This window comes from Streptomyces sp. NPDC126503 (genome assembly GCF_040302405.1).
GTDB classification, from domain to species: Bacteria; Actinomycetota; Actinomycetes; order Streptomycetales; family Streptomycetaceae; genus Streptomyces; species Streptomyces gulbargensis.
The window spans coordinates 1-110,175 of record NZ_JBEORS010000004.1; the positions used below are offsets into that span (position 1 = coordinate 1).

Below are 110,175 nucleotides of genomic sequence, written 5' to 3' on the forward strand. Positions count from 1 at the left end.
AACCTCGACCATCCGAAGATGGACGGGGTATCAACTAATCTGGCGTTGATTTTTGGCACGCTGTTGAGTTCTCAAGGTGCGGACGCTTCCTTCGTTCCTGTTTCCAGGCCCTCCGGGCGCTTCCTTCGTTTCCAACCTTACCAGATCCTTTTTCCGTTCCGTTTCCGGTTCGGATTCTGTATCCGGTGGCCTGTTGGCGGCCTTTGCCTTTCGGCGTGGTCACTACTTTAGCCGATTCCCTCGGCGACTCATAATCGAGTCGTTCGAAACGAATTTCGGAATGCCGAAATACGCCCCGCCCGGGGGTGATCTTCAGAGGTAGTGGGTGGCCGCTCCGGAGTGCTTGAACAAGCAGGCCGGTTCCTGCGGCTCGGAATACGTTAGGCGTTCGTCCGGCCGGAGTCAAGTCTCCGCTTGCGGGGCTGGTGAGCGCGGTAGGGGCTGACCGTCGGGTCGTCCGCGATCCAGAAGCGCCAGGGGTGCGGGGCGCCGTCGCCTCCGACTCCGGTGCGGGGGCCCTGGCGGATGCGGGACGCCGGGGGCGGGGTGCCGTGGAGCAGGGAGAGAGGGGCGCCGGGGCCGGCGCAGACGTCGGTGCCGTTCAGGGAGAGGGCGACGTCCAGGGCCGTGGCCAGGCGGGCCGGGCCCTTCGCCAGTTCCGTGTCCGTGCGGGCCGAGCGGCGGCGGGCGCGGGCCTGGTCGGCGCCCGTGAGGATCTCGCCCGCGCGCAGCAGCACCCCGCTCGCCTCGCCCTCGGGGCCGCACACCACGTTGAGGCAGTGCCACATCCCGTACGTGAAGTAGACGTACGCGTGTCCGGGCGGCCCGAACATGACGGCGTTCCGGGCCGTGCGGCCGCGGAAGGCGTGCGAGCCCGGATCGATCGCGCCGGCGTACGCCTCCGCCTCCGTCAGGCGGAGCTCTATCCGGCCCTCCTCCGAGGTGCGCACGAGCGTGCGGCCGAGGAGGTCGCGGGCGACGTCCAGGACAGGGCGGTCGAAGAAGGCGCGGGGAATCGGCGTACGGTCGGGGCTCTCGGTCATGGCGTCCGAGGGTAACGGGGACCGCGGGGGAACCGGCTACGGTCCTGACGCGTATGTAGGGGTCAGGACAGAGAAGGAGTGGAACATGGGGTTCAAGAAGCTGCTGGCGAGCCTGGGTGCCGGTGGGGCCACCGTGGAGACGGTGCTCACCGAGGAGAACGTGGTTCCGGGTGGTGTCGTCCAGGGTGAGGTGCGGATCCAGGGCGGCAGCGTCGACCAGCAGATCGAGGGTCTGTCCGTGGGGCTGCAGGCGCGTGTGGAGGTCGAGGGCGGCGACCAGGAGCACAAGCAGGATCTCGAGTTCGTCAAGGTACGGCTCGGTGGTGCCTTCGAGGTGAAGGCCGGGGCGGTGCACGTGGTGCCGTTCGGTCTGGAGATCCCGTGGGAGACGCCCGTGACGTCGGTGGCCGGTCAGCGGCTGCCCGGCATGAACATCGGGGTGACCACCGAGCTGGAGATCGCCCGCGCCGTGGACTCGGGCGACCTGGACCCGATCAACGTGCACCCGCTTCCGGCGCAGCAGGCGATCCTGGACGCCTTCGTCCAGCTGGGCTTCCGCTTCAAGAGCGCCGACATGGAGCGCGGTCACATCCGTGGGACGCGGCAGAAGCTGCCGTTCTACCAGGAGATCGAGTTCTTCGCGCCGCAGCAGTACCGGGGCCTGAACCAGGTCGAGGTCAGCTTCGTCGCCGACGAGCGCGAGATGGACGTCGTCCTGGAGATGGACAAGAAGCCGGGTCTGTTCGGTGAGGGCAGCGACTCCTTCCGGGCCTTCAAGGTCGGCCTGAACGACTTCCACACCACCGACTGGGCGGCCTACCTGAACCAGTGGCTCGCCGAGGTCGGCGGTCGCCGCAACTGGCTCTAGGCTCGGTTCGTCAGTACGACGGGCGATTCGAAGGGTTTCGACATGTCCGAGGGCAAGAGGGCGCCCCTGCCGCACGACTTCCATCCGCCGGTGCCGGAGTTCACGGTGGTGAGCGAGGACATCGCGCCGGGCGGTGTGCTGAAGGACGCCCAGGTGTACGCGGAGGGGAACGTCTCCCCGCACCTGAGCTGGGAGGGGTTCCCTGCGGAGACCAAGAGCTTCGCCGTGACCTGCTTCGACCCGGACGCCCCCACGGGCAGCGGGTTCTGGCACTGGGTGCTGTTCGACATCCCGGCATCGGTCACGGAGCTTCCGGCCGGCGCCGGTTCGGGGTCGTTCGAGGGACTGCCGACGGGTGCCGTGCACGCGCGGAACGATTACGGGGCGAAGGAATTCGGGGGCGCCGCTCCCCCGGCCGGGGATCCCGCGCACCGGTACGTCTTCACCGTGTACGCGGTGGACACCGAGAAGCTCGGGCCGGACGCGGACACGTCGCCGGCCGCGGTCGGTTTCAACCTGCGGTTCCACACGCTGGGCCGCGCGCAGTTGATCGGGGAATACGCCGCTCCCGCCGAGGACTGATCGTTCGTTTGTTGTTTGCCCGCTTCTGGTCTTGGAGAGATCAGAAGCGGGCATCTTTTGTTGCACGGGAAATTGCGTTGTCCGACTCGGCCGGCCCGGCCATCGTTGATCCAAGCTCGAAGCCCCGCCGGGGGGCGGCGGGCCGGCATACGGGAGGTGGGCAACATGCGGGACACGCTGGTACTCAACGCGAGCTTCGAGCCGCTGTCGACGGTCACACTCAACCGTGCGGTGGTGCTCGTCCTGCAGGACAAGGCCGTCGTCGAGCAGGCCCATCCCGAGCTGCGGGTGCGCGGTGCCGCCGTCGATCTGCCGGTGCCCCGGGTGATCAGGCTCTGCCGGTACGTACGGGTGCCGTTCCGAAGACAGGCCCCGTGGTCGAGGCGGGGGGTGCTGATCAGGGACCAGCACCGGTGCGCGTACTGCGGGAAGCGGGCGACCACGGTGGATCACGTGGTGCCCCGGGCGCAGGGTGGCGGGGACAGCTGGCTGAACACGGTGGCGTCCTGCGCGGAGGACAATCACCGCAAGGCGGACCGCACGCCCGAGCAGGCGGGGATGCCGCTGCTGCACCAGCCGTTCGTACCGACGCCGGCGGACGCGATGCTGCTGGCGATGCGGGCGGGTGAGCGGTCGGAGCTGCCGGAGTGGCTGGCGAACGCAGCCGCGTGAGTCAGGTGAGAGGCGTCGGACGGACGGACCGGTGTGCCGCATGAGGCGCGAGGACCCGGTGGGGGCCCGCGGCCGGTGACGTACGGGAAGGGCCCGTCTCCTCTCGGGGAGGCGGGCCCTTCCGGTCACTTCAGGGTGAGCTGGAGGATGGCCACCACGCCGACGGCGATGATCACGCCGCGCAGGACGGTGGGCGGCAGACGGCGTCCGACCTTGGCGCCGATCTGGCCGCCGACGGTGGAACCGACGGCGATGAGGAGGACGGCCGTCCAGTCGAATTCGGCGACGAAGAGGAAGAAGACGGCGGCGACGCCGTTGACGAGGGCCCCCAGGATGTTCTTGACGGCGTTGACGCGCTGCAGGTTGTCGTGGAGCAGCAGGCCCATGAGGGAGAGGTAGAGCACTCCCTGGGCGGCGCCGAAGTAGCCGCCGTACATGCTCGCGAGGAGCAGCCCCAGGAGGAGGACGGGGCCGCCGTCGGGGTGGGCCTCGGTGCCGGTCTGTTCGCGGCGGCGCTTGAGGGCCGCGGCGATGCGGGGCTGGAGGAGGACGAGGACGAGCGCGAGGCCGATGAGGACGGGCACGATCGCGTCGAAGGCGTCGGACGGCAGGGCCAGGAGCAGGACGGCACCGGTGAGGCCGCCGAGGAGGGCGGCGGTGCCGAGGCGCAGGACGCGGCGGGTCTGGCCCTTGAGCTCGCGGCGGTAGCCGATGGCGCCGCTGACGGCGCCGGGGACGAGCCCGAGGGTGTTGGACACGTTGGCGGTGATCGGGGGCAGTCCGGTGGCGAGGAGGACGGGGAACGTGATCAGCGTTCCCGATCCGACGATCGTGTTGATGGTTCCCGCGCCGATGCCGGCGGCGAAGACCGCCAGCGCTTCCCAGATGGACAACGCCATCTCCTTACATGGTCAGTGGCTCGCCTCCCCGCCCTGCGTGCGGCAGGGTCGAGGGGCTCGCACCGATCATGCACGGAGTTACGTGTACGTGTCAGTCAACGGTGGGTTCTTCTCGCCTTTCGGACCCGCTGCCCTTGGTGTTGAAGCCGGGGGCGCCGGGCCCGAGGTTGCCGAAGGCGCCGGAGAGGCCCTTGAGCGCGTCGCCGATCTCGCTGGGCACGATCCAGAGCTTGTTGGCGTCGCCCTCGGCGATCTTCGGGAGCATCTGGAGGTACTGGTAGGAGAGCAGCTTCTGGTCGGGGTCGCCCGCGTGGATGGCCTCGAAGACGGTGCGGACGGCCTGGGCCTCGCCCTCGGCGCGCAGGGCGGCGGCCTTGGCCTCACCCTCGGCGCGGAGGATCTGGGACTGCTTCTCGCCCTCGGCGGTGAGGATGGCGGACTGCCGGGTGCCCTCGGCGGTGAGGATGGCGGCGCGCTTGTCGCGTTCGGCGCGCATCTGCTTCTCCATCGAGTCCTGGATGGAGGTCGGGGGCTCGATGGCCTTGAGCTCGACGCGGTTGACGCGGATGCCCCACTTGCCGGTGGCCTCGTCGAGGACGCCGCGCAGGGCCGCGTTGATCTCCTCGCGGGAGGTGAGGGTCCGCTCCAGGTCCATGCCGCCGATGATGTTGCGGAGGGTGGTGACGGTGAGCTGTTCGATCGCCTGGATGTAGCTGGCGACCTCGTAGGTCGCGGCGCGGGCGTCGGTCACCTGGTAGTAGATGACGGTGTCGATGTTGACGACCAGGTTGTCCTGGGTGATCACCGGCTGCGGCGGGAAGGGGACGACCTGCTCGCGGAGGTCGATCCGGTTGCGGATCGTGTCGATGAACGGGACGACGATGTTGAGTCCGGCGTTGAGCGTGCGGGTGTAGCGGCCGAACCGCTCCACGATGGCCGCGCTGGCCTGCGGGATGACCTGGATCGTCTTGATCAGGGCGATGAAGACGAGCACCACCAGAATGATCAGGACGATGATGACTGCTGACATCGTGTTCCCCGTGCCCTTCGCTGCCGGTTGTCTGCCGGGTTGCTTTCGATGATCGAGTTTCCCAGATGGCGGAGCGTCATGGGCGAGGTTCGGTCACATGACGACGGCGGTGGCCCCGTCGATCTCGACGACGTCGACCCGGTCACCGGGTTCGAAGCTCTGCCCGGTGTCGAGCGCGCGGGCCGACCAGACCTCGCCGGCGAGCTTGATGCGGCCTCCGTCGCCGTCGACCCGTTCCAGCACGATCGCCTGACGGCCTCTCAGGGCGTCCACGCCGCTGGAGAGCCGGGGTCCGCCGTCGCGGTGGCGGGCGGCGATGGGGCGGACCACCGCCAGGAGCGCCACGGAGACCACGACGAAGACGACCACCTGGGCGACGATGCCGAAGCCGAGGGCGGCGGTCACGGCTCCCGCGACCGCCCCGACGGCGAACATGCCGAATTCGGGCATGGCTGTCAGGACCAGGGGAATGCCGAGCCCCACCGCGCCGATCAGCCACCAGACCCATGCGTCGATGTCCACGGGGTCATGGTAGGGGCGGGCGGGGCCTTCCGGACAGGGCGCGGGCGGCTGTGCGGGACGCCGGCGCGGGCGGATCACTTCAGGGGCAGGCCGTGCGCGGTCCACCGCTCGCCGACGCGCTCGACGAGGAGCGGAAGGCCGAAGCAGAGGGAGAGGTTGCGGGAGGTGAGCTCGGTCTCCATGGGGCCGGCGGCGAGCACCTTGCCCTGACGGATCATCAGGACGTGGGTGAAGCCGGGGGCGATCTCCTCCACGTGGTGGGTGACCATGACCATGGAGGGGGCGTACGGGTCGCGGGCGAGGCGGCCGAGGCGGCGGACGAGGTCCTCGCGGCCGCCGAGGTCCAGGCCGGCGGCGGGCTCGTCGAGGAGGAGGAGCTCGGGGTCGGTCATCATGGCGCGGGCGATCAGGGTGCGCTTGCGCTCGCCCTCGGAGAGGGTGCCGAACTTCCGGTCCAGGTAGTCGTTCATGCCGAGGCGGTCGAGGAAGGCCTTGGCGCGCTGCTCGTCGACCGGGTCGTAGTCCTCGTGCCAGGTGGCGGTCATGCCGTACGCGGCGGTGAGGACGGTCTGCAGGACGGTCTGGCGCTTGGGCAGCTTCTCCGCCATGGCGATGCCGGCCATGCCGATGCGGGGACGGAGTTCGAAGACGTCGGTGCCGACGCCGCCGAGCTGCTCGCCGAGGACGGTGGCGGTGCCCTTGGTGGGGAAGAGGTAGCTGGAGGCGATGTTGAGGAGGGTGGTCTTGCCGGCCCCGTTGGGGCCGAGGATCACCCAGCGCTCACCCTCCTTGACCGACCAGGAGACCTCGTCCACCAGAGCCCGTCCGTCGCGGACCACGGATACGTCCACCAGCTCCAGTACATCGCTCATGAGCGCGTTGTCTCCCCTTGCGGTCGAGTCGTTTCGTCGCCGTGCGCCGGTGGGCGCGGCGTCCAGGGGAAAACCTACGTTATCGGTGGGGCGGCCCGGTCCCTAGGGCGTGCTTGGCGTCCCTGGGGCCCGCCCGGAGTCCCTACTCTGGGGGGATGCTTTCGGAACCACGCTCAGGACGTCTGGCCGCCTGGGGCAATGCGCTGCTGGCCGGGGCGGTGTCGCCGGACGAGGCGGCGTCGGCCGTTGTAGGGGAGGACGCGGTGCACCGCGTGACGGGGCTGCCCGGGGAGCCGGTCCCGGTGGGGCTGACGCTGGCCCTGGGGCGGCTGCGGCGGCTCGGGGTGACCGGGTGGCGGGTGGCGCTGCCGGCGCCGGGGCATCCGCTGGGGCTGAGCGGTCCGCCGGAGTTCAACGCGCGGGCGCTGGAGGCGGAGGAGGCGGCGGTCGGTTTCGGGGCGCCGTACGGTCTCGTGCCCGAGGTTTCGGAGGTCGGGCCGGAGGGCGACCGGCACGTGGAGGTGCTCTGGCACTGTCTGGCGGTCCGGGAGACCCCGCCGGCGGACGTCCCCTCGCTCGGTGAGGCGGAGCGGGAACTGGCGGAGGCCCTGCGCGAGGCGACGACGGTCCTGACGCGGCTGGACGTGGCGGCCTCGGGCCCGGCGGCGGACGTGGCGAGGGAGGCGTACCGGGCGCGGTCCGAGGCGGGGCGCGAGGTTCTGGCCCCTGGTTATCCCCCGCGGGCGGTTCGCGTCCTGGAGCTGGCCCGGCGGATCGGTCTCCTGGTGGACCTGGCGTACGGCCACGGCCACGGGGGCGCGGTCAGCGCCTCGGAGATGGCGGCGCGGGGGGCGGCGTTGCGGCCGGTGGAGCGGGTGGCCCGCAGGGCGCAGGTCGCCGCGTACAACTCCTATGTGGAGGAGAGGGAGCGGGAGCGGGGGTTCTGACCGCTGCCGCCCGGCTCGCCCGGGGCGGCCGTGGGCCGGGCCGGGGGCGCGGTCCCGGCCCCGGTCAGCGGGTGAGGCCGTGGCGGACCGCCCAGAGGGCCGCCTGGGTGCGGTCGGCGAGGTCGAGCTTCATCAGGATGTTCGAGACGTGGGTCTTGACCGTCTTCTCGGAGAGGACGAGGGCCCGGGCGATCTCCCGGTTGGAGCGTCCGTCCGCGATGAGGCCGAGGACCTCCCGCTCCCGCTCGGTGAGCGTCGAGCCGCGTCCCGTGCCGCCCTGCGGGTCGTCCTGGGCGAGGAGGGCGTCGGCGACCTCGGGCTGGAGCAGGACGTGACCGGCGTGGACGGAGCGGATGGCGCCGGCGAGCGCGTCGGGGTCGACGTCCTTGTACACGTACCCGGAGGCTCCGGCGCGCAGCGCGGGCACGACCGTGCGCTGCTCGGTGAAGCTGGTGACGATCAGGACCTTGGCCGGGTTGCCGAGTCCGCGCAGCCGCTTGAGCGCCTCGATGCCGTCGGTCCCGGGCATCTTGACGTCCATGAGGACCACGTCGGGACGGAGCTCCTCGGCGCGGGCGACGCCCTCGGCGCCGTCGGCGGCCTCCCCCACGACCTCTATGTCGTCCTGGACCTCCAGGAAGGTGCGCAGTCCGCGGCGGACGACCTGGTGGTCGTCGACGAGCAGGACACGAATGGGCTTGTCAGCCACCGGGGACCTCCATCTCGATCGTGGTGCCCTCGCCCGGGGCCGAGGTCACGGTGAGGCGTCCGCCGACGCCGCTCGCCCGGTCCCGCATGGAGACCAGGCCGAGGTGACGGCCGGCACTGCGGACCGTACCGGGGTCGAAGCCCTTCCCGTCGTCGGTGACGGCGAGCCGCGCGCCGTGGCCGGCGCGGGACAGGGAGACGGTGACGAGTCCGGCGTCGGCGTGGCGCAGGGCGTTGTGCAGGGCTTCCTGCGCGACCCGGAGGACCGCCTCCTCCTGGGCGGCGGGCAGGGCCCGTACCCCCTGGCTGTCGAAGACGACCCGGGCGGTGTGGGCGCGGTCCAGGACCTGGATCTGGGTACGGAGGGTGTGGACGAGGCCGTCCTCGTCGAGGGCGGCGGGGCGGAGCTCCACGACGGCGGCGCGGAGCTCGTCGGCGGCCTCGGCGGCGAGCGCGGCGACCTGCTGGAGCTCCCCCTTGGCGCGGGCCGGGTCGCGGTCCACGAGGGCGGCGGCGGCCTGGGCGGTGAGGCGCAGGGAGAACAGCTTCTGGCTGACGGCGTCGTGCAGCTCGTGGGCCAGCCGCGAGCGCTCCTCGGCGATGGTGAGTTCGCGGCTGCGCTCGTAGAGGCGGGCGTTGGTGAGGGCGATGGCGGCGTGCTGGGCGAGGATGCCGAGGAGTTCCTCGTCCTCCTCGGTGAAGCCGCAGTCTCCGCCGGGCCGGGGGCAGCGCTTGTTGGCGAGGAAGAGGGCCCCGAGGATCTCGTCCCCGTCGCGGACCGGGAGGCCGAGGAAGTCGGACATCTCGGGGTGGGCGTCGGGCCAGCCCTCGAAGCGGGGGTCGTGGCGGACGTCGGCGAGGCGCTCGGGCTCGGCCTTGTGGAGCATCGAGGCGAGGATGCCGTGCTGGCGGGGCAGGGGGCCGATCGCCCGCCACTGCTCGTCGCTGACGCCGTCGACGACGAACTGGGCGAAGCCGCCGTGGTCGTCCGGGACGCCCAGGGCCGCGTACTCGGCGTCGAGCAGCTCGCGGGCGGAGGCGACGATCGTCTTCAGGACGTCGCGCACCTCCAGGTGGCGGCTCATCGCGAGGAGTGCGGTGCTCACGGCGGCCAGGCCGGAGCTCGGTCGATGGCTCATGGGCTCACCGTACCGGCGGGGTGTGACGGTGCGTATCCGCCCGGGGACGGCCCCGGAGCAGGACTCGAGACCTAGGGCCTTTCTTCCGGATCTTGCCGGGCTCGCGTCGCCTGGCACGCCCGCTCTCCCCCGTAGCCCTCCGGGCACGGGAGGTACCCCCACCGCATGGACTCCCTCCTCCGCCTTGCGATCTTCCCCTGGGCCCTGCGGGCCCGGGGAGACCCCAAGCACCGGACGCCGCTCCCTGATCCGGCCTGATCCGGAAGAAAGACCCTGGGTCGGACCGGACGCGGGGTCGGGTCGTCCGCAGGGAGGAGGCGGCTCACTGTGCGCATTGCTGGCGCAACGTGCCGTGACCCCTCCGGGGGGCGGGTGTGAGCCCGCGCATAGGACGCAGGTCACTTACGAATCTCCCTAGTGGAGGGGTAAAGGCCGCATCAGTGCGGGGTGAGTGGGCCGGGGGGCCGCGTGGGTGGCCTGTGCACGGGCCCCTGATCCACTATCCGGGATCGTACGTCACACCTTTGCCACAGGTTTTTGCGGCCGCTAAGAATTGCCACCGTCGCCGCCGAGCAGGCGCAGCGCCGCCCCGGCCCAGCGACGACCCCCAGCGATTCGAAGAGGTAGTCCTGCATGTCTGCGAACACCCCTGGCCACAGTCGTGGTCTGAAGAAGACCCACAAGGCCACGATCGCCGGCGTCGCCGCTCTGGGCGCCGCGGCGCTCACGCTCTCCCTCGTCCCCGGTAACGGCTCCACCGAAACCGAGCCGCAGGCCCTCGCCGGCACCCAGCAGGTGGCCTGGGCGTACGACGCCCAGAGCCCGCAGGCCAAGGCGCTGGCCGCCAGCGTCACCGAGCAGCGGACCACCGTCGGCCTGAAGGCGCAGCAGGCGGCCGAGGCACAGGCCAAGGCCGCCGCCGCGGCCAAGGCGCAGGCCGCCGCGAAGGCCAAGGCGGCCGCCGCCGCCAAGGCGAAGGCCCAGGCTCAGGCGAAGGCCAAGGCCGAGGCGCAGGCCCGTGCCAAGGCCGCCGTGAAGAAGCGTGCCGCGACGAAGACCGTCGCGAGCCGTGCCGCCGTCCGCGCGCCGGTCTTCGCGAACAACCTCGACGGCTGGATCCGCGAGGCGCTGTTCATCATGGACAAGCACAACATCCCGGGCACCTACCACGGGCTGCACAAGAACATCATGCGCGAGTCCAGCGGCAACCCGCGGGCCATCAACAACTGGGACATCAACGCCATCAACGGCGTCCCGTCCAAGGGTCTGCTGCAGGTCATCTACCCGACCTTCAAGGCGTACCACGTGCCGGGCACCAAGTTCGACCAGTACGACCCGGTCGCCAACATCGTCGCCGCCGCCAACTACGCGGCCGACCGCTACGGCTCGATCGACAACGTCAACAGCGCCTACTGATCCGGCGCGGTTCCCCTGTCGTACGCCGAAGGGCGGCACCCCCACGCGGGGTGCCGCCCTTCGGCGTCGTCACGGGGTCGTCACTTGCGCATGACCTCGGGCTCGTGGCGGCGCAGCAGCCGGGCCACGACGAAGCCGAGGACGACGGTCATGAACAGCAGCACGCCGATGTTGAAGGTCCACTGGCCGGCGCTGTGCTCCCACAGCGGGTCCAGGTCGGTGGGGTTCTTCGGGTCCCACGGCGCCATGAGGTGCGCGAGGTCGAGCGTGGTGCCGGCGCCGGCGATGGCCCAGCGGGACGGCATGAGCCAGGCGAACTGTTCCAGGCCGGGCGAGCCGAAGACCTTGAAGAGGATGCCGGTGAAGACGACCTGGACGATCGCGAACATGACGAGCAGCGGCATGGTCTTCTCGGCGGTCTTCACCAGCGAGGAGATGACCAGGCCGACCATCATCGAGGTCAGGCCGAGGGCGATGACGACGAGGCAGAGCTCGACGGCCGGCGGCATGAGCAGGCCCTCGGCGGGCAGCTCGCGGATGGCGAAGCCGATGCCGCAGAGGATGACGCCCTGGAAGGCCGTGATGACACCGAGGACGATCACCTTGGACATCAGGTAGGCGGAGCGGGAGAGACCGGTGGCGCGCTCCCGTTCGTAGATCACCCGTTCCTTGATCAGTTCTCGGACGGAGTTGGCGGCGCCGGAGAAGCACATGCCGACCGCGAGGATCAGCATGATGATGCCGGCGTCGCCGTTGAACCGGTGGGGCGGCGTGGGCGGGGCCAGGCCGAACTTCGCGGGGATGACGACGGAGACCGAGCCGATCACCGCGGGAAGCATCACCATGAGGGCGAGGAAGCCCTTGTCGGAGGCGATCACCGAGGTGTAGCGGCGGATCAGGGTCCACAGCTGCGAGCCCCAGCCCTGCGGCTTGGGCGGGCGGGACACCGCCTGCTGCGGGACCTGGACGGGCTGGGCGGCGACGGCGTCGATGTCGGCCGCGTACAGCTGGTAGTGCTGCGAGCCCTTCCAGCGTCCGGCCCAGTCGTAGTCGCGGTAGTTCTCGAAAGCGGAGAAGACGTCGGCCCAGCTGGCGTAGCCGAAGAAGTTCAGCGCCTCGTCCGGCGGGCCGAAGTAGGCCACGGAGCCGCCGGGAGCCATGACGAGGAGCTTGTCGCACAGGCCCAGCTCGGCGACGGAGTGGGTGACGACGAGGACCGTACGGCCGTCGTCGGCGAGGCCGCGCAGGAGCTGCATGACGTCGCGGTCCATGCCCGGGTCGAGGCCGGAGGTGGGCTCGTCGAGGAAGATCAGCGACGGCTTGGTCAGCAGCTCCAGGGCGACGGAGACGCGCTTGCGCTGGCCACCGGAGAGGGAGGTGACCTTCTTCTCCTTGTGGATGTCGAGCTTGAGCTCGCGCAGCACCTCGTCGATGCGGGCCTCGCGCTCGGCGGCGGCGGTGTCGCCGGGGAAGCGGAGCTTGGCGGCGTAGCGGAGCGCCTTCTGGACGGTCAGCTCCTTGTGCAGGATGTCGTCCTGCGGGACCAGACCGATGCGCTGGCGCAGCTCGGCGAACTGCTTGTAGAGGCTGCGGTTGTCGTAGAGGACGTCGCCCTCGTTGGCGGGCCGGTAGCCGGTGAGCGCCTTGAGGAGGGTGGACTTTCCGGAGCCGGAGGGGCCGATGACGCCGATGAGCGACTTCTCGGGGACGCCGAAGCTGACGTCCTTGAGGATCTGCTTGCCGCCGTCGACGGTGACCGTGAGGTGGCGGGCCGAGAAGGAGACGGAGCCGGTGTCGACGAACTCTTCCAGCTGGCCGCCGACGATCCGGAAGGTGGAGTGGCCGACGCCGACGATGTCCTGGGGGCCGAGGAGGGCGGTGCCGCCCTTGGGGATCGGCTGGCCGTTGACGTAGGTGCCGTTGTGCGAGCCGAGGTCACGGATCTCGAAGCGGCCGTCGGGGGTCGCGTGGAACTCGGCGTGGTGGCGCGAGACCTGGAGGTCGGAGACGACCAGTTCGTTCTCGAGCGCGCGGCCGATGCGCATGACGTGGCCGAGGGCCAGCTGGTGGAAGGTGGTGGGGCTGCGTTCGGCGTACGCCGAGGAGGCGCCTGCGGCTCCCCGGGTGCCCGGCACCTTCTGCGCGAGCTGCTCGACGGGGCCGCCCTGGCCCGGGTGTCCGGCGGGGCCCTGCTGGTGGGGGACCTGGGGCGGTACGGCCGCGGGCTGCGGCGCCTGCTGCTGCCAGCCCTGGTGCCGCGGGGCCTGCGCGGCGGCCCAGTCGGCCGGGGCGGCGCCGTGGGCGGCGGGGGCCTGGGCGTGCGGAGCGGGGGCCTGGGCGTGGGCCTGCTGCGCGGGCATCGGCGCCTGCTGCGCGGCCGGGCCGCCGGCGGAGAGATTCAGCCGCGGGCCGTCGGTGGCGTTGCCGAGGTGGACGGTCGTGCCCGGGGCGATCTCCAGCTGCTGGATCCGCTGCCCGTGGACGAAGGTGCCGTTGGTGGAACCGTGGTCCTCGATGACCCAGCTCCGGCCGCCCCAGCTGATCGTGGCGTGGCGCCACGAGACCCTGGCGTCGTCGATGACCAGGTCACCCTGCGGATCGCGGCCCAGGGTGTACGACCTGGCCGGATCGAGGGTCCAGGTCCTGCCGTTCAATTCCAGTACGAGTTCTGGCACTCCATGCCCCACTACTTGTCCCCCGATGTCCCCCCGGTCGCCGGGAGTCCAGGGATGGCGAATCATCCGGGGGGAACTATTTCAGGCCCGGTCCCGTATCCGGAAGTCGGGCCGTGTGAAGACCCGGGGGCGGGTGCGCTCGGGCGGGCCCCGGGGCGGGCGGCGGTGGCCCGGCGGGCGGGGTGCGGGGACCGGCCCGGGTGTCCGCTGGGCGGGACGGGGGGCCGGGTGGCACGCCGTGCCCGATACGGTGGAACCACCATGAGCGCATCGCAGACCTCAGACGTTCCCACCCTTCTCGTCAAGATCTTCGGGAAGGACCGTCCCGGGATCACCGCCGGACTCTTCGACACCCTCGCCGCCTTCTCCGTCGACGTCGTGGACATCGAGCAGGTCGTCTCCCGCGGCCGCCTCGTCCTGTGCGCGCTCGTCACCGAGCCGACCGTCACCTCCCAGGGGGAGCTGCGGGCCACCGTGCACAGCTGGGCCGAGTCCCTGAAACTGCAGGCCGAGATCATCTCGGGCACGGGTGACAACCGGCCGCGCGGCCACGGCCGCTCCCACGTCACGGTGCTCGGGCACCCGCTGACGGCCGAGCAGACGGCGGCCATAGCGGCCAGGATCGCCGGGGCCGGGGGCAACATCGACCGCATCTTCCGGCTGGCGAAGTATCCGGTGACCGCGGTCGAGTTCGCCGTGTCGGGCTGCGAGACGGAGCCGCTGCGCACCGCCCTGGCCACCGAGGCGCACCGGGTCGGCGTCGATGTCGCCGTGGTCTCGGCGGGGCTGCACCGGCGGGCGCAGCGGCTGGTCGTCATGGACGTCGACTCGACGCTGATCCAGGACGAGGTCATCGAGCTGTTCGCGGCGCACGCGGGCTGTGAGGACGAGGTCGCCGAGGTGACGGCCGCGGCCATGCGCGGCGAGCTGGACTTCGAGCAGTCGCTGCACGCGCGGGTGGCGCTGCTGGCCGGTCTGGACGCCTCCGTGGTGGACAAGGTCCGCGCGGAGGTCCGGCTGACCTCCGGCGCCCGCACCCTGATCCGTACGCTGAAGCGGCTCGGCTACCAGGTCGGCGTGGTCTCGGGCGGATTCACGCAGGTCACGGATGACCTGAAGGAACGTCTCGGGCTCGACTTCGCGCAGGCCAACACGCTGGAGATCGTCGACGGCAAGCTGACGGGCCGGGTGACCGGGGAGATCGTGGACCGGGCGGGCAAGGCGCGGCTGCTGCGCCGGTTCGCGGCGGAGGCCGGGGTGCCGCTGGCGCAGACCGTGGCGATCGGTGACGGGGCCAACGACCTGGACATGCTGAACGCGGCCGGGCTCGGGGTGGCGTTCAACGCCAAGCCGGTGGTGCGGGAGGCCGCGCACACGGCGGTGAACGTGCCGTTCCTGGACACGGTGCTCTACCTGCTGGGGATCACCCGCGAAGAGGTCGAGGCCGCGGACGGCGGCGAGGTCCCGTCGCACTGAGTGCCGGTACGGAGCGTCTGTGAGGGGCCCGGCCGCCGGGAGGCGGCCGGGCCCCTTCGCGTACGGGTCGGAAGCCCGCTCCTGCGGTCATACGGGTCACAGGACCGTACGGGCCGCGCGGCGGACCCGGTGGGGCGGGGCAGGGCCCGACGGGGGCAGGGTCAGGCGTGGGGGGCCCAGAAGTCCACGAGGCGTCCCACGCCGTGCTCCACCGACTTCCACGTGCCGTCGAAGGTGACGACGGCGAAGGCGGCGGTCGGGAAGCCGCTGCGGTTCATACGGGCCAGCAGGTCGCCGTCGGCCTGGCCGGACAGGGCGTCGGCGAGGGCGTGCATGCCGGGATTGTGTCCGATGAGCAGGAGGTCGTGGACGTCGTCCGGGACCTCGTTGAGCAGGGCGATGAGCTCGCCGAGCGAGGCCTCGTACATCCGCTCCTCGTAGACGGTCCTCGGGCGCTCGGGAAGCTCGTGCACGGCCAGCTTCCACGTCTCGCGGGTTCTGGCGGCGGTCGAGCAGAGGGCCAGGTCGAAGCGGTGGCCGGCGTCGGCGAGCCGGCGGCCCGCGACGGGGGCGTCCTGGCGTCCGCGCTCGGCGAGCGGCCGCTCGTGGTCGGACACCTGGGGCCAGTCTGCCTTCGCGTGCCGGAGCAGCACGATCCTGCGGGGTGTTTCGACGCTCATGGTCCCCAGCTTCGCACGGATCAGGCTCCGTTGACTCGGAGAGAGAGCGTTTGCTGGACGCGCTCCAGGACCCGCTCGACCCCCGCTTCCCCGGAGGCCGCGTGGCTCTCGCCCGGCCCGGACATGAGGAGCAGAAGGGTGGTGAAGGCCGCCACCGGGAGGGCGAGGGCCCACCAGGGCAGCCGGGTGTCGACGCCGGCGGACGGGGTGGGGACACTGCTGTGCGAACGCGCCGGCATGGCCGCCTCCGAGGGGTGGTGGGGATCCGCTTTTCGCGGTGTCTCCACCGTAGGGATCACCGGCGCGCCGGCCCATCAGGTGATCCACCCATGTGTCCCGGAGACGCGCCCCCTAGGGGACAGGGGGGACAGCCCCCGTACGCCCGCCGGTCAGGGGGAGGCGAGCGTGGCGACGACGGCGATGAGGACCGTGATGCCGAGCATCGCGCCGAGCACGACGAGCAGCTTCTTCTGGCCGTTCTGGGGATTGGGTTCGAGGACTGGCATGGGCCCAGTCTCGCATCTCAGCACTCGTCCTCGACGGTCCGGTCCCGTCCGGCGAGGATGCCGGCGAGCATCTGGGGCACCATGAGGCCGCCCATGAGGGCGATCGGCAGGCCCCAGCCGCCGCTGTGCTGGTAGAGCACGCCGACGAGGAGCGGTCCCGGGATGGAGATGAGGTAGCCGACGCTCTGCGCGAAGGCGGAGAGGCGGACGACTCCGGCACCGGTCCTCGAGCGCAGGCCGATCATGGTGAGGGCGAGCGGGAAGGAGCAGTTGGAGACGCCGAGGAGCAGCGCCCAGAGCCACGCTCCGGCGGCCGGGGCGAGCAGCAGGCCGGTGTAGCCGGCGAGGCCGCAGGTGGCGAGGGCGACGACGATGGGGCCCTGGGTCCGCATCCGGGTCGCCAGGCGCGGGATCACGAAGGCGAGCGGGACGCCCATGACCATGGTGACGGCGAGGAGCACGCCGGCGGTGGAGGCGGGGACGCCGGCGTCGCGGAAGATCTGCGGCATCCAGCCCATCGTGATGTAGGCGCCGGTGGCCTGGAGGCCGAAGAAGCAGCCGAGCGCCCAGGCGGTGCGGGAGCGGGTGACGCGGGGCGCGGGGGCGCCGGCCGGCGTCGCGCCGCGGGGAGCCGTACCGCTCTCCCCCGTGCGCGCCCCGTCCCCGTTCCCGCCTCCGGCCGGACCGCGGTCGCGGTCACGCAGGACGGGGAGCCACGGCAGGACGGCGAGGGCCGCGAGGGCGGCCCAGACGCCGAGGCCGAGGCGCCAGTCGCCGCCGAGGGCGTCGGTCATCGGGACGGTGGCCGCCGCGGCGACGGAGGTGCCGAGGGCCAGCGCCATCGAGTACAGGCCCGTCATGGAGCCGACGCGGTCGGGGAAGTACCGCTTGACGATGACGGGCATCAGCACGTTGCTGACGGCGATGCCCATGAGGGCGAGCGCGCTGGCGGCGAGGAAGGCGGCGGTGCCGGTGGCGAGGGGCCGGAGCGCGAGGCCGGCGAAGATCGCGGCCATGCCGGCGCAGACGACGGCGGCCGGGCCGAAGCGGCGGGCGAGGCGGGGTGCGGTGATGCCGAAGACCGCGAAGCAGAGCGGCGGGACGGAGGTGAGGACTCCGGCGACCGTGCCGCTCATGTGGAGGTTCGCGCTGACCTCTTCGAGGAGGGCGCCGAGGCTGGTGATGGCGGGGCGCAGGTTGAGCGCGGCCAGGACGAGTCCGACGGTGACGAGGCCGAGGGTCCAGCGCCGGACGGCGGGAGCGGGCCGGGCCTGCCCGGCCTGTTCCGCGGCCGGGGCGTCCCCGGCGGACGCGGGACCTCCGGTCGGGCCGGTGGTGGTCTCGGGTGCCGGGGCGGGGGCCGGGATCGCGGCCGGCCGGGCGGTGGGGTCGAGGGTCTTCGGCTCGTCGGGCATGGAACCATCATAGAATCATGGGATGATTGGTTGTCCAATCTCGAACGAATGGGACGGTGCTCCATGGCCCTCGGCCATCCCCGCCGCACGGGACTCTCCGATCAGGTGATCGCCGAGCTGCGGAACCAGATCACCTCCGGCGAGTGGCCGGTCGGTTCCCGGATCCCGACCGAACCCGAGCTGGTCGAGCAGCTGGGCGTGGCCCGCAACACCGTCCGTGAGGCGGTCCGGGCCCTCGCCCACAACGGTCTGCTCGACATCCGGCAGGGTTCGGGGACGTACGTCGTCGCCACCAGCGAGCTCGCCGGCGTCATGCACCGGCGCTTCGCCGGCTCCGACCCCCGGCACGTGGCCGAGCTGCGGTCGACGCTGGAGTCGGCGGCGGCCCGGTTCGCGGCCCTGCGGCGCTCGGAACGGGACCTCAAGCAGCTCGACGCCCTGCTCGTACGACGGGAGGAGGCGTGGGAGTCCGGGGACGCCGAGCGGTTCGTGACGGCGGACGCGGCCTTCCACCACGCGGTGGTCGCCGCGTCCGGGAACGAGGTGCTCACCGAGCTGTACGCGGACCTGGGTGACGTGCTGCGGGACTGGCTGCGCGACGACGTGGGGCGGGAGCTGCGGCCGGAGAACCACATGGACCACGCGCGGCTCGTCGACGCGATCCGGGACGGGGACGCCGAGCGGGCCGCAGCGGAGGCGGCCGGCTATCCCTTCATGTGCCTGAGGAGTCCCGGGCGGGAGGCGGATCCACCGGCTGGTGGGTGAGCCAGGCGGCCGCCACCTCCTTCCAGCAGCGGGCGGTGATCCGGGCGTAGTCGGTGGGGACCACGTCGACGGGGGCGCTGTCGGTGTCGAGGTCCCACCAGCGCTCGCACTCGACGTGGAGGCGGACCCGGTCCGTGACGGGGTACGGGTTGCGGCAGTAGGCGGTGACGCGGGAGCCCTGGACGACCGTGCGGCAGGAGGCGCCGAAGTTCTCGGGCTCCCCGCCCTCGGGCTTCCCGGCCCCGTCGCCCGCCCGGGCCCGTACGGGCTCCCCCGCACGCTTCCCGGCTCCGTCGAGATCGTCCCCGGCCCGTACGGGCTCCCCCGCGGGCAGGGTCGCCGCGGTGGAGAGGTCCTCGGCCGGCACGGGGGCGGCGCGGACGTCGGCGGCGACGGCGAGCCCCGCGAGCAGGGCGGCGACCGAGGCGAACGCGGCGAAGCCGCTGGGTATCGCGCGCATGTCCGCACCTCCTCCCCGGCAGTAGCCGGAACATCACGCTCCGACCAGTCTGGAGGGATTTGGGCGACTTTTCGAGTTGGGAGCGAAAGGCCTGGTCAGGAACCCGTTCGGCGGACACGGCGCCCCCCGGGGGAGAGTCCGGGGACGGCGCGAGGGCCGCACGGCACCCCCGGAAGGGGCGGCCGTACGGCCCTCGGCCGGCTCGGGACGGCGCCGGGCCGGCCCGCCGGGAAACGCGTCAGGCGCCGATCGCGTGCAGACCGCCGTCGACGTGGATGATCTCGCCCGTGGTCTTCGGGAACCAGTCGGAGAGCAGCGCCACGACACCGCGGCCGGCCGGCTCCGGGTCGGCCAGGTTCCACTCCAGCGGGGAACGGCTGTCCCAGACGGCTGCGAGCTCGCTGAAGCCCGGGATGGACTTGGCGGCCATCGAGCCGATCGGGCCGGCGGAGATCAGGTTGCAGCGGATGTTCTGCTTGCCCAGGTCACGGGCCATGTAGCGGCTCGTCGCCTCCAGGGCGGCCTTGGCCGGGCCCATCCAGTCGTACTGCGGCCAGGCGTACTGGGCGTCGAAGGTGAGGCCGACGACCGAGCCGCCCTGGTTCATCAGCGGCAGCAGCGCCATGGTGAGGGACTTCAGCGAGAAGGCGGAGACGTGCATGGCCGTCGCGACCGACTCGAAGGGGGTCTGGAGGAAGTTGCCGCCGAGGGCGTCCTGCGGGGCGAAGCCGATGGAGTGGACGACGCCGTCCAGGCGGTCGCCGAGCTGCTCGCGGACCTGGCCCTCCAGGCGGGCGAGGTGCTCGTCGTTGGAGACGTCGAGCTCCAGCACCTTGACGTTCTCGGGCCGGGGCAGCTTCTTGGCGATGCGCTCGGTGAGCGACGGCCGGGGCCACGCGGTGAGGATGATCTCCGCACCCTGTTCCTGGGCCAGCTTCGCGGTGTGGAAGGCGATGGAGGACTCCATCAGCACACCGGTGATCAGGATGCGCTTGCCCTCGAGAATTCCGCTCATGTGATCAGTGACCCATGCCCAATCCGCCGTCAACCGGGATGACGGCTCCAGTGATGTACGAGGCGTCGTCGGACGCGAGGAAGGTCACCGCGGCGGCGATCTCCTCCGGCTGCGCGTAACGGCCCAGGGGAACCTGGGAGACGATGCCCGCGCGCTGCTCGTCGGTGAGCACGGCGGTCATGTCGGTGTCCACGAAGCCGGGCGCGACGACGTTGAAAGTGATGTTGCGCGAGCCGAGCTCACGGGCCAGGGAGCGGGCGAATCCGACCAGACCGGCCTTGGACGCGGCGTAGTTGGCCTGGCCCGCGGAACCCAGCAGGCCGACCACCGAGGAGATGAGGACGACGCGGCCCTTCTTGGCCCGCAGCATTCCGCGGTTGGCGCGCTTGACGACCCGGAAGGTGCCGGTGAGGTTGGTGTCGAGGACGGACGTGAAGTCCTCCTCGGACATGCGCATCAGGAGCTGGTCCTTCGTCACGCCGGCGTTGGCCACGAGGACCTCGACCGGACCGTGCTTCTCCTCGATCTCCTTGTAGGCCTGCTCCACCTGCTCCGCGTCGGTGATGTCGCACTTGACGGCCAGGAAGCCGGCCGGCGGCTCACCGGAGCGGTACGTGATGGCGACCTTGTCGCCGGCCTCGGCGAACGCGCGGGCGATGGCCAGGCCGATGCCCCGGTTGCCTCCGGTGACGAGAACCGAGCGGCTCAACGGATCACCCTTTCGATAGCTGTCTGGTTACCGAAAACCTATCGGGCCCCTCCGCGATCCGGGGAATCGGGCCCTGACAGTCGCGTACGGATGTCGCTGTCGGGTCCCTACAGAAACTCTGGGCACCACGGCCGAAAGCGCGACATGATCAGGGCGACCGGCATCGCACGACAGGAGACAGCTGTGCCATCTGGGACCCATACGATCGACGAAGCCTTCACGGCGCTGCCGCTGAGGGCGCTCGCCGACGCGGCGCTCGCGAGGGCCCGCGCGCTCGGCGCCGAGCACGCCGACTTCCGCCTGGAGCGCGTACGCAGCGCCTCGTGGCGGCTGCGGGACGCCAAACCGTCCGGATCCTCCGACATCACGGACCTGGGCTACGCGGTGCGGGTGGTGCACGGCGGGGCCTGGGGCTTCGCGTCGGGGGTCGACCTCACCATGGACGCGGCCGCGCGGGTCGCCTCGCAGGCCGTGGCGATGGCCAAGCTGTCCGCGCAGGTGATCGCGGCGGCCGGGTCGACCGAACGCGTGGAGCTGGCCGATGAGCCGGTGCACGCGGACAAGGTGTGGATCTCCTCCTACGAGATCGACCCCTTCACGATCCCCTCCGAGGAGAAGAGCGCGCTGCTCGCCGACTGGAGCGCGCGGCTGCTGCGGGCGGACGGGGTGGCGCACGTGGACGCCTCCCTGCTCACCGTGCACGAGAACAAGTTCTACGCGGACACGGCGGGCACCGTCACCACCCAGCAGCGGGTCCGGCTGCACCCGCAGCTGACGGCCGTCGCCGTGGACGCCACGACCGGTGAGTTCGACTCGATGCGGACGATCGCGCCGCCGGTCGGCCGGGGCTGGGAGTACCTGACGGGCACCGGCTGGGACTGGGACGGGGAGCTGGAGGAGATCCCCGGGCTGCTCGCCGAGAAGATGCGGGCGCCGAGCGTGGAGGCCGGGCGCTACGACCTGGTCGTGGACCCGTCCAACCTGTGGCTGACGATCCACGAGTCGATCGGGCACGCGACCGAGCTGGACCGGGCGCTGGGGTACGAGGCGGCGTACGCGGGCACCTCCTTCGCCACCTTCGACCAGCTCGGCAAGCTGACCTACGGCTCCTCGGTCATGAACGTGACGGGCGACCGGACCGCCGAGCACGGCCTTGCGACCATCGGCTACGACGACGAGGGCGTCGAGGCGCAGTCCTGGGACCTGGTGAAGGACGGCACGCTCGTCGGCTACCAGCTGGACCGGCGGATCGCGAAGCTGACGGGCCTCGGCCGCTCCAACGGGTGCGCCTTCGCGGACTCCCCCGCCCACGTGCCGGTGCAGCGCATGGCGAACGTGTCGCTCCGGCCGGACCCGGGCGGTCTGTCGACGGAGGACCTGATCGGCGGTGTGGAGCGCGGGATCTACGTGGTCGGTGACCGGTCCTGGTCGATCGACATGCAGCGGTACAACTTCCAGTTCACCGGGCAGCGGTTCTTCCGCATCGAGAACGGCCGGCTGGCCGGGCAGCTGCGGGACGTCGCGTACCAGGCGACGACGACGGACTTCTGGGGCTCGATGGAGCAGGTCGGCGGCCCGCAGACGTACGTCCTCGGCGGTGCCTTCAACTGCGGCAAGGCCCAGCCGGGTCAGGTGGCGGCGGTCTCGCACGGCTGCCCGTCCGCCCTGTTCCGGGGTGTGAACATTCTGAACACGACGCAGGAGGCCGGTCGATGAGCCGCGTCAGCAAGCCGTACGAGATCGTCGAGCGGGCCCTGGAGCTGTCCCGCGCCGACGGATGTGTCGTGATCGCGGACGAGGAGTCCTCGGCGAATCTGCGCTGGGCGGGCAACGCGCTCACCACCAACGGGGTCACCCGGGGCCGGACGCTCACCGTGATCGCCACGGTCGACGGGAGCGAGGGCACCGCCTCGGGGGTGGTGTCCCGGTCGGCGGTGACGGCGGAGGACCTGGAGCCGCTGGTGCGGGCCGCCGAGGAGGCGGCGCGGGCGGCGGGCCCGGCGGAGGACGCGCAGCCGCTGGTCGGCGACGTGCCGGCGTCGCCCGACTTCACGGACGCGCCGGCCGAGACGTCCTCGGCGGTCTTCGCGGACTTCGCGCCCGCGCTCGGGGAGGCCTTCGCGCGGGCCCGGGCGGGCGGGCGGGAGCTGTACGGCTTCGCCCACCACCGGCTGACCTCCACGTATCTCGGTACGTCGGCGGGGCTCCGGCTGCGGCACGACCAGCCGACCGGCACCCTGGAGCTCAACGCCAAGTCGCCGGACCGCTCGCGCTCGGCGTGGGCGGGGCGCTCCACGCGTGACTTCAAGGACGTGGACCCGGCGGCGCTGGACGCGGACCTGGCGACCCGGCTCGGCTGGGCGGAGCGGCGGATCGAGCTGCCGGCCGGACGGTACGAGACGCTGCTGCCGCCGACGGCCGTGGCCGATCTGCTGATCTACCAGATGTGGTCGTCGGCGGGCCGGGACGCGGCGGAGGGCCGTACGGTCTTCTCCAAGCCGGGGGGCGGGACGCGGCTCGGGGAGACGCTGTCCCCGCTGCCGCTGACCCTGCGCAGCGACCCGAACGAGCCGGGCCTGGAGTCCGCGCCGTTCGTGATCGCGCACTCCTCCGGGGACGACTCGTCCGTCTTCGACAACGGTCTGCCGCTGGCGCCGACGGAGTGGGTGCGGGAGGGGAGGCTGGAGCGGCTGATCACGACCCGGCACTCCGCGGGGCTCACCCGCCTGCCCGTGGCGCCCGCGATCGGGAACCTGGTCCTGGACGGCGGCGGGGAGCGGTCGCTGGAGGAGATGGTGGCCGCCACGGAGCGGGGCCTGCTGCTGACCTGCCTCTGGTACATCCGCGAGGTCGATCCGGCGACGCTGCTGCTGACCGGGCTGACCCGGGACGGCGTGTACCTCGTCGAGAACGGCGAGGTCGTCGGCGAGGTGAACAACTTCCGGTTCAACGAGTCGCCGGTGGACCTGCTGTCGCGGGCCTCGGAGGCGGGCCGGACGGAGAAGACGCTGCCGCGCGAGTGGAGCGACTGGTTCACCCGGGCCGCGATGCCCGCGCTGCGGGTGCCGGACTTCAACATGAGTTCGGTCAGCAAGGGGGTCTGACCCGCCGGGGGTGCCCGGCGCCGCGAGCCCGGCAGGGCCGGCGGGGCACCCCCTAGACTGAGGCGCACATTCCTACCCGATCCGAGGAGACTGACGACCGTGACGGACATCGTCGACGAGCTGAAGTGGCGCGGGCTTTTCGCCCAGTCCACCGATGAGGACGCCCTGCGCAAGGCTCTCGCGGACGGTCCTGTCACGTTCTATTGCGGTTTCGACCCGACCGCGGCCAGTCTCCACGTCGGGCACCTGGTGCAGGTGCTCACGGTCCGCCGGCTCCAGCAGGCCGGGCACCGGCCGCTGGCGCTGGTCGGCGGCGCCACCGGGCAGATCGGTGACCCGCGGCCGACGGCCGAGCGGACGCTGAACGACCCGGAGACGGTCGCGAACTGGGTGAACCGGTTGCGCTCGCAGATCGAGCCGTTCCTCTCCTTCGAGGGGGAGAACGCGGCGGTCATGGTGAACAACCTGGACTGGACCGCCGGGATGTCGGCGATCGAGTTCCTGCGGGACATCGGCAAGCACTTCCGGGTCAACAAGATGCTGACCAAGGACTCCGTCGCCCGCCGGCTGGAGTCCGAGCAGGGCATCAGCTACACCGAGTTCAGCTACCAGCTGCTCCAGGGGATGGACTTCCTGGAGCTGTACCGCCGGTACGGCTGCACGCTCCAGCAGGGCGGCAGCGACCAGTGGGGCAACCTGGTGGCGGGTCTGGACCTGATCCACAAGCTGGAGCCGGGTGCCGAGGTGCACGCGCTGGCGACCCCGCTGATGGTCAAGGCGGACGGGACCAAGTTCGGCAAGACCGAGAGCGGTGCGGTCTGGCTGGACCCGGAGATGACGACGCCGTACGCCTTCTACCAGTTCTGGTTGAACGTGGACGACCGGGACATCTCCACCTACATGCGGATCCTGTCCTTCCGGTCCCGTGCGGAGCTGGAGGAGCTGGAGGCGCAGACCGCCGAGCGGCCGCAGGCCCGGGCGGCGCAGCGCGCGCTCGCCGAGGAGCTGACCACGCTGGTGCACGGGGCCGATCAGTGCGCGGCCGTGATCGCGGCCTCGAAGGCGCTGTTCGGTCAGGGCGAGCTGGCGGAGCTGGACGGGGCGACGCTGGCCGCCGCGCTGTCCGAGCTGCCGCACGCGCGCGTGTCCGATCTGGGCCAGGTCGTGGACCTGTTCGCCGAGGTGGGTCTCGTACCGAGCAAGTCGGCGGCGCGGCGCACGGTGAAGGAGGGCGGCGCGTACGTGAACAACGTCAAGGTGACCGCCGAGGACGCCGTGGTGGCGCCGGAGGAGTTGCTGCACGGCCGGTGGCTGGTGCTGCGGCGCGGCAAGAAGAACCTGGCGGCGATCGAGTTCGCCGGCGCGGAGGGCTGAGCCCGCCGCGCGGGTGGCACGGCAACGGCCGGGAGGCCCGGTACGGCACATGAGGTGCCGTACCGGGCCTCCCGGTTCTCGTGCGCGGGGCGCCGCGGCCGGCCGGGGGTCCCGGTCACCGCGGCCCGCTCAGGCGCGTCGCCGGCTGCCCTTCATGGAGGCCCACAGCATGTCGCCCACTCCGACCACGGCGACGGCGCCGATGAGCTGGAGCAGATGACGGGTCCAGTCGATGCCCTTGGTGTCGTTGACGCCGATCCACGTGGCGACGGCGTTGCCGAGGATGCTGCCGAGGATGCCGAAGACGGCGGTCAGCCACAGGGGGATCTGCTGTTTCCCCGGCAGGATCGCCTTGGCGATCAGACCGAGGACGAGACCCACGATGATTGCCCAGAGCCAGTGCATGGTCGCCTCCTGATACGACGCTTTTCACGCATGTGGGCCCAGTCTCGGCCCGTCCGCCGTACGGCGCATGTCGGGCGCCGCCATCCGCGCCCCGGCCTCGTGCGTTCCGCAGGCCGGGCGTACCGTGGAAGAAGGTCCGGACCGGGGAGGGTCCGGCGCGAGCGGTGGGTGGTGGAAGGCGATGCGGAAGCGTGGCGGGACCGAGGTCTTCCGGATCACCGGGGCCCGGCAGGGCCTCGCGGAGGACGTCCGGGGCAGGCAGCGCAGGTACGTCATCTCGATGACGGTGCGGACGCTGTCGGTGATCGCGGCGGCGGTGCTGTGGAACGTGGAGCGGCACGTGGCCGTGGTGGCGCTGGCGCTGGGTGTGCTGCTGCCCTACGTGGCGGTGGTGATCGCCAACGCGGGGCGCGAGTCGGCGCCGTCGCTCCCCTCGACCTTCGTACCGACTCCGGTGCGTCCGGCACTCGGTCCGGGCGAGCCGGTGGCGGAGGCCGGCGCGGAGCGTCCGTACGCCCGTGACTGACGGGCCGGCGGGCCGCGCGAGCGGGGCCCGGGAAGCTCAAGAAAAGCTCAGATCAATCATGACGTTCCGCTGCACCGCACCCCGGGTGCCGTGACATACTGCCTACGCGCTCCGCATCCCCCGTCGGAGCGACGGACCGATGCCGGGCAGCTCCCCCCGTGGCTGCTCGGCATCGCCCTTGCCGGGTGATGATCGTGTGATCCAATGATCGTGTGATCCAAGGTCCCGTGAGCGAAGAGAAGCCGGTCTGTTCCGCCAAGGGGTGCCACGCCGACGCCGTCTGGGTCCTGGCGTGGAACAACCCCAAGCTGCACACGCCCGAGCGACGCAAGACGTGGCTCGCGTGCGAGGAGCACCGCGAGCACCTCTCCCAGTTCCTGGGGGTACGGGGCTTTCTGAAGGACGTCGTCCCGCTGGGCGAGTGGGAGTCAGCCGCCGATCGCTGACATCGGGCGGTCGGGCTGGAGGAAGCTCGGGTCGTCGAGGCCCGAGCCGGCCTTCTTGCCCCACATCGCCCGCTTCCAGATCGCGGCGAGTTCGGCGTCGTCGGCGTCCGAGCGGAGGGCGGCCCGCAGGTCGGTCTCCTCGGTGGCGAAGAGGCAGGTGCGGACCTGTCCGTCGGCGGTGAGCCGGGTGCGGTCGCAGGCCCGGCAGAAGGGCCGGGTGACGGAGGCGATGACCCCGACCGTGTGGGGGCCGCCGTCGACGGTCCAGCGCTCGGCGGGGGCGGAGCCGCGCTCCTCGGCTCCCTCGGCGGTGAGCGTGAAGCGGGTGCGCAGGGACTCCAGGATGTCGCCGGCGGTGATCATGCCGTCGCGCTTCCAGCCGTGCTGGGCGTCCAGGGGCATCTGCTCGATGAAGCGGAGCTCGTAGCCCTGCTCGATGGCCCAGGCGAGGAGGTCGGGGGCCTCGTCGTCGTTGAGTCCGGGCATGAGGACGGCGTTGACCTTGACCGGGGTGAGGCCGGCGTCGCGGGCGGCGGCCATGCCGTCGAGGACGTCCCGGTGCCGGTCGCGGCGGGTGAGGGTCTTGAAGACGTCGGGGCGCAGGGTGTCGAGGGAGACGTTGACCCGGTCGAGCCCGGCGGCCTTGAGGGCGGCGGCGGTGCGCTTGAGCCCGATGCCGTTGGTGGTGAGGGACATCCGGGGGCGGGGTTCGAGGGCGGCGCAGCGCTCGACGATCCCGACGAGGCCGGGGCGGAGCAGGGGTTCGCCGCCGGTGAAGCGGACCTCGGTGACGCCGAGATCGGTGACGGCGACGCGGATCAGGCGGACGATCTCGTCGTCGGTGAGCAGGTCCGGCTTGGCCAGCCACTGCAGGCCTTCTTCCGGCATGCAGTAGGTGCAGCGCAGGTTGCACCGGTCCGTGAGGGAAACGCGCAGGTCAGTGGCCACTCGGCCGTAGGTGTCGATGAGCACGTGGGCCCCCTCCCCGAATTCCGGTCGTTTCTGACTCCGAGCCTACGTGAGCGGGCGGGCGGCGAGCAGGGCAGATTGTCACGAGGACCGGAGCGGCCGCGTCGTAGAACTCTACGACGCGGCCGCTCCGTGGTGGCGGACCGTATACGGTCCGGTGCTCTGCGGTCAGTGCTTGACCGCCGCGGCGACGCCGACCCCGGTGAGGGACTTGACCTCCAGCTCGGCGTACTTGCCCGCGTCCGGCTCCTCCTTGGAGAGGAGGGAGCCGAGCCAGCCGAGGAGGAAGCCCAGCGGGATGGAGACCAGGCCGGGGTTCTCCAGGGGGAACCAGTGGAAGTCGACGCCCTTGAACATGGACGCCGGACCGCCGGAGACCACCGGCGAGAAGAGGACGAGGACGACGGAGGAGATCAGTCCGCCGTAGATCGACCAGAGGGCTCCCTGGGTGGTGAACCGCTTCCAGAAGAGGGAGTAGAGGATCGTCGGCAGGTTGGCCGAGGCGGCGACGGCGAAGGCGAGGGCGACCAGGCCGGCGACGTTGAGGTCGCGGGCGAGGGCGCCGAGCGCGATCGACACGATGCCGATGAGCACGGTGGACCAGCGGGCGGCCCGCATCTCCTGCTTCTCGGTGGCCTTCCCTCGCTTGATCACGTTCGCGTAGATGTCGTGCGCGAAGGACGAGGAGGAGGCCAGGGTCAGGCCGGCGACGACGGCGAGGATGGTGGCGAAGGCGACGGCGGAGATGACGGCGAGGAGGATCGCGCCGCCGGTGGAGTCCGCGCCGCCGCCGACCTCCAGGGCGGTGAGCGGGGCGGCGGTGTTGCCGGCCTTGTTGGACGCCTTGATGGTGTCGCCGCTGAGCAGGGCGGCGGCGCCGAAGCCGAGGACGATCGTCATCAGGTAGAAGGCGCCGATGATGCCGATGGCCCAGTTGACCGACTTACGGGCGGCCTTGGCGGTCGGCACCGTGTAGAAGCGGATCAGGATGTGGGGCAGGCCGGCGGTGCCGAGGACGAGCGCGATGCCCAGGGAGAGGAAGTCGAGCTTCGAGACGGCGCTGGTGCCGTACTTGAGGCCGGGCTCAAGGAAGGCCTGGCCCTTGCCGCTGTTGGTGGCGGCGGCGCCGAGCAGGTCGGAGAGGTTGAAGTCGAACTTCAGCAGGATGAGGAAGGTGATGAGGAGAGTGCCCGCGATGAGCAGGACGGCCTTCACCATCTGGACCCAGGTGGTGCCCTTCATGCCGCCGATCGTCACGTAGACGATCATCAGGACGCCGACGAGGGCGACGATCGCGATCTTGCCGCCGTCGCTGGTGATGCCGAGGAGCAGCGAGACGAGGACGCCCGCGCCGGCCATCTGCGCGAGCAGGTAGAAGATCGAGACGACGATGGTGGAGGTGCCGGCGGCGGTACGGACCGGGCGCTGACGCATCCGGTAGGCGAGGACGTCGCCCATGGTGAAGCGGCCGGAGTTGCGCAGCGGTTCGGCGACCAGGAGCAGGGCGACGAGCCAGGCGACGAGGAAGCCGATCGAGTAGAGGAAGCCGTCGTAGCCGAAGAGGGCGATGGCGCCGCTGATGCCGAGGAAGGACGCGGCGGACATGTAGTCGCCGGAGATGGCGAGGCCGTTCTGGAAGCCGGTGAACTGGCCTCCGCCGGCGTAGAAGTCGGCGGCGCTCCGGGTCTGCCGGCCGGCCCAGACGGTGATGGCCAGGGTGGCGACGACGAAGGCGGCGAACAGGGCGATGATCAGCGGCCGGTGTTCGGTGGTGGCGCTGTCGGCGGCGAGCAGGACGAAGGTGTTCATGCGTCGCCCTCCATACGGGACTTGATGGCCTCGGCACGGGGGTCGAGGCGCTCGGCGGCGTGCCGGGAGTAGAACCAGGCGATGAGGAAGGTGGTCGCGAACTGGCCGAGGCCGAGGACGAGGGCGACGTTGATGTTGCCGAGGAGTTTGATGCCCATGAAGCCGCCCGCGTAGTTCGAGAGCAGCACGTACAGCAGGTACCAGGCGATGAAGGCGACGGTCAGCGGAAAGGCGAAGGAACGGTATGTACGGCGCAGTTCACCGAATTCCGGGCTTTTCTGCACCTCGACGAACTGCTCCGTCGTGGGGCGGCCGGGACCGCTGTCGGTCTCCGTTCCGTTTTTGGGCGGCGGTGCTTCGGTGGCCACGGAAATCTCCTTGTGACGCGGGGCGGACGGGCGGTTCGAGGGGTCCCACCAGGGTGGGAGCCCGGGGCTCCGGGCGGAACCCCTCCCCTGCACAACGGCACGGAGCGGGAAGCGACGCGGTTCACCCGGATGGTTTCTTCGCACAGTTCTTCATGAAGTCTTCTCAACTCATTGAATCCCCGGGATGAACAGCGATAACTTCCGTCGTCATGCACCTGCCCAAACGCAACCCCGCGCGGGCAGTACACGGATGATGTGGAGAACCCATGGCTCATCTGGGATCGAGGCGCGGCCGGGCTCTTGCCCTGCCTGTTGGTCTCGCGCTCACGGCCTCGCTCGGCTTCCTTCCCTCCGGCGCCGCCACCGCCGCGGACCTGAGCGACGCCCCCGCGGCGGCCACCGCGACGGCCGACGGTCCGAAGCTGTCGTACGTGGTCAACGTCGACGGGGGCCGCCGGACCGCCGCCTCGGTGAAGAAGGCCGTCGTCGCCGCGGGCGGCGAGATCGTCATCGCCTACGACCAGATAGGCGTGATCGTCGTCCACTCGCGGAACGCCGATTTCGCGAAGACGATCCGGCAGGCGCCCGGCGTCGTGTCGGCCGGTGCCACCCGCACCGCTCCGCTCTCCGTCCAGTCCGACACCGCCGTCGACGAGGGCGCCCAGGCCCTTTCCCCGGCCGAGGCCCGGGCCGCCGCGGCGACCGCCTCGGACGAGCAGGACCCGCTGGAGCCCCTGCAGTGGGACCTCCCGGCCATCAAGGCGGACCGGGCCCACCAGAAGACGCTCGGCAGCAAGCGCGTGACCGTCGGCGTCATCGACACGGGCGTCGACGACACCCACCCCGACCTGGCGCCGAACTTCGACGCAGCCTCCTCCGCCAACTGCGTGTCGGGCAAGCCGGACACCACCCCCGGCTCCTGGCGCCCGGGCGCGGGCGAGAGCGACCACGGCACGCACGTCGCCGGCACGATCGCCGCCGCCAAGAACGGCGTCGGCATCACGGGTGTCGCCCCGGGCGTCAAGGTCTCCGGCATCAAGGTGTCCACCCCGGCCGGCTTCTTCTACACGGAGGCCGTGGTCTGCGGCTTCGTGTGGGCGGCCGAGCACGGCGTCGAGATCACCAACAACAGCTACTACACCGACCCGTGGATGTTCGCCTGCAAGACCGACGAGGACCAGAAGGCCCTCATCGAGGCGGTCACCCGCGCGTCCCGCTACGCGGAGCGCAAGGGCACGGTCAACGTCGCGGCGGCCGGCAACTCCAAGTTCGACCTGGCGGCCGACTCGATCCTCGACAAGAGCAGCCCGAACGACAGCACCGAGGTCGACCGGCTCATCGACCCGAAGGTCTGCTTCGACTACCCGGCCATGCTGCCGGGCGTGGTGACGGTCTCCGCGACCGGCGCCAAGGACCTGAAGGCCTCGTACTCGAACTACGGCCAGGGCGTCGTCGACATCGCCGCCCCCGGCGGTGACCGCACCGAGTACCAGACGCCGGACGCCCCGGCGGTCAACGGCCGCATCCTCTCGACCACCGTCGCGGGCGGGTACGTCTACAAGGCCGGTACGTCGATGGCCGCGCCGCACGCCGCCGGTGTGCTCGCGCTGCTGAAGTCGACGCACCCGAAGGCGAGCCCGGCGGCGCTGAAGGCGCTGCTGTACGCGCAGGCCGACGACCGCGCCTGCACCAACCCGTACGACATCGACGGCAACGGCACCGTCGACGCCGTCTGCGAGGGCGGCAAGGACAAGAACGGCTTCTACGGGGCCGGCATGGTCGACGCGCTGGACGCGGTCCGCCGCTGACGTGCGCGGAGGGGCCCCGGTGCGGTACGCCGCACCGGGGCCCCTTCGCATGGCACCGGGTGCCATAGTGCGGGTCATGAACAACGACACACCTCCCGCGGTCCGTTCGGGTACGGAGGCGCTCTGGGCGGCGCTCGGCGGCGATCCCGCGCTCCTGGACCGGGTCACGTACGGCGGGGCGCCCGGCCGGCTGCCGGCCCGCCTCCCGGTGATGGACCTGGCCCGGGCCACCGTCGCGGTCGCCGGGCTCGCGGCCGTGGAACGCGCGGGCCTGCCGGGGCCGGTGCGGGTGGACGACGGGGCCGTCGCCACCGCCTTCGTGAGCGAGCGCCACCTGCGGGTCGACGGGCGGGCCCCGGTCAACTTCGCGCCGCTCTCCCGGTTCTGGCGGGCGGCCGACGGCTGGGTCCGCACCCACGCCAACTACCCGCACCACGAGGCGGCGCTGCGGGAGGCGCTCGGCGTGCCCCAGGGGCCCGGGGCCGCCGAGGCGGTGGCGGCGGCGATCGGCGGGCGGACCGCCGTGGACGTCGAGACGGCGGTGTACGCGGCGGGGGGCCTCGCCGTCGCCCTGCGCACGCCCGCCGAGTGGGCCGCCCACCCGCAGGGACGGGAGGTGGCGGCCCGCCCCCTGCTGACCCGGGAACGGCTCGACGGGGCCGCGCCCCGGCACCGTACGGGCCGGCTGCGGGTCCTGGACCTGACGCGGGTCATCGCGGGCCCGGTGGCGACCCGGACGCTGGCGCTGCTCGGCGCGGACGTGCTACGGATCGACCCGCCGGGCAATCCGGAGCTGCCCGACCAGCACGCGGACACGGACGTGGGGAAGCGGACGGCCGCGCTGGACCTGGGCCGCCGCGCGGACCGGCGGACCTTCGACGAGCTCCTGGACGCGGCCGACGTGCTGGTGACGGGTTACCGGCCGGGCGCCCTCGACCGCTTCGGGCTCCACCGGCCGGGCCTGGTGACGGCCCGCCTCTCCGCCTGGGGCGACCGGGGGCCCTGGGCGGAACGGCGCGGTTTCGACAGCCTGGTCCAGGTCGCCACCGGCATCGCCGTCGTGGAGGGTTCGGCCGAGGAGCCGGGGGTGCTGCCGGCGCAGGCCCTGGACCACGGAACCGGCTATCTGCTCGCGGCCGCCGTGCTCCGTACCCTCACCGAGCAGGACCGGGACGGCGGCACCCGGCTCGTCCGCGTGGCGCTCGCGCGGACCGGCCACTGGCTGACGCACGGCCTGCCCCGCTCCCCCGTCCTCCCGGGCCCGGCGGCCGGCCCCGTCGACCCGGAGCCGTACCTCACGGAGTCGGAGGGCCCGCTCGGCCGGCTGCGGTACGCCCGGTCACCCGTGACGTACGAGGGCGGGCCCGTGGACTGGACGCGGCCTCCGGGCGTGCCGGGCGCGGACGCGCCGGTGTGGAGCGAGCCGGGGCCCTCCGGTGACGGCCCGGCGCCCGGTGCCCGCGGCTGAGGCCGTCCGGGGCAGGATGAGCCGCATGGCCCACGAGGGGAAGATCCGCTTCACGCTGCCGCGGGGCGCGACCGGTTTCTTCGCACCGGGGGACGGTCCGCCGCCGGCGACCGACGCGCGCGCGTTCCGCGGCGCCCTGCACGCCGCGGCCCGGGCCGCCGGGGGCCGGGTGGGCGGGATGGAGCCGCAGGAGTACCCGCGGAGCTTCCACACCGCGTCGGTCGTCCACCGGACCGGCGAGACGGTCGTGCTGTGCCACGCCCACCACCCCTGGATCGCCTTCGCCCGGGAGCGCCGGAACTGGTACGACGAGGAGTTCACCGCGCCGCCGTGGTGGGCGTCCGTCTTCGCCGACGCGGGCTTCGTGGTGCTGGACGGCGAGCGGCTCGGGCTGCCGCTCGCCGCCGTGGACACCTCGGTGCTGTCCCGGGCCGAGTGGCGCCAGGTCCGGGCCTACGGCATCGGCACGCTGGGAGGCGTCCTCTTCAACGCGTGGGCGTGACGGACGGAGCCGGGCGGCGGGGCCCGGCTCAGGGCTTGACGAGGACCTTGAGGGCGGTGCGCTCGTCCATGGCGCGGTAGCCGTCCGGGACGCCGTCGAGGCCGACGGTGAGGTCGAAGACCGGCGACGGGTCGACGCTGCCGTCCAGGACGTCCGGGAGCAGTTCGGGAATGTAGGCGCGGACCGGGGCGACGCCGCCGCGCAGGGCGATGTTCCGGTCGAACATGACGGACAGGTCGAGGCCGGTGCCGCTGCCGTGCGGAACGCCGACGTAGCCGATGGAGCCGCCGTCGCGGACGATCCCGACGGCGGTGCGCATGGACTGCTCGGTGCCGACGGCCTCGATGACGGCGTGGGCGCCCTGGCCGCCGGTGAGTTCGCGGACGGCGGCCTCGGCGGCCTCGCCGCGCTCGGCGACGACGTCGGTGGCGCCGAAGGCGCGGGCGATGTCGGTGCGGGCGGTGTGCCGGCCCAGGGCGATGATCCGTTCGGCGCCGAGCCGGCGGGCGGCGAGGACGCCGCACAGGCCGACGGCCCCGTCACCGACGACGGCGACCGTGGACCCCTCGCGGACACCGGCGCCCAGGGCCGCGTGATGGCCGGTGCCGAGGACGTCGGAGAGGGCGAGCAGCGCGGTCAGCAGGTGGTCGTCGGAGGCGGCGTCGGCGGGGAGCCTGACGAGGGTGCCGTCGGCGAAGGGGACGCGGACCGCCTCGCCCTGGCCGCCGTCGGAGCCGGGCGTGCCCCAGAACCCGCCGCGCGGGCAGGAGGTCTGGAGGCCCTCGGCGCAGTAGTCGCAGGTGCCGTCCGACCAGACGAAGGGGGCGACGACGAGGTCACCGGCGCGGAAGCCGGTCACGTCGGCGCCGGCCTCCTCGACGATCCCGAGGAACTCGTGGCCGATGCGCTGCCCCGGCCGCCGCGCGGACTCCCCGCGATAGGCCCACAGGTCGCTGCCGCAGACGCAGGCGCGCAGCACGCGGACGACGGCGTCGGTGGGGTCCTGGACGACCGGGTCGGGCACGTCCTCCACGCGCAGGTCGAAGGGGGCGTGGATGGTGGTGGCGCGCATGGCGGGCGGTCCTCGCTGTCAGTCTGTCGTACGGCCCTCACCGTAACCCGCCCGCAGGGCTCCGGCGGTGAGCAGGTACTGCGCCGCCAGGTACGTGAGCATGATCCAGAAGTCGGGGACGGGCGGCTGGGGCCAGTCGGCGACACCGGTCGCGATGAGGGTGTCGGAGAGCAGGAAGAGGGCCCCGCCGAGGCCCGCCGGGACACCGAGGGCGCTCGCCCGGTACGCCATGGCGGTGAGGAGGAGTGAGTAACCGGCGACCGGGACGCGGAGGTCGGCCGGGAGGTCGGGCCACAGGAGCGCGACGGTGGCGACGAGGGCCGCCGCGTACAGGCCGGCCAGGGGCGGGGACGTGCGCCCGCGCCCGAAGAGGACGAGGTAGCAGACGTGTCCGGCGGCGAAGGAGCCCATGCCCGCGAGGAAGGCGGCCTCCGCGTCGAACAGCAGCAGGACGTCGCCGCCCCAGCCGAACAGGAGCGCGGCGATCAGGAGCTTCGGGGCGCCGCGGCTCGCGGCGTACGCGGCGAGCAGCGGCATCAGCAGTGGTTTGGCGATCCGGTGGCCGGTCTCGGCGCCGGCGAGGAGCGCGATCAGGTCGGCCGCCGCCGCGAGGACGAAGGCGGCGAGCAGCGCGCGGGAGACGGCGCCGGTGGCGGTGGGTCGCGGGGCCGCGGTACGGGCGGTCACGCGGCGGGCTCCGGCGCGGTGCCGCCCTGGGGCGTGCCGGGGGCGACGGCCGGGGGCGGCGCGGGCTGCCAGCCCGGGCCGCGCAGGACGCGTCCGGCGCGCTCGCGCCAGTCGCGCGCGGCGCGCAGGTCGCGGGCGATGGCGGCGTACTCGTGGGTGGCGACGCGCAGCGGGTTGTACGTGTCGATGTTCTTGGTGAGCCCGTACACGGGCCGCTCGGTCTCGCCGACCCAGGAGCCGAACATCCGGTCCCAGACGATGAGGATGCCGCCGAAGTTCCGGTCCAGGTAGCCGCCCTGGGAGGCGTGGTGGACGCGGTGGTGGGAGGGGGTGTTGAGGACGTACTCGAAGGGCCGGGGCAGCCGGCCGACGCGCTCGGTGTGGATCCAGAACTGGTAGACGAGGTTGACGGAGTAGCAGAAGGCGACGGCCGCCGGGTGCACGCCGAGGGCGATCATCGGCAGGTAGAACGGCCAGGAGGTCAGGCTGGTCCACGGCTGGCGCAGCGCGGTGGTGAAGTTGAACTTGCGGCTGCTGTGGTGGACGACGTGGCAGGCCCAGAGGATGCGGATCACGTGGTGGCCGCGGTGCTGCCAGTAGTAGAAGAAGTCCTGGGCGAGCAGCATGAGCGGGATCGTCCACCACAGGACGGGGACGCGCAGCGGGGTGAGCTCGTACACGGCGGTGTAGATCGCGACGACCGGGATCTTCCACAGGGCGTCGAAGACGAGGCTGCCGAGTCCCATGCCGAGGCTGGTGGCGGCGTCCTTGGCCTCGTACCCGGCGGCGTCCTCGTCGGGGTGGAGGCGGTAGCTGACCATCTCCACGACGGTGAGCAGGACGAACGCCGGTATGGACCACAGCACGACATCGGGCAGGTTCGGCATGCGGTCGACGGTAGAGGCGGGCGGGCGGGCGCCGCTAGAGGTTGTTACCAACAAGTATGCGAGACGGCTTGTCAGCAAGCTTTGGCGGCTTCCGACAACGCCGGCCCGCGTGCCGGGTGGGATGTCAGACGCCCGCCGCGCCGAGCAGGGAGCCCGCCGCGTAGGTCACCGCCATCGCCAGGGCGCCGCCGCCGGTGTTGCGCAGGACGGCGCGGCCGGCGGGGGCCTCGCCGAGACGGGCGGACCACCAGCCGGTGAGGGCCAGGGCGGCGAGGACCGAGGCGACCGTCACCCACAGCCGGTCCGGGGCCGGGGGCAGGACGATCGCGAGGAGGGGCAGCAGGGCGCCGGCCGTGAACGCGAGGAAGCTGGCTCCGGCGGCGTGCCAGGGGTTGGTGAGGGCGTCGGGGTCGATACCCAGCTCCACGCGCGCGTGGGCCCGCAGCGCGTCGCGCGCGGTGAGCTGTTCCGCGGCCTCGCGCGCCACGTCGGGGGACAGGCCACGGGTGGTCAGGAGGCCGGTCAGCTCGTCGAGTTCGGCCTCGGGGCGCTCGCGCAGCTCGCGCCGCTCCTCGGCGAGGGCGGCCTTCTCGGAGTCCCGCTGGGTGGAGACGGAGACGTACTCCCCCGCCGCCATCGACATCGACCCGGCGAGGAGACCGGCCAGACCGGCGGTGAGCAGCGCGGACCGGGACCCGGTGGCCCCGGCGACCCCGACGACGAGTCCCGCCGTGGAGACGACCCCGTCGTTGGCCCCGAGCACGGCGGCCCGCAGCCAGTTGAGCCGGGTACCGAGGCCGCCGCCGGGGGGTTCGTCGTGCGCGGTGGGTTCGGTCACACCGGGAGCGTCGCATCCGGGCGGCCACCGGCCGTGGACCGACCCGCCCTCGCGTGTGCGGCGGACGCCGCGCCGGAGGCGCGCGTCCGGTGCGGGGCGCCGCTCCGGTGACGACGGCGACCCGTCCCGCGCGCGGTTCCGAGGGCAAGGCGTGGCTGGGCCGGAGGAGTTGAAAGGGCTTCACCGGACATCAGGGACATCCAGGACACCGGGGGCGGGACTGTCGGTCGCGGGCCGTATTCTCAGTGACCATGCTCGACGACCGCACGACAGCACCGACGTGGCCGGCCGCCTACCCGCAGGGGTACGCGGTCGTCGACGTGGAGACCACCGGCCTCGCCCGTGACGACCGGATAGTGTCGGCTGCCGTCTACCGGCTCGACGCGCAGGGGAACGTCGAGGACCACTGGTACACGCTCGTCAACCCCGAGCGCGATCCCGGCCCGGTCTGGATCCACGGCCTCACCAGTGACGTCCTGGAGGGCGCGCCCCTCTTCCCGGAGATCGCCGCCGAGCTCTCGGCGCGTCTGGAGGGCCGCGTCCTGGTCGCGCACAACGCCATGTTCGACTGGCAGATGATCGCCCGTGAGTACGCCCGCGCCCGGGGCGCCGCGCCGGTGAAGCAGCGGCTGTGCACCATCGCGCTGTCCAAGGAGCTCGCGCTGCCGCTGCCCAACCACAAGCTGGAGTCGCTCGCCGCGCACTTCGGGGTGGTCCAGCGGCGGGCGCACAACGCGCTGGACGACGCCCGGGTGCTCGCGGAGGCCTTCCGGCCGAGCCTGCACGCGGCGGCCGAGCGGAACGTACGGCTGCCGCTCCTGGAGTGCCGCCCGCTGACCGAGTGGACCCCGGACGCGGCGCGGCCCGCGATCGGCCGTCAGGCCACGGGCCCGACGGGGTACGCGGCCTCCTCCCCCTCCGCGTACCGGGCGGGCGGCTGGCGCCCCTCGCGCAAGCGCCCGCCGTGCCCGTACCCGAACCCCGGCCGGTACGAGACGGGCGCGCCGCTCAAGCAGGGGATGCGCGTCGCCTTCTCCGGGGACACCTCGGTCGACCGCGAACTCCTGGAGGACCGGACGGTCGAGGCCGGACTGCACGTCGCCACGAGCGTCTCCCGGCTCACCAGCCTCCTCGTCACCAACGACCCGGAGGCCGCCACGTCCAAGACGCTGAAGGCGAAGTCCTTCGGGACGCCGGTCGTCGACGAGGCGGCCTACGTGCAGCTCCTGCGGGACGTGGCCCCGGCAGACGGGTGACGCGCCCGCCCCCGGCGGGCGTGCCGCGCGGCGCGATTCCGCCCGGGGCCCCACCCTGTGGCGCATGGCACGTTGTGAGGTCTGCGGAAACGATTACGGCATGTCCTTCGAAGTCCATGCGCAGGGTGCTGTGCACGTCTTCGACTGCTTCGCGTGCGCCATCCACCGCATGGCGCCCATCTGTGAGCACTGCCGGGTCCAGATCATCGGGCAGGGCGTCGAGGTCGACGGCACCTGGTACTGCGGCGCGCACTGCGCCCGGGCGGAGGGGAAGGCGGGCATCGTGGACAGGGTGTGAGCCGGACCCGGCGCCCTGGACGCGGAAGGCGTCCGGCCCCGCCGAGAGAAGTGAAGAAACGATTTTGGGCGGGACGGGGCGGGGACAACCCACCCGAACCCCCCGTGCGTGCACCCCGTGGCCCGCGCTGTACGGTCATGGGGTGTACCGCTTCCTGTTGTCCCGGCAGTGGGTGATCCTGACCCTCGTCGCCCTCGTCCTCATCCCCGTGATGACCGAGCTGGGCTTCTGGCAGTTCCACCGGCACGAGCGCCGGGTCGCCCAGAACGCCCTGATCGAGGAGAACCTCCGGGCGGAGCCGGTACCGGTCGAGAAGCTCACCTCCCCCGGCCACACCGTGCCCCGCGCCCTCTACTGGCGCCGGGTCACGGCCACCGGCACCTTCGACACCGCCCACGAGGTGGTCGTCCGCCGCCGCACCTCCGCCGACGACCGGGTGGGTTTCCACGTCCTGTCCCCGCTGGTCCTGCACGACGGCCGGATCGTCCTCGTCAACCGCGGCTGGATCCCGGCCGCCGGTGACCAGCGCGCCTACCCGCCGGTGCCGCCCGCCCCCCGGGGCGAGGTCACCGTCACCGGCCGCCTCAAGGCCGACGAGACCACGGGCGCGAGCGGCATCAAGGACCTCAAGGGCCTGCCGGACCGTCAGGTCATGCTGATCAGCAGCGCCCAGCAGGCCGAACTGACGGGCCGCGAGGTGCTCGGCGGCTACGTGGAGCAGACGGGGCCCGCGCCGGCCGGCGGCACGCCCGAGCAGGTCCCGGAGCCCGACCACGACTCGATCGGCGCGCACATGGCGTACGCCGTGCAGTGGTGGCTGTTCGCGGCGGGCGTTCCGGTGGGCTGGTTCGTCCTGGTACGCCGGGAGAAGCGGGACCGGGAGGCCGCCGCCGCCACCGGTGGCGGGGGCGGGGCGGGGGACGGCGGCGCGCCCGGCGCGGGCTCCACGGCGATCCAGGCCACACCGTCCGTTTGATTGACCCTCCCCACTTGCGGGAACAGCCCAAAGCGTGACGCAACGTATCGACGACTACGCCCTCATCGGGGATCTCCAGACCGCCGCGCTCGTCGGACGCGACGGGTCGATCGACTGGCTGTGTCTCCCCCGCTTCGACTCCGCCGCCTGCTTCGCCGCCCTCCTCGGCGACGAGGACAACGGCCACTGGCGGATCGCCCCCCAGGGCGCGACCCGCTGCACGACGCGGCGGTACGCGGAGGACTCGCTGGTCCTGGAGACGTACTGGGAGACCCGCACCGGCACCGTCAAGGTCGTCGACTTCATGCCGCACCGCGACCGGGCGCCCGACGTGGTGCGGATCGTGGAGGGAGTCAGCGGCTCCGTCGACATGAGCTCCGTGCTGCGGCTCCGCTTCGACTACGGCTCGATCGTGCCGTGGGTGCGCCGCTCCGAGGGCCACCGGGTCGCGGTCGCGGGGCCGGACGCGGTCTGGCTGCGCAGCGACCCGCCGGTGAAGACCTGGGGACAGCAGTACGCCACCTGTTCCTCCTTCACCGTCGCCGCCGGCGAGAAAGTGGCCTTCGTCCTCACCTGGCACCCCTCGCACGAGTCCCGCCCCGCCCTCGTGGACCCCTTCGAGTCCCTGGAGCACACGCTCGCGGACTGGCGGGCATGGGTGGCCCGCTGCACCTACCAAGGGCCCTACCGGGACGCGGTCGTCCGCTCCCTGATCACCCTCAAGGCCCTGACCTACGCCCCCACCGGCGGGATCGTCGCCGCCCCCACCACCTCGCTCCCCGAGGAGATCGGCGGAGTGCGGAACTGGGACTACCGCTCCTGCTGGCTGCGCGACTCCTCCCTCACCCTCGGGGTGCTGCTCGCCGCCGGGTACGTGGAGGAGGCCGCCGCCTGGCGGGACTGGCTGCTGCGCTCGGTGGCCGGCGACCCGGCCGACCTCCAGATCATGTACGGGCCCGCCGGGGAGCGCCGGCTCCCCGAGACCACCCTGCCCTGGCTGCGCGGCTACGCCGACTCGCTGCCGGTCCGGACCGGGAACGCGGCCGTGGAGCAGTTCCAGCTCGACGTGTACGGCGAGGTCATGGACTCCCTGTACCGGGCGCGGGAGGCCGGGATCCCGGCGCAGCGCCACGCCTGGAACCTCCAGCTGAGCCTGCTCGGCTTCCTGGAGTCGACCTGGCGCGAGCCCGACGAAGGGCTGTGGGAGGTGCGCGGCCCCCGCCGCCACTTCACCCACTCGAAGGTGATGGCCTGGGTCGCCGCCGACCGGGCGGTGCGCACGCTGGAGGCGGACCCGTCGCTGCCGGGGGACGTGGCACGGTGGCGGGCGCTGCGCGACGAGATCCACGCCGACGTCTGCGCGAAGGCCTACGACCCGGACCGCAACACCTTCACCCAGTCGTACGGCTCCCGCGAGCTGGACGCCGCCACGCTCCTCATCCCGCAGGTGGGCTTCCTGCCGCCGGACGACCCCCGGGTGGTCGGGACGGTCGACGCGGTCCGGGCCGAGCTGATGCACGGCGGTTTCCTGCGCCGCTACACGCCCGACTCGGGCGCGGTGGACGGCCTGCCGGGCCAGGAGGGCACCTTCCTGGTGTGCTCGTTCTGGCTGGCGGACGCGCTGTGGCTGACCGGCCGGCACGAGGAGGCCCGCGCCCTCTTCGAACGGCTGGTGACGCTCTGCAACGACGTGGGGCTGCTGGCGGAGGAGTACGACCCGGTGGCCCGCCGCCAGCTCGGCAACTTCCCGCAGGCCTTCAGCCACATCGGCCTGGTGGGCACCGCTCTCGCGCTGGCGCTGGACGACCCGGCAGGATAGGGCCATGGATCTTGGACTGAAGGACCGTGTGTACGTGGTGACCGGCGCGACCCGCGGGCTCGGCCGGGCCTCGGCGGAGGCGCTGCTCGCGGAGGGCGCGCGGGTGCTGATCACCGGGCGCGAGGAGACGTCCGTCGCGGAGGCGGCCGCCGCGCTCGGCGAGGGTGCGGCGGGCGTCGCCGCGGACAACACGGACGCTGAGACCCCGGCCCGGCTCATCGCCGAGGCCCGCGCCCGGTTCGGCCGCCTCGACGGCGTCCTCATCAGCGTCGGCGGCCCGGCGCCGGGCTTCGGCGCCGACAACACCGACGAGCAGTGGGCGGCGGCCTTCGACACGGTCTTCCTCGGCGCGGTACGGCTGGCCCGCGCGGCGGCCGAGACGCTGACCGAGGGCGGCGTGATCGGCTTCGTGCTCTCCGGCTCGGTGCACGAGCCGATCCCGGGCCTGACCATCTCCAACGGCCTGCGGCCCGGGCTCGCCGGCTTCGCGAAGTCCCTCGCCAACGACCTGGGGCCGCGCGGGATCCGGGTGATCGGCCTGCTGCCGAGCCGGATCGACACGGACCGGGTACGGTCCCTGGACGCCCTGACGGGCGACGCGGAGGCGGCGCGGGCCGCCAACGAGGCGGCGATCCCGCTGCGCCGCTACGGTACGCCCGAGGAGTTCGGGCGTACCGCGGCGTTCCTGCTGTCCCCGGCCGCCTCGTACCTGACGGGTCTGATGCTCCCGGTCGACGGCGGTGCCCGGCACGGCTTCTGAGCCGCGCCGGGCCGGGGCCGTGCCGCTGTGCCCTGGCGGGCCGGCCCTCAGCTGACCCTGCGGGCCCGGTGCCGGACCGCCCGCAGGCGGGCCTCCGCCGGCAGCGCGGGGAGACCGGCCGACCGGCGGGCGGGTTCCAGCGCCTGGCTGCCGAGGCCGGCCAGGGCCTCGTCCGGGGAGGCGTGCGGCTCCAGGAGCAGCGCGATCCGGGTGCGGGGGGCGGTGCGGCGGCCGGTGAGGGCGACCTTGGCGCGGGCGACCCCGTCCTGGGCGGTGGCGTCCGCCTCCAGGACGTTCTCCAGGGCCCGCCCCCGCAGCACGGCCGCCTCGCCGTCGCCGGTGTCCACGAGGACCTCGGCGAGCCGGGCCCGGCGGAACTGGGCCAGCAGCCACCACAGGGCGAGCAGCACCAGCAGGCCCAGGACGGCGAGGGCGGCGGGCCACCACCAGGAGTCGGCCCGCCAGCCGCGGCGGTCGGCGGTGGACAGGAGCACGTCGGAGGGGCCCGACCAGGGCCACCAGGACGGGACCGGAGCGTCGAACCCGGCGGCGAGGACCGCGCCGCCGCCGAGGAGCAGGAGCAGCCCGACGAGGGCGAGCACGACGCGGTTGACGCGGCGGAGGACGGCCGGCACGGCTCACCCCTTCCTGGGCGGCCGGGCCACCCGTACGGACAGCGTGGGACGGTGGGCGAGGCCGAGCGCGTCGATGCCCGTCTCCAGGGCCCGCTCCACGTCGGCGCGGACCTCGTCGAGGTCCCGGAAGTGCGAGACGGCGCGGGCGCCGACCTTCGTACGGCCGACGGCCACCCGGACGGACTGGACACCGGAGACCTCCATGGCCCGGTCCCGCAGGGTCAGCGCGGCGGCCTCCCGGTCGAGCCCGGCCCGCAGGTCGGAGTGCGCCCTGCGCATCGGCAGGACGGCGCGCAGCCCGGGGGTGAGCGCCAGGACCAGCAGCCACAGGCCGAGGAGGACGGCGAGGGCCGCGCCGGCGAGGACCCAGGCGTTGTCCAGGGGCCGGGTCGCGAGGTCGTCGGCGAGGTCGCGGCGCCAGGCCATGGCGGTGCGGTCGGCCCGTACCGCCGCCACGTCGTACAGCAGGAGTCCCGCGCAGCCGAGGATCACCGCCGCGAGCAGCGCGGCCGGGACGCGGCGTACCGACCAGAAGCGGCGGGCGGGCGGTGGGGGCGCGCCGTCGGTGAGGACGGGGACCGCGGAGGGCACGGGAGAGGATCCGGCGGTCCCGGTTCCGGTGCCGCTCGTGGTGGCGGCCCTCGGCTCGCGCTCGGGCGGGGTCGTTCCGGTCATACGAGATCACCCCTCCGCCCGGCCGGCCGGGTGTGCGCGGAGTGGAGGCGTTCCACGTGGACGGAGACGTCGTGGACCTCCATGCCGACGAGTTCCTCCACCCGGCTGCGCACCCGGCTCCGGACGGCGCGGCAGCGGCGTCCGACGTCGGTGGGGTAGTCGAGGTCGAGGCTGACCGAGACCCGGGCGACGTCACGGTGCACGTCGACCGAGGCGTGCGGCGGCGAGCCTCCCTCGGGGATCCTTTCCAGTGCTTCCCGGGCCGCCTGCGCGGCGATCTTGGCGACGACCCGGTCCGCGATCGTGGTCGCGCCGCGCTCGCGCACCGGGTGCGGTGCGAGGTCCGCCGTCACCCGCCGTCACCGCCGTCGTTCGCCGCGTTCGCGGCCCCGGAACAGCTCCCCAGGTTCGAGGTCGCCGTCGAGGAACCGGCCGGTCACGAACCCGATCGCCCCCAATGCGGCGACCAGCAGAAACGCCCCGAAGCCGCCGAAGTATCCGGCGAAGCCGAGGCCCATGCCGGCCACCAGGCCGACCAGCGCCATGTTCATCCATGCGTCCTTTCCTCGGTCGTCCGGCCGTGCGGGCGGCGGCGCGCGCCGTACACCGCGCGGGTGTACGGCGTGCGGCGCGGCCGCCGCCGTGCCGGACGGCGGCGGCTACTGGAGCCGCGGCTCCGGCTCTTCTTCCTCGTCCTCGGGCAGCTTCACGTCGCTGACCGCGATGTTGACCTCGACGACCTCCAGGCCCGTCATCCGCTCGACGGCGGCGATGACGTTCTCGCGGACGGCGCCCGCGACGTCCGCGATGGAGACGCCGTACTCGATCACGATCTCCAGGTCGAGGGCCGTCTGCACCTCGCCGACCTCGGCCTTCACCCCGCGGGTGACGCTCGACTTGGTGCCGCCCCCGCCGGGGACCCGGTCGCGGACGGCGCCGAAGGTGCGGGAGAGGCCGCTGCCCATGGCGTGGACGCCGACGACGTCCCGGGCGGCCAGCCCGGCGATCTTCTCCACGACGCCGTCGGCGATCGTGGTCCTGCCCCGGGAGGCCGGGTCGCCGCCGCCCCGCTTGGACCCGGAGGTACGGCGCGGTTCGTCGGCCGTGGGGTTGCCGGAGTGTGCGGTGTCCGTCATCGCAATACGCCCCTTCTGGGAGATTTCGGGGTTCTTTGCCCACATTAAGGGTGGTTGCCCGGTCTCGCCCCGGGGATACGGCAGGCTGGGTCATATGACGACGGCTGAGGGTTGGACGGCGGCGGTACGGGACCGCCTCGCTCCGGGCAGGCTGCTGCCGCTCGGGGAGGCGGCGGACGGCGTGTGGATCGCGGAGCGCGCGGTACGGGAGGCACTGGCACGGGCGGCCTCCTCGGTGCGGGGAGTGGTGCCGGGCGGGTTCCGCGCCGGGCTCCACGGCGCGGAGGAGGACGGCCCGTTCCCGGTGCCGCCGGGCGGGCTGCCACCGGGCCGGCTGCGGATCGCGGGCGAGATCGCGGCGGTCGCCGGGCGGCCCCTGCCGGGGCTGACGGAGGAGCTGCGCGAGGCCCTGTTCACGGCGGCGGGCGACCTGGGCCTGCGGGTGGCGGAGGTGGACCTACGGGTGACCGACCTCCTGGAGGAGTCCCCCGCGCCGGAGCCCGCCGCTCCCCCGCCGGCCCCGCCGGCCCCGGCGGTGGACGACCCGGTGGCCCTGGCCGCGCTGCGGGTCACGGGCGTGGCGGGCGTGACGGACACGGTGGGGCCCGCGGTGCACCGCGACGAGGAGGGCCGGGTACGGGTGGAGGTGGCGACGAGGGCCGGTCACCGCCCCCCGGAGGTGGCCCAGGCCGTGCGGGCCGCGGTGCACGCAAGCCTGCCCGAGGCCACCCTGGTGACGGTGCTGATCTCGGACGTCCGCCCCTGAGGGGCGGGCCCGGGGGCACGCCGATACGCCCGGGCCGGGCCCCGCGGCGCCCTGCGGGGCGACGGGGCGGGGCGGCCCGGGCCCGGACGGGGCCGGCCCCGGCGTCAGTCGCCGAGGCCCGCCAGGTCGCGCAGGCGGCGGGCCTGGGCGGCGCGTTCGGCGGTGCGCTGGTCCTCGTAGGAGCGGGCGGCGGCGCCCTGGAGGAGCGCCTTGGTCTCGACGACGGCGGCGCGCGGCGCGGCCAGCAGGGCGTCGGTGAGGTCCCGTACGGCCGCGTCGAGTTCGGCGGCGGGCACGGCGATGTTGGCCAGGCCGATGCGCTCGGCCTCGTCCGCGTGGACGAAGCGGCCGGTGGCGCAGATCTCCAGCGCGCGGGCGTAGCCGACGAGCGAGACGAGCGGGTGCGTACCGGTGAGGTCCGGGACGAGGCCCAGGCTGGTCTCGCGCATGGCGAACTGCACGTCCTCGGCCACGACCCGCAGGTCGCAGGCGAGAGCGAGCTGGAAGCCCGCGCCGATGGCGTGGCCCTGGACGGCCGCGATCGACACGAGGTCGGCGCGGCGCCACCAGGTGAACGCCTCCTGGTACTCGGCGATGACCGCGTCGAGGTCCTCGTCCGAGCCCCGGGCCATGTCGAGGAAGGACGGCTCACCGTCGAAGCCCTCGGGCGTGAACGCCTGCCGGTCGAGCCCGGCGGAGAAGGACTTGCCCTCCCCGCGCAGGACGACGACCCGCACGCTGCCCGGCAGCGACCGTCCGGCCTCCGTCAACGCCCGCCACAGAGCGGGAGACTGGGCGTTGCGCTTCGCCGGATTGGTCAGGGTCACCGTGGCAACGGCGTCCTCGACGGTGAGCCGAACACCGTCCTTGTCGAATACGAGCCCGGTGTCGTCGAGCGTGGTCATGGGGCGCCTCCGGTTACGGTGCAGCACTGCGTCCGATGCTAAGTGACTGCACAGTAACCACCTGGCCGGCCGCACGGCCGACCGGGTGTCCACCGGGAGGCACCCGGTGGACGGTGGGGCCGCCCCGGCGTCAGGCCGAGGCCGCCTTCTTGCCCCGTGTCGCCCCGCCGCGTCCGCGCAGCGTGACTCCGGACTCACTGAGCATCCGGTGGACGAATCCGTAGGAGCGGCCGGTTTCCTCGGCCAGCGCCCGGATGCTCGCACCGGAGTCGTACTTCTTCTTCAGGTCTGCCGCGAGCTTGTCGCGCGCGGCGCCGGTCACCCGGCTGCCCTTCTTCAGAGTCTCGGCCACCCGTGCCTCCTCATGGGAAGTGCGCTCTGGACTTCTCATGATCACCCCTCCCGGACGTCCTGGCCACCCATTCGACAAGGTCGGTGCTGCCGGATTTGCGGACGGATACACCACCACCACGACCGGAAGCTCGTATTCCGCTCGCCCGGCGGGCCGCCCCGGGAGCCTGCGCCCACGGAAGCAGCAGGTCAGCGGCGCGCGGCGGACACACGGACGGCGCGGGTCTGCCGGAAGGATTCGGCAGAGGTCCGCGCCGTCGGGTACGAGACGTCCTCACCCAGATGAAGGATCACCCATGAGCCGAATGATCCAGCCGGGAACGATCACCGGGCCGGGGGCGGGTCCCCCCCCCGCAACCGGAGCCCGGGATCACGCGAGCGCCACGAGGTCCGCGTAGTCCGGGCCCCACAGGTCCTCGACGCCGTCCGGGAGCAGGATGATCCGCTCCGGGTCGAGCGCCTCGACGGCGCCCTCGTCGTGGGTGACCAGGACGACCGCGCCCTTGTAGGTGCGCAGCGCGCCGAGGATCTCCTCGCGGCTGGCCGGGTCCAGGTTGTTGGTGGGCTCGTCGAGGAGGAGCACGTTCGCCGAGGAGACGACCAGGGTCGCCAGGGCGAGCCGGGTCTTCTCGCCGCCGGAGAGCACCCCGGCCGGCTTGTCCACGTCGTCGCCGGAGAAGAGGAACGAGCCCAGCACCTTGCGGACCTCGACCAGGTCGAGGTCGGGGGCGGCGGAGCGCATGTTCTCCAGGACGGTCCGGTCGGGGTCCAGGGTCTCGTGCTCCTGGGCGTAGTAGCCGAGCTTGAGGCCGTGGCCGGGGGTGACCTCGCCGGTGTCGGGCTTCTCGACCCCGCCGAGGAGACGGAGCAGGGTCGTCTTGCCGGCGCCGTTGAGGCCGAGGATGACGACGCGGGAGCCCTTGTCGATGGCGAGGTTCACATCGGTGAAGATCTCGAGCGAGCCGTAGGACTTGGACAGGCCCTCCGCCGTGAGCGGGGTCTTGCCGCAGGGCGCGGGCTCGGGGAAGCGCAGCTTGGCGACCTTGTCGGAGACCCGCACGGCCTCGAGGCCGGAGAGCAGCCGCTCGGCGCGCTTGGCCATGTTCTGCGCGGCGACGGTCTTGGTGGCCTTGGCGCGCATCTTGTCGGCCTGGGAGTTGAGGGCGGCGGCCTTCTTCTCGGCGTTCTGCCGCTCGCGCCGGCGGCGCTTCTCGTCGGCCTCGCGCTGCTGCTGGTAGAGCTTCCAGCCCATGTTGTAGACGTCGATGGTCGACCGGTTGGCGTCCAGGTAGAAGACCTTGTTGACCACGGTCTCGACCAGGTCGACGTCGTGGGAGATGACGATGAAGCCGCCGCGGTAGGTCTTCAGGTAGTCACGCAGCCAGACGATGGAGTCCGCGTCGAGGTGGTTGGTGGGCTCGTCGAGGAGCAGGGTGTCGGCGTCCGAGAAGAGGATGCGCGCCAGCTCGATGCGGCGGCGCTGACCACCGGAGAGGGTGTGCAGCGGCTGGCCGAGGACCCGGTCGGGCAGGCCGAGGGCGGCGGCGATCGTGGAGGCCTCGGCCTCGGCGGCGTACCCGCCCTTGGTGAGGAACTCCGTCTCCTGGCGCTCGTACTGCCTGAGCGCCTTCTCGCGGGTGGCGCCGCTGCCGGAGGCGATGCGCTCCTCGTTCTGCCGCATCTTGCGGATCAGGACGTCGAGGCCTCGGGCGGAGAGGATGCGGTCGCGGGCCAGGACGTCGAGGTCACCGGTGCGCGGGTCCTGCGGGAGGTAGCCGACCTCGCCGGAGCGGGCGATGGTGCCGGCGGCGGGCTGGCCCTCGCCGGCCAGGCACTTGGTGAGCGTGGTCTTCCCCGCTCCGTTGCGGCCGACGAGACCGATGCGGTCGCCCTTGGCGACGCGGAAGGTGGCGGACTCGAGGAGGACGCGGGCGCCGGCGCGCAGCTCGATGCCGGAAGCGGTGATCACGGACAGACTCCAGGACGATGGGGAAACGGCGGAAGGACGGCTGGGAAGGGCTTCGACGCCGCTAATCCACGAGGAGAATGGCCATGCGGCCAGTCTAACGGGCCCCTGCAACTGGTTTTCGGCCACGCGGACCGGGGGTAGGCGAACGCCGTCTTTCTCACCTTCCCGCGCACGCGCCGCAAAAGGGGCGGACGGCACGGGAGGGGCCGATACTCGGCGCAGAGCGGCGGCCACCGCCGCGACGGCGAAGCGGAGGGTGGTGGACCGTGCAGTTCGACGACGACGCCGACCTGGACACCTCGGAGGTGCGGGACGTCCGGGGCAGCCGCCTCCCGGGCGGCCGGGCCACCGTGGGCGGAGGGATCATCGGCGTCGTCGCCCTGGTCCTGGGCCTGTTCTTCGGGATCGGCCCCGACCAGCTCGGGCTCTCCTCGGGCGGTGACGAGCCGGCCGCCACCTCCTCCTCGGCCGCGCAGGTGAACCAGGCCTGCCGCAAGGGCTCGGACGCCAACACGCGCGAGGACTGCCGCGTCGTCGCCGTCGTCAACAGCGTCCAGGACTACTGGCGCGGTGAGTACGCGCGCCGGGGCGGGCGCTACACGGACGCCCCCACCGTGATGTTCACCCGGCAGGTCGGCACCGCCTGCGGCACCGCCACCTCGGCGGTCGGCCCCTTCTACTGCCCCGGCGACCGGCGGGTCTACCTGGACCTGGGCTTCTTCCAGGAGCTGCGCACCACCTTCGGGTCGAGCGGCGGGCCGTTCGCGCAGGCCTATGTGATCGCCCACGAGTACGGGCACCACGTCCAGAACCTGACCGGCACGCTGGGCCGGGCGCGGGACGGGCGGACCGGCGCGGACTCCGACGCGGTGAAGGTGGAGCTGCAGGCGGACTGCTACGCCGGGGTGTGGGCGCGGCACGCGACGACCACGCCCGACGACCGGACCGGCCGCCCGCTGCTGACCCGCCTGACGGAGGCGGACATCCGCGACGGCCTGGACGCGGCGGCGGCGGTCGGCGACGACCGGATCCAGGAGAAGTTCCAGGGCCGGGTGACCCCGGAGAACTGGACGCACGGCTCGGCGGCCCAGCGGCAGCAGTGGTTCCAGCAGGGCTTCCGGACCGGCGACATGGCCCGGTGCGACACCTTCCGCTGATCCCCGCGCTCCGCTGCGAGACTGGGAGGAGGGTCACATCCGGCCCGCGGCGCACCGAGAGGACGTGAGCGCGATGCCCGAGGCACCCCACATCTGCCCGACCCTGGTCTACCGGGACGCGAAGGCGGCGATCGCCCAGCTGACGGAGGCCTTCGGCTTCACCGCCACGGCCGTGTACGAGGGCGAGGACGGGCTGGTGGCCCACGCCGAGCTGACGTACGGCAACGGGACGGTGATGCTCGGCAGCCGGGGCACCGGCAGCGAGTTCGACCGGCTGATGGCCGGCGGCGGTCCGGTCGGCGTCTTCGTCCACGTGGACGACGTGGACGAGCACCACGCACGGGCCGTGGCCCACGGCGTGGAGATCGTCATGCCGCCCCGGGACCAGGACTACGGCTCGCGCGACTACATGGCCCGCGACGCCGAGGGGAACATCTGGAGCTTCGGCACGTACACCCCCGGCGCCGAGGGGTAGGGCCCGCCCGCCGGACGCGGACGGGCCCACGACCGGTCAGGCGCCGCCGGTGTGGACCTGGAAGGCGGCCCTGCGGACGGCCTTGGCCAGGGCCGGGTCGGGGTGGGCGGCGGCCAGGGCGACGAGGACCTGGACGGTACGGGGGTGGCCGACGGCCCGCACCTCGTCCAGGAGGGCCGGGACGGTGCCCTGCACGGCGGAGTCCAGGTGCCGGACGAGCAGGTCGCTCTCGCCGTGGTCGGCCACGGCGGCGGCGGTGTCCACCCAGAGCCAGGTCGCCTCCTCGCGGGTGAGGACCTCCTGCGCGTCGTCGGGGTCGGCCCCCTCGTACTCGGCGAGCCAGAGCAGCGCGTACGGGCGCAGGGAGGGCTCGGCCAGGGCGGCCCGCACCTCGGCCTCGGCGGGGGCGCCGACGACCCGCAGCGCCTCGAAGGCGAGCCCGCGCAGCAGGGCGTCCTCGCCCCTCGCGACGGCCAGGAGCTCGGAGACGGCGCTGGAGAGCGTGCGGGCCGCGAGCCAGGCGCGGTACTCGTCGCGGGCGGGGCCGGGGGTGAGCCGGGCGCAGCCGCGGAGCATGTCCTCGGCCGACTGCTCGATGTTGCCGGCGGGGCTCTGCGCGGCGACGCAGATCTGCTCCAGCTTGACCCAGACCGCCCAGTTCCCGAGCGGTGTCAGGGTGGCCTGGCGGCCTTCCGGGCCCGGGTCCAGGGTGAGCGCGCCCACCGCGGCCAGACCCTCCAGGGCCCAGTCGAGGAGGGCGGGGAGCCCCTCGGGCGCGCAGGAGGGGGCGGCGGGGCCGGCGAGGTCCGCCGTGCCCGGCACCTCGCAGCGCTCCTCGCGGAGCTCCTCCACCCGCTGGCCGAGCAGGTCGAGGAGGGAGGGGACGGGGACGGGGCCCTGGGAGAGCTGGAGGAGCGAGAGGACCTGCGGGACGGCCTCGACGACCTCGGCGACGGCGCTCGCCTCGACGCCCTCGGGGGCCGGGTGCACCAGGGACCAGGCGTCGAAGAGGGCGACCCAGCCGCGCAGGACGGCGGAGTCGTCACGGTCCCAGGCACGCAGCCGCCAGCCGGGGCGGGCGGTGTCGCCGTGCAGTTCGACGAGCCCGGCGAGGCGGGCGCGGTCCCAGCCGGCCCGGATCTGGCCGGGCGTCAGGCCGAGGGCCTCGGCGGCCCGTTCCCGCGCGGGGACGCTCGCGGAGCCGGGGCGGGCCGCGGGTCCCGCGCCGCGCGGGGCGGCGGCCCAGCGGGCGATCCGTACGGCGTCGGCGAGGACGTGCCGCGCCTGGCGGGCGAGTTCCGCGCGGGGCGGAGTCCCCTCGGGCGGCCGCGGTGCCGGGCGGGTGCGCCGGGTGGTCACCGCCCGCCGGGCGGTGGCCAGCGCCCGCGGGCGGACGAGTCGGAGTCTGGAGTTGCGCGCCAATGGTTCATCGGGCTTTCGAGACGTCACGGGGGCAGTCTTCCCGCTGACGGCCCGAAAGCCCAATCGGAATGCCCGGTGCCGAGGGAGCGGCTCCCGGCGGACCGTCACATGAGTGGGGTGAGGAAGCGGCGCACGGCCTCCTCGTAGCGCAGCGGGTCGGCGTTCCACATGGCGGCGTGGGGGGCGTGCCGCACGGTGACCAGGGTGACGAGGCCGGGCCGGCGGGTGGCGAGTTCGACGGACGGCTCCCAGGGGGCGAGCGTGTCGTCGGGCCCGTGCAGGATCAGGGTGGGAACGCGCGGATCGGCCGCCGCGGGGGCGGCCGGGAAGCGGCCCGCGGGCGGGCCGGTCATCGCGCGGGCGGCCCGGACGGCGAGCGGGAGCAGGAGCCCGGGGATCCGGTGGGCCGTGGCGAGGTTGCGCAGGGTGGTCTCGCGGGCGAGGACCGGGGAGTCCAGGACGAGGCCGGCGATCCGGTGCCGTACGCCGGACTCGGCGGCGGCGCGCAGGGCCATCGAGGCGCCCGTGCCCCAGCCGTGCAGGACGACCTGGGCGGCGCCCCGGCGGACGGCGTAGCGGATGGCGGCGTCGACGTCGCGCCACTCGGAGTCGCCGAGGTGGGCGAGGCCGTCGGGTGAGGCGGGGGCGCCGGCGTCGCCGCGGTAGGCGGGGACGAGGACGGGCACCTTGCGGCGGGTGAGGAAGGGGACGAGGTTGAGCGGGTGCTCGCGGGTGGTGCCGAGGCCGTGCAGCGCGATCACCCAGGTGGTGCGTGGGCCGGGCACCAGCCAGGCCGGGAGCGGCCCCAGCTCGCCGGGGATCTCGACGTCCTCGTAGGGGAGGCCGAAGGCGGTGAGCGGGGTGCCGACGTGCAGCTGCGGGGTGAGCCGGACGCGGGCGCCGGTCCCGAGGGTGCCGAGCTCGACCCGTTCCAGGCGGCGGACGACGGTGTCGGCGGTGTGCGGGACCCGGTCGAGGACGGGACCGACGACCGCGTGCAGGCCGGGCGCCGCCACCCCGTACGTACCGGGGCGCAGGGACGCGAGGCTGCGGGTGAGGGTGATCCGTTCCGGTCCCGTGGCGTGCACGGTGAGCCGGGGGTCTCCCGGGAGGGGACGTCCGGACGAAGCCCTGAGGGCGACGTCGCTGGCGTACCGGCCGGCCGCCACCGCGGCCGCGCCGACACCGATCAGTGTGGTGACGGCCGCTGCCGTCGCTGTAGCCGGGCGCACGCTCCCAGTGTCCGCAGCACGCCCCGTCCGTGCCACCCGACGGGCCGGTCGCGCGGCGACCTTCTCTCCGGGAGGTCCCCGGGGCGGGTGTCCGTGTCGTCGGAGGTCCCCCGGGCGGGTGACATGGGTCTCGCGGGGCCGTCCCCCGTCGGGATGATTCCGTCCAGGGGGCGGACAGGCCTTCGGACGCCGGGGAGGCGGCGGGGGGCGGTGGGCCAGCGGGCGTACGGATTACCCGGGGTTCCGGGGTGTTCGGATGGTGGACAGGGGTGGGCGGCGCCGGAAAGCGGAATCCGTTGACACCGGTTCGGGACACCACACTGCCCGCCCCAGTTCACCTTCCGTTCATCCAGGTTGCTTACGTTCGACGAGCCACTGACGTCAAACGATTGCCTGGGTAAATGGAACACATCACGCTGCTGCTCGCCATTGTGGTCGTGACAGCTCTCGTGTTCGATTTCACGAACGGTTTCCACGACACCGCCAACGCGATGGCCACGACCATCTCGACCGGTGCGCTCAAGCCCAAGACGGCGGTGGCCATGTCCGCCGTGCTCAACCTCGTCGGCGCCTTCCTCTCGGTGGAAGTGGCCAAGACGATCTCCGGCGGCATCATCAACGAACAGGGCATCCGCACAGAAGTGATCTTCGCGGCCCTGGTCGGCGCCATCCTGTGGAACCTGCTGACCTGGCTCGTGGGCCTGCCCTCCAGCTCCTCCCACGCCCTCTTCGGCGGCCTCATCGGCGCCGCGGTCGCGTCGGCCGGCTGGTCGGCCGTCAACGGCTCCACCATCGTCACCAAGGTCCTCATCCCGGCCGTGGCGGCCCCCCTCGTCGCCGGTCTGGCCGCGATGGCCGCGTCCCGCCTGACGTACAAGATCAACGCCAACCGCGAGGCGAAGGCCACGGCCAAGGGCTACCGCGCCGGCCAGATCGCCTCCGCCGGTCTCGTCTCCCTCGCGCACGGCACCAACGACGCGCAGAAGACGATGGGCATCATCACCCTCGCGCTGGTCACCCAGGGCGTCGTCGCCCCGGGCGCCAACCCGCCGCTGTGGGTCATCGTCTCGGCCGGTGTCGCCATCGCCCTCGGCACCTACCTCGGCGGCTGGCGCATCATCCGCACCATGGGCAAGGGCCTCACCGACCTCCAGCCGCAGCAGGGCTTCGCCGCCCAGACCAGCGCCGCCACGGTCATCCTGGCCTCCTCGCACCTGGGCTTCTCGCTCTCCACCACCCAGTCCTGCTCGGGTGCCGTGATGGGCGCCGGCCTCGGCCGCAAGGGCGGTGTCGTCCGCTGGTCGACCGCCACCCGGATGTTCGTGGCCTGGGGCCTGACCCTGCCCGCCGCCGGCCTCGTCGGCGCCGGCGCCGAGTTCCTCACCCAGCAGGGCACCTGGGGCATCGTCGCCGTCGCGATCCTGCTGGTCTCCGGCTCCGCCGTCATCTGGGCGCTGTCCCGCCGCAAGCCGGTCGACCACCACAACGTCACGGACGACGACCTCGACGGCGGCTCCGGCACCCCCGGCGTCGTGACCACCGCGATCGCGGCCGTCACCCCGCCGCCGCCGGCCGGCTCGGTCGCCGCCGTCGCGGACGAGGACCTCAAGACCACCATCCCGGCGCGGGTCCCCACGGACCCGGCCGCTCCCCCGGCCCCCGCCGCAGCGGTGTAAGGAACGAACGACATGAAGATCGACTGGGCAGCCCTCGGCTCCGTCTTCGGAGTCAGCCTCGTGGCGACCGTCGCCCTGGTGGGCCTCTTCTCCCTCGGCATCGTCGGCCTCACCAAGCAGGAGGAGGCCGCGGCGAACGGCGGCTCCGCCACCCTCGCCCGCACCGGCGCCTACGCCTGCTTCGCGCTCTGCGCGGCGGCCGTCGCGTACGGCATCTTTCTGATCGTCGTCTGACACGGCGACCTGACGGCCGGGCGGTCCGCACCTCGGGTGCGGGCCGCCCGGCCGTCGTGTCTGTGGTGCTTCGCACAGTGACCCGTCGCAGGTCAAGAGTGAGTTGACGGGCGTTCTCGGGGCGTGGTGGACTGCCGAGGCCATTACGGCGGCAAGGAAGAGGAAGTCCGGTGCGATTCCGGCGCGGTCCCGCCACTGTGACCGGGCCCCCAGGGGTCCGGGAGCCAGGAACTCCCCCCGCCGGTCACGTCGAGCCAGGGCGCGGACCCTGAGTGAGGACACAGCGCCATGCCCGGCCGCACCCGCAGCCTGTCCGAAGCCGGCCCTTCCGGGGCCGCCGGTGTCTTCGCGTACGGAGCGGCCGCCGGCCTCGCCGCCGATCTGCTCCTCGGAGACCCCCGCCGCGGGCACCCCGTCGCCGCCTTCGGCCGGGCCGCCGCCGCCGTCGAGCGGCGCCTGCACCGCGACCACCGGGGCTGGGGCGCGCTGCACACCGCCGTCTGCGCCGGTTCCGCCGTGGCGCTCGGCGCCGTCGCCGCCCGCGCCGCACGGCGCAGCCGCGCCGCCTCCACCGTCCTGACCGCCGCCTCCGTGTGGGCCGTCGTCGGCGGTACGACCCTGGGCCGCGAGGCCCGCGCGATCGGCGGGGCGCTCGCGGCCGGCGACCTGGAGGTGGCGCGCGAGCGGCTGCCGCGTCTGTGCGGCCGTGACCCGCAGTCCCTGGACGGTCCGGCGATGGCCCGCGCGGTCGTCGAGTCCGTCGCCGAGAACACCTCCGACGCCGTCGTCGGCGCCCTCGTGTGGGGCGCCGTCGCGGGCGTGCCGGGGCTGCTGGGCTTCCGGGCCGTCAACACCCTGGACGCGATGGTCGGCCACAAGTCCCCGCGCCACCGCCGCTACGGCTGGGCCTCGGCGCGCCTGGACGACCTGGCCGGCTGGCCGGGCGCCCGCCTGACGGCCGCGCTCGCCACCCTCGCCGGGGGCGATCCGCGCGGGGGCGTACGGGCCTGGCGGGCCGACGCCGGCCGGCATCCCAGCCCCAACGCGGGTCCGGTCGAGGCCGCCTTCGCGGGCGCCCTCGGCGTACGGCTCGGGGGGACGCTCTCGTACGGCGGGCGGGTCGAGCACCGGCCCGTCCTCAACGGGGAGGGGCGGCCCGTGGAGGTCGCCGACATCGACCGGGCGGTCCGGCTCTCGCGCCGGGTGACCTGGCTGACCCTGGCCGCCTGCGCGGGCGGCCGGCTGATCGCGGACACGCTGAAGCGGAGGACGAAGTGAGGGGTGGGGGGCTGCTCGTCGCCGGGACGACCTCCGACGCGGGCAAGAGCGTCGTCACGGCCGGCATCTGCCGCTGGCTGGTTCGGCAGGGCGTCAAGGTCGCGCCGTTCAAGGGACAGAACATGTCCCTCAACTCCTTCGTGACCCGCGAGGGCGCCGAGATCGGCAGGGCCCAGGCCATGCAGGCGCAGGCCGCCCGCGTCGAGCCGACCGCGCTGATGAACCCGGTGCTGCTCAAGCCGGGCGGCGACCGGTCCAGCCAGGTCGTGCTCATGGGCCGGCCGGTGGGCGAGATGAGCGCCCGCGGCTACCACGGCAACCGGCAGAAGGAACTGTTCGAGCCGGTCGTCGCCTGCCTGGAGGAGCTGCGGGCCACGCACGACGCCGTGATCTGCGAGGGCGCGGGCAGCCCCGCAGAGATCAACCTGCGCCGCACCGACATCGTGAACATGGGCATCGCGCGGGCCGCGCGCCTGCCCGTCGTCGTGGTCGGCGACATCGACCGGGGCGGGGTCTTCGCCCAGTTCTTCGGTACGACGGCGCTGCTCGCGCCCGAGGACCAGGAGCTCGTCGCCGGATACCTCGTGAACAAGTTCCGGGGCGACGTGACCCTCCTGGAACCGGGCCTCGACATGCTGCAGGGGCTCACCGGACGCCGCACCTTCGGCGTCCTGCCGTACGCGCACGGCCTCGGCATCGACGAGGAGGACGGCCTGCGCGTCTCCCTGCGGGGCGCGGTGCGCGAGTCGGTGGTGGCCCCGCCGGTCGGCGCGGACCTGCTGCGGGTCGCCGTCTGCGCCGTACCGCTCATGTCCAACTTCACGGACGTGGACGCGCTCGCGGCCGAGCCGGGGGTGGTCGTGCGGTTCGTGGACCGGCCCGAGGAGCTGGCCGACGCGGACCTCGTCGTCGTGCCCGGCACCCGGGGCACGGTCAAGGCGCTGGCCTGGCTGCGGGAGCGGGGCCTCGCGGCCGCCCTCGCGCGGCGGGCGGCCGAGGGCCGGCCGGTCCTCGGCATCTGCGGCGGCTTCCAGGCCCTCGGCGAGCACATCGAGGACGAGGTCGAGTCGAGGGCGGGCGCCGTCGACGGCCTCGGACTGCTGCCCGTCCGGGTCCGTTTCGCCCGCGAGAAGACCCTCGCCAGGCCGGTGGGCGAAGCCCTCGGCGAGCGCGTCGAGGGGTACGAGATCCACCACGGCGTCGCCGACGTACGGGGCGGGGAGCCGTTCCTGGACGGCTGCCGGGTCGGTGCCGTGTGGGGCACCCACTGGCACGGCTCCCTGGAGAGCGACGGCTTCCGCCGCGCCTTCCTGCGGGAGGTCGCCGCGGCGGCCGGGCGCGCCTTCGTCCCGGCCCCGGACACCTCCTTCGGGGCGCTGCGCGAGGAACAGCTCGACCGGCTCGGTGACCTGATCGAGGAGCACGCCGACACGGACGCGCTGCTGCGGCTCATCGAGGAGGGGGCCCCGAAGGGGCTGCCGTTCGTGCCGCCGGGGGCGCCGTGAGGGGACCGTCCGCGAACGCGCGGGGAGCACGGGTCCGCCGCCTGTCCCGGCGGGCCGTTCCCACGGGCGCGAGCGGGTCCGCCCGCCCGGCGCCCTCCCGGGCCGGGCACGCCCCGGCCGAGCACAAGCCTTCCGAAGGAGTGACCACCCGATGAGCACCCGCTTTCCGTTCACCGCCGTCGTCGGCATGGACGACCTGCGGCTGGCGCTGCTGCTGAACGCCGTCAGTCCGTCCGTGGGCGGTGTTCTCGTCCGGGGCGAGAAGGGCACCGCGAAGTCGACCGCCGTCCGGGCGCTGGCCGAACTCCTGCCGGAGGTGGCCGTCGTCGCCGGGTGCCGGTTCAGCTGCGACCCGGCCTCGCCGGACCCGGACTGCCCGGACGGGCCCCACACCGGCGGCGCCCCGGACGCCCGCCCGGCGCGGATGGTCGAACTGCCCGTGGGAGCCTCCGAGGACCGGCTCGTCGGCGCGCTGGACATCGAGAAGGCGCTCGCGGAGGGCGTGAAGGCCTTCGAGCCCGGCCTGCTCGCCGCCGCGCACCGGGGGATCCTGTACGTCGACGAGGTCAACCTCCTGAGCGACCACCTGATCGACCACCTGCTCGACGCCGCCGCCATGGGCGCCTCCCACGTGGAGCGCGAGGGCGTCTCCGTGCGGCACGCCGCCCGCTTCCTGCTCGTGGGCACCATGAACCCCGAGGAGGGCGAGCTGCGGCCGCAGCTGCTCGACCGGTTCGGGCTCACCGTGGAGGTGGCCGCCTCGCGCGACCCGCAGCAGCGGGTGGAGGTCGTCCGGCGGCGGCTGGCGTTCGAGGACGACCCGGCCGGGTTCGCCGCGCGCTGGGCGGACGAGGAGACCGCGCTGCGGGAGCGGATCGCCGCCGCCCGGGAGCTGCTGCCGAAGGTCGTCCTCGGGGACGCCGCGCTGCTCCAGATCGCCGCGACCTGCGCCGCCTTCGAGGTGGACGGCATGCGCGCCGACATCGTCATGGCCCGGACCGCGACCGCGCTCGCCGCGTGGGCGGGCCGGACCGAGGTCACCTCCGAGGACGTGCGGCAGGCGGCCCTGCTGGCGCTCCCCCACCGCCGGCGCCGGGCGCCTTTCGACGCGCCCGGCCTGGACGAGGACAAGCTCGACGAGACGCTGGAGCGGTTCAAGGGCGAGGAGCCGGACGGGGACCCGGAGCCGGACGGCCCGGGTGACGGCGGTCCCGGTGACGACGGAGGGCCCGGGGGCGGCGGGGGCGGGATTCCGCCGCAGAGCGAGGGGCCCGGGTCCGGGGAGCCCCCGGCGCCCGAGGAGTCCTCCACGCCCGAGGAGACCTCCGCGCCCGGGGAGGCCCCGGCGCAGGCTTCGCGGGGTGGCGGTCCCGGCGCCGGTGAGCGCGCCGCCGTCGCGGCCGGGGAACCCTTCCGTACGAAGACGCTGAGCGTGCCCGGTCTCGGCGAGGGGGCCGCGGGGCGGCGCTCCCGGGCCCGTACCGAACACGGCCGTACCACCGGGGACACCCGGCCCCGGGGCGCGCTGACCAAGCTGCACCTGGCCGCGACCGTACGGGCCGCCGCCCCGCACCAGCGGGCGCGCGGGCGCGGCGGGCCTGGGCTCGTGGTGCGGCGCGACGACCTGCGGCAGGCGGTCCGGGAGGGCAGGGAGGGGAACCTGGTCCTGTTCGTGGTGGACGCCTCGGGGTCGATGGCGGCGCGGCAGCGGATGAGCGCCGTGAAGGGCGCGGTCCTGTCGCTGCTGCTCGACGCCTACCAGCGGCGCGACAAGGTGGGTCTCGTCACCTTCCGGGGGCGGGACGCCGAGGTCGCGCTGCCGCCGACCTCGTCGGTGGACGCCGCCGCCGCCCGTCTGGAGAAGCTGCCCACCGGCGGGCGCACGCCGCTGTCGGCCGGGCTGCTGAAGGCGCACGACGTGCTGCGCGTGGAGCGGCTGCGGGACCCTTCGCGGCGCCCGTTGCTCGTGGTGGTGACCGACGGCCGGGCGACCGGCGGCGGCGCCGACCCGGTGGCGCTCGCGGCCCGCGCCGCGCGGCTGCACGCCGCCGACGGCACGGCCGCGGTGGTCGTGGACTGCGAGACGGGGCCGGTACGGCTCGGTCTCGCCGGGAACCTCGCCCGTGATCTGGGCGGGACCGCCGTGACGCTGGACGAGCTGCGCGCCGACGCGATCGCCGGGCTCGTCAGGGACGTACAGGGACAGGGCAACAGCCCGAAGGACTCGATGAGGAGGGCCGCGTAGTGCCCAAGGGACAGCCGACCGTCGTTCCGGACGACGGACTGACCACCCGCCAGCGGCGCAACCGCGCGCTGGTGATGGTGCACACGGGCGTCGGGAAGGGGAAGTCGACCGCCGCCTTCGGCATGGCGCTGCGCGCCTGGAACCAGGGCTGGCCGATCGGGGTGTTCCAGTTCGTCAAGTCCGCCAAGTGGCGGGTCGGCGAGGAGAACGCGCTGAAGGCGCTCGGTGAGACGGGCAAGGGCGGCACGGTCGTCTGGAACAAGATGGGCGAGGGCTGGTCCTGGATCCAGCGCGAGGTCGCCGAGGGCGAGCAGTCGCACGAGGACAAGGCGCGCGAGGGCTGGGAGCAGGTCAAGCGGGACCTCGCCGAGGAGCGGTACAAGTTCTACGTCCTGGACGAGTTCGCGTACCTGCTGCACTGGGGCTGGATCGACACCGCCGAGGTGGTGGAGGTGCTGCGGAACCGTCCGGGGCAGCAGCACGTGGTCATCACCGGCCGCAACGCCCCCCAGGAGCTGGTGGACTTCGCGGACCTGGTGACCGACATGTCGAAGGTGAAGCACCCGATGGACGCGGGTCAGAAGGGCCAGCGGGGCATCGAGTGGTAGCACGTCTCGTCATCGCCGCGCCCTCCTCGGGCGCGGGCAAGACCACGGTCGCGACCGGTCTGATGGCCGCGTTCGCCGGCCGTGGTCTGGCCGTCTCCCCGCACAAGGTCGGCCCCGACTACATCGACCCCGGCTACCACGCGCTCGCGACCGGCCGGCCGGGGCGGAACCTCGACGCGTACATGTGCGGGACGGGGCTGATCGCCCCGCTGTTCGCGCACGGCTCGCGCGGCTGCGACCTGGCCGTGGTCGAGGGGGTCATGGGCCTGTACGACGGGGCCGCCGACCAGGGCGAGCTGGCGTCCACCGCGCAGGTGGCCAAGCTCCTCAAGGCGCCGGTGGTGCTGGTGGTGGACGCCTCCTCGCAGTCGCGGTCGGTGGCGGCGCTCGTGCACGGTTTCGCGTCCTGGGATCCGGAGGTCCGGATCGGCGGTGTGATCCTCAACAAGGTCGCCACGGACCGGCACGAGCACCTGCTGCGCGAGGCGCTCGGCGGGTCCGGGGTGCCGGTGCTCGGTGTCCTGCGGCGGGCGCCCGGTGTGGCGACGCCCTCGCGGCACCTCGGCCTCGTGCCGGTCGCGGAGCGGCAGGCGCAGGCGGTGGAGGCGGTGGCCGCGCAGGCCGAACAGGTGCGGGCCGGCTGCGATCTGGAGGCCCTGCTGGCGCTGGCCAGGAGCGCGCCGGAGCTGCGTACGGAGGCGTGGGATCCGGCGACGGCGGGGGCCGCCCGGTCCGGGAATGCCGAGGCGTCCGGCGCTTCCGGTGTTTCCGGTGCGTCCGGTTTCGCGGGGGCCGGTGGTGCCGGGCGGCGGGCGCCCCGGGTGGCGGTGGCCGGCGGGGCGGCCTTCACGTTCTCGTACGCCGAGCACGCCGAGCTGCTGCGGGCGGCCGGGGCCGAGGTGGTGACCTTCGACCCGCTGCGGGACGAGGCGCTGCCGGAGGGGACCGCCGGGCTCGTCGTCGGGGGCGGCTTCCCGGAGGTGTACGGCGCCGAGCTGTCCGCCAACGAGCCGCTGCGGAAGGCCGTCGCGGACCTCGCGGCCTCGGGCGCCCCGGTGGCCGCCGAGTGCGCCGGCCTGCTCTATCTGGCGCGTTCGCTGGACGGGCGGCCCATGTGCGGCGTGCTGGACGCCGACGCGCGGATGTCGGAGCGGCTGACGCTCGGCTACCGGGACGCGGTGGCCGTGAGCGACAGCGTGCTGGCCGCCGCCGGGACCCGGATGCGGGGCCACGAGTTCCACCGCACCGTGATCGAGCCGGGCGCCGGTGCCTCGCCCGCCTGGGGGCTGCACCGGCCGGAGCGGCGGGTCGAGGGCTTCGTCCGGGGCGGCGTGCACGCCAGTTACGTGCACACGCACTGGGCGGGGGCGCCGGGGGTCGCCGCTCGGTTCGTGGAGCGCTGCGGGTGAGTTCAGTGTCCGGAGAGGCCCACCACGAGCCAGATGAAGGCCACGCCCAGGACCGTGCAGAGCAGGGTGGAGCGGGCGGGGTGGTCGTGGTGCGCCTCGGGGAGGATCTCGGCGGCGGCGAGGTAGAGCAGGGCGCCGCCGAAGAAGCCGAGATAGCCCCCGAGAAGTCCCTCCGGAAGGGTGAACAGCAGGGTGGACGCGGCACCGAGCAGCGGGGCGACGGCGTCGGCGGCGAGCATCGCGAGGGCCTTGCGGCGGGCGTTCCCGTAGAGGCTGGTGATCGTGTAGGTGTTGAAGCCGTCGGCGAAGTCGTGGGTGATGACGGCGAGGGCGACGGTGGCGCCCATGCCGCCGCCGACCTGGAAGGCGGCGCCGAGGGCGACGCCGTCCATGAGGCTGTGGCCGACCATCGCCGCGGCGGCGGTCATGCCGACCTGAGGGACCCGCTCCCCGGCCGTGACCCCGTGGCCTGCGCGGCGGACGGCGAGCAGGCGCTCCACCGCGTGGGCGAGGAGGAAGCCGCCCGCGAACAGCAGCAGGGCCTCGGGGACGCCGAACACCTCGTCGCCCGCGGCCTCCAGGGCCTCCGGCAGCAGGTCGAGCCCGACGACGCCGAGCATGAGTCCGCCGGCGAGGCCGAGGACGAGGTGGCGCCGGTCGGTGACGCGCTGGGCGACCCACCCGCCGAAGAGGGTCATGAGGAACGCGCCGAGCGCGACGACGACAGCCATGCGCCCTTGCTATCGGACGGGGGCGTGTCCGTGCACGTCGGCGTGGGCGCCCGGTCGGGCGTGTCGGCGGCGGAGGTGCTCGCCCTGGTGGCGGAGTGTCTGCGGGAGGCGGGGGCGACGGCCGGGGCCGTGCGTGCGCTCGCCACGCTGGACACGCGGGTGGCGGAGCCGGGGATCGCCCGGGCGGCGGCCTCGCTGGGTGTACCGGTGCGGGGTTTCGCGGCCGGGGAGCTGGCCGCCGTGCCCGTACCGCATCCCTCGCGGGTGCCGCTGGCGGCGGCGGGGACGGCGTCCGTGGCGGAGGCGGCGGCGCTGCGGGCGGCGGGTGAGGGTGCGGTGCTGCTCGTCCCGAAGCGGAAAACCCGGCGCGCTACCTGCGCGGTTGCGGCGTTCGTACCGGTTTGCCCCGATCAAGGCGGGCCGGGCGCACGGTTGTTGCCCTTGACGCACGGGTACATCGCTGGCGAGCCTGGCTCACCCCCCACCATCCCCACCCCCCACACGACGGCGGCCATGGACACACATACGCAATCCGACGCCCACGACCTGCGGCACCACGGTGACGCCGAGGTACGGGACGAGAAGCTGATCGATCTCGCGGTGAACGTCCGGACGGACACGCCTCCGGACTGGCTGCGGGAGCGCATCGCCCATTCGCTGTTCGGGCTCGCGGCCTATCCCGACGGACGGTCGGCGCGCGCGGCGGTCGCCGAGCGGCACGATCTGCCGCCGGGCCGCGTCCTGCTCACGGCGGGCGCGGCGGAGGCCTTCGTACTGATCGCGCGGGCGCTGCCGGCCCGGCGGCCGGTCGTGGTGCATCCGCAGTTCACCGAGCCCGAGGCGGCGCTGCGCGACGCCGGGCACCAGGTGGAGCGGGTGCTGCTGCGCGAGGAGGACGGTTTCCGGCTGGATCCGGCGGCGGTGCCGGAGGACGCGGATCTGGTGGTGATCGGCAACCCGACCAATCCGACCTCGGTGCTGCATCCGGCCGCCGCGATCGCGGCGCTGGCCCGGCCGGGGCGGACCCTGGTCGTGGACGAGGCCTTCATGGACGCGGTGCCGGGCGAGCGGGAGTCGCTGGCCGGGCGGACGGACGTGCCGGGTCTGGTGGTGCTGCGCAGCCTCACCAAGACCTGGGGTCTGGCCGGGCTGCGGATCGGCTACGTGCTGGCGGAGCCGGAGACGGTGCTCGCCCTGGAGCGGACGCAGCCGCTGTGGCCGGTGTCGACGCCGGCGCTGGTGGCGGCCGAAGCGTGCGTGTCGCGGCCGGCGCTCGCGGAGGCGGAGCTCGCGGCGCACCGGATCGGAGTGGAGCGGGCCCATCTGCTGGCCGGGCTCGCGGAGTTCGACGAGGTGCGGACGGTGCCGGGGGCCGAGGGGCCGTTCGTGCTGATCCGGATCGACGGGGCGGACGCGGTACGGGAGCGGCTGCGGGCGCTGGGCTTCGCGGCCCGCCGGGGTGACACCTTCCCGGGCCTGGACCGGAACTGGCTGCGGCTCGCGGTGCGGGACCGGGTGACGACCAACCGGTTCCTGCAGGCGCTGGACCAGGCGCTGCTCATCTGCGGCTGAACGCCGGCCGCCGGGGCGTACGGCGGGAGGCCGGGGCGGGCGGTGTCGTCACACCGTCCGCCCCGGCCCCGTTCCCCCTGGAGCCCCCCGGCTCGCCCCCTCGGACCGTCAGGCGCGGGAGCGTGCCCGCGCGCGGGTGAGGGCGAGGGCGCCTGTGCCGGCGAGCAGGAGGACGAGCGCTCCGCCCGCGAGGTACGGGGTGGTGGAGCTGCCACCGGTCTCGGCGAGGTTGCCGGTGGGGGCGGTGCCGCCGGTCTGGGGCTCCTTGCCGCCGTCACCGCCGTTCCCGCCGTCGCTCGGGGCGGGGGTGGGCTGTCCGGTCGGCCGGTCGGTGGGCTGCTCCGAGGGCTGCCCGGTGGGCTGTCCGGTCGGGTTCTCCGTGGGCCGCTCGGTCGGCTTCTCGGTCGGCTTCTCGGTGGGCTTCTCCGTGGGCTTCTCGGTGGGCTTCTCGGTCGGAGCCGCCCCCTTCGGGGTCTCGCAGGTCGCCTCGGCGAGCGTCACGGTGCCGTCGACCTCGGCCACGCCGAGGGCGAGCGGGTTGACCTTCACCTTCAGTTCGAGCGCGGTCGCGGCGGCGGTACGGGACGTGACCGACGTACGGGAGAGGTCGAGGGTGACGGTGCCGACGGCCGGCACGTCGACCTGGGTGCGGCCGCCGGCGGAGAGGGTCGTCCGCTTGCCGAGGACCGTGACGTGCCCGAGCACGTTGGAGGTGGCGACCGGCTTCTTCCCGGTCTCGCAGAGGGCCTTGGAGGTGACCTTCTCCACCTCGATGACGGAGAGCAGCGGGAGGCCGGGGACGTGCACACGGGCCTTGGCGAGGTTCACGTACCCCTCGGCCCTGCGCTCGTCCACGGTGGCGGTCGAGGTGGCGACGTCGGCCCGGAGGATGTCGATCGGCTTGTCGCCCTCGGCGCCCTGGACCCGCACCTTCAGCGCGGTCTCGTCGGCGCTGCGCGGCGCCCTGACCTCGTTGAGGGTGGCGCGCACGGGGACGTGCACGGTCCGGCCGAGCAGGGAGACGTCGAGGCCGGTACGGAGCACGACGGCGGTGGCGCGTCCTTCGTCGCCCGTGGCGTGCGCCGCGGGGGCCGCGAGGAGGACGGGACCGGCGGCCAGGGCGGCGACGGTCGCGACGGCCGCGGCGCGGCGTGCGGGCGTGCGGAAGGTGTTGCTGTTCAAGGTGGTGGAACCCCCACGGAAGACATGGCGTCGCCGGCCGCTCGCCACGGGGACAGTGGGTCGGCGCGGCGTCGGCGACTTGAGACACCGGAATCTTTACGCACGGAGAGTGAACCGGCGGTCGCCTGACGTGAGTTCACTCCAAAGGGGGGTTTCCGCGCTCATTTTCGATTTTTCTCGGCACAACCGTTCTCGCCCGTCCCTTCCGTTTCGTACGCGGGGCGCGGACGGGAGGGGTTTGAACGAACCGGGAGGAGCCGGGGTAACGGTTCGTCAACCGGGCGCCGGTCAGCTCGCGCGCCAGTACCCGAGGGCGTGGAGGCGCTCCTTCGGAAAGGCCAGCTCCTTGCGCGCGTACGAGGAGAGGGTGCGCGTGGTGGCGGTGTCGCAGGCGATCCAGAGGTACGTGCCGGGGCCGGCGAGGGCGGGCAGTTCGGCCTTCACCCGCGCCACGAGCCCGGCTCCCGCGTCGTCGCGCGGCACCGTCCGCAGGTCGTGGCGCCCGGGGTCGGTACGGAACGGCAGCTCCGCGTCGGAGGCGTGCCGCGTCTCGAACCAGATCGTCGCGGGCACGTCCGGCAGCGCGTCGAGCAGGGAGTTGACGGCGGGCAGCGAGGCGGCGTCGCCGACGAGGAGCAGACGGGAGGGCGGCGGCTCGGGGAGCTCGAAACCGGTGCCCTGGAGGGTGGCGTCGACGGTGTCGCCGGGGGCGCAGGTGCGGGCCCAGCGGGCGGCGACGCCCTCGTGGAGCGCGAACTCCAGACTGAAGGTGCCGGCCTCGGGGTCGGGGTCGACGAGGGTGTAGGCCCGCTGATGGGGCTTGCCTCCGTCGTCGAACCAGAGGCGCACCCACATCGTGGGGTGGACCCCGGCGGCGGCGAGGAGACCGCCGTCCGCGCAGTGCACCCGGCGGTAGTCCTCGGTGACCTGCTCGGCCCCCGTCACGGTGAACGTGAAGTCCTTGCCGCGCATCAGCTTGAGGACGGCGCCCTGCCAGCCATGACCCACCGTGATCCCCACCCCTGAACTCCTGTAGGTTAATTTAGGACAGCCTAACCTAATGAATCATGGCAGCTGAAGGACGGGATCGGGGTCTGGCGTGAGCATCGAGGTCTACCGGGACGCCTGGGGCGTCCCTCATCTGCGCGCCGCCGGCCCGGAGGAACTCGCCTTCGCCCAGGGACGGGTCACCGCCCGCGACCGGGCCTGGCAGCTGGAGGTCGAGCGCCACCGCGCCCAGGGCACGACGGCCGCGTTCCTCGGCGCCGCGGAGATCGGCTGGGACACCTTCGTCCGGCGCGCCCGGCTCGCGGACACCGCCCGCCGCTGCTTCGCCCGGCTCGAGGAGTCCGACGCCCCGGCGGCGGCCTGGGTCCGGGCGTACGTGGACGGGGTCAACGACGGCCTCGCCGAGGGCGCGGAGCGGGCGCCCGAGTTCGCCGCCACGGGGCTCGCCCCCGGCCGGTGGGAGCCGTGGACCCCGCTCGCCGTCTGGCTCTCCACCCACATCCTCTTCGCCGGTTTCCCCACCAAGCTGTGGCGGGAACAGGTCGCCCGCCGGCTCGGCGAGGAGTGGACCGAACTCTTCGCGGCCGACGGCCCCGGCACGGCCGGATCCAACGGCTGGGTGGTGGCCGGCGAGCGGACCGCGAGCGGCGCCCCGCTGGTCGCGGGCGACCCCCACCGGTTCATCGAGGCGCCGGGCGTCTACCAGCAGATCCGGCTCGCCTGCCCCGCGTACGACGTCGTGGGCCTCGCCGTGCCCGGCGTCCCCGGCCTGGCCCACTTCGGCCACGCGGGCCCGGTCGCGTGGGCCATCACCAACGCCATGGCCGACTACCAGGACCTGTACCGCGAGCGGCTCCGACGGCTCCCCGACGGGAGCGTGGAGGCGCTCGGCCCGGACGGCTGGCGCCCGGCCACGGCCCACCGCGAGACGGTGACGGTCCTGGACGGCGAGCCGGTCACCGTCGAGGTCATCGAGACGGACCGGGGCCCGGTGATCATCGGCACGGAGGACGGCCCGGGGGCCGCCGGGACCGCTGGCTCCGGAACCGGGGGCGACCGGCCCGGCGGCGCGCGACCCGCCGGGGACGGCGGCGCCCCGCGCGGCGGGGCCCTCGCGCCGCCCGGACCCGGCGAGTGGGAGGCCGTCAGCCTGCGGTACCCGCCCCGCGTCACCGGGGAGCTCGGCTTCGGGGCCCTGCCCGCGCTGCTCCGGGCCCGCACCGTCGAGGACGTGGACGCCGCGCTCGACCGCTGGGTCGAGCCGGTGAACGTCGTCCAGGCCGCCGACACCCGGGGCGGCCTCCTGCACCGGGTCGCCGGCCACGTCCCCGTACGCGACCGTCGCAACTCCCTGCGGCTCGTACCGGCCTGGGACCCGGCCCACGCGTGGGCGCCCGGGCCCGCGCCGCTCCCCCGCGCCGAGGTCCGGGGCCACGCCGTGATGGCCAACGCCCGGGGCCTCGCCGCACCGCTGGGCGTCGAGTTCGCGCCACCCCACCGGGCCGCCCGCATCGACGCGCTGCTGAGCGCGTCGGACGCCTGGACCCCCGAGGCGACGGCCGCCGTCCACCGCGACACCGACACCCCCTCTGCCGCCCCGCTCCTGGAGGCGGTGCGGCGCGCCGGGGAGGGCCTCTCCCCCGGCGCCTCGGCCGTACGGGACCGGCTGCTCGGCTGGGACCGGCGGATGGAGGCCGACAGCACCGACGCGGGCCTCTACGCGGCCGTGCGCGGCGCCGTCGTCCGGCGCCTGGCCGCCCACGAGGCCTTCGCGGCGCTGCGCGAACCGGCCCCGTACCCCGAGCTGTTCCGGCCCTGGCTGGCGCTCGGGCCCCGGGTGGGACTGGCCCTGGAGACGCTGCTCGTCTCCGGTCCCGTACCGCCCGCCGACGTCGACCGGATCGTGCGCGAGGCACTGGCGGAGGTCGCGGCCGGTGAGCCGCCCGCCGCCTGGGGCACCACGCACCGGCTCGCCCCCTGGCAGGCGCTGCCCGAACCCGACGACGCGGTGTGGCCGGGACTCGGCGGTGACCACGACTGCGTGTTCTCGACCTCCAGCGTGCCCGGCTACACGGACCGGAGCGCCCGCGCCTCCGCGGCCCGCTACGTCTGGGACCTCGCGGACCGCGAACGCAGTGGCTGGATCGTGCCGTTCGGGGCGTCCGGAGTGCCCGGCGACCCGCACCACCGCGACCAGCTCCCCCTGTGGCTGCGGGGCGAACTCGCCCCCGTCACCACCGACTGGAACCACCTCACCAAGGAGCAGGGATGACCACCCCCGTACACGTGCAGACCGTCGAGGGTCTCGGCACCGTCACCGTCCGGCCGATCGAACCGGACCGCGACGCGCCGCTGCTGCACGGCTGGGTCAACGAGGAGCGGGCCCGCTTCTGGGGCATGGTCGGCACCACCGTCGAGCAGGTCCGGGACATCTACGCGCACCTGGACTCGCTCACGACGCACCACGGCTTCCTGGTCCTGCGGGATGACGAGCCGGTCTGCCTCTTCCAGACGTACGACCCGGCGGCCGACCGCGTGAGCGAGTGCTACGAGGTGCGGCCCGGCGACATCGGCGTCCACCTCCTCGTCGCCCCGGGGACCACCCGCGAGCCCGGTTTCACCGGGCGGCTGCTCACCGCGCTGGTCGACTTCTGCCTGAAGGACCACACCCGGATCGTGATCGAGCCCGACGCGGCCAACGAGAAGGCCATCGCCCGCATGGTGCGGGCCGGCTTCGAGCCGGGCCCGGAGGTCGTCCTGCCGGAGGTGGACCTGCCGGAGGTCTTCATCCCGGAGAAGAAGGCCCGGCTGGCCTTCCTCAGCCGCCCCTGACGCCCGGCCCTTGTGTCCGGGGCACCCCCTACGCCACGATCCGTCCGTTGACGACGACCCGGCGGGGGGCGGCGAGGGCGCGGACGTCCGCGCGGGGGTCCTCGCCGTAGACGACGAGGTCGGCCGGGGCGCCCTCCTCCAGGGCGGGACGGCCGAGCCAGGAGCGGGCGGCCCAGGTGGTGGCGGAGAGGGCGTCGACCGGGGGGATGCCGGCGCGGGTCAGTTCCTCGACCTCCTCGGCGACCAGACCGTGGGCGAGGGAGCCGCCCGCGTCGGTGCCGACGAAGACCGGGACGCCGGCGTCGAAGGCGGCGCGGACCGTGTCGTACCGGCGCGCGTGGAGCCGGCGCATGTGGGCGGACCAGCGGGGGAACTTCGCCTCGCCGCCGTCGGCGAGGTGCGGGAAGGTCGCGATGTTGACCAGGGTCGGGACGATGGCCACGCCCCGCTCGGCGAAGAGGGGGATCGTCTCCTCGGTGAGCCCGGTGGCGTGCTCGACGCAGTCGATGCCGGCCTCCACGAGGTCGCGCAGCGAGTCCTCGGCGAAGCAGTGCGCGGTGACGCGGGCGCCGAGCCGGTGCGCCTCGGCGATGGCCGCCTCCACCTCGGCGCGCGGCCAGCAGGCGGTGAGGTCGCCGGCCTCGCGGTCGATCCAGTCGCCGACGAGCTTGACCCAGCCGTCGCCGCGCCGCGCCTCCCGGCCGACGTAGGTGACGAGGTCGGCGGGCTCGATCTCGTGGGCGTAGTTCCGGATGTAGCGGCGGGTGCGGGCGATGTGCCGGCCGGCGCGGATGATCTTCGGCAGGTCGTCGCGGGCGTCGATCCAGCGGGTGTCGGAGGGCGAACCGGCGTCGCGGATCAGCAGCGTGCCGGCGTCCCGGTCGGTGAGGGCCTGCTTCTCGCTGGTGACCTCGTCGACGGGTCCGTGCCGGTCCAGGCCGACGTGGCAGTGGGCGTCGACGAGCCCGGGCAGCGCCCAGCCCTCGACGGTCACCGCCTCGGCCGCGGGCCGGTCGAAGGTGATCCGCCCGCCGACGCACCACAGTTCGTCCCGTACGTCCTCCGGGCCGACGAGCACCCGCCCCTTCACATGCAGCACCACGTGATCGCTCATGCCTGCACTGTACGAGGGCGGCCGCGCGGGGCGGGACGGGTGCCGCTCGGTAACCTGTGCGGGACAGGGTCCCGCCACGGGCCCGCGCCGCACCGAGTCGAGAAGGCACCACCGTGACCGTGACACATCCGCTCCTGGACCTGGCCCCGCTGACCGCCGCGCACTTCACGTCGATCGAGCGCCGGGTGGCCGCGCTGCTCTCCACCGGGCAGGACGTGGTGATCACCCAGGGCGAGGCGCTGCTGCCCCTGGAGGGGTGCATCCGCAGCGGGGCGCGGGCCGGTTCGACGGCGCTGAACGTGGTGACGGGTCCGTACGGGCAGACCTTCGGCAACTGGCTGCGGGACTGCGGCGCGACCGTGGTCGACCTGGTGGTGCCGTTCCACACGGCGGTCACGGCCGAGCAGGTGGAGCGGGCGTTCTCCGAGCACCCGGAGATCGACTTCGTGTCCCTGGTGCACGCGGAGGCGGCGACCGGCAACACCAACCCGGTCGCGGAGATCGGCGAGGTCGTGCGGGCGCACGGCGCGCTGTTCTACCTGGACGCGGTGGCGTCGATCGGCGCGGAGCCGGTGCTGCCGGACGCCTGGGGCGTGGACATGTGCATCATCGGCGCGCAGAAGGCGATGGGCGGCCCGGCGGGCGTCTCGGCGGTGTCGGTGAGCGAGCGGGCCTGGGAGCGGTTCGCCGCCAACCCGGCGGCTCCGCGCCGCTCGTACCTCTCCCTCCTGGACTGGAAGGAGCGCTGGATCGACGGCGGCCGCAAGGCGCTGCTGCACGCCCCCGCCCAGCTGGAGATGCTGGCCCTGGAGGCCTGTCTGGAGCGGATCGAGGCGGAGGGCCTGGACGCGCTGATGGCCCGGCACGCCTCCGCCGCGGCGGCGACCCGGGCGGGTGCGCTGGCGCTCGGCGGCGGGATCGAGCCGTACGTGTACGAGGCGAAGGACGCGGCGCCGGTCGCGACGACGCTGCGCGCCCCGGCCGGGGTGGACGCGGCGGAGCTGGTGGCGAAGGCACTCGCGGCCGACCCGTCGCTGCCGCTGATCGCGGGCGGCGGCGCGCTGTCGGGCGAGATGATCCGGGTCAACCACTACGGGGTGGACGCGACTCCGGGCGCGGTGCAGTCCTCCCTCGCGGCGCTCGGCGCGGCGCTCGGCGAGTCGGGCCGCCCGGTGGACCTGGAGGGCGCGCGCCGGGCCGTGACGGAGGCCTGGGCGGCGTAGGCGGTACGGGGACGGGGCGGGGTCCGGTGTCCGGGCCCCGCCCCGTCGCGTACCCGGGTCCCGGCCCCTGGCGAACGAACCCGGTTACAGGGCGGGGTAGTCGGTGTAGCCGCGGTGGTCGCCGCCGTACATCGTCGTCTCGTCGAGCGGGTTGTACGGGCCTCCGGCGCGCAGCCGCGCGGGCAGGTCCGGGTTGGCGATGAAGAGGCGGCCGAAGGCGATCAGGTCGGCGGTGCCGTCCTCGACGAGGGCGAGGGACTCGGCGCCGGTGGGGCCCTCGGTGGCCGGGTTGAGGACGAAGGCTCCGGCGAAGCGCTTGCGCAGGTCGAGGGTGAGCGGGCGGCGTTCGGGGCCGGTCTCCAGGACGTGGAGGTAGGCGATGCCGGCGGGCTCGATCGCGGCGAGGAGGGCCTGGTAGATCTCCTCGGTGTCGGTCTCCGCGATGTCGTTGACCGTGCCGGCTGGGGAGACGCGGAGGCCGGTGCGTTCGGGCCCGATCTCGGCGGCGACGGCCTTGACGACCTCGGTGGCGAAGCGGATGCGGTGCTCGACCGGGCCGCCCCACTCGTCGGTGCGGTGGTTGGAGCCGGAGGCGAGGAACTGCTGGATCAGGTAGCCGTTGGCGCCGTGGATCTCGACGCCGTCGAAGCCGGCCTCGACGGCGTTGCGGGCGGCGGCGGCGAACCCGTCGATCGCTTCGCGGACCTGCGCGCCGGTGAGGGCGCGCGGGGTGACGAAGTCCTTGGGGCCCTCGTGGGTGAAGACCTGGCCGGCGGCGGCGACGGGGGACGGGCCGACCGGGTGGAGGTCGCCGTCGAGGAGGTCGGGGTGGCCGATCCGGCCGGCGTGCATCAGCTGGGCGAAGATCCGGCCGCCGCGGGCGTGGACGGCGTCGGTGACCTCGCGCCAGGCGGCGATCTGCTCCCGGCTGTGGAGGCCGGGGGTGTCGGGGTAGCCCTGGCCCCCGGGGACGGGCTGGACGCCCTCGGTGACGATCAGGCCGGCGGAGGCGCGCTGGGCGTAGTACTCGGCGACGAGCGGGGTGGGGGTGCGGGTCGCGCCGTCGGCGCGGCTGCGGGTCATGGGCGCCATCGCGATGCGGTTGGCGAGGCGGGTTCCGGCGAGGTCGACGGGGTCGAAGGCAGTGGGCATGACGGTTCCCCTCACATAGATATGTGGTCGGCCAACTAAATGGGCCGGTGCCACTGTAACCGATTGATTGGCCGACCAAGGTAATCTGGGGGTGAGCCACCCGAGGAGCCCCGATGTCCGGTAACGAAGCCGCCTGTCCCGCGTCCCTGCCGTCCGCGGCGCGCGGCGGCCCCGTCGGCCACACCCTGGCCCGGGTCTCCCGCATGCACCGCATCGCCATGGGGCGGCGGCTGCGCGACCTGGGGCTCTACCCCGGGCAGGAGCTCATGATGATGCGCCTCTGGGACAGCGGCGCCGCCCGCCAGTCCGAACTGATCCGGTTCCTCGGCGTCGACCCGTCCACCGTGACGAAGATGCTCCAGCGGCTCGAACAGTGCGGGTACGTGCGCCGCGGCCCCGACCCCGCCGACCGGCGCGCCGTCCTCGTCGAGGCCACGGAGAAGGGTCACGCCCTGCGCGCCGGCGTCGAGGGCGCCTGGTCCGATCTGGAGGAGACCTCCCTGGCGGGCCTCACCCCGGCCGAGAGCGGGGAACTGGCCCGGCTCCTGGGCGTCCTCGCGGAGAACCTGGCGGCGGAGGCGGCGGAGGCGGGCGAGACGGACGCGTGCTGAGCGGCGGACGGGGCCGGTGGGCCCGGGGGTGGGCCGCGCCGGTGGGCGCCCGGTGACGCCCCCGGGCCGCTTGCCCGTCAGCCGGCGATGACGTCCAGGGCGCGGTCCACGTCCGCCGAGGTGTTGTAGAGGTGGAACGAGGCCCGCAGGTGGCCCGCCCGGGAGGAGAGCAGCACGCCCGCCTCCCGCAGGGCGTCCGCCCGTGCCCGAGACCCGGAACGGCGACGTCCGGGGAGTCAGCGGGGACCGCGGCCCTGCCGATCGTGGCGAGACCGGCGCGGAAGCGGGCCACGAGGTCCCGGGCGTGGGTCCCGATCCGGCCGGCCCCGATCTCTTCGGGGGGCCGCGGCGGCCCGGACGGCGGCGAGGTCGGCCGTGCGGCCGTCCGCCGACCGGACGGCCGCGAAGGCGACGAGCGCGGTCCCCGGGGCCGATGGAGTCGGCGAGCCGCTCCAGGGGCCACGAACCGGGTCCTGAGGTCGCCCCCGAGTCCATGGGCCCACCATGAATTCCCCGCGGGAGGCCGCCGATCGGCCCGCTCCACGGGGAATCCCGAGCCGGTCCCGGCTCAGCAGGTGGCGGCGGGCGTCAGGACTGCGGGACCGCGCAGGCTCCGTCGGGGCCGCAGGCCTCGGCGTCGCCGCCTCCGACGGGCTGGAGCGCCCGGCCCTGCCAGGCCTGCTCCAGAGCCTGGGTGAACACCTCGGCGGGCTGGCCGCCGGAGATGCCGTAGCGGCGGTCGAGGACGAAGAACGGCACCCCGTTGGCGCCCAGTTCGGCGGCCTCCCGCTCGTCGGCCCGTACGGCGTCGGCGTAGGCGGACTCGTCGGCGAGCACGGACCGGACCTCGGCCTCCTCGAGCCCGGCCTCCACGCCGAGCGCCACCAGGGTCCCGGGGTCGAACACCGAGCGCTCCTCGGCGAAGTTGGCGCGGTAGGCCAGGTCCAGGAGCTCGTTCTGGCGGCCCCGGTCCCGGGCCAGGTGGAGCAGGCGGTGGATGTCGAAGGTGTTGCCGTGGTCGCGGCCCTCGGTGCGGTAGCCGAGCCCCTCGGAGCGCGCGTTGGACGCGACGTGCTCCTCCATGGCCCGGGCCTCCTCCAGGGTGCGGCCGTACTTCGTCGCCAGCATCTCCAGGACGGGAGCGGTGTCCCCCTTGGCCCGGTTCGGGTCGAGCTCGAAGGAGCGGTGCACGACCTCCACCTCGTCGCGGTGGGCGAAGGCCGCGAGCCCCTTCTCGAAGCGGGCCTTCCCGATGTAGCACCAGGGGCAGGCGATGTCGCTCCAGATCTCGACGCGCATGGGGGTTCTCTCCGGGAGGGTCGGCGGTGGTCTTGACGGCGACGGAACGCCACCGGCCTGCCGGTTCATTCCGTCCCGGCGCCGAATGTGAGGCGGAGCACCAGGTGGCGGGGGTACGGGGGCCCCTGTCCCGAAGCGACGCCTCACGGTGCCCTACGCGCTGCTCGCGCGCGGAAGGCGGGCGCGCTCCGTGCGGCCGGCCGTGGATCGGTTCAGCCGGTGCCGGACCGGTGCAAGGCCCGTTCCCAGAGGTCCAGGCCCGCGCGGACGAGCGCGCGCAGGGCCGCGGTCTCCTCGTCCGTCCAGACTCCCCCGCCGGGGGCCGGTTCGGGGGCGACACCGCCGAAGAGCTTCTCGTAGGCGCTGTCGGGGACCGGTCCCCGGGAGGGGAGCGGCGGTCCGGCCCCGAGGCTGTGGGAGAGGTCGTCGAAGAAGTTCCACGCGTCCAGCAGCAGTCCTGCCGGGACCGGGCCGCGGCCGGGACGCTCCGCCCATCGCCGTACGGCCTCCAGGTCGAGGGTGGCTTCCCCCTCCGGGACGAGCTCCCCTCCGGTGCGGTCGCAGTGTTCCCGCACGGCCGCGGGGTCGGGGAACGCGAGGAGTTCCCCGAGGCCGCCGACGGCGAACTCGTCGGGGGCATCGCCCTCTCCGGGCCGCCAGACCAGCGTCAGGTGCCCTTCCGCGGTCACGATGCGGTACGGATAGCAGTCGGCCATGTGAGGTCTCCCTGGTGCCGGGGCGGTACTCGCCACAGGTGGCACCCTGCCTGCGATGATCGCCATGTGGCAAGGGCGTTCGGCGGGGCGGGGGCTGCCACGCCCGTGGCCGGTCCCGCTTCCGCCGCCCCGTCGGGCCCGGGGTTCTGACCCTGCGAGGCACCATGCCGAGGCCGGAATTCGAGGCCCTGGCACACGAGGCCTGTTGATCCCCCGCCACGGGTCGGTTCGCGAAGGTCAGGACGCGGGAACGGGCCCGGCGGGTGCAGTGCCCCTGCGGTAGCGGCCGGGTGCCACCCCGTACTGGCGCTTGAAGGCCTTGGCGAAGGCGAACTCCGAGGAGTACCCGCACCGCCCGGCGACGGAGCGGAGCGGGAGGTCGCCGGCGCGCAGCAGGCGGCCCGCCGTCGTCATCCGCCACCAGGTGAGGTACGCGAGCGGCGCCCGGCCCACGAGGGCGGAGAACCGGCGGGCGAAGGCGGCGCGGGACAGGCCGGCGAGGGCGCCGAGTTCCTCCACCGTCCACGGGCGGGCGGGGTCCTCGTGGAGGGCTCGCAGGGCCCCGGCGACGGCGGGGTCGGCGAGGGCGGCCGACCAGCCGGTGGTGAGGTCGGCGCGTTCGGTGAGCCACCAGGTGCGGAGCAGGTACAGCAGGAGCGTGTCGAGCAGGGCCGGGACCACCGCGTCGGCGCCGGGCTGGGGTTCGGCGAGTTCCGCGCCGAGCAGGTCGACGGCGGCGCGCAGCCGGTGGTGGGCGCCGACCCGGGCGGGGAGGTGCACGAACGGCGGGAGGTCGGTGAACAGCGGGTGCGCCCGGTCCCGGTCCAACTGGTAGGCGCCGCAGAGCAGCAGGGTCTCCTCGCCGCCGACGGGGCCGCGGTCCGGCGGGGTGGGCCAGGAGCCGTCCGGCGCGGGCACGGCGTCCACGAGCGGGGTGTCGGGCCGGTCGGCCAGACCGTGGCCGGTGCCGTGGGCGAGGAGGACGACGTCGCCGGGGCCGAGCCGGACGGGCGGGGTGTCGTCCGGGGGCAGCAGCCAGGCGGTGCCCTGGAGGACGACGTGGAAGCCGGCGCCCTTGCCGGGTGGGAAGCGGAAGCCCCAGGGGGCGAGACGGACGGTGCGGGAGGAGTGGGGGCGCCCGGTGCGCATGGCGGCGATGGCATCGCTCAGTACGTCCATCCCGGCACCGTACCGAACCGCCCGCGCCGCCCCCCGCCGCCGGTTCGCCGTCCGCCCGCCCGTCCCGTGGCGCGAGACGATCGGACATGTCCGGGAGCCGGGAGGACATGGATCGTCCCGGTCCCGCTGCCTACGGTCGTGGCATGACGACCCCACAGTTCACGACGACCGGTACGACGACCCGCGCGGTGCTGTTCCACGAGCTCGGCGGCCCCGGGGTGCTCGGTGTGGAGGAGGTGCCGTTGCCCGCGCCGGGCCCCGGGGAGGTCCTCGTCCGGGTGGACGCGGTCGGCCTCAACCGGGCCGACGCCCTCTTCCGCTCCGGCACCTACTACTACGCCCCGACGCTGCCCGGGTCACGGCTCGGGTACGAGGCGGCCGGGGTGGTCGAGGCGGTCGGTGCGGGGGTGACGGCGTACGCCCCGGGTGACCGGGTGATGGCCGCGGCCAACTTCGACTTCGGCGTGCACGGGGTGCACGCGGAGCGGGTGGTGCTGCCGGAGGAGTATCTGGTGGCCCGGCCCGAGGGGGTGGACGCGGTGACGGCGGCGGCGGTCTGGCTGACGTACTTCACCGCGTACGGCGGGATGGTGGAGACCGGTGGACTGCTGCCCGGGCAGCACGTGGTGATCACGGGCGCCTCGAGCGGGGTGGGGACGGCGGCGGTGCAGACCGCGCTGCGGATCGGGGCGGTCCCGATCGCCACCACCCGGGGCGAGGCCAAGCGGAAGGCGCTCCTGGACCTGGGGGCCGCGCACGTGGTGGTCACGGAGACCGAGGACGTGACGGCGGCGGTGCGCGGGATCACCGGCGGGGCGGGCGCCGACCTCGTCTTCGACGCGATCGGGGGTCCCGGGTTCGCGGCGCTCGGGGACGCGCTGCGGCCCGGGGGCGGCGCCGTGCTGTACGGCTGGCAGGACCCGCGGCCGGTGACGCTGTCGCGGAACTGGCCGCAGACCACGCACACGTACGCCAACGGGGCGCTGGCCCGGACCGCGGAGGGGCGCCGCCGGGCCTCAGGGTTCATCGGTTCGGGGTTGCGCGACGGCTCCCTGGCGCCGGTGATCGCCGAGACCTTCGACGGTCTGGAGCGGATCGCCGACGCCCACCGGCTGATGGAGTCCGGCACGCACACCGGCAAGATCGTGCTGCGGGTACGGCACTGAGCGACGGGACGGTGCGGGGGCGGCGGCCGGCCGCCGCCCCCCGTACCGCGCCCCCCGTCGCCGTCAGCGGCGCGGGATCCCCAGCGGGTTGCCGTCCCGGAGCTCCGGCGGGAGCAGGTGGTCCGGGGTGGACTGGTAGGTGATCGGGCGGAGCCAGCGTTCGACGGCGGTGGCGCCTACGGAGGTGGCGGTGGAGGTCGTCGCCGGGTAGGGGCCGCCGTGGTGCTGGGCGGGGGCGACGGCGACGCCGGTGGGCCAGCCGTTGACGAGGACGCGGCCGGCGAGCGGCGTCAGGGCGGTGAGGAAGGGGGCGGCGGTGTCGTCCTCGCCGGCCTCCGCCGTGTGCAGCGTGGCGGTGAGGTTGCCCGGCAGCCGGCCGAGGACGGCGTGCGCCTCCTCGGGGGCGGTGTAGCGGGCGACGACGGTGACCGGGCCGAAGCACTCCTCCAGGAGGAGCGCGTGGTCCTCCCCGGCGAGACGGGCCGCGTCGACGGTGAGGACGCCGGCGCCGACGGTGTGCTGTCCGGCCGCGCCGGGCACGACCGGCGCCTCCACACCGTCGAGGGCGGCGCGTTCGGCCGTCCCGGCGACGAAGGCGTCCCGCATCCGGTGGTCGAGCAGGACGGCCGGGCCGGCGGCGGCGACGCCCTCGGTGAGGGCGTCGAGGAGGCGGTCGCCCGCCTCGCCGCCGGGGGCGAGGACGAAGCCCGGCTTGGTGCAGAACTGCCCGGCGCCCAGCGTCATGGAGGCGGCGAGGCCCGCGCCGATCTCCTCGGCCCGCTCCTCGACGGCGGCCGGGGTGACCACGACCGGGTTGAGGGAGCCGAGTTCGCCGTGGAAGGGGATGGGGACGGGCCGGGCGGCGGCGGCGTCGAAGAGGGCCCGCCCGCCGCGTACCGAACCCGTGAACCCGGCGGCGGCCACGAGGGGATGGCGGACGAGTGCGACGCCCGCGTCGAAGCCGTGGACCAGGCCGACGACCTCCTCGGGCAGCCCGGCCTTGACGGCGGCCCGGCGCAGCAGGGAGGCGCAGAGTTCGGAGGTGGCCGGGTGGTCGGGGTGGGCCTTGATCACCACCGGGCAGCCGGCGGCGAGGGCGCTGGCGGTGTCGCCGCCGGGGACGGAGAAGGCGAGCGGGAAGTTGCTGGCGGCGTAGACGGCGACGACGCCGAGGGGGATCTTCATGCGGCGCAGATCGGGCCGGGGCGGCACCGCGTCCGGGTCGGGCGCGTCGATCCGCACGTCGAGGTAGGAGCCCTCCTCCACGACCTCCGCGAAGGACCGCAACTGGGCGGTCGTGCGGGCGAGTTCGCCGGTGAGGCGGACGGGCCCGAGGGCGGTCTCGGCGTCGGCCGTGGCGACGACCTGCTCGCCGGCCTCGTCGAGGAGGTCGGCCGCCGTGCGCAGGAGGCCGGCCCGTACGGCCCGGTCGGCCAGGCTGTCGCGGACGCCGTGGGCGGCGCGTACGGCCCGGTCGACCTCCCCGGCCGCGGCCTCGACGGCGACTTGTTCGCGCGGCTTCCCCGTCCGGGGGTCCACACTCCACACTGGTTCTGCTGCCACCACTACGCCCCTGTTCGCTATTCTGAACACAGTTCCCGTAGATGAACGCATCTGTGCGGGACTCTATACGGACAACGGAAGAGGGGCGAGGGTCATGGCGACTGCAGACGCGGGTGGGGCACAGGTGAAGTCCGCGGTGCGGACCGTGGAGCTGCTCGAATACTTCGCGGGCCGCCCCGGCATGCACTCGCTCGCCGCCGTCCAGGAGGCCGTCGGCTACCCCAAGTCCAGCCTGTACATGCTGCTGCGCACTCTGGTCGAGCTGGGCTGGGTGGAGACCGACTCCACCGGGACCCGGTACGGCATCGGCGTCCGCGCCCTGCTCGTCGGCACCTCGTACATCGACGGCGACGAGGTGGTGGCCGCCGCCCGCCCCACCCTGGACCGGCTCTCCGACGACACCACCGAGACCATCCACCTGGCCCGCCTCGACGGCACCAACGTGGTGTACCTTGCGACCCGCCAGTCCCAGCACTACCTGCGGCCGTTCACCCGGGTCGGCCGCCGGCTCCCCGCGCACTCGACCTCGCTCGGCAAGGCACTGCTCGCCACCCACACCGACGAGCAGGTGCGCAAGCTGCTGCCGGAGACCCTGCCCGCGCTGACCGAGCACACGATCACCGACCGCGAGCGGCTCATCGAGGAGCTGCGTGTCATCCGTGAGCAGGGCTTCGCCGTGGACCGCGAGGAGAACACGCTGGGGCTGCGCTGCTTCGGTGTCGCGATCCCCTACCGGACCCCGGCGCGGGACGCGATCAGCTGCTCGGTGCCGGTGGCGCGCCTCACCCCCGCCCACGAGCAGATGATCAAGGACGCCCTGTTCGACGCCCGGGACCGGCTGACCCTCGCCACCCGCCGCCTCTGACCGGCGGCGCCCGCCACCCCCGGGGGTCGGAGAGGCGTCTCCCCCGCGCGGCGGAGGCGGTTCACCGGTGGGCAGGAGGCGCGGGCGGGCCCCGGCGCGGGAGCGTGAAGCCATGACGATCCCGTCCCTCACCCCCGCCGCCGCTTCCTCCGGCACCCGTCCGGGCCCCGCCCGCCGGGCGCTGCGCGCGCTCGCGGTCGCCGCCTGCGTCCCGTACGTCTCGCTCAAGGCCGTCTGGATCGCCGGCGGCGAGACCGGCATCCCGGCCGGGAGCGTGCTCCTGGAGAACCGCGGGCTGCTCGCCGGCGTCAACGCGCTCACCGTGGCCGCCGACGTCCTCGTGGTGGTCCTCGCCCTGCTGCTCACCCAGGCCTGGGGCCGCCGGGTGCCCGCCTGGCTGCTCGCCCCGCCGATGTGGGCGGCGACCGGCCTCCTCGTCCCGATCATGACCGGCTATCCCGCCCAGCTCCTCGCGGGCCTCCTCACCGGCGACGAGCGGGCCGCCGCGCCGAGCGAGCCGTTCCTGGAGCCCTGGGTGTTCGCCGTCGTCTACGGCGGGTTCATTCTCCAGGGTGTCGCCCTCGGCACCCTGTTCGCGCTGTACGCCAGGGACCGCTGGGGCCGGGTCTGGCGCGGCCGGCTCGGTGACCTGTCCGCCCGGCTCGGCGGGCCCGGGGTCCGGGCCGCCGCCGCGGCCGGAGCGCTGCTCGCGCTGTTCCCCGCGAGCGTCCACCTGCTGTGGCTGTGCGGTGCCGACACGGGCCTGTCCCCGGCGCAGATCGCCGGTCGCGACGCCGACTTCCACGTCCTGGAGGCGCAGCGGTTCGCCTTCCTCGTCCTCGCCGTCACGGCCGCCCTCCTCCTCGTGCTGCGGCGCCCGGCCCGGTGGCGCGTGCGCTCCACCCTCGCCGTGGCCTGGACCGCCTCGGCCGCGGTCGGCTGCTGGGGCGCCTACCTGTCGCTGGTCTCGCTGCTGCCGGAGACCGGTCCGGACACGGCGGTCACGGCGCTGACCCGCCTGACCTACGCTGGCGACATGATCACCGGGTTCCTGCTCGCCGCGTGCGTGGCCGTCCTCCTGCGGCGGCGGAGCGCCGAGGCGTGAGGCGGTGCGCGGACGCCCTGTTCGGGCAGCGGGCGCGGCTGCGGTGGCTGCATCTGATCCTGGGCGGCGCGCTGTTCATGCCGTACTGGCTGGTCGGCACCGTGGTGACGGGGCCGCTGCTGGGCGCGCCGGGCCTCTTCTCGGGCAGCCTCGCCGTACAACTCGGGGCGTACGCCGTCGGGCTGCCGCCGGCGGCGGTGACCGCGCTGTTCCCCGCCGCCCGGCCGCTGTCGGTGGCGGCGGCGCGGGCGCTGTGCGGGGTGCCGGCGGACCGGTTCGCGGACGGTCCGGCGCGCGGCCGGGAGGCGAAGGCCCGGGCGGCGGGCTGGTTCACGCTCCACGTGGGGGCCGGGGCGCTGGTCGCCGGGGCGACGCTGGCACTGCCGCCGTTCGCCGTGGCGGTGGCGGCGCTGCCGTTCTCCCCGGGCCTGCGGCGGTCCGAACTCGGGCGTTTCTGGGGCCTGGACCGGGCGGGCTGGGTCTGGGCGGCGCTGCCGGCCGGGCTGCTGATGCTGCTCGCGCTCGCCGCCGTGGCCGCCGCCGCCGGGGCCCTGCTCGCGAAGCTGGCGCCCGTGCTGCTGGGACCGAGTCCGGCGGACCGGCTCGTGGCGGCGGAACGGCGGGCCGCCGAGGCCGAGTCGCGCAACCGGCTGGCCCGGGAGCTGCACGACTCGGTCGGTCACGCCCTGAGCGCCGTGACCCTGCAGGCGGGCGCGGCCCGCCGGGTGCTGGAGGCCGGGGGCACGGACCTGGAGTTCGTGCGGGAGGCGCTGACCGCGATCGAGGAGACCACCCGGCGCACCGTCGGGGAGCTGGACTGGGTGCTCGGCCTGCTGCGGCGCGGCGACCCCGACGAGCCCGGCGGGGCCGGACCGGGGCCGGGGCTCGACGCCCTGGAGGCGCTGGTGCGGGGGGCCGGGCCACACGTGGCGCTGACCGTGACCGGCGCCCCCGCCGGCGTACCGGAGGCGCTGTCCCGGGAGGCGTACCGGATCGTCCAGGAAGGCCTGACGAACGCGGCCCGGCACGCCCGCGGCGCGCCCGTGACGGTACGGGTCGGCGTCCACGACGAGGAAGTGGAGATCACCATGGAGAACCCCCTGTCCGGCCGGCCGCCGGTCACCCGGCCCGGCGGCGGGCACGGCCTGCGCGGTGTCGCGGAGCGGGCCCGGCTGCTCGGCGGCACCGCCGGGGCCGGACCGGTGGACGGCGTGTGGCGCCTCGCGGTCAGGATCCCCCGGTGAGCGCCCCGGTCCGGATCGTCCTGGCCGACGACGAGCGGATGGTGCGGACGGCCCTGCGGGTCATCCTCGACGCGGAGCCCGGCCTGGAGGTGGTCGGGGAGGCGTCCACCGGTGCCGAGGCGGTGTCGGTGGTGCGCGAGCGCCGGCCGGACGTGGTCCTCATGGACGTGCGGATGCCGGAGGTCGGCGGCATCCGGGCCACCGAGCAGATCCTCGGCGGGATGCCGGACCCGCCCCGGATCGTGGTCGTGACGACCTTCGAGAACGACGCGTACGTGTACGACGCGCTGCGCGTGGGCGCGGCCGGGTTCCTGCTCAAGCGGGCGGCGGCCGAGGAGCTGGTGGCGGCGGTGCGGCTGGTGGCGCGGAGCGACTCGCTGCTCTATCCGGCGGCCGTCCGGGGTCTGGCCGCCGAGCACGCCCGGCGCCGTCCGCCGGCGGCCCCGCCGTGGGTGGGGCGGCTCACCGAGCGGGAGGCGGAGGTGCTGCGGCTGGTGGCGAAGGGGCTGACCAACGCGGAGATCGCGGACCGGATGGGCGTCGGGGCCGCGACGGTCAAGACGCACGTGGCGGCGGTCCTGGCGAAGTCGGGGGCGCGGGACCGGACGCAGGCGGTGATCCTGGCGTACGAGTCGGGGTTCGTGGGGGTGCGCTGAGCGCCGCCGTGGTCCGGCCGCGCGCCCGGGCGGACATGAAGGTTCGCTGAGAATCGGGGGATTCCGGAACGCCCCGTACCGGCCCGTTCGTCCCGACAGGTGCGATGAACAAGACGATCAGGCGCGCCTCCGTCTTCGCCCTGCTCCTGGTGCTGGCCCTCCTCGGCCGGGCCACCTGGGTGCAGGCGTACGAGGCCAAGGCGCTCGCGAACGACCAGAAGAACCGGCGGAAGACGATCGCGCAGTACGGTCAGCCGCTCGGGAACATCGTCGTGGCCGGCACGCCGGTCACCGGCTCGACCAGGACGAAGGGCGGCGATCTCGCGTACAAGCGCACCTACACCGACGGCGAGCTGTACGCGGCGGTCACCGGCTACAGCTCGCAGGCGTACGGCGCCACGCAGCTGGAGGGCATCTACGCCGACGTCCTGGACGGCACCGACGACCGGCTGAAGAACCCGCTGGACGCGCTCACCCGGCGGCAGCGGGAGCCGGGCACCGTGCTCACCACGATCGACCCGGAGGTGCAGAAGGCCGGCTACCGGGCCCTCGGGAACAAGAAGGGCGCGGCCGTCGCGATCGACCCGGCCACCGGGCGGATCCTCGGCATGGTCTCCACCCCGTCCTACGACCCCTCGCGGATCGCCGGGACGGCGGACGGGGAGGCCTGGCGGGATTTGACCGGTGACCCGGACAAGCCGATGGTCAACCGGGCGCTGCGGCAGCCGCTGCCGCCCGGCTCCACCTTCAAGCTGGTCGTCGCCGCGGCGGCCCTGGAGGAGGGGCTGTACGCCTCGGTGGACACGGCGACGGCGAGCCCCGACCCGTACACCCTGCCCCACACCCGCACGGTGCTGCCGAACGAGAACGCCTCGGCACCGTGCGAGAACGCCACGATCCGCACCGCGCTCCGGTACTCCTGCAACAACGTCTTCGCGAAGATGGCCGCCGACCTCGGGCAGGACAGGCTGCGGGCCATGGCGGAGAAGTTCGGCTTCAACGACACCGAGCGGGACGTCCCGGTCCGCGCCTACGCGAGCGTCTACCCCTCGGGCATGGACCCGGCGCAGACGGCGCTCACCGGCATCGGCCAGTTCGACGTGACGGCCACCCCGCTGCAGATGGCGATGGTGTCGGCGGTCCTCGCGAACGACGGTCTGCTGGCCGCCCCGCACATGGTCGCGCAGGTGGTCGACTCCGACGGCGACCCCCTCACCACGTACCGGGACGGGGACACGACCCGGGTCGTGTCCGCCTCGACCGCGCGGCAGCTGCGCGAGGCGATGCGGACGGTCGTGGAGCGGGGGACGGGCACCAACGCGGCGCTGCCCGGGGTCGAGGTCGGCGGCAAGACGGGCACCGCGCAGCACGGCGAGAACAACAGCAGCACGCCCTACGCCTGGTTCACCTCGTACGCGAAGGACCCGGCGACCGGGAAGCAGGTCGCCGTGGCGGTGCTGATCGAGGACTCCGGCGCGGCCCGGTCCGAGGTCAGCGGCAACGGCCTGGCGGCGCCGGTGGCCCGGAAGATGATGGCGGCGGCCCTGAAGTGACGTGACCCTGGGCCGGATTGGCCCCGGGGGCCGGTCACACGGTATGCAGGGTGGCGCTCGGCATCCGAGCACGCTTTCGAACCGAGTCCCGATCCCGCGGAGGACCGCCGTGCGCCTGCCCCGTTCCCTGTCCGGCTGGACCATGGCGGTCTTCGGCGCGCTCGCCGCGGTGCTCGGTGTGGTGGGCCTGGCCGTCCCGGACGCGCTGCTCACCGTGATGGGCTTCGCGCCGGTGCCGGCCGGCGGCCGGGCGGCGGGCGACCACACCCTGGTGTTCCTGACCGCCTCCTCGATGGCGGCGCTCAACATGGGCGTGTACTACCTCCTGGCCGCGCTCGCCGACTGGAAGGCCTTCTTCCGCTGGACGGTGCCGTTCCGACTGCTGACCTGCGCCGTTTTCACCCTGGCCGTCGTGACCGGCCGCGCCCCGGCCGGGTTCTTGGGCGTGGGCCTGTGGGAAGGGCTCGGCGCGCTGGCGACCGGCGCCGCGCTGCGGTACGAGAGGCGGCGCGGCGCCCCCGCGGCCTGAGCCGGGACCCGTGGCCCGGGCGGACCCGGCCCGTCCCGCCCGCCGTACGGCCGTCTCCGTGGTGCGGGGCGACCGGGCGGCGGGGAGCATGGAGGGAGACGGGCGGGCACGGCGGGAGGAGGGCACAGTGACGGCCGGTTCCTTCCCGGGGACGGAGGGCCGGGCCGGTGCGCCCTTCGGAGGAAGGGCCGGCGTGCCCTTCGACGGCAGGGGGCTCCTCGACGTCCTCGGCGTGGCGGCGGTCGTCCTGGACGGCCGCGGCCGGATCGTGCTGTGGAGCCCGCAGGCCGAGGAGCTGTTCGGCTACCGCGCCGACGAGGCCCTCGGGCACTACGCGGCCCGGCTGATCGTCGGCCCCGAGCACCGGGACGAGGCGATCCGCCTCTTCCGCGAGGTCCTCACCGAGGGCTCCACCTGGGCGGGCACCTTTCCCGTACGGCACAAGGACGGCACGACCCGGCGCGTGGAGTTCCGCAACATGCGGCTCACCGACGACCTCGGCGATCTGTACGCGCTGGGCATCGCCGCCGACCGGGCGGCCGTCGCCCGCGTGGAGACCGAGCTCGCCCTCTCCGACCGGCTGGTCTCCCAGTCCCCCATCGGGCTCGCCGTGCTCGACACCGACCTGCGCTACGTCCTGGTGAACCCGACCCTGGAGCGGATCGACGGCGTGCCGGCCGCCCGGCACATCGGGCGGCGGATCGGCGACCTGATGCCGTGGCCCGAGGCCGAGGCGCTGGAGGAAGCGGCGCGCACGGTGCTCGCCACCGGCGCGCCGCTGCTCGACCGCCCCGTGGTGGGGCGGGCCTCGAACGCGCCGGACGAGGGCGAGCGCGCCTGGTCGGTCTCCTTCTACCGGCTGGAGGGGGCCGAGGGCCGGATCCTCGGGGTGGCCGCCTCGGTGATCGACGTGACCGAGCGGCACCGGGCGGACGCCGAGGCGGACCGGTCCCGGCGGCGCCTGGCGTTCGTCGCGGACGCCTCGGCCCGGGTGGGCACGACCCTGGAGGTGGAGCGGACCGCCGACGAGCTGGCCGGGGTGGTGGTGCCGGAGCTGGCGGACATCGCCGCCGTCGACGTGCTCGACTCGGTGTTGGCACTGCGCCGGCCGGGCGCCCCCGAGCAGGGGCCCGCGCTCTTCCGGGCGCTGGCGGTGAAGGCCGCGCACCGGACGGAGGCGCTGCCCGCGGCGGACCCGCCGGGGGCGGTGGCCATGTACGGGGAGGACCGGCTGGTCACCCGGTGCGTGCACACGGGCCTGCCGGTCCTGGTGGAGCGGGTGGGGCCCGAGGACCTGCCCCGCATCGCCCGCGACCCCCAGGCGTCGGAGCGGCTGGCCCGGGCCGGGGTCCATTCGTACCTGGCGGTGCCGCTGATCGCGCGGGGCGAGGTGCTCGGCGCGCTCGACCTCAAGCGGGACCGCAACCCGCTGCCGTTCGACCGGGACGACGTGCTGCTCGCGACGGAGCTGGCCGCGCGGGCGGCGGTCAGCATCGACAACGCGCGCTGGTACCAGAGCGTGCGGAACTCGGCGGTGACGCTCCAGCGCAGCCTGCTGCCCGGGAAGCCGCCGGAGCCGGCGGGCCTGGAGGTGGCGGTCCGCTACCAGCCGGCGCAGGCGTCGAGCGAGGTGGGCGGTGACTGGTACGACGTGATCGAGCTGCCCGACGAGAAGACGGCCCTGGTGGTCGGTGACGTGATGGGCAGCGGCATCGACGCGGCGGCGACGATGGGCCGGCTGCGGACGGCCACCTGCGCCTTCGCCGACCTGGACCTCTCCCCCGCGCAGGTGCTGCGGCACCTGGACCGGATCACCGCCGGTCTGGAGCACTACATCGCCACCTGCCTCTTCGCCGTGCACGATCCGCGCCGGGGGCGGCTGCGGATCGCGAACGCGGGCCATCTGCCGCCCGTCCGGGTCCCGGCGGACGGTCCGGCCGAGCTGGTACGGGTGTCGTCGGGCCTGCCGCTGGGGGTGGGCGGCGGGGTGTTCCGTACGGCGCGCGTGCCCTTCCTGCCCGGGGACCTGCTGGTCCTCTACACGGACGGGCTGATCGAGACCCGGGACGCGGCCATCGACGAACGGCTCGCGCTGCTGGTGCGGCTGCTCGACGAGTCGCGCGGGCCGCTGGAGGAGACCTGTGACCGGCTGCTGCGGGCGCTGCGGCGGCCCGGCGCGCCGGACGACGTGGCGCTGCTCGTGGCCCGGAGCACGGGATGAGCGGCCGGGCCCGCCGGCACGCGGCCGGCCGGGGCCGGGGGCGGGGTGCGCGCCGGCCCGTGGGCCCGGAGCGCGGGACGGGCCTGCGGAGCGTGGCGGGGCAGGTCTTCGCCCTGGAGGCGCTGATCGCGCTCCTGGTGATCGTGGCGGCGGTGCTGGTGACGCTCCACCAGGCCCGGCAGGACACCGAGCGGGACGCCCGGATCCGTTCGCTGGCGGTCGCGGAGGCCTTCGCCAAGGCGCCCGGCGTGGACGAGGCGGTGACCTCGCCCGATCCGACGACGGTGCTCCAGGAGCGGGCGGAGCGGACGCGGCTGGCCACCGGGGTCGACTTCATCGCGGTCCTCGACACCGCGGGGCGCCGGTACACGGACTCGGACCCGTCGCTGATCGGCCGCATGGCCACCGGGGACCTGACCCGGGCGTCGGTGGACGGGGAGTCGTTCACGGAACTGTTCCGGGGCGCGCCGAACGACGCGGTGCGGGCCGTGGTGCCCATCGAGGACGACCGGGGCCGGATCGTCGGCATGGTCACCAGCGGCATCGAGGTGGAGAGCATCGCGGAGGCGGTGGAGGGCCGGGTGCCGCTGCTGGCGGGTGCGGCGGCGGGCGCCCTGGTGCTCGCGGTGGGCGGGGCGGCGCTGGTGAGCCGGCGGCTGCGGCGGCAGACGCACGGGCTGGGCCCGGCGGAGATGACCCGGATGAAGGAGCACCACGAGGCGGTGCTGCACGCCGTGCGCGAGGGCGTCCTGATCGTGGGGGCGGACCGGCGGCTGCTGCTCGCGAACGACGAGGCGCGGCGGCTGCTGGGCCTGGGCGCGGAGGCGGAGGGGCGGCACGTCTCGGAGCTGGGTCTGGATCCCCGTACGGTCGAACTCCTGGAGTCGGGCCGGACGGCGACGGACGAGGTCCACCGGGCGGGTGACCGGCTCCTCGCGGTGAGCGTGCGGTCCACGGTCCCGGACGGCACCGCCTCGGGGAGCGTGATGACGATGCGGGACACCACCGAGCTGGCCGCGCTCTCCGGCCGGGCGGCGGTGGCGCGGGGGCGGCTCCAGCTGCTGTACGAGGCGGGGGTGCGGATCGGGACGACCCTGGAGGTGGTGCGGACGGCCGAGGAGCTGGCGGAGGTCGCGGTGCCGCGGTTCGCGGACTTCGTGACGGTGGAGCTCCTGGAGCCGGTGCTGCGCGGGGAGGAGCCGCCGCCCGCGGAGGCTGGCGCGGCGGAGATGCGGCGGACGGCGCTGAGCGGGCTGCGGCCGGAGCAGCCGCTGCAGCCGGTCGGGGACATGGTGCGGTTCCAGGTGCCGAGCACGCCGATGGCGCGGGCCCTGGCGACGGGTCACGCGGTGGTGGAGGCGGAGCTGGCGTCGGCGGAGGGCTGGCGGGCGCAGGATCCGGAGGGGGCGGCGCAGGCGCTGGCGTACGGGATGCACTCGCTGCTGACGGTGCCGCTGCTCGCCCGGGGGGTGGTGCTGGGGATGGCGAACTTCTGGCGGGCGGACACCCCCGAGCCGTACGGGGAGGAGGATCTGTCGTTCGCGGAGGAGCTGGCGGCGCGGGCGGCGGTGGCGATCGACAACGCCCGCCGGTTCACGCGCGAGCACGCGATGGCGGTGACGCTGCAGCGGAGCCTGCTGCCGCGGGTGCTGCCGGAGCAGAACGCGGTCGAGGTGGCGTACCGCTATCTGCCGGCGACGGCGGGGGTGGGTGGCGACTGGTTCGACGTGATCCCGCTGCCGGGGGCGCGGGTGGCGCTGGTGGTGGGGGACGTGGTGGGGCACGGGCTGCACGCGGCGGCGACGATGGGGCGGCTGCGGACGGCGGTGCACAACTTCTCGACCCTCGATGTGCCGCCGGATGAACTCCTGGGCCATCTGGACGAGTTGACGGGGCGGATCGACGAGCAGGGGGCTGCGGAGGCCGAGGGCGGGAACGGCCGGCGGCGGGAGGAAGGCATCACCGGCGCCACCTGCCTGTACGCGATCTACGACCCGGCGTCGGGGCTCTGCACGATGGCGAGCGCGGGGCATCCGGGTCCCGCGGTGGTGGGCCCGGACGGGCGGGTGGAGTTCCCCGCGCTGGCGCCGGGGCTGCCGCTCGGGCTCGGGCTCGGGGAGGCGCCGTTCGAGGCGACGGAGCTGCGACTGGCGGAAGGCAGCAAGCTGGTGCTCTTCACGGACGGTCTGCTGGAGGACCACGGCCGGGACCTGGACACCGGGTACGGGCTGCTGGGGTCGACGCTGGCCTCCCCCGACCGGAGCCCGGAGCAGACCTGCGCGGACGTCCTGGCCACCCTGCTGTCCCCGGCGCCCCGGGACGACATCGCGCTTCTCGTGGCGCGGACCCGGCTGCTCGACCGGGAGCGGATCGCGGAGTGGGACGTGGTCCGCGACCCGTCGGCGGTGTCGCCGGTGCGGAACGCGGCGGCGGAGAAGCTGGCCGACTGGGGCCTGGAGGGCCTGGCGTTCACGGCGGAGCTGATCCTGAGCGAGCTGATCACGAACGCGGTGCGGTACGGGGCGGACCCGGTGCGGGTGCGGCTGCTGTACGACCGGCGGCTGATCTGCGAGGTCTCGGACGGCAGCAGTACCTCCCCGCACCTGCGGCACGCGGCGACGACGGACGAGGGCGGCCGGGGCCTGTACCTGGTCGCGCAGTACGCGGAGCGGTGGGGCACCCGGTACGGGCGCCGGGGCAAGACGATCTGGGCGGAGCTGTCGGTGGGGCCGCAGGGCGCCGAACCGGAGGTGCCGACGCCCGACCTGGACGCGCTGGAGGACCTGGCCTGGTGAGGCGGGCCGTGGCCGGTGCCGTCGGGCCCGGCCTCGTGCGGCCGGGCCCGTTGGATCAGCCGAGTTCCCTCAGGGCGGTGCGGACGGCCGCGAGGTCCTCGTCGGAGGCGAGTCCCGCGTGGTAGAGCCGGAGTTCGGTGGCGCCGTCGGCCCGGGCCCGCCCGGCGTCCGCCGCCAGCCGCGCGGGGGCGCCGCCCATGCCGGTGACGACGGGGAGGTTGGCGGCGAGGACGGTGCCGGGGCGGGCGTGGGCGGCGAAGGCGGCGACCTTCGGCGGGCGGGCGACCACCCCGTCGGCGAGGCCCAGGACGTGGGCGGGGTCGGTGCCGGCGTCGGCGCCGCAGCGGTACGGGTCGGGGTCGGCGTGCAGGAGGACGCGGAAGCCCGGCGGGGCGGCGGCCCGTACGGCGGCGACGGCGGCCTCCTGGAAGGAGCGGGCGGTCCGGGCACGCCAGGTGAGGGCGGGGGCTTCCAGGTCGCCGAGGGCGCCCGCGGGGCCGGTGCCGGCCCAGACGGGGGCGAGGGCGCGGCGCACGGCGGCGGCGAGTTCCTCCGGGTCGGCGCCCTCGGTGGCGTACCCCTCCTGGCAGTGGGGGCAGAAGCAGAGGGACAGCAGGTACTGCTCGCGGTCGCCGCCGAGGGCGACGCCGGAGGTCTTGTCGTGGGCGTGGAGGTGGGCGAGGCCGTACCAGCCGCAGGACTCCAGTTCGGTGCCGGCCGCGCCGGGGCGGACGGCGGCCTCGGCGGCGAGGCCGACGAGCAGGGCGCGGACGTCGGGGCGGGCGATGCAGGGGGCCCAGGGGTAGCGGTCGCCGTGGGCGTTGACGACGGAGGTCTCGGGGTGTGCGGCGCCGAGGCGGGAGTTGTGGGCGAGGACGACCCAGCTGTGGACCTCCAGGCCGGTGGCGGCGAGGGCTTCGGCGGCCCGGCCGTAGGCGTCGCCGGAAGCCCAGTCGCCGGCCGGGAAGGGGCGCAGGGCGCGGCCGGCCCAGCGGGCGGGGTCCGGCGGGTAGAGCACGGCGGCGTGTTCGGCGGTGACGACGCGGTGGGCGGGGTGGCGGGGGCTGAGGGCGCGGGTGGAGTGGTAGGCGGCGGCGAGGGTGACCTGCTCCAGGCCGAGGCCGGCGAGGAGGTCGGGGGCGGCGGGGTCGCCGTCCACGTCCCAGGGGTAGAGGAAGGCTCCGGTTCTCACGCGCCGGTCTCCTTCAGGAGGGCCCGGCCGTCGTCGAGGAGGCGGGCGAGGGCGTCGAGGTGGGCGGGGGCGGGTTCGCTGAGCGGGGGCCGGACGGGGCCGACGTCGAGGCCGCCCATCCGGACGGCCGCCTTGACGAGGGAGACGGCGTATCCGCGGCCCTGGGAGCGGAGTTCGACGAGGGGGCGGTAGAAGCCGTCGATGAGCCGGCGGACGGTGGGCTCGTCACCGGCGGCGAGGGCGCGGTGGAAGGCGAGGGCGAGGTCGGGGGCGAAGCAGAAGACGGCGGAGGAGTAGAGGCGGACGCCGAGGGCCCGGTAGGCGGGGCCGGTGAGTTCGGCGGTCGGCAGCCCGTTGAAGTAGAGCAGGTCCAGGCCCTCGGCGCGGACGGCGCTGACGATCCGCTGCATCAGGTCGAGGTCGCCGAGGCCGTCCTTGAGGCCGACGACGCCTTCGGTGCGGGCGAGGGCGACGGCGGTGGCGGGGGTGAGGACCGCGTTGTCCCGCTGGTAGACGATGACGTCGAGCGGGGTGGCGGCGGCGAGTTCGGTGTAGTGGCGGAGCAGCCCGGCCTGGTCGGGGACGACGAGGTACGGGGGCATGGCGAGGAGCCCGTCGGCGCCGGCCTCCTCGGCGAGCCGGGCGTAGCGGATCGCGAGGGCGGTGCCGTAGCCGGTGCCGGCGACGACGGGGACGCGGCCCGCGGTCTCCTCGACGGCGGCGGCGACGCAGACGTGGAACTCCTCCGGGGTGAGGGCGTGGAACTCGCCGGTGCCGCAGCAGGCGAACACGGCGGCGGCGCCCGCCTCGACACCGGCCCGGACGTGGGCCCGGAAGGTGTCGAGGTCGACGGAGCCGTCCGGTCCGAAGGCGGTGACGGGGAAGAACAGCAGGCCGTCGAGCCGGTCGGCGAGCGGGGCAGTGGTCACGGGCGCTCCCAGAGAAGTCCGTCGTGCACGTTTATGACTGTCATCCATATGCATGAACGCTGACCTCCCGCACGCTAGAACAGCCCCGATCGGCCGGTCAAGGAGCGAACCCGCCGTATCGCGGAGTCTTGACGCCCTGTCGGCCCGCTCCCTAGCGTGTCCATGGATGTGAATGGCGCTCAGAATGACGCCCTTTCATCCGCGCACGGCCGCTCACCGGCCTTCCGGCGCACCCGTCCCACGGCCGCTCGACGGAGGAGACCGCTCCATGCCCGCACCCCGCACCCTCCTGCTCACCGGCGCCGCCGGCGGCGTCGGCACGCTGATGCGGGAGCTGCTGCCCGCGTACGGATACGAGCTCCGCCTCCTCGACGCCGTCCCCGTCCCCGGCGCCCCGGACGCGATCGTCGCCGACCTCGCGGACCGCGCGGCCCTGCGCGAGGCGGTCCGCGGCGCCGACGCGGTCGTGCACCTCGCCGGCATCTCCCTGGAGGCCGAGTTCGAGAAGATCGTGGCCGCCAACATCACCGGCCTCCACCACCTCTACGAGGCCGTCCGCGAGGAGGGCGTGCCGCGCGTCGTCTTCGCCTCCAGCAACCACGCCGTCGGCTTCACCCGGCGCCCGCGCGAGGGCGAGCCGCCCGTCCCCGTGGACACCCCGCACCGGCCCGACACCTTCTACGGCCTCTCCAAGTGCTTCGGCGAGGACCTGGCCCAGCTCTACTGGGACCTCCACGGCGTGGAGACGGTCTCCGTCCGCATCGGCTCCTGCTTCCCCGAACCCACCTCGGTCCGCATGCTCTCCATGTGGCTGAGCCCCGCCGACTGTGCCCGGCTGCTGCACGCGGCGCTCACCGCCGAGGGCGTCGGCCACACGGTGGTGTACGGCTCCTCGGCCAACACCCGCACCTGGTGGGACCTCTCCACCGCCCGGGCGCTCGGCTACGCGCCGCGGGACGACTCCGAGGAGTTCGCCGGGAAGCTGATCGCCGAGAAGGGCCTGCCCGAACCCGGGAGCGCCGACGACCTGTACCTGGGCGGCCACTTCTGCGTGAACCCGCCGCGCTGGCCGCACTGAGCCCGGCGCGCGGCCCGCGCGGCGGTGGTTACTCAGGCCCGGCCGGACGATACGGGGGGATCCGGCCGGGGCCCGGGTCACGGTCGCGCTGGCAGACCGGACCCGCTCACGGTAGGCGCCCGCGAAGATCATCGCGATCCCCGGAACGCGGCCCCTGTCCGGATAACGCGACCGGTGGGTGCGCGGGCGCGCACGCCGGGGCGCACACCTCCTGGATCAGCGCCCCGCGCGCAGGGTCCGGGACGGCGGCTCACCGAACTTCTCGCGGTAGCGGGCGGCGAACCGGCCCTGGTGCGTGAAGCCCCAGCGCCAGGCCACCTCGCCCACGCTCACCTCGTCGGGCGCCGCCGCCCGCAGCTCCTCCCGCACCCGGTCGAGCCGGACCTCCCGTACGTACGCCATCGGGGACATCCCCACGTACTCCCGGAACGACTCCTGGAGCCGGCGCACGCTCACCCGGGCGAGCGCGGCGAGTTCGGTGGTCGTGAACGGGTGTTCGGGGCGCTCGCGCACCGCGTCCATGGCGCGCTTGACCGGGGCCGGGCGGCGCGGCTCGCCCGGGTGGGCCAGGGCTTCGCGCCAGGGGTGCTCGGCGGCCAGCAGCAGCCCGTTGAGCAGCGCCTCCTGCAAGGGGCGCGCCACCAGCTCGTGCCGGGCCAGGCCGTCGCCCGCGAGCGCCTCGTAGGCCACCTGGCGGGCGAGGCGCACCCAGCTGAGGCCGGGGCCGCGCGAGATGTCCAGGCGGGGCGCGAAGGTGAGCGCACCGCGCGGCGGGGTGCCGAGCAGCCGCTCCAGGCGGTCGCGGAGTTCGGCCGCGCCGACCTTCACCGACAGGGTCCGGCAGTCCCCGGTCCAGCGGTCCAGGAAGGTGTCGCCGGCCGGGTCGAGGAGCAGCGCCTCGGTGGTGGTGGCGACGATCGGGCCCGCCCCGCCCTGGCGCATCTCCATCCGCCCGCTCAGCGGCGCGTTGACGTGGTACGCCCCCAGTTCGCCGAAGCTCATGCGCACGTCGGCCCCGCAGCTGAGGTCGCCGATGACCAGCGGCCCCAGCGCCACGGTGTCGAAACGCGCGGCGAAAGGGCGCCGGTCCCGTTCGACGACCGCCATCCGGCTGACGTAGTAGCGCGCGTCGAGTTCCTGGCGCGCCTCGTCGACGTCGCGTGTCCGAAAAGAGCTCCCACCCACAGCACCCACAGTCCGAAAGAATATTCATATGACGGACCTGACCGGGAACGGCGGGATGCCCGCGACGGCCCGGCCCCGGCCACGGCCGGCCGTCACCGGGGTGGCCGAAAACGGCGAAGGTAAGGGAACGGCAAAGGCGTCCGGATCGTTAGCCCTCACATGACCGCTATGACCCCCGGCTCGAACATTCCTCTCACCGCCGTGCGCGTGGCGGTGGACGTCGCCGCGCCCGTCCGGCTCGACGTCTCGGGCCTGCTGCTCGGCGCCGACGGCAAGGTGCGCTCGGACGACGACTTCATCTTCTACAACCAGCCCTCCGGCCCCGGTGTCACCTACCGGGGCGGCGGCGGCACCGCCCCCGACGCGATCCTGGTGGACACCGGCGCCCTGCCCGCCGGCGTCGAGCGGGTGGTCGTCACCGCCAGCCCGGACGCCGCCGGCCAGACCTTCCAGGGCATCGAGCCCACGGCCACCCTGCGCAACGCCGACGACGGCACCGTGCTCGCCACCTTCACCCCGCCCCGCCTGGGCACGGAGACGGCCCTGGTCGTCGTCGAGGTCTACCTGCGCAACGGTGCCTGGAAGGCCCGCGCCGTGGGCCAGGGGTACGCCGACGGGCTCGCCGGCATCGCGACCGACTTCGGTGTCAGCGTGGACGAGGAGCCGGCCGCCGCTCCGGCCGCGGCCCCCGTCACCCCGGCCGCCCCACCGGCGCCGCCCGCCCCGCCGGCGGCTCCCCCGGTGGACCCGCGGGTCACCGCCCCCGCTCCCCCGGCCCCGGCCGCTCCCCCGGCGGCCCCCGCCGCCACCGGCAAGATCAACCTGGACAAGGGCCGGGTCAACCTCCAGAAGAACCAGACCGTCTCCCTGGTCAAGGGCGGCCGCCCGCTGCTCTCCCAGGTCAAGATGGGCCTCGGCTGGGAGCCCGCCTACCGGGGCAGGGACATCGACCTGGACGCCTCCGTCATCGCGTACGGGCCGCAGCGCAACCACCTGGACAGCTGTTACTTCGGCAGGCTGTCCATCCTGAACGGGGCGATCAAGCACTCCGGCGACAACCTCACCGGCGAGGGCGCGGGCGACGACGAGGTGATCGTGGTCGACCTGGGCCGCCTCCCCGCCGAGGCCACCGGCCTGGTCTTCACCGTGAACTCCTTCTCCGGCCAGAAGTTCACCGAGGTCGCCAAGGCCTACTGCCGTCTCATGGACGCGGCCACCGGCGAGGAGCTGGTCCGCTTCGACCTGACCACGGCCGAGCCGCAGACCGGCGTCATGATGGCCAAGCTCATCAAGCAGTTCTCCGGCGAGTGGGAGATGACGGCGATGGGCGAGTTCGTGAAGTCCCGCACGGTGCGGGGCATGGTGAAGCCGGCCGCCCAGTCCCTCTGAGGGGGCGGGCCGGGCGGCCGGGTGACGTTCCCCTACGCGAACAGGGCGCTGTAGGCGTTGAGGGCGGGCTGGCCGCCGAGGTGGGCGTAGAGCACGGTCGAGTCCCGGCCGATCTCCCCGCGCTCCACCAGGTCGATCAGGCCCGCCATCGACTTCCCCTCGTAGACGGGGTCGGTGACCATCCCCTCGGTGCGGGCGGCCAGCCGCATCGCGTCGAGGGTGGCCTCGTCCGGGACGCCGTACACGCCCGCGTGGTACCGCTCGTCGAGTTCCACGTCGGCGGCCGTCACCTCGCGTTCGACGCCGATGAGGGCGGCGGTGCCCCGGGCGATCCGGGTGATCTGCTCGCGGGTGGCGGCGGGCTCGGCGGAGGCGTCGATGCCGATGATCCGGCGGGCCGGGCCGCCCTCCTCGGCGAGCGCGGCGAAGCCGGCGACCATGCCGGCCTGGGTGGAGCCGGTGACCGAGCAGACGACCACCGTGTCGAAGAAGACGCCGAGTTCCCGTTCCTGCTCGGCCACCTCGTAGGCCCACCGGGCGAAGCCGAGGCCGCCGAGGGGATGGTCGGAGGCGCCGGCCGGGATCGCGTACGGCTTCCCGCCGGCCTCCTCGACCTCCGCGAGCGCCCGCTCCCAGCTCTCCTTGACCCCGATGCCGAAGCCGGCCCTGACCAGGCGCACGTCGGCGCCCGCGAGGCGGCTGATCAGGATGTTGCCGACCTTGTCGTAGACGGCGTCGGGCCAGTCGACCCAGCTCTCCTGGACGAGGACGCACGACAGTCCGGCGCGGGCGGCGACGGCGGCGACCTGGCGGGTGTGGTTGGACTGCACGCCGCCGATGGAGACCAGGGTGTCGCAGCCCCGGGCCAGGGCGTCGGCGACGAGGTACTCCAGCTTGCGGGTCTTGTTGCCGCCGTAGGCGATCGGGGAGTTGCAGTCCTCCCGCTTGGCCCACAGCGTCGCCCCGCCGAGGTGGTGGGTGAGCCGGTCGAGGGAGTGGACCGGCGAGGGCCCGAAGAGGAGCGGGTAGCGGTCGAAGTCGGTGATCGGCACGGGGTCTCCCGGGGAGTGGAGGGACGGCCGCGGACGGGTTCCCGGGCGCGGGGGACGGGGGGTTCCGGGTTCCGGCGGCGGGGCGGGACTGTGGGACAGGTGAAGGGTGGGACGGATCAGACGGGCCGTAGGGACGGCGTACCGCTCCGGCGGGCCGGGGAGGCCTGAGGGGTACGGCCCCGGCGGCGCCGCCCGGCGGCCGGACGCGGTGCCGGCCGGCGGGGGTACGGCTCCGGGCGCGGAGCGGGCGGCCGGGCGGCGCCCCGGGCTCGGGCGGTGGCCTACGGCGCGGCGGGCGCGGGGATGCCGGTGACGTCGGCCACCTCGGTGGCCTCGTCCGCGAGCTGTTCCAGGGCCGCCCAGATCTCGGTGGTGACCCGCACCGCGGCCTCCGCGTCGCCCGCCTCACAGGCGTCGATGAGGCGTGTGTGCAGCTCGGCGGAGCCGCAGCTGCCCGCGTCGCCGAAGAGGCGCCGTTCGACGCGCCGGATCAGCGGGGTGTAGCGGGCGATGGTGGCGGCGGCCGCGTGGTTGCCGCTGGCGACGACGAGGACCTGGTGGAGGGCGTCGTCGGCGTCCAGGGCGGCCTCGACGTCCGAGTCCCGGACGGCGGCGGCGAACCGCTCGTTGGCCTCGCGCATGGTCCGGATGCCTTCGGGGCCGAGGAGCGGCACGCCGGTCCTGGCGGCGAGTTCGTGCATCACCCGCACCACCGAGGCGGCGTCGCGCACGATCCGGCTGACCGGCCGGGTGACCCGGGTGTAGCTCTGCGGCTTGGTCTCGACGAGCCCCTCGTCGCAGAGCCGGGCCAGGGCGTCGCGTACGGGAGCGCGCGAGAGCCCGAGCCGTTCGGCGAGGTCGGCGTCCTTGAGCGGGGCGCCCGGGGCGAGGTCGCCGCGCACGATGGCCTCGCGCAGGGACTCGTACGCCCGGTCGCGCAGCAGGGTCCGGCCCACGGGCCGCAGTGCGTCCATGGACTGACATGTTAGATGTCGGTCCATGGACTGGCCAGGGTCCAACGTCCCTGGTCCGGGCGGTCGTTCAGCGGCGCGGCTGGCGCCGCCAGGGGCCGGTGATCGCCACCATGATGCCCGGATTCTGGACGCAGGCGAAGAGGGTCGCGCCGTCGGGCGAGAAGACGACGCCGGTGAACTCGCTGTCGTTGAGGTCGTTGCGGGCGATCGGGTAGGTGCGGCCCGACCCGGTGGCGCCGAAGAGGTGCTGGACGCCCTCGCCGTCCTCGGCGATGACGAGTCCGCCGTACGGCGAGACGGTGATGTTGTCCGGGCCGTCGTAGGCGCCGTCCTCGTCGGGGGCGGCGTTCACGCCGAGCAGCACCTTGAGGGTGAGGGTGCGGCGCTTGGGGTCGTAGAACCAGACCTGGCCGTCGTGGGAGGCGCCCGGGGACTCCTGCCGCGCGTAGGAGGAGACGACGTACGCGCCGCCGTCGGCCCACCACATGCCCTCCAGCTTGCGGGCGCGGGTCACCTCGTGCGGGCCGAACTGCTCGCGGACGGGGGTGGTGCGGGCGTCCCGGTCGGGCACGTCGACCCAGTCCACGCCGTAGACCGTGCCGATCCGGGTGGCTCGCGAGAGGTCGTCGACGAACCGGCCCCGGGAGTCGATGCACCGGAAGGCCTGGAGCACGCCGGCGTCGTCGGCGAGGGTGCGCAGCTTCCCGCGCCCGTGCTCGAAGCCGCGCGGCGGCACCCAGCGGAAGAGGAGGCCGTTGGGCTTGGCGGCGTCCTCGGTGAGGTAGGCGTGGCCGCGCCGGGGGTCGATGACGACGGCCTCGTGGTCGTAGCGTCCGAAGGCCTTGACCGGCCGCGGGTCGCGGTTGGCCCGGCGGTCGTACGGGTCGACCTCGAAGACGTACCCGTGGTCCCTGGTCATGCCGTTGACGCCGGCGAGGTCGGAGTTCTCCTCGCAGGTGAGCCAGGTGCCCCAGGCGGTGCGCCCGCCGGCGCAGTTGGTGGAGGTGCCGGCGATGCCGACCCACTCGGCGACGGTTCCGTCGCGGTGGACCTCGACGACGGTGCAGCCGCCCGCCGCGGCGGGGTCGTAGACGAGGCCGTCGGTGAGCGGGACGGGGTGGGTCCACCGGGAGCGCGGGCCCTTGAGCTCGTGGTTGTTGACCAGGTACGTCGTGCCGCGCGGGCCCGCGAAGGCGGCGGTGCCGTCGTGGTTCGAGGGCGTGAACTCGCCGCTCTCCAGGCGGGTGACGCCGCTGCGGGTGAGGATCCGGTAGGTGAAGCCCTCGGGCAGCGCGAGCAGGCCGTCCGGGTCGGCGACGAGCGGCCCGTAGCCGAGCCGGTGGGCGTGCCCCTTGCCGTCGTCCTCTTCGCGGCCGGTCCCGTGACCGTCCGGCTCGTCGGCGGCCAGTGCCTCGGGGGCGGTGGCCAGCGCCCCGACGGCGCCGGTGAGGACGAGTCCCGCCCCGGCGCCGGCGGACCGCCGGGTGAAGTCTCTGCGGTTGAGGGCCATGGTGTGCGCGCTCCCCTGTGGTGTCCGGTGTCGCGCGCCACCCTTCCGGGCCCGCGCGAACTCCGTCTGAACTCCACCGGAACGCCCGCCCCACGCGCCGTCGGACCCCGGGGGTCCCCGCCCGCTCAGGCTCCGGCGCTCTGCCCGCCCGTGCGCGAGCGGGCCTTGAAGGCGGCCTTGCGGGCCTCCTTCGCCGCGCCCTTGTCCCGGTGCAGGCGGCCCATCGCCTCCAGGACCTCGGCCGTCGCCGGGTGCTCGACCCGCCAGGCCGCCTCGAAGAAGCCGCTGTGGCGGCCCGTCAGCCCCTCGACGAGTTCCTGGACCTCCGCGAGGTCGCCGTCCGCGTCCAGCTGCGCCGCGATCGTGTCGATCGCCAGCCAGAAGATCATGGACTCCGGGGGTGCCGGCACGTCCCCCGCGCCGCGCTCGGCGAGCCAGACCCGGGCGAGGCCGCCGAGCTGGGCGTCGTCCAGGACCTCCCGGACGGCCGGCTCCGCCTCCGGGCCGACGAGGGCGAGCGCCTGCTGGCAGTGGAGGCGCCGCAGCGGCGAGGCCGGGTCGGTGCCCCGGGCGGCGGCGAGGAGTTCGCGGGCGGCGGCCACGGGGGCGCGCCCGGCCAGCCAGGCGGTGGTCTCGGCGCGGGCGGCGGCCTCCGGGTAGCCGGTGATGCCGTCGAGGAGGACGTCGGCGCCCTTGCCGGCCAGGTCGCCGACGGCGGGCGCGTCCACGCCGGCCTCCAGCATCCGGGCCCGCACGCCGTACAGACCGAGCGGGGTGAGCCGGACCATGCCGTACCGGGTGACGTCCTCCTCGTCCACCGGCGGCGCGGGCTCCTCGCCCTCCTCGGCCATGAGGGCCTCGTCCACGGGCCGGTAGTCGACGAGCCCGATGGGTTCGAGCAGCCGGAACTGCTCGTCCAGGCGCATCATCGCGTCGGAGACCCGCTCCAGGACGTCGTCGGTGGGTTCGCCCATGTCGTCGGGGACGACCATGGAGGCGGCGAGCGCGGGCAGCGGGACCGGGCCCTCGCCCGGTCCGCCCTCGCTGACGGTCAGCAGGTAGAGGTTGCCGAGCACGCCCTCCAGGAACTCGGTCTCGGCGTCGGGGTCCCAGTCGAGCGACGCGAAGTCGACGGCCCCGTCCTCGCCGAGCATCTCCTCCAGGTCGTCCACGACGGGGACGACGGCGTCGGAGAAGACGGCGTCGAAGCCGTCCAGCCAGAGCGCGAGGACGTCCTGCGGGGAGCCGCCGGTGACGACCGCCAGGTTCTCGCCGGGCGCGGCCCTGCCGGGGGTGTCGGTGTCCTCGGCGTCCCCGTCCTCCTCGATGTCCACGAGGCCGGTGTCGACGGCGAGCCGCCAGGCGTCCCCGGCGAGGAGTTCGGCGTCCTCCTCGTCCGCGATGCCGAGGACCTCGACGGCCTCGGGGAGCTGCTCGTCGGCGAGCTCGCCGCCCGCGCCGACGCGGGTGGCGGGCCCGGCCCAGCGGGCGAGGCGTACCGCGTGGGCGAGGAGGGGGGCGGCCAGGGCGTCCCGCGCCAGCTCCGCGTCCGAGGGCAGCCGAACGGGGGGAAGGGTGGGGTGGTCCGCTGCCATGGGGAAGGTCTCCTCGACGCGTACGGGATGGGATGACGGGACGGGCCCGCGCGGCGCGGGCGGTCCTCAGCGTAGACGCATCCGGGACGGTGTCCGCCGGTTCACCGGCCCGTCGCCCTTCGTACACCCGTCGACTCTTGACAAGTGCACCTTCCAGCCAAGAGATTGACGCGCGTAGAACCCCTTTGTCTTTTCTCCAAGCACCCTCGGAGCCCTTTCATGTCTTCCTCCATACCGAGATCCGCCGCCGTCTCCGCGGTCGTGGCGGCCGCCCTCGCCGCCGGGCTGCTCGCCGGTTCGTCGAGCGCCGTCGCGGAGGACGCCGCCACCGTCCGCGTCCACGACATCCAGGGCACCACCCGTCTGTCGCCGTACGCGGGCAAGCAGGTCACGGGCGTCACGGGCGTCGTCACCGGCGTCCGTACGTACGGCTCGCGCGGCTTCTGGATGCAGGACCCCGAGGCGGACGCGGACCCGGCGACGAGCGAGGGCATCTTCGTCTTCACCAGCTCCGTCCCGACCGTCGCGGTCGGCGACGCCGTCCGGGTGAACGGCACGGTCACCGAGTACGTCCCCGGCGGCCTGAACTCGGGCAACCAGTCCCTCACCCAGATCTCCCGGCCCTCGGTCACCGTGGTGTCGAAGGGCAACCCGGTCCCGGCCCCGGTGACGATCGCCCCCTGGTCCGTCCCGGACGCCTACGCACCGGCGGGCGACCCGGCCGCGGGCGGCTCGGTCAACGGCCTGACGCTGGACCCGGAGACGTACGCCCTGGACTACTACGAGTCCCTGGAGGGCACCAACGTCCGCGTCGGCTCCTCGCGGGTGGTCGGCGCGACCGACCCGCACGCGGAGCTGTGGGTGACGGTGAAGCCGTGGGAGAACCGCAACGCGCGCGGCGGCACGGTCTACGGCTCGTACACCGCGCAGAACACCGGCCGGATCCAGATCCAGTCGCTGACCCCGCTCGCCCAGCAGCCCTTCCCGAAGGCGAACGTGGGCGACTGGCTGACCGGCACCACCGAGGGCCCGCTCGACTTCAACCAGTACGGGGGCTACACCCTGACGGCCCGCACCCTCGGCACGGTCGAGGACAGCGGTCTGGAGCGCGAGACCACGGCGAAGCAGCACAAGAACGAGCTGGCCGTGGCGACGTACAACGTCGAGAACCTGGACCCGACCGACCCGCAGGAGAAGTTCGACGCGCTGGCGAAGGCCGTCGTGAAGAACCTCGCCTCGCCGGACATCCTGGCCCTGGAGGAGATCCAGGACGACAACGGCGCCAAGAACGACGGCACGGTGACGGCCGGTCTGACGCTGAAGAAGTTCACGGACGCGATCGTGGCGGCCGGCGGCCCGGCGTACGAGTGGCGCTCGGTGGACCCGCAGAACAACAAGGACGGCGGCGAGCCCGGCGGCAACATCCGTCAGGTCTTCCTCTTCAACCCCGAGCGGGTCTCCTTCACGGACCGCGCGGGCGGCGACGCCACCACCCCGACCACCGTGACCGGGACGAAGGGCCGCGCGGCCCTGTCGGTCTCGCCGGGCCGGATCGACCCGGCGAACGCGGCCTGGGACAACAGCCGCAAGCCGCTCGCGGGCGAGTTCGTCTTCCGCGGCCGCACGGTCTTCGTGATCGCCAACCACTTCGGCTCGAAGGGCGGCGACGAGTCCCTGACGTCGCACCGCCAGCCGCCGAACCGCCCCTCCGAGGCGAAGCGGCTGCTCCAGGCGCAGGCGGTCAACGCCTTCGTCAAGGACATCGTGGCGCTGGAGAAGCAGGCCGACGTCCTCGTCGTCGGTGACATCAACGACTTCGAGTTCTCCGCGACGACCGAGGCCCTCACGGAGGGCGGGGTGCTGTACCCGGCGGTGAAGTCGCTGCCCCGCCCGGAGCGCTACTCGTACGTCTTCCAGGGCAACAGCCAGGTCCTCGACCAGATCCTGACCAGCCCGGGCGTGCACCACTTCACCTACGACAGCGTGCACATCAACGCCGAGTTCGCGGAGCAGGACAGCGACCACGACCCGCAGGTGCTGCGCTTCCGCCCGTAGCGGCGGCACCCCGGCACATGCCGGGGCCGGGCCGCCGCCCGTCATGGCGGCGGCCCGCTACGCGCCCGGGCTCAGGCTGAGCGCGGGCGCGTACCGGCGCACCCGGCTGCCGGTGAGGCCGGGGTGGCGGTGGACCGCCGTCCAGGCCTCGCCGAGCGGTCCCTCGCCGGACAGCCAGTCCTCGTGCGCCCGCCCGCTCGCCCACTCGGCGAGGTTGAGGACCCGGGTGCCGTCGGCGGAGAGGTGGAAGTGGGCGCCGATCCCGCCGTGGGCCGGCCGCTTCCCCGCGTCGTCGGCCAGGGCCGCGCACACGGCGTCCACCCAGGCCCGCTGCCGTGCGGCGTCGGCGCCCGCGAACTCCGCCTCCACGGCCACCAGGACCCCGGGCACGGCCCCCGCGCTCGCCGGGTCGAGCGGGACGGAGCGGTAGGGGGGCGCGTAGTGGTGGAGCACGACCCGTTCGATCCCCGGCACGGCCGCGTCGATCTCGGCGTTCCGGCCGTCCCGGTGGGTGCGCACGAAGTCGTGGTAGGCCTGCTCGTCGGTCCACTGCGAGTGGTGCAGCAGCGTGTCCCCGTCGGTGCCGGTGTGGACGCTGTACGACAGCAGGCGCGGGTCGGGCCACGGCCGGCTCTCCCAGGCGGTGCGGATCGCCTCGACGGCGGCGCGCTGCCGTTCGGGGGTGCCGACCCTCCAGGTGCTCACCAGGACCCGGCCGGTGCCGGGGCGGGTCAGGTCGGGGCGGGCGTGGGGGTGCGCGACGGTGTTCACGGGGTCTCCTCGGAGCGGTCGGGGCCGTTCACCGGGAGGGGCCTCCCGGGCACGACCCACCCTCGTACCTCGACCAAAGTTGAGGTCAAGGCCGGCATGGCACACTTCCGGCCATGATTCTCCGACCGGCCACCCGCGCCGAACTCCCCGAGGTCCTCGCCCTGCTGGCCGGCGAGGAGACCGTCGTCGATCCCGCCTCGGTGGTGGTCACGGAGGCGTACGAGCGGGCCTTCGCGGCCATCACGGCCGACCCGCGCAACGAGCTGCTGGTCCTGGTGGACGGCGGCCCGGTCCTCGGCTGCCTCCAGGCCACCTACATACCGGGGCTCGGCAAGGGCGGCGCGGAGCGGGCCCTGTTCGAGGCGGTCCGGATCCGGGCCGACCGCCGGGGCGGCGGTCTGGGCCGTGACCTGATGGAGCGGGCCGTGGCGCGGGCGCGCGGCCGTGGCTGCGCGCTGGTCCAGCTGACCAGTGACAAGCGGCGGGAGGCAGCCCACCGCTTCTACGCCTCGCTGGGGTTCGCGCGCAGCCACGACGGCTTCAAACTGGCCCTCTGACGGCCCGGACCTCAGCCGAGCAGGTGCCCGCCGCCGTCGACCAGAAGCACCTCGCCGGTGATGTACGAGGAGTGGGCGAGGTCGAAGACGGCCCCGGCGATGTCTTCGGGGCGGCCGATCCGGCGCAGCGGTACGGCGCCCGCGACGTGCTCCTTGGCGGCGTCGGCGCCTTCGACGCCGTCGAACCAGGGGGTGTCGACGAAGCCGGGGGCGACCGCGTTGACCCGGATGTCGGGGCCGAGGGTCTTGGCGAGGAGCTTCGTCAGGTGGTTCACGGCGGCCTTGGAGACGGCGTACGGGATGGAGCTGCCGCCGGGCCGGACGCCCGCCTGGGAGGAGACGGTGACGATGCTGCCGCGGGCCTTCCGCAGGTGCGGGACGGCGGCGGTGACGGTCTGCCAGACGCCGAGGACGTTGACGTCGTAGAGGTGGCGCCAGACCTCGGGGGTGGCGGCCGCCAAGTCCTCGTGCGGGATGAACCGGGTGGTGCCGGCGCAGGTGACCAGGTGGTCGAGGCGCCCGAAGGTCTCCACGGTCCGCTCCACGAGGGCGGCGGCCTGGACCTCGTCGGAGACGTCGGCCCGGAAGTAGGCGGCGCCGGGCAGTTCGGCGGCGATCCGCTCGCCGGCCTCCGCGGAGCGTGCGGAGTTGACGGCGACCCGGATGCCGGCCGCGGCGAGCCGGCGGGCGACGGCGGCTCCGATGCCCGAGGACGAGCCGGTGACGAGTGCGACGCGCTGTTCGCTCATGCTGTGGTGTTCTCCATGTCCCCCTGTCGCGCCGGGCCGATCATGCCAGAGACCCGTCGTTCAGCGGAACTGAATCCTCGGACCAAGCAGATCTAAGTGGACCTTCACGGTCGCGGCCGCCCAGACTCTCCGCATGAGCACTGAACGCCCTTTCGGCCGCGCGCTCTGCGCGATGATCACCCCGTTCACGCCCTCCGGCGACCTCGACCCGGACCGGGCGGGCGAGCTGGCGGTCCGGCTCGTCGCGGAGGGCTGTGACGGGCTGGTCCTCAACGGCACCACCGGCGAGTCCCCGACCACCTCGGACGCCGAGAAGGCGGCACTGGTCCGCGCCGTGCGCGCGGCCGTCGGGCCGGACGTGCCGCTGCTGACGGGGGCCGGGACGGCCGACACCCGGCACACGGTGGAGCTGGCGCGGCAGGCCGAGGAAGCGGGGGCGGACGGGCTGCTCGTCGCCTCCCCGTACTACAGCCGGCCGCCGCAGGCCGCGGTGGAGACGTACTTCCTGCGGGTGGCGGACGCGACCGGGCTGCCGGTGGTGGTGTACGACATCCCGGGCCGCACCGGCACCCGGGTCGAGCCGGCCACCTTGCGGCGCCTGGCGGAGCACCCGCGGATCGTGGCGGTGAAGGACTGCTCCTACGACCTGTACGCCGCGGGCCGGCTGATCGCGGAGACCCCGCTCGCCTACTACTCGGGCTGCGAGGAGCTGAACCTGCCGCTGTACGCGCTCGGCGGCGCGGGCTTCATCAGCACGGTGGCCAATGTGGCGCCCCGCCGGCTCCGGGAGGTCCTGGACGCCTTCGACGCGGGCGACACGGCCCGGGCGGCCCGGCTCCACGCGCGGACCCTGCCGCTGGCCGAACTGATGATGGCCTCCGGCCTGCCGGGCACCGTGGCGGTCAAGGCGCTGCTGGGCGGAACGGTGCGCGAACCGCTGCAGCCCGCCGACCGGCCGGCGGTCGACGGGCTGCGGGCTGCGTACGAGGCCCTGGCTCAGGCGGAGTCGGTGGTGTAGGTCCGGCCGAGGAGCGCCGCGTGCTCCAGGACGTCCTCCAGCGGGTCGTCGATCTGCCCCGTGTGGAGCGAGAGGCTCGGCCCGTTGGTGACCGCGGGTCCCTGGTGGGTGTGGGTCTCGTCGGCCCGGGCCGCCCCCGCCGGCAGCAGTACCACCGCCGCCGTGAGCAGTCCGGCGATCGTGGGCCTGGTCCTCATGTCGACTCCTCGTTGATCCGTTCAGGTGACCCCGCGCCTTGTTAACGCGGAGTCACCGGATCAGTTGTGGCTGTGGAGGATGTCGTTCAGGCCGCCCCAGACCGCGTTGTTCGGGCGGGCCTCGACGGCGCCGGTGACCGAGTTGCGGCGGAAGAGGATGTTCGAGGCGCCGGACAGCTCGCGGGCCTTGACGATCTGACCGTCGGGCATGGTGACGCGGGTGCCCGCGGTCACGTACAGGCCGGCCTCGACGACGCACTCGTCGCCGAGGGCGATGCCGACGCCCGCCTCGGCGCCGATCAGGCAGCGCTCGCCGATGGAGATGACGACGTTGCCGCCGCCGGACAGGGTGCCCATGGTGGAGGCGCCGCCGCCGATGTCGGAGCCGTCGCCGACGACGACACCGGCGGAGATGCGGCCCTCGACCATGGAGGTGCCGAGGGTGCCCGCGTTGAAGTTGACGAAGCCCTCGTGCATGACGGTGGTGCCGGCGGCCAGGTGGGCGCCAAGGCGGACCCGGTCGGCGTCGGCGATGCGGACGCCGGCGGGCACGACGTAGTCGGTCATGCGGGGGAACTTGTCGATCGAGGTCACCTGGAGGTGAAGGCCCTCGGCGCGGGCGTTGAGCCGGACCTTCTCGACGTCGTCCACGGCGACCGGGCCGAGCGAGGTCCAGGCGACGTTGGCGAGGAGGCCGAAGACGCCGTCCAGGCTCTGGCCGTGCGGCCTGACGAGCCGGTGGCTCAGCAGGTGCAGGCGCAGGTAGGCGTCGTGCGCGTCGAGCGGCTTCTCGTCGAGCGAGGCGATGACGGTGCGGACGGCGACCACCTCGACGCCCCGGCGGGCGTCCACGCCGAGGGCCTTGGCGGCGCCCTCGCCGAGGGCGTTCACCGCCGCCTCGGGGGAGAGGCGCTCGGTGCCGGCGGGGCCGGGCGCGTCGGTCAGCTCGGGAGCGGGGAACCAGGTGTCGAGAACGGTGCCGTCACCGGCGAGGGTGGCGAGGCCGGCGGCGACGGCGCCGGTGGTGCGAGGAGCAGTGGTCATGACGGAAAACCTAACCGGCGGGGCCCCGCGCGGGCCAACCGGTCTCAGGAGTCGGTCCGCTCCTCCGGCGGTTGCGACGAACCGCCGGCCGGCCGGTTCGGTCCTTCCTCCGGTCCGCCGGCGCCCCGGTCGCCCGCCTCTCCCCGTCCCGCCGCGGACGGATCCTCGCGCAGGACGCGGGTGAGCATCTCGCGCGCGTACCCCTCGTCGTACCGGCCGCCGGTCAGGAGGACCTGGAGGCAGATGCCGTCCATGAGGGCGATCGCGGCGCGGGCGGTGGAGGGGTCGGTGCGACGCTCGAGCACCGCGGCGACGGCCTCGGTCCACTCGGCGGCGACCGGGCGCAGGGCGGGGCGGCGCAGGGCGGCGAGGTAGAGCTCGTACTCCAGCTCCGTACCCGCCCGCGCGCCGTCGAGCCATTCCGCCAGGAGCCCGGCGAGGGCGGGGGCGAGGCCGGCCGCCGGGTCCGCCAGGGCCGGGTGCGCGCGCAGCCGCCGTCCGAAGCCCTCGCAGGCCTTGCGGAGCGCGGCGACGAGCAGTTCGTCGAGGGAGGCGAAGTGGTACGTGGTGGAGCCCAGCGGCACGTCGGCCTCGGCGGCGGCGGTGCGGTGGCTCAGGCCCGCGATCCCCCGCCGGGCGACCACCCGCAGGGCCGCGTCGACGATCCGTGCGCGCCGCTCGGGGTCGTGGCGGCGGGCGCGGGCCATCAGTGCGCGCCCCCGAGGTTGAGGACGACGACCCCCGCGATGATGAGCACGATCCCGGCGATCTTGGCGAGGCTGAGGGTCTCGCCGAGGAAGAGGACGCCGAGGGCGGCGACGGCGGCGGTGCCGGCCCCGGACCAGATGGCGTACGCGGTGCCGACCTGGAGCGTCTTGAGGGCCTGAGCGAGGAGCGCGAAGGCGACGACGTAACCGACACCCGTGATCACCGAGGGCCAGAGCCGGGTGAAGCCGTCGCTGTACTTCATGGAGGTGGTGGCGAGGATCTCCGCCACGATGGCGCCCGCCAGCAGTGCGTATCCCATGGGGACGAGCGTATCGGCGTATGTGTACGACCGTACACATCGGCTGCCGATACGGTGTCCCGCATGACGTACCCCCCTGCTCCTCCGCCCTACGGCTACGGCGGCTACCCGCCCCCGCCGCCGAAGCCCGGCGTGATACCCCTCGCGCCGCTCGGCCTCGGCGCGATTCTCTCCGGTGCCTTCGGCACCTTCGGCCGCCACTGGAAGCAGCTGCTCGGCCTCGCGGCCGCCGTCTACGGTGGAGCCATCCTGCTCGTGGGGGCCGCCCTCCTGCTCGCGTTCGCCGCCGTGGGCGATCTCTTCCCCGCGGTCTTCGACACCCCGGACGGCCAGGAGCCGCCCTGGGACGACGTCCGGCCGCTCCTCTTCGCCTTCGTCTGCGTCTGGATCGCCGGGACGCTCGTCGTCCTCTGCGCGAACGCGGTGATGGCCGCCGCCTGCCCCGCCGTGGTCCAGGAGGCCGTCCTCGGCCGCTCCCTCACCTTCGGCGCGCTCTGGCGCCGCTCCTGGGCCCGCATGCCCTCCGTGCTCGGGACGGTGATCCTCACCAGTCTCGCCCTCGCGGTGCCCCTGCTGCTCATGCTCGTGGCCTTCGTCGGCATGGTGATCGGGATGATCGCCTCCGTGGACACCGCCTCGGGCCTCTCGGACAGCGAGGGGTGGACGGTGGCCCTGATCGCGCTGGCGACCGCCCTGCTCGTCACCCCGCTCGCGCTGTGGATCTGGGTGAAGTTCAGCCTGGCCCCGGCGGCGGCCGTGATGGAGGGCCAGGGCGCCTTCGCCTCGATGCGCCGCTCCTCCGACCTCGTCCGCGGCTCCTGGTGGCGCGTCTTCGGCATCCTGCTGCTCGTCGGGCTGATGACGACCGTGGTCAGCTGGCTGATCCAGCAGATCCTGTCCCTGGTCGTCTCCACGCCGCTGGCCGGCCTGGACTTCTCGGACGGCGAGCCGGCCACGGTGATCGCCGCCGTCGTCGTGGTGGTGGCCGTGATGCTCCTCGGCCAGCTGGTCAGCCAGGTGATCGTCTCCGTCTTCCCGCCCCTGGTGACGGCCCTGCTCTACGTCGACCAGCGCCTGCGCAAGGAGAACCTGGGCCCGGAGCTGGCCCGCGCGGCGGGGTACTGAGCCCGCGACGGCGTACGGGAACGGCCGCGCCCTTCCGCAGGGCGCGGCCGTTCCGCGGGTACGCGAGAGGTCGCGCGGTCAGACGTTGAAGCCGAGCGCGCGCAGCTGCTCCCGGCCGTCGTCCGTGATCTTGTCCGGGCCCCACGGCGGCATCCAGACCCAGTTGATCTTCAGTTCCCGGACGAGCCCGTCGGTGGCGGACTTCGCCTGGTCCTCGATCACGTCCGTCAGCGGACAGGCCGCCGACGTCAGGGTCATGTCCAGCGTCGCGACGTTGGAGTCGTCGATGTGGATGCCGTAGATCAGGCCCAGGTTGACGACGTCGATGCCCAGCTCGGGGTCGACCACGTCGTACAGGGCCTCGCGGACCTCCTCCTCGGAGGCCGGCTTCATGGCGCCCGCCCCGGCCTCGGGGGCCGTGTCCACCGCGCTCTCGGTCGCGTTCTCGGTCGCGTTCTCGGTCATGCCGACTTCCTCACAGATGTATCGGAGTCCCCCAGCGCCTGAGCCGTCGCGTCCTTCCACGCCATCCAGCTGAGCAGCGCGCACTTCACCCGGGCCGGGTACTTGGACACCCCGGCGAACGCGACCGCGTCCTCCAGGATCTCCTCCATCGCGTCATCGGGCTCGATCTGACCCTTGGACTGCATCAGCTCCAGGAAGGTGCCCTGGATCTTCTGCGCCTCGGCCAGCTCCTTGCCGACGAGCAGCTCGTTGAGGACGGAGGCCGACGCCTGGCTGATGGAGCAGCCCTGGCCCTCGTACGAGACGTCCTCGATGCGGTCGCCGTCGTACTTCACGCGGAGCGTGATCTCGTCGCCGCACGTCGGGTTGACGTGGTGCACCTCGGCGTCGCCGTCCCGCAAGCCCCGCCCGTGGGGGTGCTTGTAGTGGTCCAGGATGACGTCCTGGTACATCGAATCCAGCTTCACAGCTCAGCCGCCCTATCCGAAGAAGTTACGG

General features: G+C 74.0%; 109 protein-coding genes and 1 riboswitch (1 of these 110 only partly in view). Of the genes, 51 read left to right on the plus strand and 58 right to left on the minus strand.

Annotated features, from left to right (window positions below; translation table 11 throughout):
* Positions 1-231 (plus strand): hypothetical protein (locus ABTY40_RS06950; protein ID WP_352058560.1); only part of this gene is annotated, 231 nt, incomplete at its 5' end.
* Positions 232-380: 149 nt separating this feature from the next.
* Here the strand turns inward: ABTY40_RS06950 and ABTY40_RS06955 are convergent.
* Positions 381-1,043, minus strand: a complete 663-nt coding sequence (locus ABTY40_RS06955; protein WP_352058561.1) for a DNA-3-methyladenine glycosylase — start codon at positions 1,041-1,043, stop codon at positions 381-383.
* An 85-nt stretch (positions 1,044-1,128) separates the two neighbouring features.
* Between ABTY40_RS06955 and ABTY40_RS06960 the strand changes: the two genes are divergently transcribed.
* The 3 genes from ABTY40_RS06960 (at position 1,129) to ABTY40_RS06970 (ending at position 3,165) form a co-directional block, all read left to right on the plus strand.
* Complete coding sequence (locus tag ABTY40_RS06960; RefSeq protein ID WP_345280607.1) at positions 1,129-1,911, plus strand: sporulation protein; 783 nt, start codon at positions 1,129-1,131, stop codon at positions 1,909-1,911.
* A gap of 42 nt (positions 1,912-1,953) precedes the next feature.
* A complete protein-coding gene (locus ABTY40_RS06965) occupies positions 1,954-2,493 on the plus strand; it encodes a YbhB/YbcL family Raf kinase inhibitor-like protein (protein ID WP_352058562.1) in 540 nt (179 codons plus the stop codon).
* 165 nt (positions 2,494-2,658) lie between these two features.
* Complete coding sequence (locus ABTY40_RS06970) at positions 2,659-3,165, plus strand: HNH endonuclease (protein ID WP_352058563.1); 507 nt, start codon at positions 2,659-2,661, stop codon at positions 3,163-3,165.
* A 125-nt stretch (positions 3,166-3,290) separates the two neighbouring features.
* Here the strand turns inward: ABTY40_RS06970 and ABTY40_RS06975 are convergent, their stop codons facing one another.
* The 4 genes from ABTY40_RS06975 to ABTY40_RS06990 form a co-directional block, all read right to left on the minus strand.
* Complete coding sequence (locus ABTY40_RS06975; RefSeq protein ID WP_352058564.1) at positions 3,291-4,064, minus strand: sulfite exporter TauE/SafE family protein; 774 nt, start codon at positions 4,062-4,064, stop codon at positions 3,291-3,293.
* A gap of 91 nt (positions 4,065-4,155) precedes the next feature.
* Positions 4,156-5,094: an SPFH domain-containing protein gene (locus tag ABTY40_RS06980; RefSeq protein WP_352058565.1), complete on the minus strand. Its 939-nt coding sequence runs from the start codon at positions 5,092-5,094 to the stop codon at positions 4,156-4,158.
* Positions 5,095-5,187: 93 nt separating this feature from the next.
* Complete coding sequence (locus ABTY40_RS06985; RefSeq protein WP_352058566.1) at positions 5,188-5,616, minus strand: NfeD family protein; 429 nt, start codon at positions 5,614-5,616, stop codon at positions 5,188-5,190.
* 74 nt (positions 5,617-5,690) lie between these two features.
* Positions 5,691-6,488, minus strand: coding sequence for an ABC transporter ATP-binding protein (locus ABTY40_RS06990; protein ID WP_352058567.1), 798 nt, complete (start codon positions 6,486-6,488; stop codon positions 5,691-5,693).
* 155 nt (positions 6,489-6,643) lie between these two features.
* Between ABTY40_RS06990 and ABTY40_RS06995 the strand changes: the two genes are divergently transcribed.
* Positions 6,644-7,435, plus strand: coding sequence for an Rv1486c family protein (locus ABTY40_RS06995; protein ID WP_352058568.1), 792 nt, complete (start codon positions 6,644-6,646; stop codon positions 7,433-7,435).
* A gap of 64 nt (positions 7,436-7,499) precedes the next feature.
* Here the strand turns inward: ABTY40_RS06995 and ABTY40_RS07000 are convergent, their stop codons facing one another.
* Together ABTY40_RS07000 and ABTY40_RS07005 are read right to left on the minus strand one after the other, a co-directional pair.
* On the minus strand, positions 7,500-8,144 hold the full coding sequence (locus tag ABTY40_RS07000; RefSeq protein WP_345280621.1) for a response regulator: 645 nt from the start codon (positions 8,142-8,144) through the stop codon (positions 7,500-7,502).
* Positions 8,137-9,282, minus strand: a complete 1,146-nt coding sequence (locus ABTY40_RS07005) for a GAF domain-containing sensor histidine kinase (RefSeq protein WP_352058569.1) — start codon at positions 9,280-9,282, stop codon at positions 8,137-8,139. Before ABTY40_RS07005 ends, ABTY40_RS07000 begins: the two co-directional genes overlap by 8 nt.
* 633 nt (positions 9,283-9,915) lie before the next feature.
* On the opposite strand from ABTY40_RS07005, the gene ABTY40_RS07010 reads away from it, so the two are divergent.
* Positions 9,916-10,698, plus strand: a complete 783-nt coding sequence (locus ABTY40_RS07010) for a transglycosylase SLT domain-containing protein (protein ID WP_352058570.1) — start codon at positions 9,916-9,918, stop codon at positions 10,696-10,698.
* A gap of 80 nt (positions 10,699-10,778) precedes the next feature.
* Here the strand turns inward: ABTY40_RS07010 and ABTY40_RS07015 are convergent, their stop codons facing one another.
* Entirely contained in the window at positions 10,779-13,385 is a 2,607-nt protein-coding gene (locus ABTY40_RS07015) for an ABC transporter ATP-binding protein/permease (protein WP_352058571.1), read from the minus strand.
* Between the two features lie 249 nt (positions 13,386-13,634).
* Here ABTY40_RS07015 and serB point away from each other — a divergent pair, with 249 nt between their 5' ends.
* Positions 13,635-14,849: a phosphoserine phosphatase SerB gene (serB, locus tag ABTY40_RS07020; protein ID WP_352058572.1), complete on the plus strand. Its 1,215-nt coding sequence runs from the start codon at positions 13,635-13,637 to the stop codon at positions 14,847-14,849.
* Between the two features lie 161 nt (positions 14,850-15,010).
* Here serB and ABTY40_RS07025 read toward each other — a convergent pair whose 3' ends face one another.
* From ABTY40_RS07025 to ABTY40_RS07040, 4 genes are all read right to left on the minus strand, one after another.
* Complete coding sequence (locus ABTY40_RS07025) at positions 15,011-15,529, minus strand: SixA phosphatase family protein (protein ID WP_352058573.1); 519 nt, start codon at positions 15,527-15,529, stop codon at positions 15,011-15,013.
* A gap of 20 nt (positions 15,530-15,549) precedes the next feature.
* Positions 15,550-15,768: a hypothetical protein gene (locus tag ABTY40_RS07030; RefSeq protein ID WP_352058574.1), complete on the minus strand. Its 219-nt coding sequence runs from the start codon at positions 15,766-15,768 to the stop codon at positions 15,550-15,552.
* A 150-nt stretch (positions 15,769-15,918) separates the two neighbouring features.
* A complete protein-coding gene (locus tag ABTY40_RS07035) occupies positions 15,919-16,035 on the minus strand; it encodes an SGM_5486 family transporter-associated protein (protein ID WP_309054261.1) in 117 nt (38 codons plus the stop codon).
* Between the two features lie 17 nt (positions 16,036-16,052).
* Complete coding sequence (locus tag ABTY40_RS07040; RefSeq protein WP_352058575.1) at positions 16,053-17,450, minus strand: CynX/NimT family MFS transporter; 1,398 nt, start codon at positions 17,448-17,450, stop codon at positions 16,053-16,055.
* Between the two features lie 63 nt (positions 17,451-17,513).
* On the opposite strand from ABTY40_RS07040, the gene ABTY40_RS07045 reads away from it, so the two are divergent.
* Entirely contained in the window at positions 17,514-18,215 is a 702-nt protein-coding gene (locus tag ABTY40_RS07045) for a FadR/GntR family transcriptional regulator (RefSeq protein ID WP_352058816.1), read from the plus strand.
* Here the strand turns inward: ABTY40_RS07045 and ABTY40_RS07050 are convergent.
* The 3 genes from ABTY40_RS07050 to fabG all read right to left on the minus strand — a co-directional run bounded on the left by ABTY40_RS07050 (position 18,163) and on the right by fabG (position 20,399).
* Positions 18,163-18,675, minus strand: coding sequence for a hypothetical protein (locus tag ABTY40_RS07050; RefSeq protein ID WP_352058576.1), 513 nt, complete (start codon positions 18,673-18,675; stop codon positions 18,163-18,165). The genes ABTY40_RS07045 and ABTY40_RS07050 overlap by 53 nt on opposite strands.
* A gap of 238 nt (positions 18,676-18,913) precedes the next feature.
* A complete protein-coding gene (fabI, locus tag ABTY40_RS07055) occupies positions 18,914-19,690 on the minus strand; it encodes an enoyl-ACP reductase FabI (protein WP_345280639.1) in 777 nt (258 codons plus the stop codon).
* 4 nt (positions 19,691-19,694) lie between these two features.
* Complete coding sequence (gene fabG, locus ABTY40_RS07060) at positions 19,695-20,399, minus strand: 3-oxoacyl-[acyl-carrier-protein] reductase (protein ID WP_345280641.1); 705 nt, start codon at positions 20,397-20,399, stop codon at positions 19,695-19,697.
* A 204-nt stretch (positions 20,400-20,603) separates the two neighbouring features.
* Between fabG and ABTY40_RS07065 the strand changes: the two genes are divergently transcribed.
* The 3 genes from ABTY40_RS07065 (at position 20,604) to tyrS (ending at position 24,877) form a co-directional block, all read left to right on the plus strand.
* Entirely contained in the window at positions 20,604-22,115 is a 1,512-nt protein-coding gene (locus tag ABTY40_RS07065) for a TldD/PmbA family protein (protein ID WP_502990515.1), read from the plus strand.
* Positions 22,112-23,503 (plus strand): metallopeptidase TldD-related protein, encoded by a 1,392-nt coding sequence (locus tag ABTY40_RS07070; protein WP_352058578.1) that lies wholly within the window; start codon positions 22,112-22,114, stop codon positions 23,501-23,503. Before ABTY40_RS07065 ends, ABTY40_RS07070 begins: the two co-directional genes overlap by 4 nt.
* A gap of 99 nt (positions 23,504-23,602) precedes the next feature.
* A complete protein-coding gene (tyrS, locus tag ABTY40_RS07075; RefSeq protein WP_352058579.1) occupies positions 23,603-24,877 on the plus strand; it encodes a tyrosine--tRNA ligase in 1,275 nt (424 codons plus the stop codon).
* Positions 24,878-25,006: 129 nt separating this feature from the next.
* On the opposite strand, the gene ABTY40_RS07080 is transcribed toward tyrS, so the two are convergent.
* Positions 25,007-25,282, minus strand: coding sequence for a GlsB/YeaQ/YmgE family stress response membrane protein (locus ABTY40_RS07080; RefSeq protein WP_345280649.1), 276 nt, complete (start codon positions 25,280-25,282; stop codon positions 25,007-25,009).
* 181 nt (positions 25,283-25,463) lie between these two features.
* Between ABTY40_RS07080 and ABTY40_RS07085 the strand changes: the two genes are divergently transcribed.
* Both ABTY40_RS07085 and ABTY40_RS07090 read left to right on the plus strand, forming a co-directional pair.
* Positions 25,464-25,808, plus strand: a complete 345-nt coding sequence (locus ABTY40_RS07085; protein WP_352058580.1) for a DUF3099 domain-containing protein — start codon at positions 25,464-25,466, stop codon at positions 25,806-25,808.
* 212 nt (positions 25,809-26,020) lie between these two features.
* Positions 26,021-26,254 carry a hypothetical protein gene (locus tag ABTY40_RS07090; protein WP_345280653.1) on the plus strand — a complete coding sequence of 78 codons (234 nt, stop codon included), beginning with the start codon at positions 26,021-26,023 and terminating at the stop codon, positions 26,252-26,254.
* On the opposite strand, the gene moaA is transcribed toward ABTY40_RS07090, so the two are convergent.
* The 3 genes from moaA to ABTY40_RS07105 form a co-directional block, all read right to left on the minus strand.
* On the minus strand, positions 26,237-27,226 hold the full coding sequence (gene moaA, locus ABTY40_RS07095; RefSeq protein WP_352058581.1) for a GTP 3',8-cyclase MoaA: 990 nt from the start codon (positions 27,224-27,226) through the stop codon (positions 26,237-26,239). The genes ABTY40_RS07090 and moaA overlap by 18 nt on opposite strands.
* A gap of 165 nt (positions 27,227-27,391) precedes the next feature.
* Positions 27,392-29,032, minus strand: coding sequence for a monocarboxylic acid transporter (locus ABTY40_RS07100; protein WP_352058582.1), 1,641 nt, complete (start codon positions 29,030-29,032; stop codon positions 27,392-27,394).
* On the minus strand, positions 29,029-29,400 hold the full coding sequence (locus ABTY40_RS07105) for a DUF485 domain-containing protein (protein WP_352058583.1): 372 nt from the start codon (positions 29,398-29,400) through the stop codon (positions 29,029-29,031). The genes ABTY40_RS07100 and ABTY40_RS07105 overlap by 4 nt, the downstream gene beginning before the upstream one ends.
* A gap of 266 nt (positions 29,401-29,666) precedes the next feature.
* Between ABTY40_RS07105 and ABTY40_RS07110 the strand changes: the two genes are divergently transcribed.
* The 3 genes from ABTY40_RS07110 to ABTY40_RS07120 all read left to right on the plus strand — a co-directional run bounded on the left by ABTY40_RS07110 (position 29,667) and on the right by ABTY40_RS07120 (position 33,178).
* Complete coding sequence (locus ABTY40_RS07110) at positions 29,667-31,208, plus strand: S8 family peptidase (protein ID WP_352058584.1); 1,542 nt, start codon at positions 29,667-29,669, stop codon at positions 31,206-31,208.
* 76 nt (positions 31,209-31,284) lie between these two features.
* Positions 31,285-32,676, plus strand: a complete 1,392-nt coding sequence (locus tag ABTY40_RS07115; protein WP_352058585.1) for a CoA transferase — start codon at positions 31,285-31,287, stop codon at positions 32,674-32,676.
* A 25-nt stretch (positions 32,677-32,701) separates the two neighbouring features.
* Positions 32,702-33,178, plus strand: coding sequence for a hypothetical protein (locus ABTY40_RS07120; RefSeq protein ID WP_352058586.1), 477 nt, complete (start codon positions 32,702-32,704; stop codon positions 33,176-33,178).
* A gap of 28 nt (positions 33,179-33,206) precedes the next feature.
* Here ABTY40_RS07120 and ABTY40_RS07125 read toward each other — a convergent pair whose 3' ends face one another.
* From ABTY40_RS07125 to ABTY40_RS07140, 4 genes are all read right to left on the minus strand, one after another.
* Positions 33,207-34,250, minus strand: coding sequence for a zinc-dependent alcohol dehydrogenase family protein (locus ABTY40_RS07125; RefSeq protein WP_352058587.1), 1,044 nt, complete (start codon positions 34,248-34,250; stop codon positions 33,207-33,209).
* A gap of 18 nt (positions 34,251-34,268) precedes the next feature.
* Positions 34,269-34,937: a lysoplasmalogenase gene (locus ABTY40_RS07130; protein ID WP_352058588.1), complete on the minus strand. Its 669-nt coding sequence runs from the start codon at positions 34,935-34,937 to the stop codon at positions 34,269-34,271.
* Positions 34,934-35,824, minus strand: coding sequence for a sterol desaturase family protein (locus ABTY40_RS07135; RefSeq protein WP_352058589.1), 891 nt, complete (start codon positions 35,822-35,824; stop codon positions 34,934-34,936). The genes ABTY40_RS07130 and ABTY40_RS07135 overlap by 4 nt, the downstream gene beginning before the upstream one ends.
* Before the next feature lie 124 nt (positions 35,825-35,948).
* On the minus strand, positions 35,949-36,662 hold the full coding sequence (locus ABTY40_RS07140; RefSeq protein WP_352058590.1) for a VIT1/CCC1 transporter family protein: 714 nt from the start codon (positions 36,660-36,662) through the stop codon (positions 35,949-35,951).
* A gap of 245 nt (positions 36,663-36,907) precedes the next feature.
* Between ABTY40_RS07140 and ABTY40_RS07145 the strand changes: the two genes are divergently transcribed.
* The 5 genes from ABTY40_RS07145 (at position 36,908) to ABTY40_RS07165 (ending at position 41,771) form a co-directional block, all read left to right on the plus strand.
* Positions 36,908-37,918 (plus strand): DEDDh family exonuclease, encoded by a 1,011-nt coding sequence (locus ABTY40_RS07145; protein ID WP_352058591.1) that lies wholly within the window; start codon positions 36,908-36,910, stop codon positions 37,916-37,918.
* Positions 37,919-37,982: 64 nt separating this feature from the next.
* Positions 37,983-38,216, plus strand: coding sequence for a metallothionein (locus tag ABTY40_RS07150; RefSeq protein WP_309052348.1), 234 nt, complete (start codon positions 37,983-37,985; stop codon positions 38,214-38,216).
* A 142-nt stretch (positions 38,217-38,358) separates the two neighbouring features.
* Complete coding sequence (locus tag ABTY40_RS07155; protein WP_352058592.1) at positions 38,359-39,192, plus strand: SURF1 family cytochrome oxidase biogenesis protein; 834 nt, start codon at positions 38,359-38,361, stop codon at positions 39,190-39,192.
* A 34-nt stretch (positions 39,193-39,226) separates the two neighbouring features.
* A complete protein-coding gene (locus ABTY40_RS07160) occupies positions 39,227-41,011 on the plus strand; it encodes a glycoside hydrolase family 15 protein (RefSeq protein WP_352058593.1) in 1,785 nt (594 codons plus the stop codon).
* A gap of 4 nt (positions 41,012-41,015) precedes the next feature.
* A complete protein-coding gene (locus ABTY40_RS07165; RefSeq protein ID WP_352058594.1) occupies positions 41,016-41,771 on the plus strand; it encodes an SDR family oxidoreductase in 756 nt (251 codons plus the stop codon).
* Positions 41,772-41,818: 47 nt separating this feature from the next.
* On the opposite strand, the gene amaP is transcribed toward ABTY40_RS07165, so the two are convergent.
* From amaP to ABTY40_RS07190, 5 genes are all read right to left on the minus strand, one after another.
* Positions 41,819-42,406, minus strand: coding sequence for an alkaline shock response membrane anchor protein AmaP (amaP, locus tag ABTY40_RS07170; protein ID WP_352058595.1), 588 nt, complete (start codon positions 42,404-42,406; stop codon positions 41,819-41,821).
* Positions 42,407-42,409: 3 nt separating this feature from the next.
* Complete coding sequence (locus ABTY40_RS07175) at positions 42,410-43,081, minus strand: DUF6286 domain-containing protein (protein WP_352058596.1); 672 nt, start codon at positions 43,079-43,081, stop codon at positions 42,410-42,412.
* Positions 43,078-43,434 carry an Asp23/Gls24 family envelope stress response protein gene (locus ABTY40_RS07180; RefSeq protein ID WP_352058597.1) on the minus strand — a complete coding sequence of 119 codons (357 nt, stop codon included), beginning with the start codon at positions 43,432-43,434 and terminating at the stop codon, positions 43,078-43,080. The genes ABTY40_RS07175 and ABTY40_RS07180 overlap by 4 nt, the downstream gene beginning before the upstream one ends.
* 6 nt (positions 43,435-43,440) lie before the next feature.
* A complete protein-coding gene (locus ABTY40_RS07185; protein WP_345280691.1) occupies positions 43,441-43,632 on the minus strand; it encodes a hypothetical protein in 192 nt (63 codons plus the stop codon).
* A 108-nt stretch (positions 43,633-43,740) separates the two neighbouring features.
* A complete protein-coding gene (locus ABTY40_RS07190; RefSeq protein WP_345280693.1) occupies positions 43,741-44,217 on the minus strand; it encodes an Asp23/Gls24 family envelope stress response protein in 477 nt (158 codons plus the stop codon).
* A 94-nt stretch (positions 44,218-44,311) separates the two neighbouring features.
* Here ABTY40_RS07190 and ABTY40_RS07195 point away from each other — a divergent pair, with 94 nt between their 5' ends.
* On the plus strand, positions 44,312-44,983 hold the full coding sequence (locus ABTY40_RS07195; RefSeq protein WP_352058598.1) for a hypothetical protein: 672 nt from the start codon (positions 44,312-44,314) through the stop codon (positions 44,981-44,983).
* 104 nt (positions 44,984-45,087) lie between these two features.
* Here ABTY40_RS07195 and ABTY40_RS07200 read toward each other — a convergent pair whose 3' ends face one another.
* The 3 genes from ABTY40_RS07200 to ABTY40_RS07210 all read right to left on the minus strand — a co-directional run bounded on the left by ABTY40_RS07200 (position 45,088) and on the right by ABTY40_RS07210 (position 48,208).
* The gene (locus ABTY40_RS07200; RefSeq protein ID WP_345280697.1) at positions 45,088-45,888 is read right to left on the minus strand and encodes an enoyl-CoA hydratase/isomerase family protein; all 801 of its coding nucleotides are present in this window, start codon (positions 45,886-45,888) and stop codon (positions 45,088-45,090) included.
* Positions 45,889-46,018: 130 nt separating this feature from the next.
* Positions 46,019-46,240, minus strand: coding sequence for a helix-turn-helix domain-containing protein (locus ABTY40_RS07205; protein WP_006123601.1), 222 nt, complete (start codon positions 46,238-46,240; stop codon positions 46,019-46,021).
* A 369-nt stretch (positions 46,241-46,609) separates the two neighbouring features.
* Entirely contained in the window at positions 46,610-48,208 is a 1,599-nt protein-coding gene (locus tag ABTY40_RS07210) for an ABC-F family ATP-binding cassette domain-containing protein (protein WP_352058599.1), read from the minus strand.
* A 266-nt stretch (positions 48,209-48,474) separates the two neighbouring features.
* Between ABTY40_RS07210 and ypfJ the strand changes: the two genes are divergently transcribed.
* Both ypfJ and ABTY40_RS07220 read left to right on the plus strand, forming a co-directional pair.
* Positions 48,475-49,365, plus strand: a complete 891-nt coding sequence (gene ypfJ / locus ABTY40_RS07215; RefSeq protein WP_352058600.1) for a KPN_02809 family neutral zinc metallopeptidase — start codon at positions 48,475-48,477, stop codon at positions 49,363-49,365.
* 73 nt (positions 49,366-49,438) lie between these two features.
* Positions 49,439-49,840, plus strand: a complete 402-nt coding sequence (locus ABTY40_RS07220; RefSeq protein WP_352058601.1) for a VOC family protein — start codon at positions 49,439-49,441, stop codon at positions 49,838-49,840.
* Between the two features lie 36 nt (positions 49,841-49,876).
* On the opposite strand, the gene ABTY40_RS07225 is transcribed toward ABTY40_RS07220, so the two are convergent.
* Positions 49,877-51,289, minus strand: coding sequence for a hypothetical protein (locus tag ABTY40_RS07225; protein ID WP_502990508.1), 1,413 nt, complete (start codon positions 51,287-51,289; stop codon positions 49,877-49,879).
* Positions 51,290-51,366: 77 nt separating this feature from the next.
* Positions 51,367-52,494 (minus strand): alpha/beta hydrolase, encoded by a 1,128-nt coding sequence (locus ABTY40_RS07230; protein WP_352058602.1) that lies wholly within the window; start codon positions 52,492-52,494, stop codon positions 51,367-51,369.
* A 401-nt stretch (positions 52,495-52,895) separates the two neighbouring features.
* On the opposite strand from ABTY40_RS07230, the gene ABTY40_RS07235 reads away from it, so the two are divergent.
* From ABTY40_RS07235 to ABTY40_RS07265, 7 genes are all read left to right on the plus strand, one after another.
* Complete coding sequence (locus ABTY40_RS07235) at positions 52,896-54,170, plus strand: inorganic phosphate transporter (protein ID WP_345280707.1); 1,275 nt, start codon at positions 52,896-52,898, stop codon at positions 54,168-54,170.
* A 12-nt stretch (positions 54,171-54,182) separates the two neighbouring features.
* The gene (locus tag ABTY40_RS07240) at positions 54,183-54,404 is read left to right on the plus strand and encodes a hypothetical protein (protein ID WP_345280709.1); all 222 of its coding nucleotides are present in this window, start codon (positions 54,183-54,185) and stop codon (positions 54,402-54,404) included.
* Positions 54,405-54,514: 110 nt separating this feature from the next.
* Positions 54,515-54,657: riboswitch (cobalamin riboswitch) on the plus strand.
* Positions 54,658-54,692: 35 nt separating this feature from the next.
* Positions 54,693-55,682, plus strand: coding sequence for a cobalamin biosynthesis protein (locus ABTY40_RS07245; protein WP_352058603.1), 990 nt, complete (start codon positions 54,693-54,695; stop codon positions 55,680-55,682).
* Complete coding sequence (locus ABTY40_RS07250; protein ID WP_352058604.1) at positions 55,679-57,187, plus strand: cobyric acid synthase; 1,509 nt, start codon at positions 55,679-55,681, stop codon at positions 57,185-57,187. The genes ABTY40_RS07245 and ABTY40_RS07250 overlap by 4 nt, the downstream gene beginning before the upstream one ends.
* A gap of 151 nt (positions 57,188-57,338) precedes the next feature.
* Positions 57,339-59,432 carry a putative cobaltochelatase gene (locus ABTY40_RS07255; protein ID WP_352058605.1) on the plus strand — a complete coding sequence of 698 codons (2,094 nt, stop codon included), beginning with the start codon at positions 57,339-57,341 and terminating at the stop codon, positions 59,430-59,432.
* Positions 59,432-60,040, plus strand: coding sequence for a cob(I)yrinic acid a,c-diamide adenosyltransferase (cobO, locus tag ABTY40_RS07260; RefSeq protein ID WP_345280717.1), 609 nt, complete (start codon positions 59,432-59,434; stop codon positions 60,038-60,040). Before ABTY40_RS07255 ends, cobO begins: the two co-directional genes overlap by 1 nt.
* Entirely contained in the window at positions 60,034-61,449 is a 1,416-nt protein-coding gene (locus ABTY40_RS07265) for a cobyrinic acid a,c-diamide synthase CobB (RefSeq protein WP_352058606.1), read from the plus strand. The genes cobO and ABTY40_RS07265 overlap by 7 nt, the downstream gene beginning before the upstream one ends.
* A gap of 2 nt (positions 61,450-61,451) precedes the next feature.
* Here ABTY40_RS07265 and ABTY40_RS07270 read toward each other — a convergent pair whose 3' ends face one another.
* Positions 61,452-62,180 (minus strand): ZIP family metal transporter, encoded by a 729-nt coding sequence (locus ABTY40_RS07270; protein WP_352058607.1) that lies wholly within the window; start codon positions 62,178-62,180, stop codon positions 61,452-61,454.
* Positions 62,181-62,204: 24 nt separating this feature from the next.
* Here ABTY40_RS07270 and cobC point away from each other — a divergent pair, with 24 nt between their 5' ends.
* Positions 62,205-63,752 (plus strand): Rv2231c family histidinol phosphate aminotransferase CobC, encoded by a 1,548-nt coding sequence (gene cobC / locus ABTY40_RS07275; RefSeq protein ID WP_352058608.1) that lies wholly within the window; start codon positions 62,205-62,207, stop codon positions 63,750-63,752.
* 108 nt (positions 63,753-63,860) lie between these two features.
* On the opposite strand, the gene ABTY40_RS07280 is transcribed toward cobC, so the two are convergent.
* Together ABTY40_RS07280 and ABTY40_RS07285 are read right to left on the minus strand one after the other, a co-directional pair.
* Complete coding sequence (locus ABTY40_RS07280) at positions 63,861-64,934, minus strand: SCO1860 family LAETG-anchored protein (protein WP_352058609.1); 1,074 nt, start codon at positions 64,932-64,934, stop codon at positions 63,861-63,863.
* A gap of 288 nt (positions 64,935-65,222) precedes the next feature.
* Positions 65,223-65,942 (minus strand): siderophore-interacting protein, encoded by a 720-nt coding sequence (locus ABTY40_RS07285; protein WP_352058818.1) that lies wholly within the window; start codon positions 65,940-65,942, stop codon positions 65,223-65,225.
* Between the two features lie 91 nt (positions 65,943-66,033).
* On the opposite strand from ABTY40_RS07285, the gene ABTY40_RS07290 reads away from it, so the two are divergent.
* Together ABTY40_RS07290 and ABTY40_RS07295 are read left to right on the plus strand one after the other, a co-directional pair.
* Complete coding sequence (locus tag ABTY40_RS07290; protein ID WP_352058610.1) at positions 66,034-68,214, plus strand: penicillin acylase family protein; 2,181 nt, start codon at positions 66,034-66,036, stop codon at positions 68,212-68,214.
* Positions 68,211-68,774, plus strand: a complete 564-nt coding sequence (locus tag ABTY40_RS07295; RefSeq protein WP_352058611.1) for a GNAT family N-acetyltransferase — start codon at positions 68,211-68,213, stop codon at positions 68,772-68,774. The genes ABTY40_RS07290 and ABTY40_RS07295 overlap by 4 nt, the downstream gene beginning before the upstream one ends.
* A gap of 28 nt (positions 68,775-68,802) precedes the next feature.
* Here ABTY40_RS07295 and ABTY40_RS07300 read toward each other — a convergent pair whose 3' ends face one another.
* Entirely contained in the window at positions 68,803-69,888 is a 1,086-nt protein-coding gene (locus tag ABTY40_RS07300; RefSeq protein ID WP_352058612.1) for an amidohydrolase family protein, read from the minus strand.
* A gap of 119 nt (positions 69,889-70,007) precedes the next feature.
* Between ABTY40_RS07300 and ABTY40_RS07305 the strand changes: the two genes are divergently transcribed.
* On the plus strand, positions 70,008-71,111 hold the full coding sequence (locus ABTY40_RS07305) for a pyridoxal-phosphate-dependent aminotransferase family protein (protein ID WP_352058819.1): 1,104 nt from the start codon (positions 70,008-70,010) through the stop codon (positions 71,109-71,111).
* 84 nt (positions 71,112-71,195) lie between these two features.
* Here the strand turns inward: ABTY40_RS07305 and ABTY40_RS07310 are convergent, their stop codons facing one another.
* A complete protein-coding gene (locus ABTY40_RS07310; RefSeq protein WP_352058613.1) occupies positions 71,196-72,263 on the minus strand; it encodes an alkene reductase in 1,068 nt (355 codons plus the stop codon).
* Between the two features lie 113 nt (positions 72,264-72,376).
* Here ABTY40_RS07310 and ABTY40_RS07315 point away from each other — a divergent pair, with 113 nt between their 5' ends.
* Positions 72,377-72,874, plus strand: coding sequence for a MarR family winged helix-turn-helix transcriptional regulator (locus ABTY40_RS07315; protein ID WP_352058614.1), 498 nt, complete (start codon positions 72,377-72,379; stop codon positions 72,872-72,874).
* A gap of 588 nt (positions 72,875-73,462) precedes the next feature.
* Here ABTY40_RS07315 and ABTY40_RS07320 read toward each other — a convergent pair.
* From ABTY40_RS07320 to ABTY40_RS07330, 3 genes are all read right to left on the minus strand, one after another.
* Positions 73,463-74,173, minus strand: a complete 711-nt coding sequence (locus tag ABTY40_RS07320; RefSeq protein ID WP_352058615.1) for a DsbA family oxidoreductase — start codon at positions 74,171-74,173, stop codon at positions 73,463-73,465.
* Between the two features lie 212 nt (positions 74,174-74,385).
* The gene (locus tag ABTY40_RS07325) at positions 74,386-74,889 is read right to left on the minus strand and encodes a hypothetical protein (protein ID WP_352058616.1); all 504 of its coding nucleotides are present in this window, start codon (positions 74,887-74,889) and stop codon (positions 74,386-74,388) included.
* A gap of 237 nt (positions 74,890-75,126) precedes the next feature.
* Complete coding sequence (locus ABTY40_RS07330; RefSeq protein WP_352058617.1) at positions 75,127-76,068, minus strand: AraC family transcriptional regulator; 942 nt, start codon at positions 76,066-76,068, stop codon at positions 75,127-75,129.
* 143 nt (positions 76,069-76,211) lie between these two features.
* Between ABTY40_RS07330 and ABTY40_RS07335 the strand changes: the two genes are divergently transcribed.
* Positions 76,212-77,234 carry a zinc-dependent alcohol dehydrogenase family protein gene (locus ABTY40_RS07335; protein ID WP_352058618.1) on the plus strand — a complete coding sequence of 341 codons (1,023 nt, stop codon included), beginning with the start codon at positions 76,212-76,214 and terminating at the stop codon, positions 77,232-77,234.
* Positions 77,235-77,297: 63 nt separating this feature from the next.
* On the opposite strand, the gene ABTY40_RS07340 is transcribed toward ABTY40_RS07335, so the two are convergent.
* Positions 77,298-78,797 carry an aldehyde dehydrogenase (NADP(+)) gene (locus ABTY40_RS07340; protein ID WP_352058619.1) on the minus strand — a complete coding sequence of 500 codons (1,500 nt, stop codon included), beginning with the start codon at positions 78,795-78,797 and terminating at the stop codon, positions 77,298-77,300.
* 94 nt (positions 78,798-78,891) lie between these two features.
* Here ABTY40_RS07340 and ABTY40_RS07345 point away from each other — a divergent pair, with 94 nt between their 5' ends.
* From ABTY40_RS07345 to ABTY40_RS07380, 8 genes are all read left to right on the plus strand, one after another.
* Positions 78,892-79,662: an IclR family transcriptional regulator gene (locus ABTY40_RS07345; protein ID WP_352058620.1), complete on the plus strand. Its 771-nt coding sequence runs from the start codon at positions 78,892-78,894 to the stop codon at positions 79,660-79,662.
* Positions 79,663-79,774: 112 nt separating this feature from the next.
* Positions 79,775-80,767 carry a hypothetical protein gene (locus ABTY40_RS07350; protein ID WP_352058621.1) on the plus strand — a complete coding sequence of 331 codons (993 nt, stop codon included), beginning with the start codon at positions 79,775-79,777 and terminating at the stop codon, positions 80,765-80,767.
* Entirely contained in the window at positions 80,764-82,011 is a 1,248-nt protein-coding gene (locus ABTY40_RS07355) for a sensor histidine kinase (protein ID WP_352058622.1), read from the plus strand. Before ABTY40_RS07350 ends, ABTY40_RS07355 begins: the two co-directional genes overlap by 4 nt.
* Before the next feature lie 38 nt (positions 82,012-82,049).
* Positions 82,050-82,667, plus strand: coding sequence for a response regulator transcription factor (locus ABTY40_RS07360; RefSeq protein WP_502990516.1), 618 nt, complete (start codon positions 82,050-82,052; stop codon positions 82,665-82,667).
* A gap of 104 nt (positions 82,668-82,771) precedes the next feature.
* Entirely contained in the window at positions 82,772-84,220 is a 1,449-nt protein-coding gene (locus ABTY40_RS07365; RefSeq protein ID WP_352058624.1) for a peptidoglycan D,D-transpeptidase FtsI family protein, read from the plus strand.
* A gap of 142 nt (positions 84,221-84,362) precedes the next feature.
* On the plus strand, positions 84,363-84,749 hold the full coding sequence (locus tag ABTY40_RS07370; protein ID WP_352058820.1) for a hypothetical protein: 387 nt from the start codon (positions 84,363-84,365) through the stop codon (positions 84,747-84,749).
* A 127-nt stretch (positions 84,750-84,876) separates the two neighbouring features.
* A complete protein-coding gene (locus ABTY40_RS07375; protein WP_352058625.1) occupies positions 84,877-86,970 on the plus strand; it encodes a SpoIIE family protein phosphatase in 2,094 nt (697 codons plus the stop codon).
* A complete protein-coding gene (locus ABTY40_RS07380) occupies positions 86,967-89,765 on the plus strand; it encodes a SpoIIE family protein phosphatase (protein ID WP_352058626.1) in 2,799 nt (932 codons plus the stop codon). The genes ABTY40_RS07375 and ABTY40_RS07380 overlap by 4 nt, the downstream gene beginning before the upstream one ends.
* Before the next feature lie 55 nt (positions 89,766-89,820).
* Here the strand turns inward: ABTY40_RS07380 and ABTY40_RS07385 are convergent, their stop codons facing one another.
* Positions 89,821-90,957 carry a hypothetical protein gene (locus ABTY40_RS07385; RefSeq protein ID WP_352058627.1) on the minus strand — a complete coding sequence of 379 codons (1,137 nt, stop codon included), beginning with the start codon at positions 90,955-90,957 and terminating at the stop codon, positions 89,821-89,823.
* A complete protein-coding gene (locus ABTY40_RS07390) occupies positions 90,954-91,886 on the minus strand; it encodes a 5-dehydro-4-deoxyglucarate dehydratase (RefSeq protein ID WP_352058628.1) in 933 nt (310 codons plus the stop codon). The genes ABTY40_RS07385 and ABTY40_RS07390 overlap by 4 nt, the downstream gene beginning before the upstream one ends.
* Before the next feature lie 268 nt (positions 91,887-92,154).
* Between ABTY40_RS07390 and ABTY40_RS07395 the strand changes: the two genes are divergently transcribed.
* Positions 92,155-92,964, plus strand: a complete 810-nt coding sequence (locus ABTY40_RS07395) for an NAD-dependent epimerase/dehydratase family protein (protein ID WP_352058629.1) — start codon at positions 92,155-92,157, stop codon at positions 92,962-92,964.
* Positions 92,965-93,180: 216 nt separating this feature from the next.
* Here ABTY40_RS07395 and ABTY40_RS07400 read toward each other — a convergent pair whose 3' ends face one another.
* The gene (locus ABTY40_RS07400) at positions 93,181-94,158 is read right to left on the minus strand and encodes an AraC family transcriptional regulator (RefSeq protein WP_352058630.1); all 978 of its coding nucleotides are present in this window, start codon (positions 94,156-94,158) and stop codon (positions 93,181-93,183) included.
* Positions 94,159-94,308: 150 nt separating this feature from the next.
* Between ABTY40_RS07400 and ABTY40_RS07405 the strand changes: the two genes are divergently transcribed.
* Positions 94,309-95,538 carry a TerD family protein gene (locus ABTY40_RS07405; protein ID WP_352058631.1) on the plus strand — a complete coding sequence of 410 codons (1,230 nt, stop codon included), beginning with the start codon at positions 94,309-94,311 and terminating at the stop codon, positions 95,536-95,538.
* Between the two features lie 32 nt (positions 95,539-95,570).
* Here ABTY40_RS07405 and ABTY40_RS07410 read toward each other — a convergent pair whose 3' ends face one another.
* The 4 genes from ABTY40_RS07410 to ABTY40_RS07425 form a co-directional block, all read right to left on the minus strand.
* Complete coding sequence (locus ABTY40_RS07410; RefSeq protein WP_352058632.1) at positions 95,571-96,590, minus strand: 1-aminocyclopropane-1-carboxylate deaminase; 1,020 nt, start codon at positions 96,588-96,590, stop codon at positions 95,571-95,573.
* Positions 96,591-96,871: 281 nt separating this feature from the next.
* A complete protein-coding gene (locus ABTY40_RS07415; protein WP_352058633.1) occupies positions 96,872-97,564 on the minus strand; it encodes a GntR family transcriptional regulator in 693 nt (230 codons plus the stop codon).
* Positions 97,565-97,631: 67 nt separating this feature from the next.
* Positions 97,632-99,074 (minus strand): alkaline phosphatase PhoX, encoded by a 1,443-nt coding sequence (locus ABTY40_RS07420; protein WP_352058634.1) that lies wholly within the window; start codon positions 99,072-99,074, stop codon positions 97,632-97,634.
* 125 nt (positions 99,075-99,199) lie between these two features.
* A complete protein-coding gene (locus tag ABTY40_RS07425; protein WP_352058635.1) occupies positions 99,200-100,669 on the minus strand; it encodes a hypothetical protein in 1,470 nt (489 codons plus the stop codon).
* A 219-nt stretch (positions 100,670-100,888) separates the two neighbouring features.
* On the opposite strand from ABTY40_RS07425, the gene ABTY40_RS07430 reads away from it, so the two are divergent.
* Positions 100,889-102,724 (plus strand): DUF8508 domain-containing protein, encoded by a 1,836-nt coding sequence (locus ABTY40_RS07430; protein ID WP_352058636.1) that lies wholly within the window; start codon positions 100,889-100,891, stop codon positions 102,722-102,724.
* Positions 102,725-102,781: 57 nt separating this feature from the next.
* Here ABTY40_RS07430 and ABTY40_RS07435 read toward each other — a convergent pair whose 3' ends face one another.
* Positions 102,782-103,495 (minus strand): antibiotic biosynthesis monooxygenase, encoded by a 714-nt coding sequence (locus ABTY40_RS07435; protein WP_352058637.1) that lies wholly within the window; start codon positions 103,493-103,495, stop codon positions 102,782-102,784.
* 113 nt (positions 103,496-103,608) lie between these two features.
* On the opposite strand from ABTY40_RS07435, the gene ABTY40_RS07440 reads away from it, so the two are divergent.
* The gene (locus ABTY40_RS07440; protein WP_352058638.1) at positions 103,609-104,052 is read left to right on the plus strand and encodes a GNAT family N-acetyltransferase; all 444 of its coding nucleotides are present in this window, start codon (positions 103,609-103,611) and stop codon (positions 104,050-104,052) included.
* A gap of 11 nt (positions 104,053-104,063) precedes the next feature.
* Here the strand turns inward: ABTY40_RS07440 and ABTY40_RS07445 are convergent, their stop codons facing one another.
* The gene (locus ABTY40_RS07445) at positions 104,064-104,801 is read right to left on the minus strand and encodes an SDR family NAD(P)-dependent oxidoreductase (RefSeq protein WP_352058639.1); all 738 of its coding nucleotides are present in this window, start codon (positions 104,799-104,801) and stop codon (positions 104,064-104,066) included.
* 133 nt (positions 104,802-104,934) lie between these two features.
* Between ABTY40_RS07445 and dapA the strand changes: the two genes are divergently transcribed.
* The gene (gene dapA, locus ABTY40_RS07450; RefSeq protein ID WP_352058640.1) at positions 104,935-105,819 is read left to right on the plus strand and encodes a 4-hydroxy-tetrahydrodipicolinate synthase; all 885 of its coding nucleotides are present in this window, start codon (positions 104,935-104,937) and stop codon (positions 105,817-105,819) included.
* Here dapA and ABTY40_RS07455 read toward each other — a convergent pair.
* From ABTY40_RS07455 to ABTY40_RS07470, 4 genes are read right to left on the minus strand one after another with little or no spacing between them, the layout of a single operon-like run.
* Positions 105,798-106,016: a hypothetical protein gene (locus ABTY40_RS07455; protein ID WP_352058641.1), complete on the minus strand. Its 219-nt coding sequence runs from the start codon at positions 106,014-106,016 to the stop codon at positions 105,798-105,800. The two genes, dapA and ABTY40_RS07455, sit on opposite strands and share 22 nt — an antisense overlap.
* A gap of 60 nt (positions 106,017-106,076) precedes the next feature.
* Positions 106,077-107,060, minus strand: a complete 984-nt coding sequence (dapD, locus tag ABTY40_RS07460; RefSeq protein WP_352058642.1) for a 2,3,4,5-tetrahydropyridine-2,6-dicarboxylate N-succinyltransferase — start codon at positions 107,058-107,060, stop codon at positions 106,077-106,079.
* A 44-nt stretch (positions 107,061-107,104) separates the two neighbouring features.
* Positions 107,105-107,767 (minus strand): TetR/AcrR family transcriptional regulator, encoded by a 663-nt coding sequence (locus ABTY40_RS07465; protein WP_352058643.1) that lies wholly within the window; start codon positions 107,765-107,767, stop codon positions 107,105-107,107.
* Entirely contained in the window at positions 107,767-108,087 is a 321-nt protein-coding gene (locus tag ABTY40_RS07470) for a DMT family transporter (RefSeq protein WP_352058644.1), read from the minus strand. Before ABTY40_RS07470 ends, ABTY40_RS07465 begins: the two co-directional genes overlap by 1 nt.
* 63 nt (positions 108,088-108,150) lie before the next feature.
* Between ABTY40_RS07470 and ABTY40_RS07475 the strand changes: the two genes are divergently transcribed.
* The gene (locus tag ABTY40_RS07475) at positions 108,151-109,212 is read left to right on the plus strand and encodes a DUF7847 domain-containing protein (RefSeq protein WP_352058645.1); all 1,062 of its coding nucleotides are present in this window, start codon (positions 108,151-108,153) and stop codon (positions 109,210-109,212) included.
* 78 nt (positions 109,213-109,290) lie between these two features.
* Here ABTY40_RS07475 and ABTY40_RS07480 read toward each other — a convergent pair whose 3' ends face one another.
* The 3 genes from ABTY40_RS07480 to ABTY40_RS07490 all read right to left on the minus strand — a co-directional run.
* Complete coding sequence (locus ABTY40_RS07480; RefSeq protein WP_309053396.1) at positions 109,291-109,605, minus strand: metal-sulfur cluster assembly factor; 315 nt, start codon at positions 109,603-109,605, stop codon at positions 109,291-109,293.
* 68 nt (positions 109,606-109,673) lie between these two features.
* The gene (gene sufU, locus ABTY40_RS07485; RefSeq protein WP_309053395.1) at positions 109,674-110,144 is read right to left on the minus strand and encodes a Fe-S cluster assembly sulfur transfer protein SufU; all 471 of its coding nucleotides are present in this window, start codon (positions 110,142-110,144) and stop codon (positions 109,674-109,676) included.
* A gap of 12 nt (positions 110,145-110,156) precedes the next feature.
* Positions 110,157-110,175 carry the 3' portion of a cysteine desulfurase gene (locus ABTY40_RS07490; protein WP_309053394.1) on the minus strand. The gene runs 1,250 nt beyond the window's last position, so only the last 19 of its 1,269 coding nucleotides appear in the window; its start codon lies off the right edge, out of view; it ends in the stop codon at positions 110,157-110,159.

What these genes read in the sequence shown, in the direction of transcription:
- ABTY40_RS06955 (WP_352058561.1), bottom strand. Translation starts at nt 1,043, where the DNA reads ATGACCGAGAGCCCCGACCGTACGCCGATTCCCCGCGCCTTCTTCGAC.
- ABTY40_RS06960 (WP_345280607.1), top strand. Translation starts at nt 1,129, where the DNA reads ATGGGGTTCAAGAAGCTGCTGGCGAGCCTGGGTGCCGGTGGGGCCACC.
- ABTY40_RS06965 (WP_352058562.1), top strand. Translation starts at nt 1,954, where the DNA reads ATGTCCGAGGGCAAGAGGGCGCCCCTGCCGCACGACTTCCATCCGCCG.
- ABTY40_RS06970 (WP_352058563.1), top strand. Translation starts at nt 2,659, where the DNA reads ATGCGGGACACGCTGGTACTCAACGCGAGCTTCGAGCCGCTGTCGACG.
- ABTY40_RS06975 (WP_352058564.1), bottom strand. Translation starts at nt 4,064, where the DNA reads ATGGCGTTGTCCATCTGGGAAGCGCTGGCGGTCTTCGCCGCCGGCATC.
- ABTY40_RS06980 (WP_352058565.1), bottom strand. Translation starts at nt 5,094, where the DNA reads ATGTCAGCAGTCATCATCGTCCTGATCATTCTGGTGGTGCTCGTCTTC.
- ABTY40_RS06990 (WP_352058567.1), bottom strand. Translation starts at nt 6,488, where the DNA reads ATGAGCGATGTACTGGAGCTGGTGGACGTATCCGTGGTCCGCGACGGA.
- ABTY40_RS06995 (WP_352058568.1), top strand. Translation starts at nt 6,644, where the DNA reads ATGCTTTCGGAACCACGCTCAGGACGTCTGGCCGCCTGGGGCAATGCG.
- ABTY40_RS07005 (WP_352058569.1), bottom strand. Translation starts at nt 9,282, where the DNA reads ATGAGCCATCGACCGAGCTCCGGCCTGGCCGCCGTGAGCACCGCACTC.
- ABTY40_RS07010 (WP_352058570.1), top strand. Translation starts at nt 9,916, where the DNA reads ATGTCTGCGAACACCCCTGGCCACAGTCGTGGTCTGAAGAAGACCCAC.
- serB (WP_352058572.1), top strand. Translation starts at nt 13,635, where the DNA reads ATGAGCGCATCGCAGACCTCAGACGTTCCCACCCTTCTCGTCAAGATC.
- ABTY40_RS07025 (WP_352058573.1), bottom strand. Translation starts at nt 15,529, where the DNA reads ATGAGCGTCGAAACACCCCGCAGGATCGTGCTGCTCCGGCACGCGAAG.
- ABTY40_RS07030 (WP_352058574.1), bottom strand. Translation starts at nt 15,768, where the DNA reads ATGCCGGCGCGTTCGCACAGCAGTGTCCCCACCCCGTCCGCCGGCGTC.
- ABTY40_RS07035 (WP_309054261.1), bottom strand. Translation starts at nt 16,035, where the DNA reads ATGCCAGTCCTCGAACCCAATCCCCAGAACGGCCAGAAGAAGCTGCTC.
- ABTY40_RS07040 (WP_352058575.1), bottom strand. Translation starts at nt 17,450, where the DNA reads ATGCCCGACGAGCCGAAGACCCTCGACCCCACCGCCCGGCCGGCCGCG.
- ABTY40_RS07045 (WP_352058816.1), top strand. Translation starts at nt 17,514, where the DNA reads ATGGCCCTCGGCCATCCCCGCCGCACGGGACTCTCCGATCAGGTGATC.
- ABTY40_RS07050 (WP_352058576.1), bottom strand. Translation starts at nt 18,675, where the DNA reads ATGCGCGCGATACCCAGCGGCTTCGCCGCGTTCGCCTCGGTCGCCGCC.
- fabI (WP_345280639.1), bottom strand. Translation starts at nt 19,690, where the DNA reads ATGAGCGGAATTCTCGAGGGCAAGCGCATCCTGATCACCGGTGTGCTG.
- ABTY40_RS07070 (WP_352058578.1), top strand. Translation starts at nt 22,112, where the DNA reads ATGAGCCGCGTCAGCAAGCCGTACGAGATCGTCGAGCGGGCCCTGGAG.
- ABTY40_RS07080 (WP_345280649.1), bottom strand. Translation starts at nt 25,282, where the DNA reads ATGCACTGGCTCTGGGCAATCATCGTGGGTCTCGTCCTCGGTCTGATC.
- ABTY40_RS07085 (WP_352058580.1), top strand. Translation starts at nt 25,464, where the DNA reads ATGCGGAAGCGTGGCGGGACCGAGGTCTTCCGGATCACCGGGGCCCGG.
- ABTY40_RS07100 (WP_352058582.1), bottom strand. Translation starts at nt 29,032, where the DNA reads ATGAACACCTTCGTCCTGCTCGCCGCCGACAGCGCCACCACCGAACAC.
- ABTY40_RS07110 (WP_352058584.1), top strand. Translation starts at nt 29,667, where the DNA reads ATGGCTCATCTGGGATCGAGGCGCGGCCGGGCTCTTGCCCTGCCTGTT.
- ABTY40_RS07115 (WP_352058585.1), top strand. Translation starts at nt 31,285, where the DNA reads ATGAACAACGACACACCTCCCGCGGTCCGTTCGGGTACGGAGGCGCTC.
- ABTY40_RS07120 (WP_352058586.1), top strand. Translation starts at nt 32,702, where the DNA reads ATGGCCCACGAGGGGAAGATCCGCTTCACGCTGCCGCGGGGCGCGACC.
- ABTY40_RS07125 (WP_352058587.1), bottom strand. Translation starts at nt 34,250, where the DNA reads ATGCGCGCCACCACCATCCACGCCCCCTTCGACCTGCGCGTGGAGGAC.
- ABTY40_RS07135 (WP_352058589.1), bottom strand. Translation starts at nt 35,824, where the DNA reads ATGCCGAACCTGCCCGATGTCGTGCTGTGGTCCATACCGGCGTTCGTC.
- ABTY40_RS07150 (WP_309052348.1), top strand. Translation starts at nt 37,983, where the DNA reads ATGGCACGTTGTGAGGTCTGCGGAAACGATTACGGCATGTCCTTCGAA.
- ABTY40_RS07165 (WP_352058594.1), top strand. Translation starts at nt 41,016, where the DNA reads ATGGATCTTGGACTGAAGGACCGTGTGTACGTGGTGACCGGCGCGACC.
- ABTY40_RS07175 (WP_352058596.1), bottom strand. Translation starts at nt 43,081, where the DNA reads ATGACCGGAACGACCCCGCCCGAGCGCGAGCCGAGGGCCGCCACCACG.
- ABTY40_RS07185 (WP_345280691.1), bottom strand. Translation starts at nt 43,632, where the DNA reads ATGAACATGGCGCTGGTCGGCCTGGTGGCCGGCATGGGCCTCGGCTTC.
- ABTY40_RS07190 (WP_345280693.1), bottom strand. Translation starts at nt 44,217, where the DNA reads ATGACGGACACCGCACACTCCGGCAACCCCACGGCCGACGAACCGCGC.
- ABTY40_RS07195 (WP_352058598.1), top strand. Translation starts at nt 44,312, where the DNA reads ATGACGACGGCTGAGGGTTGGACGGCGGCGGTACGGGACCGCCTCGCT.
- ABTY40_RS07200 (WP_345280697.1), bottom strand. Translation starts at nt 45,888, where the DNA reads ATGACCACGCTCGACGACACCGGGCTCGTATTCGACAAGGACGGTGTT.
- ABTY40_RS07220 (WP_352058601.1), top strand. Translation starts at nt 49,439, where the DNA reads ATGCCCGAGGCACCCCACATCTGCCCGACCCTGGTCTACCGGGACGCG.
- ABTY40_RS07235 (WP_345280707.1), top strand. Translation starts at nt 52,896, where the DNA reads ATGGAACACATCACGCTGCTGCTCGCCATTGTGGTCGTGACAGCTCTC.
- ABTY40_RS07240 (WP_345280709.1), top strand. Translation starts at nt 54,183, where the DNA reads ATGAAGATCGACTGGGCAGCCCTCGGCTCCGTCTTCGGAGTCAGCCTC.
- ABTY40_RS07245 (WP_352058603.1), top strand. Translation starts at nt 54,693, where the DNA reads ATGCCCGGCCGCACCCGCAGCCTGTCCGAAGCCGGCCCTTCCGGGGCC.
- ABTY40_RS07255 (WP_352058605.1), top strand. Translation starts at nt 57,339, where the DNA reads ATGAGCACCCGCTTTCCGTTCACCGCCGTCGTCGGCATGGACGACCTG.
- ABTY40_RS07270 (WP_352058607.1), bottom strand. Translation starts at nt 62,180, where the DNA reads ATGGCTGTCGTCGTCGCGCTCGGCGCGTTCCTCATGACCCTCTTCGGC.
- ABTY40_RS07295 (WP_352058611.1), top strand. Translation starts at nt 68,211, where the DNA reads ATGACCACCCCCGTACACGTGCAGACCGTCGAGGGTCTCGGCACCGTC.
- ABTY40_RS07300 (WP_352058612.1), bottom strand. Translation starts at nt 69,888, where the DNA reads ATGAGCGATCACGTGGTGCTGCATGTGAAGGGGCGGGTGCTCGTCGGC.
- ABTY40_RS07310 (WP_352058613.1), bottom strand. Translation starts at nt 72,263, where the DNA reads ATGCCCACTGCCTTCGACCCCGTCGACCTCGCCGGAACCCGCCTCGCC.
- ABTY40_RS07315 (WP_352058614.1), top strand. Translation starts at nt 72,377, where the DNA reads ATGTCCGGTAACGAAGCCGCCTGTCCCGCGTCCCTGCCGTCCGCGGCG.
- ABTY40_RS07320 (WP_352058615.1), bottom strand. Translation starts at nt 74,173, where the DNA reads ATGCGCGTCGAGATCTGGAGCGACATCGCCTGCCCCTGGTGCTACATC.
- ABTY40_RS07325 (WP_352058616.1), bottom strand. Translation starts at nt 74,889, where the DNA reads ATGGCCGACTGCTATCCGTACCGCATCGTGACCGCGGAAGGGCACCTG.
- ABTY40_RS07330 (WP_352058617.1), bottom strand. Translation starts at nt 76,068, where the DNA reads ATGGACGTACTGAGCGATGCCATCGCCGCCATGCGCACCGGGCGCCCC.
- ABTY40_RS07335 (WP_352058618.1), top strand. Translation starts at nt 76,212, where the DNA reads ATGACGACCCCACAGTTCACGACGACCGGTACGACGACCCGCGCGGTG.
- ABTY40_RS07345 (WP_352058620.1), top strand. Translation starts at nt 78,892, where the DNA reads ATGGCGACTGCAGACGCGGGTGGGGCACAGGTGAAGTCCGCGGTGCGG.
- ABTY40_RS07350 (WP_352058621.1), top strand. Translation starts at nt 79,775, where the DNA reads ATGACGATCCCGTCCCTCACCCCCGCCGCCGCTTCCTCCGGCACCCGT.
- ABTY40_RS07360 (WP_502990516.1), top strand. Translation starts at nt 82,050, where the DNA reads ATGGTGCGGACGGCCCTGCGGGTCATCCTCGACGCGGAGCCCGGCCTG.
- ABTY40_RS07365 (WP_352058624.1), top strand. Translation starts at nt 82,772, where the DNA reads ATGAACAAGACGATCAGGCGCGCCTCCGTCTTCGCCCTGCTCCTGGTG.
- ABTY40_RS07370 (WP_352058820.1), top strand. Translation starts at nt 84,363, where the DNA reads ATGGCGGTCTTCGGCGCGCTCGCCGCGGTGCTCGGTGTGGTGGGCCTG.
- ABTY40_RS07380 (WP_352058626.1), top strand. Translation starts at nt 86,967, where the DNA reads ATGAGCGGCCGGGCCCGCCGGCACGCGGCCGGCCGGGGCCGGGGGCGG.
- ABTY40_RS07395 (WP_352058629.1), top strand. Translation starts at nt 92,155, where the DNA reads ATGCCCGCACCCCGCACCCTCCTGCTCACCGGCGCCGCCGGCGGCGTC.
- ABTY40_RS07405 (WP_352058631.1), top strand. Translation starts at nt 94,309, where the DNA reads ATGACCGCTATGACCCCCGGCTCGAACATTCCTCTCACCGCCGTGCGC.
- ABTY40_RS07415 (WP_352058633.1), bottom strand. Translation starts at nt 97,564, where the DNA reads ATGGACGCACTGCGGCCCGTGGGCCGGACCCTGCTGCGCGACCGGGCG.
- ABTY40_RS07420 (WP_352058634.1), bottom strand. Translation starts at nt 99,074, where the DNA reads ATGGCCCTCAACCGCAGAGACTTCACCCGGCGGTCCGCCGGCGCCGGG.
- ABTY40_RS07425 (WP_352058635.1), bottom strand. Translation starts at nt 100,669, where the DNA reads ATGGCAGCGGACCACCCCACCCTTCCCCCCGTTCGGCTGCCCTCGGAC.
- ABTY40_RS07430 (WP_352058636.1), top strand. Translation starts at nt 100,889, where the DNA reads ATGTCTTCCTCCATACCGAGATCCGCCGCCGTCTCCGCGGTCGTGGCG.
- ABTY40_RS07440 (WP_352058638.1), top strand. Translation starts at nt 103,609, where the DNA reads ATGATTCTCCGACCGGCCACCCGCGCCGAACTCCCCGAGGTCCTCGCC.
- ABTY40_RS07445 (WP_352058639.1), bottom strand. Translation starts at nt 104,801, where the DNA reads ATGAGCGAACAGCGCGTCGCACTCGTCACCGGCTCGTCCTCGGGCATC.
- dapA (WP_352058640.1), top strand. Translation starts at nt 104,935, where the DNA reads ATGAGCACTGAACGCCCTTTCGGCCGCGCGCTCTGCGCGATGATCACC.
- ABTY40_RS07455 (WP_352058641.1), bottom strand. Translation starts at nt 106,016, where the DNA reads ATGAGGACCAGGCCCACGATCGCCGGACTGCTCACGGCGGCGGTGGTA.
- dapD (WP_352058642.1), bottom strand. Translation starts at nt 107,060, where the DNA reads ATGACCACTGCTCCTCGCACCACCGGCGCCGTCGCCGCCGGCCTCGCC.
- ABTY40_RS07465 (WP_352058643.1), bottom strand. Translation starts at nt 107,767, where the DNA reads ATGGCCCGCGCCCGCCGCCACGACCCCGAGCGGCGCGCACGGATCGTC.
- ABTY40_RS07470 (WP_352058644.1), bottom strand. Translation starts at nt 108,087, where the DNA reads ATGGGATACGCACTGCTGGCGGGCGCCATCGTGGCGGAGATCCTCGCC.
- ABTY40_RS07475 (WP_352058645.1), top strand. Translation starts at nt 108,151, where the DNA reads ATGACGTACCCCCCTGCTCCTCCGCCCTACGGCTACGGCGGCTACCCG.
- ABTY40_RS07480 (WP_309053396.1), bottom strand. Translation starts at nt 109,605, where the DNA reads ATGAAGCCGGCCTCCGAGGAGGAGGTCCGCGAGGCCCTGTACGACGTG.